The 115,343-nt window shown below is 40.8% G+C and carries 103 protein-coding genes, 2 tRNA genes and 2 pseudogenes (1 of these 107 running past the window's edge); 60 read left to right on the forward strand and 47 right to left on the reverse strand.

The features are described 5' to 3' along the window. Nucleotides 1-236 precede the first annotated feature (236 nt). On the forward strand, nt 237-1,967 hold the full coding sequence (locus M3P07_RS00005; protein ID WP_249967847.1) for a T9SS type A sorting domain-containing protein: 1,731 nt from the start codon (nt 237-239) through the stop codon (nt 1,965-1,967). 57 nt (nt 1,968-2,024) lie between these two features. Here M3P07_RS00005 and M3P07_RS00010 read toward each other — a convergent pair whose 3' ends face one another. The 3 genes from M3P07_RS00010 to M3P07_RS00020 form a co-directional block, all read right to left on the reverse strand. After that, nucleotides 2,025-3,491 (reverse strand): glutamate synthase subunit beta, encoded by a 1,467-nt coding sequence (locus tag M3P07_RS00010; protein WP_249967848.1) that lies wholly within the window; start codon nt 3,489-3,491, stop codon nt 2,025-2,027. An 8-nt stretch (nt 3,492-3,499) separates the two neighbouring features. Continuing rightward, complete coding sequence (gene gltB / locus M3P07_RS00015) at nt 3,500-8,008, reverse strand: glutamate synthase large subunit (protein WP_249969428.1); 4,509 nt, start codon at nt 8,006-8,008, stop codon at nt 3,500-3,502. Between the two features lie 315 nt (nt 8,009-8,323). Further along, nucleotides 8,324-9,466, reverse strand: coding sequence for an acyl-CoA dehydrogenase (locus M3P07_RS00020; RefSeq protein WP_249967849.1), 1,143 nt, complete (start codon nt 9,464-9,466; stop codon nt 8,324-8,326). A 235-nt stretch (nt 9,467-9,701) separates the two neighbouring features. On the opposite strand from M3P07_RS00020, the gene nhaD reads away from it, so the two are divergent. The 5 genes from nhaD to M3P07_RS00045 are packed head-to-tail and all read left to right on the forward strand — an operon-like array spanning nt 9,702 to nt 14,324. Further along, nucleotides 9,702-11,087, forward strand: coding sequence for a sodium:proton antiporter NhaD (nhaD, locus tag M3P07_RS00025; protein ID WP_249967850.1), 1,386 nt, complete (start codon nt 9,702-9,704; stop codon nt 11,085-11,087). 57 nt (nt 11,088-11,144) lie between these two features. Next, complete coding sequence (locus tag M3P07_RS00030; RefSeq protein ID WP_249967851.1) at nt 11,145-11,837, forward strand: MotA/TolQ/ExbB proton channel family protein; 693 nt, start codon at nt 11,145-11,147, stop codon at nt 11,835-11,837. A gap of 9 nt (nt 11,838-11,846) precedes the next feature. Beyond that, the gene (locus M3P07_RS00035; RefSeq protein ID WP_249967852.1) at nt 11,847-12,233 is read left to right on the forward strand and encodes an ExbD/TolR family protein; all 387 of its coding nucleotides are present in this window, start codon (nt 11,847-11,849) and stop codon (nt 12,231-12,233) included. Then, a complete protein-coding gene (locus M3P07_RS00040; RefSeq protein WP_249967853.1) occupies nt 12,233-13,108 on the forward strand; it encodes an energy transducer TonB in 876 nt (291 codons plus the stop codon). Before M3P07_RS00035 ends, M3P07_RS00040 begins: the two co-directional genes overlap by 1 nt. 4 nt (nt 13,109-13,112) lie before the next feature. Continuing rightward, nucleotides 13,113-14,324 (forward strand): bifunctional folylpolyglutamate synthase/dihydrofolate synthase, encoded by a 1,212-nt coding sequence (locus M3P07_RS00045; RefSeq protein WP_249967854.1) that lies wholly within the window; start codon nt 13,113-13,115, stop codon nt 14,322-14,324. 20 nt (nt 14,325-14,344) lie between these two features. On the opposite strand, the gene M3P07_RS00050 is transcribed toward M3P07_RS00045, so the two are convergent. From M3P07_RS00050 to M3P07_RS00065, 4 genes are all read right to left on the reverse strand, one after another. Then, a complete protein-coding gene (locus M3P07_RS00050; protein WP_249967855.1) occupies nt 14,345-15,070 on the reverse strand; it encodes a LytR/AlgR family response regulator transcription factor in 726 nt (241 codons plus the stop codon). An 11-nt stretch (nt 15,071-15,081) separates the two neighbouring features. Next, nucleotides 15,082-16,044 (reverse strand): sensor histidine kinase, encoded by a 963-nt coding sequence (locus tag M3P07_RS00055; protein ID WP_249967856.1) that lies wholly within the window; start codon nt 16,042-16,044, stop codon nt 15,082-15,084. Nucleotides 16,045-16,171: 127 nt separating this feature from the next. After that, nucleotides 16,172-16,501, reverse strand: a complete 330-nt coding sequence (locus tag M3P07_RS00060) for a DUF4907 domain-containing protein (protein ID WP_249967857.1) — start codon at nt 16,499-16,501, stop codon at nt 16,172-16,174. 86 nt (nt 16,502-16,587) lie between these two features. Beyond that, the gene (locus M3P07_RS00065; protein ID WP_249967858.1) at nt 16,588-17,583 is read right to left on the reverse strand and encodes a Kelch repeat-containing protein; all 996 of its coding nucleotides are present in this window, start codon (nt 17,581-17,583) and stop codon (nt 16,588-16,590) included. A gap of 224 nt (nt 17,584-17,807) precedes the next feature. Between M3P07_RS00065 and M3P07_RS00070 the strand changes: the two genes are divergently transcribed. The 6 genes from M3P07_RS00070 to M3P07_RS00095 all read left to right on the forward strand — a co-directional run bounded on the left by M3P07_RS00070 (nt 17,808) and on the right by M3P07_RS00095 (nt 23,271). Next, on the forward strand, nt 17,808-19,139 hold the full coding sequence (locus M3P07_RS00070) for a DUF4270 family protein (RefSeq protein WP_249967859.1): 1,332 nt from the start codon (nt 17,808-17,810) through the stop codon (nt 19,137-19,139). Between the two features lie 61 nt (nt 19,140-19,200). After that, on the forward strand, nt 19,201-20,373 hold the full coding sequence (locus M3P07_RS00075; RefSeq protein ID WP_249967860.1) for a BamG family beta-barrel-assembly machinery protein: 1,173 nt from the start codon (nt 19,201-19,203) through the stop codon (nt 20,371-20,373). Nucleotides 20,374-20,491: 118 nt separating this feature from the next. Next, nucleotides 20,492-20,569, forward strand: a tRNA-Val gene (locus M3P07_RS00080). Nucleotides 20,570-20,804: 235 nt separating this feature from the next. Then, nucleotides 20,805-21,581, forward strand: a complete 777-nt coding sequence (locus M3P07_RS00085; RefSeq protein ID WP_249967861.1) for a LytR/AlgR family response regulator transcription factor — start codon at nt 20,805-20,807, stop codon at nt 21,579-21,581. Nucleotides 21,582-21,711: 130 nt separating this feature from the next. Beyond that, the gene (locus M3P07_RS00090; RefSeq protein ID WP_249967862.1) at nt 21,712-22,140 is read left to right on the forward strand and encodes a nuclear transport factor 2 family protein; all 429 of its coding nucleotides are present in this window, start codon (nt 21,712-21,714) and stop codon (nt 22,138-22,140) included. 138 nt (nt 22,141-22,278) lie between these two features. Then, complete coding sequence (locus M3P07_RS00095) at nt 22,279-23,271, forward strand: sensor histidine kinase (protein ID WP_249967863.1); 993 nt, start codon at nt 22,279-22,281, stop codon at nt 23,269-23,271. 80 nt (nt 23,272-23,351) lie between these two features. Here M3P07_RS00095 and M3P07_RS00100 read toward each other — a convergent pair whose 3' ends face one another. The 8 genes from M3P07_RS00100 to M3P07_RS00135 all read right to left on the reverse strand — a co-directional run bounded on the left by M3P07_RS00100 (nt 23,352) and on the right by M3P07_RS00135 (nt 33,312). Continuing rightward, complete coding sequence (locus tag M3P07_RS00100; RefSeq protein ID WP_249967864.1) at nt 23,352-24,434, reverse strand: amidohydrolase family protein; 1,083 nt, start codon at nt 24,432-24,434, stop codon at nt 23,352-23,354. Between the two features lie 203 nt (nt 24,435-24,637). Then, nucleotides 24,638-24,712 (reverse strand) — tRNA-Val (locus M3P07_RS00105). A gap of 55 nt (nt 24,713-24,767) precedes the next feature. Then, nucleotides 24,768-25,178, reverse strand: coding sequence for a 6-carboxytetrahydropterin synthase (locus M3P07_RS00110; protein ID WP_249967865.1), 411 nt, complete (start codon nt 25,176-25,178; stop codon nt 24,768-24,770). A 97-nt stretch (nt 25,179-25,275) separates the two neighbouring features. Continuing rightward, complete coding sequence (locus M3P07_RS00115) at nt 25,276-26,136, reverse strand: hypothetical protein (RefSeq protein ID WP_249967866.1); 861 nt, start codon at nt 26,134-26,136, stop codon at nt 25,276-25,278. A gap of 29 nt (nt 26,137-26,165) precedes the next feature. Then, nucleotides 26,166-27,899, reverse strand: a complete 1,734-nt coding sequence (locus M3P07_RS00120; RefSeq protein WP_249967867.1) for a SusD/RagB family nutrient-binding outer membrane lipoprotein — start codon at nt 27,897-27,899, stop codon at nt 26,166-26,168. A 12-nt stretch (nt 27,900-27,911) separates the two neighbouring features. After that, nucleotides 27,912-31,166 carry a SusC/RagA family TonB-linked outer membrane protein gene (locus tag M3P07_RS00125; protein ID WP_249967868.1) on the reverse strand — a complete coding sequence of 1,085 codons (3,255 nt, stop codon included), beginning with the start codon at nt 31,164-31,166 and terminating at the stop codon, nt 27,912-27,914. Between the two features lie 421 nt (nt 31,167-31,587). After that, nucleotides 31,588-32,046 (reverse strand): helix-turn-helix domain-containing protein, encoded by a 459-nt coding sequence (locus tag M3P07_RS00130; protein WP_249967869.1) that lies wholly within the window; start codon nt 32,044-32,046, stop codon nt 31,588-31,590. A gap of 240 nt (nt 32,047-32,286) precedes the next feature. Then, nucleotides 32,287-33,312: a LacI family DNA-binding transcriptional regulator gene (locus M3P07_RS00135; RefSeq protein WP_249967870.1), complete on the reverse strand. Its 1,026-nt coding sequence runs from the start codon at nt 33,310-33,312 to the stop codon at nt 32,287-32,289. A 146-nt stretch (nt 33,313-33,458) separates the two neighbouring features. On the opposite strand from M3P07_RS00135, the gene M3P07_RS00140 reads away from it, so the two are divergent. Both M3P07_RS00140 and M3P07_RS00145 read left to right on the forward strand, forming a co-directional pair. Next, nucleotides 33,459-34,499, forward strand: coding sequence for a sugar kinase (locus tag M3P07_RS00140; protein ID WP_249967871.1), 1,041 nt, complete (start codon nt 33,459-33,461; stop codon nt 34,497-34,499). A 10-nt stretch (nt 34,500-34,509) separates the two neighbouring features. Beyond that, nucleotides 34,510-35,181 carry a bifunctional 4-hydroxy-2-oxoglutarate aldolase/2-dehydro-3-deoxy-phosphogluconate aldolase gene (locus M3P07_RS00145; protein WP_249967872.1) on the forward strand — a complete coding sequence of 224 codons (672 nt, stop codon included), beginning with the start codon at nt 34,510-34,512 and terminating at the stop codon, nt 35,179-35,181. A 9-nt stretch (nt 35,182-35,190) separates the two neighbouring features. On the opposite strand, the gene M3P07_RS00150 is transcribed toward M3P07_RS00145, so the two are convergent. Both M3P07_RS00150 and gldJ read right to left on the reverse strand, forming a co-directional pair. Further along, nucleotides 35,191-36,465, reverse strand: coding sequence for a UDP-N-acetylmuramoyl-tripeptide--D-alanyl-D-alanine ligase (locus tag M3P07_RS00150; protein WP_249967873.1), 1,275 nt, complete (start codon nt 36,463-36,465; stop codon nt 35,191-35,193). A gap of 61 nt (nt 36,466-36,526) precedes the next feature. Beyond that, on the reverse strand, nt 36,527-38,185 hold the full coding sequence (gene gldJ / locus M3P07_RS00155) for a gliding motility lipoprotein GldJ (protein WP_249967874.1): 1,659 nt from the start codon (nt 38,183-38,185) through the stop codon (nt 36,527-36,529). Between the two features lie 392 nt (nt 38,186-38,577). On the opposite strand from gldJ, the gene porV reads away from it, so the two are divergent. The 7 genes from porV (at nt 38,578) to M3P07_RS00190 (ending at nt 47,426) form a co-directional block, all read left to right on the forward strand. After that, nucleotides 38,578-39,723: a type IX secretion system outer membrane channel protein PorV gene (porV, locus tag M3P07_RS00160; protein WP_249967875.1), complete on the forward strand. Its 1,146-nt coding sequence runs from the start codon at nt 38,578-38,580 to the stop codon at nt 39,721-39,723. A 77-nt stretch (nt 39,724-39,800) separates the two neighbouring features. Further along, complete coding sequence (cdd, locus tag M3P07_RS00165) at nt 39,801-40,292, forward strand: cytidine deaminase (protein ID WP_249967876.1); 492 nt, start codon at nt 39,801-39,803, stop codon at nt 40,290-40,292. 81 nt (nt 40,293-40,373) lie between these two features. Beyond that, nucleotides 40,374-41,372, forward strand: coding sequence for a pyruvate dehydrogenase (acetyl-transferring) E1 component subunit alpha (pdhA, locus tag M3P07_RS00170; protein WP_249967877.1), 999 nt, complete (start codon nt 40,374-40,376; stop codon nt 41,370-41,372). A gap of 4 nt (nt 41,373-41,376) precedes the next feature. Next, nucleotides 41,377-42,999: a pyruvate dehydrogenase complex dihydrolipoamide acetyltransferase gene (locus M3P07_RS00175; RefSeq protein WP_249967878.1), complete on the forward strand. Its 1,623-nt coding sequence runs from the start codon at nt 41,377-41,379 to the stop codon at nt 42,997-42,999. 87 nt (nt 43,000-43,086) lie between these two features. Further along, on the forward strand, nt 43,087-44,118 hold the full coding sequence (locus M3P07_RS00180) for a M28 family metallopeptidase (protein ID WP_249967879.1): 1,032 nt from the start codon (nt 43,087-43,089) through the stop codon (nt 44,116-44,118). Nucleotides 44,119-44,195: 77 nt separating this feature from the next. Continuing rightward, the gene (locus M3P07_RS00185; RefSeq protein WP_249967880.1) at nt 44,196-44,873 is read left to right on the forward strand and encodes an SDR family NAD(P)-dependent oxidoreductase; all 678 of its coding nucleotides are present in this window, start codon (nt 44,196-44,198) and stop codon (nt 44,871-44,873) included. 78 nt (nt 44,874-44,951) lie between these two features. Next, nucleotides 44,952-47,426: a TonB-dependent receptor gene (locus M3P07_RS00190; protein ID WP_249967881.1), complete on the forward strand. Its 2,475-nt coding sequence runs from the start codon at nt 44,952-44,954 to the stop codon at nt 47,424-47,426. A 107-nt stretch (nt 47,427-47,533) separates the two neighbouring features. Here M3P07_RS00190 and M3P07_RS00195 read toward each other — a convergent pair whose 3' ends face one another. The 5 genes from M3P07_RS00195 to M3P07_RS00215 form a co-directional block, all read right to left on the reverse strand. Beyond that, complete coding sequence (locus M3P07_RS00195; protein WP_249967882.1) at nt 47,534-48,658, reverse strand: inorganic phosphate transporter; 1,125 nt, start codon at nt 48,656-48,658, stop codon at nt 47,534-47,536. A gap of 240 nt (nt 48,659-48,898) precedes the next feature. Continuing rightward, a complete protein-coding gene (locus tag M3P07_RS00200) occupies nt 48,899-49,291 on the reverse strand; it encodes a hypothetical protein (protein ID WP_249967883.1) in 393 nt (130 codons plus the stop codon). 27 nt (nt 49,292-49,318) lie between these two features. Beyond that, nucleotides 49,319-49,975: a hypothetical protein gene (locus M3P07_RS00205; RefSeq protein ID WP_249967884.1), complete on the reverse strand. Its 657-nt coding sequence runs from the start codon at nt 49,973-49,975 to the stop codon at nt 49,319-49,321. Between the two features lie 196 nt (nt 49,976-50,171). Beyond that, nucleotides 50,172-51,293 (reverse strand): chromate efflux transporter, encoded by a 1,122-nt coding sequence (gene chrA, locus M3P07_RS00210; protein WP_249967885.1) that lies wholly within the window; start codon nt 51,291-51,293, stop codon nt 50,172-50,174. A 20-nt stretch (nt 51,294-51,313) separates the two neighbouring features. Continuing rightward, entirely contained in the window at nt 51,314-52,870 is a 1,557-nt protein-coding gene (locus M3P07_RS00215; protein ID WP_249967886.1) for a beta-N-acetylhexosaminidase, read from the reverse strand. A gap of 146 nt (nt 52,871-53,016) precedes the next feature. On the opposite strand from M3P07_RS00215, the gene M3P07_RS00220 reads away from it, so the two are divergent. The 3 genes from M3P07_RS00220 (at nt 53,017) to M3P07_RS00230 (ending at nt 56,264) form a co-directional block, all read left to right on the forward strand. Next, nucleotides 53,017-53,643 (forward strand): SprT-like domain-containing protein, encoded by a 627-nt coding sequence (locus tag M3P07_RS00220; protein ID WP_249967887.1) that lies wholly within the window; start codon nt 53,017-53,019, stop codon nt 53,641-53,643. Between the two features lie 84 nt (nt 53,644-53,727). Then, entirely contained in the window at nt 53,728-54,807 is a 1,080-nt protein-coding gene (locus M3P07_RS00225) for a mannose-1-phosphate guanylyltransferase (RefSeq protein WP_249967888.1), read from the forward strand. Nucleotides 54,808-54,809: 2 nt separating this feature from the next. Continuing rightward, nucleotides 54,810-56,264 carry a DUF389 domain-containing protein gene (locus M3P07_RS00230; RefSeq protein WP_249967889.1) on the forward strand — a complete coding sequence of 485 codons (1,455 nt, stop codon included), beginning with the start codon at nt 54,810-54,812 and terminating at the stop codon, nt 56,262-56,264. A 199-nt stretch (nt 56,265-56,463) separates the two neighbouring features. Here M3P07_RS00230 and M3P07_RS00235 read toward each other — a convergent pair whose 3' ends face one another. After that, nucleotides 56,464-57,231: an ABC transporter ATP-binding protein gene (locus M3P07_RS00235; RefSeq protein WP_249967890.1), complete on the reverse strand. Its 768-nt coding sequence runs from the start codon at nt 57,229-57,231 to the stop codon at nt 56,464-56,466. Beyond that, entirely contained in the window at nt 57,231-57,968 is a 738-nt protein-coding gene (locus tag M3P07_RS00240) for an MlaE family ABC transporter permease (RefSeq protein ID WP_249967891.1), read from the reverse strand. Before M3P07_RS00240 ends, M3P07_RS00235 begins: the two co-directional genes overlap by 1 nt. A 115-nt stretch (nt 57,969-58,083) precedes the next feature. Here M3P07_RS00240 and pafA point away from each other — a divergent pair, with 115 nt between their 5' ends. Continuing rightward, nucleotides 58,084-59,754, forward strand: coding sequence for an alkaline phosphatase PafA (gene pafA / locus M3P07_RS00245; RefSeq protein WP_249967892.1), 1,671 nt, complete (start codon nt 58,084-58,086; stop codon nt 59,752-59,754). A 168-nt stretch (nt 59,755-59,922) separates the two neighbouring features. Here pafA and M3P07_RS00250 read toward each other — a convergent pair whose 3' ends face one another. From M3P07_RS00250 to gcvP, 3 genes are all read right to left on the reverse strand, one after another. Further along, the gene (locus M3P07_RS00250; RefSeq protein WP_249967893.1) at nt 59,923-60,774 is read right to left on the reverse strand and encodes a glycosyltransferase family 2 protein; all 852 of its coding nucleotides are present in this window, start codon (nt 60,772-60,774) and stop codon (nt 59,923-59,925) included. Nucleotides 60,775-61,143: 369 nt separating this feature from the next. After that, a complete protein-coding gene (locus M3P07_RS00255) occupies nt 61,144-62,202 on the reverse strand; it encodes a 3-oxoacyl-ACP synthase III family protein (RefSeq protein ID WP_249967894.1) in 1,059 nt (352 codons plus the stop codon). 161 nt (nt 62,203-62,363) lie between these two features. Next, nucleotides 62,364-65,264, reverse strand: a complete 2,901-nt coding sequence (gcvP, locus tag M3P07_RS00260) for an aminomethyl-transferring glycine dehydrogenase (RefSeq protein ID WP_249967895.1) — start codon at nt 65,262-65,264, stop codon at nt 62,364-62,366. Between the two features lie 126 nt (nt 65,265-65,390). Here gcvP and M3P07_RS00265 point away from each other — a divergent pair, with 126 nt between their 5' ends. Then, entirely contained in the window at nt 65,391-66,215 is an 825-nt protein-coding gene (locus tag M3P07_RS00265; RefSeq protein ID WP_249967896.1) for a UbiA prenyltransferase family protein, read from the forward strand. Here M3P07_RS00265 and M3P07_RS00270 read toward each other — a convergent pair. The 6 genes from M3P07_RS00270 to M3P07_RS00295 form a co-directional block, all read right to left on the reverse strand. Continuing rightward, nucleotides 66,212-66,442 carry a hypothetical protein gene (locus M3P07_RS00270; protein WP_249967897.1) on the reverse strand — a complete coding sequence of 77 codons (231 nt, stop codon included), beginning with the start codon at nt 66,440-66,442 and terminating at the stop codon, nt 66,212-66,214. The genes M3P07_RS00265 and M3P07_RS00270 overlap by 4 nt on opposite strands. A gap of 2 nt (nt 66,443-66,444) precedes the next feature. Further along, the gene (locus M3P07_RS00275; protein ID WP_249967898.1) at nt 66,445-66,999 is read right to left on the reverse strand and encodes a sigma-70 family RNA polymerase sigma factor; all 555 of its coding nucleotides are present in this window, start codon (nt 66,997-66,999) and stop codon (nt 66,445-66,447) included. Between the two features lie 144 nt (nt 67,000-67,143). Next, the gene (locus M3P07_RS00280; protein WP_249967899.1) at nt 67,144-69,174 is read right to left on the reverse strand and encodes a M3 family metallopeptidase; all 2,031 of its coding nucleotides are present in this window, start codon (nt 69,172-69,174) and stop codon (nt 67,144-67,146) included. A gap of 3 nt (nt 69,175-69,177) precedes the next feature. After that, nucleotides 69,178-69,492, reverse strand: coding sequence for a hypothetical protein (locus tag M3P07_RS00285; RefSeq protein WP_249967900.1), 315 nt, complete (start codon nt 69,490-69,492; stop codon nt 69,178-69,180). A 43-nt stretch (nt 69,493-69,535) separates the two neighbouring features. Next, nucleotides 69,536-70,027, reverse strand: a complete 492-nt coding sequence (gene purE / locus M3P07_RS00290; RefSeq protein ID WP_249967901.1) for a 5-(carboxyamino)imidazole ribonucleotide mutase — start codon at nt 70,025-70,027, stop codon at nt 69,536-69,538. 10 nt (nt 70,028-70,037) lie between these two features. Then, nucleotides 70,038-71,192, reverse strand: coding sequence for a 5-(carboxyamino)imidazole ribonucleotide synthase (locus M3P07_RS00295; RefSeq protein ID WP_249967902.1), 1,155 nt, complete (start codon nt 71,190-71,192; stop codon nt 70,038-70,040). Between the two features lie 118 nt (nt 71,193-71,310). Between M3P07_RS00295 and M3P07_RS00300 the strand changes: the two genes are divergently transcribed. The 8 genes from M3P07_RS00300 (at nt 71,311) to M3P07_RS00335 (ending at nt 78,992) form a co-directional block, all read left to right on the forward strand. Further along, nucleotides 71,311-72,429, forward strand: coding sequence for an adenylate kinase (locus M3P07_RS00300; protein ID WP_249967903.1), 1,119 nt, complete (start codon nt 71,311-71,313; stop codon nt 72,427-72,429). Between the two features lie 9 nt (nt 72,430-72,438). Then, on the forward strand, nt 72,439-72,954 hold the full coding sequence (locus M3P07_RS00305) for a GNAT family N-acetyltransferase (RefSeq protein WP_249967904.1): 516 nt from the start codon (nt 72,439-72,441) through the stop codon (nt 72,952-72,954). Between the two features lie 14 nt (nt 72,955-72,968). Further along, nucleotides 72,969-73,970, forward strand: a complete 1,002-nt coding sequence (gene obgE, locus M3P07_RS00310) for a GTPase ObgE (RefSeq protein ID WP_249967905.1) — start codon at nt 72,969-72,971, stop codon at nt 73,968-73,970. 61 nt (nt 73,971-74,031) lie between these two features. Beyond that, nucleotides 74,032-74,550 carry a DUF4136 domain-containing protein gene (locus M3P07_RS00315; protein ID WP_249967906.1) on the forward strand — a complete coding sequence of 173 codons (519 nt, stop codon included), beginning with the start codon at nt 74,032-74,034 and terminating at the stop codon, nt 74,548-74,550. 143 nt (nt 74,551-74,693) lie between these two features. Next, nucleotides 74,694-76,718, forward strand: a complete 2,025-nt coding sequence (locus M3P07_RS00320; RefSeq protein ID WP_417951989.1) for a S9 family peptidase — start codon at nt 74,694-74,696, stop codon at nt 76,716-76,718. A 238-nt stretch (nt 76,719-76,956) separates the two neighbouring features. Beyond that, nucleotides 76,957-77,172, forward strand: a complete 216-nt coding sequence (locus tag M3P07_RS00325) for a hypothetical protein (protein WP_249967907.1) — start codon at nt 76,957-76,959, stop codon at nt 77,170-77,172. A 39-nt stretch (nt 77,173-77,211) separates the two neighbouring features. Further along, complete coding sequence (locus M3P07_RS00330) at nt 77,212-78,270, forward strand: sensor histidine kinase (protein ID WP_249967908.1); 1,059 nt, start codon at nt 77,212-77,214, stop codon at nt 78,268-78,270. Then, entirely contained in the window at nt 78,267-78,992 is a 726-nt protein-coding gene (locus M3P07_RS00335) for a LytR/AlgR family response regulator transcription factor (RefSeq protein ID WP_249967909.1), read from the forward strand. Before M3P07_RS00330 ends, M3P07_RS00335 begins: the two co-directional genes overlap by 4 nt. 67 nt (nt 78,993-79,059) lie before the next feature. On the opposite strand, the gene M3P07_RS00340 is transcribed toward M3P07_RS00335, so the two are convergent. From M3P07_RS00340 to M3P07_RS00350, 3 genes are all read right to left on the reverse strand, one after another. Continuing rightward, nucleotides 79,060-79,434, reverse strand: a complete 375-nt coding sequence (locus M3P07_RS00340) for a DoxX family membrane protein (protein ID WP_249967910.1) — start codon at nt 79,432-79,434, stop codon at nt 79,060-79,062. 98 nt (nt 79,435-79,532) lie between these two features. Beyond that, on the reverse strand, nt 79,533-80,318 hold the full coding sequence (locus M3P07_RS00345) for an SDR family oxidoreductase (protein ID WP_249967911.1): 786 nt from the start codon (nt 80,316-80,318) through the stop codon (nt 79,533-79,535). A 1-nt stretch (nt 80,319) separates the two neighbouring features. Continuing rightward, complete coding sequence (locus M3P07_RS00350; protein ID WP_249967912.1) at nt 80,320-80,631, reverse strand: cupin domain-containing protein; 312 nt, start codon at nt 80,629-80,631, stop codon at nt 80,320-80,322. A gap of 96 nt (nt 80,632-80,727) precedes the next feature. Between M3P07_RS00350 and M3P07_RS00355 the strand changes: the two genes are divergently transcribed. Then, nucleotides 80,728-82,086: a UDP-N-acetylmuramate--L-alanine ligase gene (locus M3P07_RS00355; protein ID WP_249967913.1), complete on the forward strand. Its 1,359-nt coding sequence runs from the start codon at nt 80,728-80,730 to the stop codon at nt 82,084-82,086. 15 nt (nt 82,087-82,101) lie between these two features. Here M3P07_RS00355 and M3P07_RS00360 read toward each other — a convergent pair whose 3' ends face one another. Next, nucleotides 82,102-82,974 carry a hypothetical protein gene (locus tag M3P07_RS00360; RefSeq protein ID WP_249967914.1) on the reverse strand — a complete coding sequence of 291 codons (873 nt, stop codon included), beginning with the start codon at nt 82,972-82,974 and terminating at the stop codon, nt 82,102-82,104. 185 nt (nt 82,975-83,159) lie between these two features. On the opposite strand from M3P07_RS00360, the gene M3P07_RS00365 reads away from it, so the two are divergent. Beyond that, nucleotides 83,160-83,345 (forward strand): hypothetical protein, encoded by a 186-nt coding sequence (locus tag M3P07_RS00365; protein ID WP_249967915.1) that lies wholly within the window; start codon nt 83,160-83,162, stop codon nt 83,343-83,345. Nucleotides 83,346-83,352: 7 nt separating this feature from the next. Here the strand turns inward: M3P07_RS00365 and M3P07_RS00370 are convergent, their stop codons facing one another. Further along, complete coding sequence (locus tag M3P07_RS00370; protein WP_249967916.1) at nt 83,353-83,802, reverse strand: DUF1569 domain-containing protein; 450 nt, start codon at nt 83,800-83,802, stop codon at nt 83,353-83,355. A 50-nt stretch (nt 83,803-83,852) separates the two neighbouring features. On the opposite strand from M3P07_RS00370, the pseudogene M3P07_RS00375 reads away from it, so the two are divergent. Together M3P07_RS00375 and M3P07_RS00380 are read left to right on the forward strand one after the other, a co-directional pair. Next, nucleotides 83,853-84,107, forward strand: a pseudogene (locus M3P07_RS00375) (UPF0758 domain-containing protein); the annotation flags it as partial. Nucleotides 84,108-84,176: 69 nt separating this feature from the next. After that, the gene (locus M3P07_RS00380) at nt 84,177-85,940 is read left to right on the forward strand and encodes a recombinase family protein (RefSeq protein WP_249967917.1); all 1,764 of its coding nucleotides are present in this window, start codon (nt 84,177-84,179) and stop codon (nt 85,938-85,940) included. Between the two features lie 41 nt (nt 85,941-85,981). Here M3P07_RS00380 and M3P07_RS00385 read toward each other — a convergent pair whose 3' ends face one another. Further along, nucleotides 85,982-86,260, reverse strand: coding sequence for a helix-turn-helix domain-containing protein (locus M3P07_RS00385; RefSeq protein WP_249967918.1), 279 nt, complete (start codon nt 86,258-86,260; stop codon nt 85,982-85,984). 109 nt (nt 86,261-86,369) lie between these two features. On the opposite strand from M3P07_RS00385, the gene M3P07_RS00390 reads away from it, so the two are divergent. From M3P07_RS00390 to M3P07_RS00405, 4 genes are all read left to right on the forward strand, one after another. After that, nucleotides 86,370-87,878 (forward strand): AAA family ATPase, encoded by a 1,509-nt coding sequence (locus tag M3P07_RS00390; RefSeq protein ID WP_249967919.1) that lies wholly within the window; start codon nt 86,370-86,372, stop codon nt 87,876-87,878. After that, the gene (locus M3P07_RS00395; protein ID WP_249967920.1) at nt 87,875-88,714 is read left to right on the forward strand and encodes an HNH endonuclease; all 840 of its coding nucleotides are present in this window, start codon (nt 87,875-87,877) and stop codon (nt 88,712-88,714) included. Before M3P07_RS00390 ends, M3P07_RS00395 begins: the two co-directional genes overlap by 4 nt. A 182-nt stretch (nt 88,715-88,896) precedes the next feature. Beyond that, complete coding sequence (locus M3P07_RS00400) at nt 88,897-89,439, forward strand: tyrosine-type recombinase/integrase (protein ID WP_249967921.1); 543 nt, start codon at nt 88,897-88,899, stop codon at nt 89,437-89,439. A 12-nt stretch (nt 89,440-89,451) separates the two neighbouring features. Beyond that, nucleotides 89,452-90,099, forward strand: a complete 648-nt coding sequence (locus tag M3P07_RS00405; protein WP_249967922.1) for a hypothetical protein — start codon at nt 89,452-89,454, stop codon at nt 90,097-90,099. On the opposite strand, the gene M3P07_RS00410 is transcribed toward M3P07_RS00405, so the two are convergent. The 3 genes from M3P07_RS00410 to M3P07_RS00420 all read right to left on the reverse strand — a co-directional run bounded on the left by M3P07_RS00410 (nt 90,094) and on the right by M3P07_RS00420 (nt 93,378). Continuing rightward, complete coding sequence (locus tag M3P07_RS00410; protein WP_249967923.1) at nt 90,094-91,437, reverse strand: hypothetical protein; 1,344 nt, start codon at nt 91,435-91,437, stop codon at nt 90,094-90,096. The two genes, M3P07_RS00405 and M3P07_RS00410, sit on opposite strands and share 6 nt — an antisense overlap. 294 nt (nt 91,438-91,731) lie before the next feature. Continuing rightward, nucleotides 91,732-92,055 carry a hypothetical protein gene (locus tag M3P07_RS00415; protein WP_249967924.1) on the reverse strand — a complete coding sequence of 108 codons (324 nt, stop codon included), beginning with the start codon at nt 92,053-92,055 and terminating at the stop codon, nt 91,732-91,734. Between the two features lie 42 nt (nt 92,056-92,097). Continuing rightward, nucleotides 92,098-93,378: a hypothetical protein gene (locus M3P07_RS00420; RefSeq protein WP_249967925.1), complete on the reverse strand. Its 1,281-nt coding sequence runs from the start codon at nt 93,376-93,378 to the stop codon at nt 92,098-92,100. A 187-nt stretch (nt 93,379-93,565) separates the two neighbouring features. Between M3P07_RS00420 and M3P07_RS00425 the strand changes: the two genes are divergently transcribed. After that, nucleotides 93,566-94,174: a hypothetical protein gene (locus tag M3P07_RS00425; RefSeq protein ID WP_249967926.1), complete on the forward strand. Its 609-nt coding sequence runs from the start codon at nt 93,566-93,568 to the stop codon at nt 94,172-94,174. Nucleotides 94,175-94,177: 3 nt separating this feature from the next. Here the strand turns inward: M3P07_RS00425 and M3P07_RS00430 are convergent, their stop codons facing one another. Continuing rightward, nucleotides 94,178-95,587, reverse strand: a complete 1,410-nt coding sequence (locus tag M3P07_RS00430; protein WP_249967927.1) for a KAP family P-loop NTPase fold protein — start codon at nt 95,585-95,587, stop codon at nt 94,178-94,180. 375 nt (nt 95,588-95,962) lie between these two features. Between M3P07_RS00430 and M3P07_RS00435 the strand changes: the two genes are divergently transcribed. From M3P07_RS00435 to M3P07_RS00465, 7 genes are all read left to right on the forward strand, one after another. Continuing rightward, complete coding sequence (locus M3P07_RS00435) at nt 95,963-97,258, forward strand: hypothetical protein (protein WP_249967928.1); 1,296 nt, start codon at nt 95,963-95,965, stop codon at nt 97,256-97,258. Continuing rightward, a complete protein-coding gene (locus M3P07_RS00440; RefSeq protein ID WP_249967929.1) occupies nt 97,255-97,542 on the forward strand; it encodes a hypothetical protein in 288 nt (95 codons plus the stop codon). Before M3P07_RS00435 ends, M3P07_RS00440 begins: the two co-directional genes overlap by 4 nt. Nucleotides 97,543-97,624: 82 nt before the next feature. After that, on the forward strand, nt 97,625-98,677 hold the full coding sequence (locus M3P07_RS00445) for a hypothetical protein (RefSeq protein WP_249967930.1): 1,053 nt from the start codon (nt 97,625-97,627) through the stop codon (nt 98,675-98,677). After that, complete coding sequence (locus tag M3P07_RS00450; protein ID WP_249967931.1) at nt 98,670-99,977, forward strand: hypothetical protein; 1,308 nt, start codon at nt 98,670-98,672, stop codon at nt 99,975-99,977. The genes M3P07_RS00445 and M3P07_RS00450 overlap by 8 nt, the downstream gene beginning before the upstream one ends. A 359-nt stretch (nt 99,978-100,336) precedes the next feature. Then, on the forward strand, nt 100,337-101,770 hold the full coding sequence (locus M3P07_RS00455) for a hypothetical protein (protein WP_249967932.1): 1,434 nt from the start codon (nt 100,337-100,339) through the stop codon (nt 101,768-101,770). Between the two features lie 42 nt (nt 101,771-101,812). After that, nucleotides 101,813-102,067: a hypothetical protein gene (locus M3P07_RS00460; protein WP_249967933.1), complete on the forward strand. Its 255-nt coding sequence runs from the start codon at nt 101,813-101,815 to the stop codon at nt 102,065-102,067. Between the two features lie 139 nt (nt 102,068-102,206). Continuing rightward, nucleotides 102,207-103,379: a hypothetical protein gene (locus tag M3P07_RS00465; protein WP_249967934.1), complete on the forward strand. Its 1,173-nt coding sequence runs from the start codon at nt 102,207-102,209 to the stop codon at nt 103,377-103,379. 174 nt (nt 103,380-103,553) lie between these two features. Here the strand turns inward: M3P07_RS00465 and M3P07_RS00470 are convergent, their stop codons facing one another. Beyond that, nucleotides 103,554-103,808 carry a helix-turn-helix domain-containing protein gene (locus tag M3P07_RS00470; protein ID WP_249967935.1) on the reverse strand — a complete coding sequence of 85 codons (255 nt, stop codon included), beginning with the start codon at nt 103,806-103,808 and terminating at the stop codon, nt 103,554-103,556. Between the two features lie 127 nt (nt 103,809-103,935). On the opposite strand from M3P07_RS00470, the gene M3P07_RS00475 reads away from it, so the two are divergent. Both M3P07_RS00475 and M3P07_RS00480 read left to right on the forward strand, forming a co-directional pair. Continuing rightward, the gene (locus tag M3P07_RS00475) at nt 103,936-104,337 is read left to right on the forward strand and encodes a hypothetical protein (RefSeq protein WP_249967936.1); all 402 of its coding nucleotides are present in this window, start codon (nt 103,936-103,938) and stop codon (nt 104,335-104,337) included. Then, entirely contained in the window at nt 104,334-104,876 is a 543-nt protein-coding gene (locus M3P07_RS00480; RefSeq protein ID WP_249967937.1) for a hypothetical protein, read from the forward strand. Before M3P07_RS00475 ends, M3P07_RS00480 begins: the two co-directional genes overlap by 4 nt. Before the next feature lie 3 nt (nt 104,877-104,879). Here M3P07_RS00480 and M3P07_RS00485 read toward each other — a convergent pair whose 3' ends face one another. Beyond that, nucleotides 104,880-105,473, reverse strand: coding sequence for a hypothetical protein (locus M3P07_RS00485; protein WP_249967938.1), 594 nt, complete (start codon nt 105,471-105,473; stop codon nt 104,880-104,882). A 1,072-nt stretch (nt 105,474-106,545) separates the two neighbouring features. Between M3P07_RS00485 and M3P07_RS00490 the strand changes: the two genes are divergently transcribed. From M3P07_RS00490 to M3P07_RS00520, 7 genes and pseudogenes are all read left to right on the forward strand, one after another. After that, nucleotides 106,546-107,232: an HNH endonuclease gene (locus M3P07_RS00490; RefSeq protein ID WP_249967939.1), complete on the forward strand. Its 687-nt coding sequence runs from the start codon at nt 106,546-106,548 to the stop codon at nt 107,230-107,232. A gap of 202 nt (nt 107,233-107,434) precedes the next feature. After that, a pseudogene (locus tag M3P07_RS00495) lies at nt 107,435-107,878 on the forward strand (JAB domain-containing protein); the annotation flags it as partial. Nucleotides 107,879-107,890: 12 nt separating this feature from the next. After that, nucleotides 107,891-109,186, forward strand: a complete 1,296-nt coding sequence (locus M3P07_RS00500) for a polysaccharide deacetylase family protein (protein ID WP_249967940.1) — start codon at nt 107,891-107,893, stop codon at nt 109,184-109,186. Next, the gene (locus M3P07_RS00505; RefSeq protein ID WP_249967941.1) at nt 109,179-109,868 is read left to right on the forward strand and encodes a YjjG family noncanonical pyrimidine nucleotidase; all 690 of its coding nucleotides are present in this window, start codon (nt 109,179-109,181) and stop codon (nt 109,866-109,868) included. The genes M3P07_RS00500 and M3P07_RS00505 overlap by 8 nt, the downstream gene beginning before the upstream one ends. Before the next feature lie 59 nt (nt 109,869-109,927). Next, nucleotides 109,928-110,476 (forward strand): hypothetical protein, encoded by a 549-nt coding sequence (locus M3P07_RS00510; RefSeq protein WP_249967942.1) that lies wholly within the window; start codon nt 109,928-109,930, stop codon nt 110,474-110,476. Beyond that, a complete protein-coding gene (locus tag M3P07_RS00515) occupies nt 110,473-111,930 on the forward strand; it encodes a DUF5723 family protein (protein WP_249967943.1) in 1,458 nt (485 codons plus the stop codon). The genes M3P07_RS00510 and M3P07_RS00515 overlap by 4 nt, the downstream gene beginning before the upstream one ends. Before the next feature lie 13 nt (nt 111,931-111,943). After that, nucleotides 111,944-112,780: a hypothetical protein gene (locus M3P07_RS00520; RefSeq protein ID WP_249967944.1), complete on the forward strand. Its 837-nt coding sequence runs from the start codon at nt 111,944-111,946 to the stop codon at nt 112,778-112,780. Here the strand turns inward: M3P07_RS00520 and M3P07_RS00525 are convergent. Then, the gene (locus tag M3P07_RS00525; RefSeq protein WP_249967945.1) at nt 112,777-114,054 is read right to left on the reverse strand and encodes a replication-associated recombination protein A; all 1,278 of its coding nucleotides are present in this window, start codon (nt 114,052-114,054) and stop codon (nt 112,777-112,779) included. The genes M3P07_RS00520 and M3P07_RS00525 overlap by 4 nt on opposite strands. Before the next feature lie 130 nt (nt 114,055-114,184). On the opposite strand from M3P07_RS00525, the gene M3P07_RS00530 reads away from it, so the two are divergent. Then, nucleotides 114,185-114,913: a rhomboid family intramembrane serine protease gene (locus M3P07_RS00530; RefSeq protein WP_249967946.1), complete on the forward strand. Its 729-nt coding sequence runs from the start codon at nt 114,185-114,187 to the stop codon at nt 114,911-114,913. On the opposite strand, the gene rlmB is transcribed toward M3P07_RS00530, so the two are convergent. After that, nucleotides 114,910-115,343, reverse strand: partial view of a 23S rRNA (guanosine(2251)-2'-O)-methyltransferase RlmB gene (gene rlmB / locus M3P07_RS00535; protein ID WP_249967947.1) — the 3' portion only. Its footprint extends 304 nt past the window's final position; 434 of the gene's 738 nt are visible here — the last part of the coding sequence; its start codon lies off the right edge, out of view — the gene reads right to left on this strand; the stop codon is at nt 114,910-114,912. The two genes, M3P07_RS00530 and rlmB, sit on opposite strands and share 4 nt — an antisense overlap.

Here is a 115,343-nt window from a genome sequence, read left to right on the forward strand (position 1 = left end):
CCCTCCTTAGCTAACGCTTCGGAGGGTTTTTTTGTTTATGCACATTACCCAAAACAACTTCACAGTTTTTCCAACCAAAGAATAATTGGAAATAAAACATAATAAAGTAGGAAAAAACGTACATCATTATTACATTTAAGGGCCTCAAATTAGAATTTGTTCTCCCAACCATAACACAATATGAATTGTGGAGATATGCTGTGGTATTTGGCTAGAAATTATCAAACCAAAATACCATGAGAAAACAACTACTTTTTACCACCATGCTACTGTGCGGATTGGTGGCCCGTGCGCAATCCTGTAATTGTGATGTAACCCTGACCGGTTTATCTGCTACAATCTTAAATCTTGTATGGGCTTCCAACGTGGGATACTCCCCTGGCGATACCATTTGTATTCCCGCGGGCAACTATGCCGGAATCCGTTTTTATGATTTTGAAGGAACGGCTACGAGTCCAGTGGTATTTAAAAATTGTGGCGGACAAGTTACCCTTAATGAAACTGCCTATTCAGCTTTGGAGTTTAAGAATAGTAAATACATCCACCTAACAGGCTCTGGAGATGCTTCTTATACCTATGGGATCAAAATTACTGGGACAGGTTCTTGGGCAATGGGAATTGTATTAAGTGCATTGAGCACAGACGTGGAAGTTGATCATATTGAGGTGGCATCAGCAGGATTTGCTGGTTTTATGGCCAAAACAGACCCTGATTGCAACAACTCCAACACATGGCGAAGCAATGGCTTCGTAATGAAAAATCTAAATATTCATCACAATTATATACACAACACTGGAGGTGAGGGTATCTATATTGGCTATTCCCTAGGATACAAATTGGATGGAGGAAAAAATTGTAACGGAACCCAAGTTTATGGACACTGGTTGGAAAATGTTGATGTCCATAACAATGTTGTGGAAGACACGGGATGGGATGCCATTCAGGTTAATCTTGCCCATTTTGGTGGAAAGGTACGGGACAACTCAATTGCCAATTACGGTACCAAAGGACATTGGGGACAATCCTTTGCCATGAGTTTGGGTGGTGGTACTTATGAGGTATACAATAATTTTGTTGAAAACGGTCTGCTAGAAAAAGGTTGGGGCATGCAGGTCATCAATGGGGAAAGTGGGACCAAAGTCTTCAATAATGTACTGGTAAAACCCAAAATGCACGGAATTTTTCTCCATAATCGACATGAATTTGATGATGTGGATGAAGGCTACTATGTGGCCAACAATACCATTATCGAACCGGAACGGGCAGGCGTGCACTATAATACCACGGTACTACATCCGGTCGACCCTGCTGATTTGTATCGAAATCAAAGTGAAGTCCCTTCCTATTTTGTGAACAACCTTGTTGTAGATCCCGGGTATGACTTCGAAGGTGGAAACACTTGGAAGCAAAATCAGGAAAGTTATTTTGATTTTAATGAAAGAGACACAAGGGACAGTTTACTTACAAATATTCACAGTAACATAATGACTCGTCAAATAGATACATTAGGTCTTACGGACCCTACCAACTTGGACTATAGCCCGTCTTCTGGTATTTCCGCGGTTGTCGATTTGGGGAGTTCTTTGACTTCTTGGGGCATTGACTTTGATTTGGAAAATGCTACCAGACCTTCTGGGAGTGCTTTTGACATTGGCGCCTATGAGTTTCAGAGCGGAGGAACAAGTTTACGGGCTAGGGTTTCCAATAACAAGGAATTGGAGCATGTTTTGAACCAAAACCGCGGTACGTTGGTTTATCCGAATCCAGCACGAACCTCATTTCGGGTGGAAGGTAGTAGTCATGATCAAGTGCTGCTACGGCTGATACATTTAGATGGCAGGGTACTTTATAGCGGTTCCTATGAAATCGGAACCCCTTTCAATGTTGAAGAATACACAGCAGGACTATATTTCATAAAAATGTCTGGCCCTGAAAAAACGGAAACGCATCGTTTGATTATCGAATAAAAAAGAAAAAACCCTTTACCAAATTGGCAAAGGGCTTAAAGTTAGGTTGGTTGTTATTTATACTCTTGGTAGATCTCCGTCTCCCTTTAATGGGAGATTGGAGTCTCCCATGAGATAAGCATCAACATGATGCGCAGCTTGTCTACCTTCTGAAATGGCCCAAACTATCAGGGATTGACCTCTTCTTTGGTCACCAGCCACAAAAACACCTGGAACATTGGTCTTGTAATCCCTTACGGAAGCTTTAATGTTGGTTCGTGGATCCATTTCCAGTCCTAGTTCATCGGCAATTGTGGTCTCTGAGCCCGTAAATCCTAGAGCTAATAGGGCCAAGCTGCATTCCCACTCTTTTTCAGAACCTTCAACCTCTTTTAAAACGGGCCTTTGTCCAGGAACATTTTCCCAAATCACCTCTGACGTAACAAGCCCGGTAAGATTCCCATCTTTATCGCCAATAAATTTCTTGGTAGAAATGCTAAAAACCCGATCGGCTCCTTCCTTGTGGGAAGTGCTTGTTCTTAATCGCATGGGCCAAAATGGCCAAGGCTGCCCTTCGGGACGTTCCGTGGTGCCCTTGGGCATAATCTCAAAATTGGTAACGGATAGGGCTCCATGTCTAATGGAAGTTCCGATACAGTCTGACCCTGTATCCCCACCACCAATCACAATCACATTTTTGTCTTTCGCGGTCAATTCCTCTCCTTCATATGGGATGCCATCAACCTTTCGGTTATTCTGCGGAAGAAAGTCCATGGCTTGTACAACACCTTTCAAGTCCGCCCCGGGGATTGGTAATTTCCTTCTAACCGTAGCGCCACCACATAATACTATGGAGTCAAATTGATCACGAAGCTCGCTTGCAGTCACATCAATCCCGACATTAATGCCAGTTTTGAAAGTAATGCCCTCTTTTTCCATAATCTCGAGCCTTCTGTCAATAATATGCTTTTCCATTTTAAAATCGGGAATGCCATATCGGAGTAATCCCCCAATTTTTTCATCCCTTTCAAAAACGGTCACTGTATGTCCAGCCCTATTTAATTGTTGGGCAGCTGCCAATCCTGCAGGGCCCGAGCCAACTACCGCTACTTTTTTATCGGTTCGTTTTGCTGGTGCTTCCGGAATGATCCATCCATTCTTAAAGGCTGTCTCAACAATGTTTTTCTCAATATTTTCTATGGAAACAGGGTCCTCATTGATTCCAAGCACACACGCTTCCTCACATGGAGCGGGGCACAATCGGCCGGTAAACTCGGGGAAATTATTTGTTGAATGTAAAATCTTGGTTGCCTTCTCCCATTTACCTTGGTATACCGCATCGTTGAAATCGGGAATTAAATTCCCAAGCGGACACCCACTATGGCAAAATGGAATACCGCAGTCCATGCACCGGGCACCTTGGTCCTTCAATTCCTTTTCCTTCAGAGGTATTGTGAACTCCTTATAGTTTTTGATTCGTTCCGTAACAGGAGAGTAGGCTTCGTCCTTCCTGTCAAACTCCATAAATCCAGTTGTCTTTCCCATGGCTCAAATTATAAGGTTTGTAATTTTTCTTTTTCCAATCGAATCAATGCCTGACGATATTCCTCTGGGAAAACCTTGATGAATTTTGGCAACGACTCTTCCCAGTTTTCCAAAATATCTTGGGCCAACGGGCTCAAGGTAGTATTGTAATGGTTTTCGATGAGTTCTCTTAGTTCCTTAACATCGTTGTCCTCTTCAACGGCCAATAAATTGAGCGTTTCACCATTGCATCGTTTTTCGAAGCTGCCATCCTGATCATAGACATAGGCGATACCGCCGCTCATTCCAGCCCCAAAATTTCTTCCGACAGTCCCCAAGATTACGGCAACTCCTCCCGTCATGTACTCACATCCATGGTCTCCGATTCCTTCAACAACAGCTTTGGCCCCAGAGTTTCTCACACAAAAACGTTCTCCAGCCTTCCCGTTGATATAGGCCTCTCCGGATGTGGCCCCGTATAAGGTCACGTTACCAGTAATTATATTATCCTGGGGCGTTAAGGTTGACTTGTCCGGAACTTTGATTACCAATTTTGCTCCGGAAAGGCCTTTGCCCAGATAGTCGTTGGTATTACCGTTAACCACCATGGTAAGTCCTTTAGTGGCAAATGCCCCAAAACTCTGTCCTGCAGAACCAGTGAAATTTATTTTAAGGGTGTTTTCAGGAAGCCCATCTGCACCATATATTTTAGAGATTTCGTTACTGATAATGGCACCAACGGCACGATCGGTGTTGTAAATGGGAAAATCCAAGGTTGTCTTTTCCTTTCTGAACAATGCCGGATGCGCTTGGGCAATGATGTCAAATTCTATGGAGTTCTCAATGCCATGAACCTGTTCTTCTGTGTTATGGAACTTAGTGCCTTTAGGTACATCTACTTGATACAGGATAGGCGTTAGGTCTATGCCTTCGGCCTTGTAATGCTCTATGGCTTTTTTCCTATCTAGTTTTTGAACTTGCCCCACCATTTCGTTAACCGTCCTGAAACCAAGCTTGGCCATAATCTCCCGTAATTCTTGGGCCACGAAATACATATAGTTCACCACGTGCTCAGGTTTCCCTTTGAACTTTTTCCGTAAATCGGGGTTCTGCGTGGCTATTCCCACTGGGCAGGTGTTGAGATGGCAAACCCGCATCATGATACATCCCGATGCTACCAAAGGTGCGGTTGCAAAACCGAATTCCTCGGCTCCCAACAGACAGGCGATAGCAACGTCCCTTCCGGTTTTTAGCTGCCCGTCGCATTCCAGTACAATACGGTTTCTCAAGTCGTTCAAAACCAAAGTCTGTTGGGCTTCAGCAATACCCAATTCCCAAGGAAGTCCTGCGTGCTTTAAGGAAGTGAGGGGAGAAGCTCCGGTACCTCCGTCAAAGCCTGAAATCAAAACCACATCGGCCTTCGCTTTGGATACACCTGCGGCTACCGTACCTACACCCACTTCCGATACCAATTTAACATTGACCCTTGCATCTCTATTGGCAGATTTAAGGTCATAGATCAATTGTGATAAATCCTCAATGGAATAAATGTCATGGTGCGGGGGCGGAGATATCAGGCCCACATAAGGTGTGGAATTTCTTGTTTTGGCAATGGCCGGGTTTACTTTCGGACCTGGCAACTGACCACCTTCCCCAGGTTTGGCTCCTTGGGCCATTTTTATTTGGATTTCATTGGCATTGGTCAAATAATTTGATGTAACACCAAATCTACCCGAGGCTACCTGCTTGATGGCGCTGTTTTTCCAGTCTCCGGTTTGATTTTTATAAAAACGAGCAGGGTCTTCCCCACCTTCACCAGAATTGCTCTTACCTCCAATTCGGTTCATGGCAATGGCCAAATTTTCATGGGCCTCTTTACTGATACTCCCATAGGACATGGCCCCAGTCTTGAATCGTTTAACGATTTCTGTCCAAGGTTCCACTTCCTCGATAGGGATGGGGTCGTAGTTGGAGAACTCGAACAATCCCCTGATGGTCATCAGGTTTTTGGATTGTTCGTTCACCAAGGCCGAATACTCTTTATAAGTCGCCGTCTCGTTATTGCGTACCGATTTTTGAAGTTTTGCGATGGTCAATGGATTGAACATGTGCTTTTCACCATCTCTTCTCCATCGGTACTCTCCACCAATCTCAATATCGAGATTGGCCGCTAATTCCTGGTTTTTAAATGCCTTTTTATGGCGTTTTGCAACCTCCTTTTCAATCTCGTACAATCCAATTCCTTGGATTCGAGTAGGTGTTTTTGGGAAATATTTCCCTACTACCTTTGTATTGATTCCGATACACTCGAACAATTGCGAGCCCCTATAGGAATTCAAAGTGGAGATTCCAATTTTGTTCATCACCTTGAGAATGCCCTTGCCAATGGCTTTGTTGTAATTTTTGATGGCTTCGTCAAAGGTGTATTCTGTAATGTCGTTTTCCTCAATTTGCTCCCCAATAATCTCATTTACGAGGTAGGGATTGATGGCGCTGGCACCAAATCCAAACAATAGGGCGAAATGATGTACTTCGCGGGGTTCAGCAGATTCCACAATAATGCTCAACTTGGAACGCTTGCCCATACGGCTGATTCCGCTGTTTACATAGGAACAGGCCAATAATGCAGGAATCGCTGCCATTTCGGTGCTTACCATCCTGTCGGAGAGGATGATGATGTTGGCGCCGTCGTCAATGGCATCCGAAGCTTGTTGTAGAATGGAATCCAACGCTTCTTCAAGCCCATTATGTCCCTTTGATATCTCATACAAAATGGAAATGGAAACCACTTTGTAATCGGGACTGGCATCGTGGTTCTTTATTTTGTCCAAATCCTCTTTGGAAATCACAGGATTTTGGATTTTCAACTTGCGACAATGCAATTCATTGATTTCGAACAAGTTTTGATCACTACCCAAAGTGAGGCTGATATCGGTAATCAATTCTTCCCGGATTCCATCCAAAGGCGGATTGGTCACCTGGGCGAACAGTTGTTTAAAATAGTTGTAGATCAGTTGGGGTCTTTCGGAAAGCACCGCGATTGGGGTATCGGATCCCATGGAACCAATGGGTTCCTTGCCATTTTTGGCCATCGGTAGGATAATGGTATTGATATCTTCCAAGGTATATCCAAAGGCCGCGCGCCTTGTTTCCAATGGGAATTCGCCATAAAAAACCGGGCAATCGTTATATGGGATGTCCTTAAGATGGACCAAATTATCCTTCAACCATTTTTTATATGGATGTTTTTTGGCAATGGATTCCTTGATTTCCTCATCATTGACGATTCGGCCTTCTTCCATGTTTACCAAAAACATTTTTCCAGGCTCCAATCTTCCGTGAAATTCAATATCTTCCGGTTGCAAATCCACTACCCCGGTCTCTGAAGACATGATCACATAGCCCTGCTTGGTTACGGAGTATCTTGAAGGGCGAAGTCCATTTCTGTCCAAAACGGCTCCAATGTAGTTTCCATCTGTAAAAGGGATAGATGCCGGGCCGTCCCAAGGTTCCATCAAGCAAGAATTGTATTCGTAAAAGGCTTTTTTGGATTCGGACATCTCGGTGTTTTTCTCCCAAGCTTCGGGAACCAACATCATCATCACTTCTGGAAGGGAGCGTCCGGTCATCAATAACATTTCCACTACCATGTCCATACTGGCGGAATCTGATTTGCGCGGTAGTACCACGGGGAGGATGTTTTTGATGTCTTCACCAAACCAATCACTTTCCAATAATTCTTCTCTGGACCTCATGCGGGACACATTGCCGCGGAGGGTGTTGATTTCCCCGTTATGACACATATAGCGGAAAGGTTGGGCCAAATCCCAAGTAGGGAAGGTGTTGGTGGAAAACCTCTGGTGCACCAAAGCCAAACGAGTCACTACCCTAGGGTCCAACAAGTCTTGGTAGTACCTGCTGATATCTTGTGGGACCAACAATCCCTTGAAAATAATAATCTTGGTTGATAGACTTGGCAGATAAAAGAACTGGGTTTGGGACAGTTTACTTCCAATAATGGCGTGTTCCGTAATCTTTCTTGCAATAAATAGTTTTAGATTGAACTGAAACTCATCCAAGTCCTCTCCCTTGCCAATAAAGACCTGTTTTACAAACGGCTCGGTTTCGGCTGCAATCCTTCCGGGTACGGACCTGTTTACCGGAACATCCCGCCACCCTAAAAGTTCAAGACCTTGATTTTTTATATTTTCCTCGAGCGTGGTAATGCAAAAATTCCGCTGATTTTCCTTTTGGGGCAGAAACACATTACTCACTGCGTATTCGCCAGCCTTCGGCAATTTGAAGGAACAGACTTCCGTAAAGAAATCGTGCGGAATATCGATGAGGATTCCTGCTCCATCACCTGTTTTTCCATCTGCACTTACAGCTCCCCGGTGTTCCAGTTTATCTAGAATCTCGAGTGCCTTATGAATTATATCGTTTGATTTCTTCCCTTTTAGACTACAAATAAAACCAGCACCGCAGTTATCATGCTCAAATTCTGGTAGGTAAAGACCTTGCTTTTCTAACTTCCTCATCATTATGGTATTTGTTCAAAAATATCATTTTCGATAAAGAAATGGCATGGTTTTCAGGCAAATGCAACTAATTCATCAACGTTTGTGTAAACGCTTTAAAAATTATGCAATATGAAAATTTGACGAATCATAAATTATCATAATCGCAATTGACATGGACTGAAATGTCGATTTTGAATAAATCCAGGGGTGGAGAATTCCGATAGCTTATTTTTGTCAATATACCCCCTAATTTATTAGGGGTACAATTCAAAATTTATAAATTAAGAAGGGAAGACCCCAAAAAAATCAAGGAAACATCAGCGTATTTTGGCGCTAATCCCTCAAAATGCTTCTAGAAATAACTATTTTTTGAATCTCGGAAGTTCCCTCATAGATCTGGGTGATCTTGGCATCTCGCATCATGCGCTCCACATGGTAATCCTTTACAAAGCCGTTTCCACCATGTATTTGTACAGCCTCCACTGCGGTTTCCATGGCAACTTCCGAAGCGTACAGTTTGGCCATGGCTCCGGATAATGAATAATCTTCACCTGCATCCTTATCGCAAGCGGCCTTGTAAACCAGATGGCGCGCCGCTTGTATTTTGGTATGCATATCGGCAAGCTTAAATGCGATGGCCTGATGGTTCCCAATCTCAGTGCCAAAAGCTTTACGTTCCTTTGCGTATTTTTTGGAAAGTTCGTAGGCTCCAGCGGCAATCCCCAAAGCTTGGGCAGCAATTCCTATCCTTCCGCCAGCCAAGGTTTTCATGGCGAATTTAAATCCAAAACCATCCTCGCCAATTCGGTTTTCTTTTGGCACTTTCACATCATTGAAGATTAAGGAATGGGTATCACTTCCCCGAATACCCAGTTTGTTTTCTTTTGGCCCCACAACGAAACCTTCCATTCCTTTTTCTACAATTATCGCATTGATACCTCGATGTCCTTTATCAACATCGGTTTGGGCAATTACCAAAAAGATTTCTGCCGAACCCCCGTTGGTGATCCAATTTTTGGTTCCATTTAAAATGTAATGGTCCCCTTTATCCAAGGCGGTTGTTTTTTGGGAAGTGGCATCGCTACCAGCTTCAGGTTCGGAAAGACAAAATGCCCCAATAACTTCTCCTGACGCCAAGCGGGTCAAGTATTTTTCCTTTTGTTCTTGTGACCCATAGGTTTCCAGTCCCCAGCAAACCAAGGAATTGTTTACCGAGACCATCACGGATGCCGAAGCATCCACTTTGGACAATTCTTCCATGGCCAAAACATAGGATAAGGTATCCAGGCCACTGCCTCCAAATTCCTCGCTGACCATCATTCCCATAAATCCGAGCGCTCCCATTTTGCTTACCAGTTCCCAAGGGAATTTTTGGGCGTCGTCCCGTTCAATTACTTCGGGCAATAATTCGTTTTGGGCAAAGTCTCGAGCAGCTTGCTGGATCATCAATTGCTCTTCGGATAGTGAGAATTCCATAAAATTGACAAATAATTAAAAAAGGGATACAAATATAGCCTTTAGATGGTAATTCTTCATTGAAAAACGACATAAATTGAGAATCAGATAATTTGTTTGCCCATGTTTTGTTTAGGATTTGGACTTATTGAATTTTATGGAATCAAGATTATGTTGGGAAAACCATTTTGAATATCTTTAGCAACAAGCTAGCTGGAAGGCAAGCAAAGTTTCAACTTCTTTAAACCAACTAACTATGGAAACCATCCTCATTGCCATATTTGTTTTGGGCTACCTAGCCATTACCCTAGAGCACAATCTAAAAATAGACAAGCTAATTCCGGCTTTGGCCATGATGGCCATCCTTTGGGCCATGATGGCATTTGGCATTGATGGGTTTACTAACTGGTTCGATTCTGGCAAGCATGCACTAATGGAAAATTTTGGGGCATTGGGGCATGAGGATAAAATGCACATGTTGGAGGAAACACTGCTTCACCATTTAGGTAAGACTTCAGAGATTCTTGTTTTCCTGTTAGGGGCCATGACCATTGTTGAGATCATTGACTATTTTGATGGTTTTGCCACCATTAAATCGTATGTAAAAACCAGGAGCAAACGTAAGATCCTTTGGATTTTTGCTTTTTTGGCCTTTATACTGTCAGCGATCATTGATAATCTAACGGCCACAATCGTTTTGGTCTCTATCCTTCAAAAGGTAGTTAGGGATAGAAATGTTCGAATCTGGTATGCTGGTCTAATTATAATTGCTGCCAATGCGGGTGGGGCTTGGTCTCCTATTGGGGATGTTACCACAACCATGCTTTGGATCGGGAATAAAGTTACCACCGCCAAATTGGTAGGTTACTTACTTGTTCCTTCCCTAGTTTGTATGTTGGTGCCTACGTTTATTGCTTCCTTTTTGTCCCCTTTTAAAGGTAAAATTGATTTGGAAGAAACAGCTCCGTCAAAGTCCAAGTTTGGGGCAACCATGTTGTACCTTGGATTGGGAGCGATTGTTTTTGTACCCATTTTTAAAACGGTAACCCATTTGCCGCCCTATGTTGGGATGATGTTGTCTCTTGCAGTGGTGGCCACTTTTGCTGAAATCTACAGTAACTCCAAGATTACCATATCATCGGTAGATCCAGAAAGCGATGCCGAAGCGCATCATAGTCCGGTGCACAGTGCATTGACTAAGATTGAATTGCCAAGTATCCTTTTCTTCCTTGGAATTTTAATGGCGGTGGCGGCCTTAGAATCCCTTGGACTACTTTTCAATTTTGCTGAAAATCTTAAGCAAAGTGTTGGTTTGATCGGGACGGAGATCGAAGGTACACAGGTGTCTGATTTAGTGGTCATTATTTTGGGTATTGGGTCAGCGATTATTGATAATGTGCCATTGGTGGCCGCAAGTTTGGGGATGTTCTCCGAGCCTATAGATAATCCGCTGTGGCACTTTATTGCTTATTCTGCTGGAACGGGAGGAAGTATGTTGATCATTGGGTCTGCGGCTGGTGTAGTAGCCATGGGAATGGAAAAAATAGACTTCTTTTGGTACTTTAGAAAAATTGCATGGTTGGCCTTTATAGGATTTATTGCAGGTGCCATTTGTTTCATTGGAATGCGATATTTTTTCTAAAAAATACTTTTGCTCAAAAATCTCCGTTATTATTGCAACTAAAATTGGGGATTTTATATGATTACTTTTCAAGATTTGGAGGAAGGGACCGAGGTGGCGGCTGCTATTTCGGAAGAAAAAACCCTTTCTGTTATTGACCTTATCGTTAATGGGGGAACAGGAAGTGTTGTGATTATCATGGTGCTTTTTGTACTACTTTTTGTGGCACTCTATATCTATTTTGAGCGCATTTTTGCTATTAAGGCTGCCTCAAAAATTGATAAAAACTTTATGAATCAGATTCGTGACCATGTCATGAACGGTAAGTTAGAAGCAGCCAAACTTTTGTGCGCCCAAACAGATTCTCCTGTAGCCAGACTCACCGAAAAGGGAGTATCCAGAATCGGGAAGCCATTGGATGATATCAACACGGCCATTGAAAACGCTGGAACTCTGGAGGTTTATAAACTTGAAAAAAATGTAAGTGTTTTGGCCACCGTGGCCGGAGCTGCACCGATGATTGGATTCTTGGGAACCGTTATTGGTATGATTTTGGCATTCCACGAAATGGCAAGCAGCGGTGGACAAGCAGAAATGGGGTCCTTGGCCTCTGGAATTTACACTGCAATGACCACTACAGTTGCTGGTTTAGTGGTGGGAATTATCGCCTACATTGGCTACAACCACTTGGTGAACAGAACCGACAAAGTGGTACATAAAATGGAGGCCAATGCGGTAGAGTTTTTGGATCTGTTGAACGAACCCATTTAGAATTTCATCATGAAATTAAAGGGAAGAAACAAGGTTAGTCCAGAGTTTAGCATGTCTTCAATGACAGACATTGTGTTTTTGTTGTTGGTGTTTTTTATGCTTACCTCAAATGCACCCAATGCACTGGATTTGCTATTACCAAAGGCAAAAGGGAAATCAACGAACACACAAAATGTTTCGGTGACCATCAATAAGGACCTGGAATACTATGTGAACAACGAGCAGATTAATGCAGAATACATTGAAATTGAACTGAAAAAAGCACTAGAAGGGCAGGAGAAGCCTACCATCATTCTAAGGGCAGAACAGAGCGTGGCCATTAAAGAGGCTGTAAACGTGATGGATATCGCCAATAGGAACAGTTATAAGGTTATCTTGGCTGTGCGGCCAAAATAATGTCATTTTTAGATACGAGACACAAGAAAAAATCCTTTACACTTACCACGTTACTGTTAAGTGCATTGCTCCTTTTACTTTTTTACATAGGTCTTACCTATTTAGATCCACCCATTGAAAATGGCATAGCCGTTAATTTTGGCACTACGGATTTTGGTAGCGGCCCAGTGCAACCCAAAGAAAAGGTACGTTCCGAGCCCAAACAGGTAAAAACCGAACAAATCCCGGAACCCGTTCCTGAGCAGCCGGCACCCGAGCCTGTGGCACCACCAGAACCTGTGGAAAAGGTAGTGACCCAGGATAACGAAGAGACCATCCGAATCAATCAACAGAAAGAAGCCAGGCGAAAAGCGGAAGAAGCTGAACGACGGGCAAAGGCCGAAGCAGAGCGAATAGCCCGGGAAAAGCAAGAAGCGGAAGAACGCCAAAGAAAGGAGCAAGAGGCTAAAAAGAAGAATCTGGACGCCCTTATAGGTGGTATTGGCAAATCTGATGGCAAAACTACAGGAAGCGAGGGGGATGACAATCGACCAGGAGACAAGGGCCAACCAGATGGTGACCCTTATGCTCCAAGCTATTATGGTAGCCCGGGTACCGGTGCTGGCGGTTATGGCTTGGGAGGCCGATCGTTGGTGAGCAAGGGCAAGGTGCAGCAGGAATGCAATGAAGAAGGTACAGTAGTGGTGCGCATTTTTGTGGACCGAAATGGAAGGGTGACAAGAGCTGAACCTGGTGTTAAAGGAACTACCAATAATGCCCCATGTTTACTGGAGCCCGCCAAACAGACTGCTTTAATGTACAAATGGAATTTAGATTCTAAAGCTCCGTCCACGCAGATTGGCCATGTCGTGGTCAAGTTTAAACTAGGGCAATAAAATCATGACGTATAAGGAGACCTTGGAATGGATGTTCCAACAACTTCCCATGTACCAACAAAAGGGGAGTGTGGCCCTTAAGGACAAGTTGGATAACATTCTAGCCTTTTCCGAAATCTTGGGAAACCCTCACCAAAAATTTAAAAGTATCCATGTGGCCGGAACCAACGGTAAAGGTTCCAGTAGTCATATGTTGGCGTCTATATTGCAGGAAGCTGGGTACAAGGTCGGGCTTTACACTTCTCCCCATTTAAAGGATTTTCGCGAGCGCATTAGAATCAACGGTAAGGTTGTTGGAAAAGGATTTGTAAAGAAATTTATTAAAGAGCATAAGGAGTTTTTTGAACGTAATGAGCTTTCTTTTTTTGAGATGACCGTTGGGATGGCATTTCATTATTTTGCCGAAAAAGAAGTGGATATTGCCGTGATTGAGGTGGGCCTCGGAGGTCAATGGGATTCCACCAATATTATAGTACCTGAAGTTTCCTTGATTACGAACATTGGTCTGGACCATACCCAAATTTTAGGAGACACCCTAGAGAAAATCGCCTTGGAAAAAGCAGGAATCATCAAGAGGGAAATTCCGGTGGTGGTAAGCGAAAGACAGCCGGAGACAGAGGGGATTTTTAAACTTATTTCTGCAAATAAAATGTCGGAAATAATCTTTGCGGAAGATGATATTTCCAAGGATTATATAACCGATTTACTTGGAGGGTACCAATCAAAGAATATTAATGGGGTCGTGAGCACCCTTGGACAGCTTTCGGAATTTAAGATTAAACCCAGGCATATTAAGGATGGCCTAAAAAAAGTAGTAAAGAATACAGGCTTGCTGGGCAGATGGCAAGTATTGGCAAAAAAGCCCATGATAGTATGCGATACGGCCCACAACCGGGAGGGGTTGGAACTTGTGTTGAAACAGGTGTCCAAGCAGCAATTCAAAAACATCCATTTTGTTCTAGGGTTTGTGAATGATAAAAACCTAAAGCATGTTTTGAATCTTTTTCCGACGGTGGCAACCTACTACTTTGTTACTCCAAATATTCCCCGCGGTCTTCCCGCTAAAGAATTAAGAAATGAAGCCTATGAATTTGGCCTGCAAGGAAAGAATTTTAATACGGTTCAGGACGGTTTGAACGCAGCATTGGAGCAGGCGAAAGAGGATGATTTTATCTATGTTGGGGGAAGCACTTTTGTTGTCGCTGAAGTTGTTTAATCTAGGGTATGTTGCATGTATCAAAGGCCTAGCATGGCAAAAAAGCTGGCTTTATAACTTTCTCCTATTGGAATCCGTATATCGTTGATCACAATTCTGTTCCGTTGCACCGTTTTTATACAGGTCACATTGACTACGAAGGACTTATGAACCCTGAGGAACTGGTTAGATGGTAATTTGTCCAACATCTCTTTAAAACTCATGAGTGTAAGTATGGCTTTGTTGGAGCCTGTAATATGGACCTTCAGATAATCCTTTAGGCCTTGGATATATTCAATCTCATTAAGGTCAATTTTGATGCTTTCATATTCTGCTTTCACAAAAATGTACTTCTGTGATTCGTTGGTGTCACCGTAAGACGGAAACACGTTACTGCTGACCGGTTTTTTCTTGTAGGTTAAAATTTCCTTGGCTCTGGACACCGCCTTGATAAATCGATTGTAGGGAATTGGCTTGACCAAATAGTCCACCGCATTTAAATTGAATCCTTCAACCGCGTATTGAGAGTATGCCGTGGTAAAAATGAACATGGGTTTATTGTCCAAGGATTTGATAAAATCGATTCCACTGATTTGGGGCATATCAATATCGCAGAATATGAGGTCGATTTTCTCTTCCTGAATGGTTGAAATGGCCTCTAGGGGATTAGTGAAAGTCCTCTTCAATTCAATAAAATCCATCTTTTGGCAATAATCGGCCAAAACATCTATTGCCAAAGGTTCATCATCAATAATAATGCAAGTCATATCCTTCATGTTTATAGATAAAGATTTAAGGTTACACGATAGGTTCCACCGTCATTATGTACTTCCAGTTTATGGGATTCTGGATACAAAAGGTTTAATCGATTCTTTATGTTCTGTAATCCCACACCAGAACTTTTCTTTTGTTTCCGGTATGTCCCTATTCTATTTTCAACCCTAAAATATATTGACCCATTTTCTATGAAAAGGTTTATTTCCACATGTGTTTTTCCCTCGTAATCTGTCCCGTACTTGAATGCATTTTCGATGAAGGATATAAAAAGAAGCGGAGGAATTACCTTGTTTCTGTCTTCACCGGATATTTTCAATTTAACATTGACGCTGTCCGATAAGCGCAACCTTTGAAGCTGTACATAGTTTTTGATGTATTCCAGTTCTTTCCGGAGGGGGACTAGATCCTTGTCCGCCTCATACAACATATACCGCATTAATTCCGAGAGGTTGATGATAGCCTCTGAAGTGTCTTTGGAACTTTTGGCCGACAGTGAGTAAATGGCGTTCAAAGAGTTGAATAGAAAATGAGGGTTCAACTGCGTTTTTAAAAATTGGAGTTCAGAACTTGTTTTTTCGCTTTCCACTTTTTTCCTTAAATCTTCATTTTTACCCCATTCTATGTACACCCGTAGCAAGGCACTAACAAAAAAAGGAGTGCTCAATACAAGCATTATGAAAATTTGATTGAAAAAGGGATTGTCCCTATATCGGTAAAACCTGCCAGGAGGAAAGTCGGACAACTTTGGAGGAGCTGTGGTAATTTCCGGAATACTGGCAGGGCTACTTATATATTTAGGCGGTCTTGGAGGATAACATAGATTGATGGCAAGACCAACAGCGCTTATTAGCAAAAAGCAAATAAGAACATAGGCCAATGTTGTTCTTTTGAGAAGGATTTTCGGGACCAAAAAGAAATAGTTGACATAAAACAGCACCATTATTGCCATTAGCCGAACAGGCATACCCCGGGGAACTCTTCGGTATTCGAAAATGTACGGGAACAAAAAAAGCACCGAAATAGACGCCCATAAGAAAAAATGGATAAGGAATTGGTTGATATGTTTCCTTTGAATGGACACCTGAAATAAACTACTGTTTCAACGTAAATATGTTTAGCTTGCTGAGTTCTTCCTTGCTCACCTCTGGATTTGATCGATTTTTAAGCTTGGATGCTACCAAAACCGCTATCTTCTTTGCATCTCTATGCGATTGAAAAGGGATCTCCCCGTTTATGGCGGGAATAAACTCTTGTTTTACCAACAGCTTTTCCCCTGCCCAGATTAAATAGCCGTAACCTTCCTGGACCTTAACAACCTCAGGTCGCAATTGTGCACTGTTCCCATCCGGGAAATTGAATAGAGCGTTATATGTGCAAAAAACGATTATCGAAAGTAGTGGAATTCTCAAAAACTTGGCCATAACTGTTAAAATTGCCGTAAATAAGGGCCAGATGACAAGACCTGGCCCCACTCATTCAAAACCTAAAAATCACTCAGTATGAAAAATTAATCTTCCTCATCGTATTCTTCAAAGGGGAAAAACTCATCCAGATCATCCAAATAGAGACTTCCCGTACGCCCAAGTCCTACAAATGCCCTTGATCCATTGGTAAACGCAATGGCATCCTGACGGGAAGAACCCTCAAAATTGGTTTTGGCCTCCCAGGTATCCGAAGAAGGGTCATATTCCCAGACCGAAGTTGTGGGGCCATTGATTTCACCACAGGCCACATAGCCATATCCGTTGATGGAAAAGCCCACCGCGTTACCTCTTTCAATGCTATAGTCATCTTCCTCATCCAAATCGGTTTTTTTGGTCCAGGTCTCATTGGAAGGGTCAAAAACCCAAAAATCATCGAGGTAGATACCATTGGATACGCCCGTTCCAAGGTACACCAATCCATCAATGGTAAAAGTTGTGGCAGATCTTCTTTTATTGCCACCAAAGCCGACCAATTCGGACCAAGTATCTGAAGAGGGATCGTATTTCCAGAAATCCTTTTTGTCGTTCTCCCCGTCGTATCCTGTTCCAAAGTAGCCATAACCATTGACGGAAAAGGCCACCGCACTTCTTCTTTTTGTTTCTGTAATGGGGGCAATGGGAGACCAAGAATTACTGCTAGGGTCATACGCATAGAAATCGTTAAGTTCATCAACACCATCATAACCGGACCCAATATAGCCTGTGCCATTGATTTGAAAACCAACTGCTGCGTTTCTTGCTGCACCTGGGAAATCAGCCTTTTGCGACCAAAAATCCCCTTCCAAATCGTAGGCCCAAAAAGAGTTTAAATAATCGTCCCCGTCATAACCTACTCCCATATAACCAATGTTATTGATCGTGAAGCCCGAAATACCACTCCTAGGGCTTCCATCAAAAATGGATCGGTTTATCCAATTGCCCAAATCTTCGTCATCCTCATCGTTGGAGCAGCCCACAAGAAGAGCTGTTGAAATAACTAGTAAGGATGCAAGCTTGGAGTACTGTATTGCTTTTCTCATGCCAAACATTTTAATTTTTTGCCAAAGGTAATTTTCCGACCTCGTGTCCAGATAGGGAATATATAAAGCTGACTTTTTAACATATGAAACGGGAAATTCCCTCTACGAACAGGAAAAATAGCTTCGTAGGGAAATACAGGGCATTTGTCTTAAAAGAAGTAGTGTTGGTCTATCCGCATTTTAGAGCGCAACCGAGGCTGCTACTTTTACCGCAAATGAAAATTATGAAAAAAGTAATGTGGCTGTTATGTCCACTTCTGGTGGGATTCCTTTCCTGCAACGATGAAAATCTAAACGAAACTGATTTTTTGGCTGGGGAGGCATTTACAGATAGTAATGTTAGAGTGGTGCTTATAGATACCCTTACTGTGGATATGTCCACCATGAAGATGGATAGCGTCGTGACCAGTCAGGCGACACGAATGTTGGTAGGCCAGTACAGTGATCCCGTTTTTGGAACCGTAAGGGCCGCAAGCCATATGGGATTGATTCCTTCGGGATATGCTATTGATGTGGAAGCCGAATATGATAGCATTGCCCTCCATCTGAACTTTAATGGCTATTACTATAATGATACTACCATTACCAATACCGTTCAAGTTAAAAGAGTGCTCAAAACTTTACGGCCTGCAGAAGGTGAAAATTTTTACAATACAACAAAGGTTGAATATTTCGATGAGGATTTGGGAGTATTTACGTATGACCCAAGACCAGTGGAGGCGGACACTCTTGAGGTTAGACTGGATGATGCTTTTGGGGAAGACATTTTTGGGAAATTACAAGATAATCTTATCACCAATGCAGATGAGTTTGTTGATTATTTCAAGGGAATTGCCCTGCTCCCTGGATTGAACGACGATGGTTCAATTGTTGGTTTTTCCAAGGAAATTGGAGCAAGTTTTATTCGTATCCATTTTGGAATCTCCGAAGAGGATGAAAGAATTTTGGATCATGTTGATCTTCAACTCAACCTGAATGAAACCCCGGTTCCATTTTTCAATCAGATTAGTGCGGAGATTCTGATTGACCCACTGCTGACGCTTACAGATCAGGAGATTAACCTCAGTAGTCATGATGCTGCCGGGCAAAGTTTTATCCAATCAGGATTGGGGATTGCCACCAAGGTGGAATTTCCATCCATAAAAAGCATTTATGAGATAAAAGGCCAGGGAACAATTATGGATGCCATTTTAAAAATCAAACCAGTAGCCGGGTCTTATAATGATGAATTGATGCTCCGGGATGGTTTTTCAATTTTTATTGTAGATCGCAATAATGATGTGACTGCCCAATTGGTGATCGATGAGGTTTTTCCGGTCACTGGAGTGCTCAATCGGGACAATGAGGAGTTTAATGATATCTATTACGAAATATCCTTGGTGAATTATTTGGAAGAACTTTTGTTGTCTGAATATGAAACCGGGGAGGCAATTATTTTGCTTCCGGATGACTTTGGTTCCACCGTAGATCGTTTTGTCCTTAATGGGGCGGGAACAGCAGACCATAATGCAAAACTTGAACTTACCTATGCCATATATGATGATGAGGACAATTAAGTTTTCGATTAGGTCGTTTTTCCTAATCTCAGTAGGTTTTTTAAAGGCCCAATCCGAAGGATTGACTAGTTCTCCATATTCACTTTATGGATTGGGAGCGATAAATCAGACCAGTATAGGTGCAGCTAACAGTATGGGGTATTCTGGGATTGGCCTTAGGACGGATTCCGGGATCAACAACCTAAACCCGGCAACCTATTCCTTGATACCGCAAAACTCCTTCTTTTATGATGTTGGGGTGGTAGGAGAGTTCAATTCCTTTAAAAATCAATCCGAAAGTGAATCCAAAACTACCCTAAACTTTTCCAATTTGGCATTTGCTTTTAGAATTGAAGAGCGTTTTGGATTAGGGATTGCCCTGATTCCCTATAGCGATGTGGGCTATTCGCTGTTGGGAATCCAAACCAACATTGAAGGATCCAGTGAAGTGTTTGAAAGTAATGTAACCGGTTTAGGTGGGTTGAATGATCTTCGTGTGAATATAGGGTATGGTCCAACGGAAAAATTGAGGTTGGGTTTTAGCGCATCCCTCCTGTTTGGAAATATAGAGGAAAACGAATTTCTTCAAGTGGGCAGTGGGAGTTTGGAAATCACCGAAACTACCAATTATAGCGGTTTCCGATTTGGTTTTGGTGCCCAATGGGACTTAACCGATAAAGTCACGATTGGAAGCACGGCCCAACTACCCGTTTCCCTAAAAGGGAATCTAGTTCGATCTGCTAATAAAACAATTCTGGATTCGGAAATTGTTATAGCGGAAGATGAAGGAAGTAGTGTTGATGATTTTAAAATTCCACTGGAGTTAGGGTTTGGACTTGGCGTCCAATTAACTGATTACCTGACCATGAGTGCTGATTACAAAAAGAATTTTTGGAACGATACCAATCAGACTGAAAACATAGGGACATATCAAGATCAGGACATTTATGCCTTAGGGTTAGAGTACCTAAAGAATCCTTTGGGAAGGAAATACGGTGATCGAATCAGGTTGCGGACTGGAATAAATTGTGACAATGGATATTTAGCCATCAATAATCGGAAAATTGAAGGTTATAATTTTACCCTAGGTGTGGGACTGCCAACGGGTAGATTTGCCAATTCCCTTTTAAATTTGTCCTATAGTTATGGTTCGAAAGGGCAAATTGAGAACGTTTTGGTTCAAGAAAACTACCATGTTTTGACGCTTAACTTTAGCTTGGAAGACCTTTGGTTCAAAAAACGAAAGATTAACTAAGACCATGACGAAAAGTAAATTTAGTGACCGTCGCTTCTAAGCATATCTTTTTTGTTTTATTTCTTTTGGGAGAACAGAAAACTATTCTATATTTGCACTCCCATTTGGAAATCGTAATGGGCGCGTAGCTCAGTTGGTTCAGAGCACCTGGTTTACACCCAGGGGGTCAGGGGTTCGAATCCCTTCGCGCCCACCACAATAGATAAAACCTCAGCAATTATGTTGAGGTTTTTTGTTTTCCGATAATGATCATGAATTATTGGGATTATTTCATGAGGTCGAAGTAGGTCGGTTCCCGGGCATCTCGATGTTCATTGGGATGGTGGCCGACCCTAATCCAGTAGTGTCTACAAGATAAAATCTTCAATTTGTTGGAGGTTTTTCATATAAGGTAATAACTTTAGTACCCACATGCGAAAAGGACGTTGGAGATGAAATATAAGGTGCTTATTGTTGATGATGAGTTGGAGGCCTTGAACAGGCTAAGACTCCATGTAGATAAATTTTCATCTTTGGAATTCATAGGTGCTTGTCAAAATGGCAATCAGGCTCTTGGTCAAATCAAAGTTACCAATCCAGATATTGTTTTAATTGACATAGAGATGCCAGGAATGAATGGCGTTGAAGTCCTACAAAATTGTATTGAACCATTTCCCTATTTTATCTTCGTTACGGCTTATAGCCAATATGCCATTGAAGCATTCGAGCAAAATGCCATTGATTACATATTAAAACCTTATTCCAGCGAACGAATTGAGTCAGCTCTTAAAAAGGCCATTGATAGATTGGAGAAGGATTATTTAATAAAGATTACCGATAATTTAAAGAACTTATTATATGCATTATCCAATAAGACTAAAGCAGTTGAGAAAGAAGAATTTATAAAACGAATTGCCGTAAAATCGATAGGTAAAACTGCATTCATTAACGTTGATGACATCATTGCCATTGAGGCAGCGGATCAATACGTGGAAATAGAAACCATAAATAAGAAGTATACGGTTAGGGAATCCATGGATCAATTGGATAACTCATTAGATCCCAACGTGTTTTTTCGCGTTCATAGGTCTTTCATAGTTAATAACCACCATGTTTTGGGTATGGAGAATTATGATAAAAATATTAGCATGGTGGTCTTACGAAATCACAGGAAAATCAAAATTTCCAATAGTAGAAAACCCGATTTTAAAAAATGGATGGGCCTTTAAGGGTTCCAGTTCGTATTTCCCATTCCATTTTACCCATTCTACAACCCAGTTTCCACATTTCGCAACATGGGTCTTTTTCATATCTGTACCCCATACTAATTTGGTCTAAAATCAATAAATATCAAAAATTATGGTTGTAAAATATGTGATAAGGGTGTGCATGCTATTGATACTTTCTATGGGAGCTATCAATGCTCAAGATTCAAAAAACGACATCAAAAAAGTCGCTGCCCAGTTCGTGAAGGGTGCAGATGAACAGAATCCTGAACTCGTTAAGGATGTCCTCGAAGAAAATTCAAATCAGTATGTTCTTATCGGTGGAAAGTTCAGTACTATATCTGCTTCCCAATACATTAAAATGTTGGAGGAGAAAAAACTTGGAGGTGAACCAAGGAAAATAACCTATAAGCATGCGGAATATTTAGGAGAAAATTTGGCTGTGGTTGTTTTAAACGCGGCTAGCCCGAAATACGACTTTTTATATCAGATATCCATGGCTAGGTCTAATAGTGGAAAATGGGAAATAGTCGGAATAACTACAGAAGTAAATGAAGTGTAGTTTGTCCGTATAAAGAGACATGGCGTAGTGAAAGTACTTTTGTAACTTACAAAGATGTTCTGGTTTATAAAAAAAAAGTACATCTACATTTATTCAATTTGGGTACTTGCGGCTTTATTCACTAGTACCCAATTGTATTTGAAAACTTTGGACTCTGGAACTGGGGAAGGGTGGTTTAAATTGTTCGGAATCCAACTATTGGTATGGAGTGTTTGGGCTGGACTAAGTCCGATAATATTTTGGTTAGGCAGGCGGTACCGAATTGACAAACAAACTTACTATAGTGGCGTGACCCTTCACTTTTTTTCAGCAATTTTTCTGGTCATAGTGTATTTGGCCATTTATGCATTGCTTTGGAATTTCTTGGGATTGGGCTCTGTTAGTTGGGAAACTTTCCAACAGTATTTCAAGGTATTCTTTCTTAATCTATTTCACTGGCACTTTTTTATTTATATGGCAATAATTGGAATTGCTCATGCCATTGATTATCGGAAGGAGGCAGAAGTAAGAAGGGAAAAAGCAGATAAATTGGAAAAACAACTTTTAAAAAGCGAACTGAATACCCTAAGAGCTCAATTATCTCCTCATTTTTTGTTCAATACGATAAACAACGTTGTTGGAACTATTGAACAGGGTAAAAACAGGGTCGCAATTGGTACTTTAATACGGTTGGGTAATTTTCTTCGAATTACCTTGGAGGAATCGCAACATAATCTAATTCCTTTAAAAAAGGAACTTCAATATTTGAAGGATTATCTTGAAATTGAAAAATTTAGAAACGTTGAATTGGATATCCTTATTCACCAGTCTTCTGAACTTTCCGAGTGCTTGGTGCCCAACTTTATTTTACAACCGTTGGTTGAAAATGCTATTAAACATGGGATTTCGCAAAAAAAGGAGGCAAAGCGCATCGAAATTGGAATGGAAAATATTGGATCTAATTTTAAATTGTGGGTCTATAATGAAGGGCCTTCACTAAAAGAATTTGGTAAAGAAAGAATCGGTATTGGGATTTCCAGTACCATTTCTAGGTTGCAAATTGCATATGAAGACCAGGCGAAATTTAATCTAATAAACGTGCACAATGGGGTTATTTCAGAACTTCTACTGCCAATGAGATATTCGACTTAATAGGAGCTTTTGTTTTAAATATTGCATCGGCTATTGGGAAAATGAAATAGGCGGCCGTCTCATACTGTCCTTTCTTGTACTTATTTATGTGATTTGTCAATAATTTTTTTCGCATTTTCATGATACAACTTCTTTAGTGTTTCTTCACTTAACCCTAAGCCATGGAGTGGCCAGTGATAAGAAAAAAGCCTTTTTTCATAAAAGTGCTCATCTTCAGTTTCAAGAATCCTAAATGTTGTCTCGTATACAAGGGGAGCGAGGCCCATGTCGGTTCCGTATACCAGTTTATCTCGGTTTTTTTCAAAGAAAGCCTTTGTATGTCTGGGTATAGGTGCAGTTTCGGCATATCTGGCCGAAATGTCCGCGTATAGGTTGTCATACTTTTGGAGCAAATTGTCAAGAATGCCGAGATCATGGCTACAGTTGGCAAAATGACAGGCCACAAAGGTTGTATTTGGATTGGCCTTTACGGCATTTTCCAAAGTATTTATTAGGTCTTGATGATGTAATAATCCCTTTTTGGAAACATCAATTTGCCATTTGGCCGAGTTCATAAGTCCATCATTGTACCTATCGTTGGGTTCGTACATCCAGTAGGGTTCTGCGACATGGACATTGATGGGCATTCCCAATTCCCCGCATTTTTCAATCAGAGGCTTCATACGGGGGTCGTCAATGTGCATTCCGTAGGCGGGCGTAGGCTTTGAATAAAACAGCCCTTCGCCTTTATCGCCCAATTCACCTACACCTTTGGCACCCGCTTTATAGCAACGTTCCAATTCCTTAACGGCTTTTTCACTCCAACCTTCTTCGTTATATCCGGTGTAGTCAAATCCACACCAGACTTCAAAACGATTGCCATACTTTGCGTACATATTGTGTATGCTATCAAATTTTTTGCCCGTTTGCATGGTGAGAATTATGGTTTTTTCAATACCATATTTATCCATGGTTTGCATCCACTCACGAAGCTCTTCCTCAGAGCGTGCGTAGGCATGTGCGTGCATGTCTATTGCGGGAAACTTGGCTTTTTCAATCTTGGTAATGGGAATATTATAGATTGATTTTGGATCGTGGTTTTTGAGCCGAAGGGTATCTTCTTGGCCCATAGTTGCCGTGGTCATAAGAATAACCAAGGACAGAACGGTTACTTTTCTATACATGTTGGATGGCTTTGGTGGTTTATTTGCTCCTTGGGAAACTCCCATAAGTTACAACAAAAACCGCATGGTTGTAAACCCATTGCGACAAGGAGGGGAATCAACAAATTAGGTGCTTACGAATATCTGTAGGGGAGAGAATATGTAGCTATCGAATAAAACAAAATCACCTGCTTTTTAGCAGGTGATTAATCTTTGAGTTTTAGTGGAGTGTATTGGATTCGAACCAACGACCCCCGCCCTGTCAAGGCGGTGCTCTAAACCAACTGAGCTAACACTCCAGTTTTTATGGAAACAAACCTGTTCCCAAAAAAGTGCTGCAATATCGTAAAATTGTTACCAATCTCCATACTCTGCCGAATTCTTTTGGGTTTCGTGCAGGGTTATGTGCAGTAATTGACCCGTTTTTAGCTTTGGTTTTAAGATATCGTAAATTACCTTGACAAAATATTCCGTAGTGGGCAGTCCATGATTGAATTCCGGACAGTCTTCATTCAGGTTTTTGTGATCAAAGCGCTCCTCAATCTCTTCCTGAATCAAGGCGCCAAGCACTGCCAAATCCATTACAAAACCGGTTTCCGGGTCTACTTCCCCCCTAATTCTTACCTCAAGGTCAAAATTATGTCCATGATAACTTGGGCTATTGCACTTTCCAAATACCTCGATGTTTTTTTCATCGCTCCAGTTGGGATTGTGCAGCCTGTGGGCAGCATTAAAATGGGCTTTTCTACAAATTGTGGCAATCATACTGCAAAGCAAGCAAAAAGATGTGATAAGACCCAGTTTTAACCATAAAAAAAGAGCTGCATATCGCAGCTCCTTTTACTATTCAGAAATATAACTATCACGAACAAATATTGAGAACAATTTCACCTGGTGTTGGCCCAGGTCCCCCAGCAGCGGCTGTCTCGCCTGATGGGGCCAAAAGTTCAAATACATGTTCTTCCTCAAAGGCTCCAGGAGTATAGGCAAATACCAGTTCTGTGGTTCCATCTGGGACGGAAATGGTAAATGCCGCCGCACTTCCGGCAGCAATGGTATATTGGGTATCGGTCCCGTCAATAGTAACCGTTATAAAGGCACCGTCCCATCCATCACCATATAAATCAGTTAGGTTCAATTGGTAATCTCCGGTAACCGGTGTTACGGGTATACAGTTTATCCCTGCCGAATAGGCAAAGGGTGACGAAAAGAAAGATCCATTGGCCACAGTACCTGCAGCTCTATTGGTAAAAACCCTTCCATCGGTGAGTTGCGCTTCCAACCTAAAGCTAATTGCATCTCCACCGTCCACAATTCCAGCATCAGTTCCTGTTCCTGTAAGTGCCTCACTAAGGGTTACCACCAAATCGGCCCTTGGAAAGCCAAAAGGACCTTCGGTGAAAGTGGAAGCTGATATGGTGGATACCAAGGCCTCATCAGAAGATAGGTCATTGTCGTCTTCAACCGTATTGTCAACAAATTGGGCGTAAACCCGAACTTCTGACAAAAGCCCGCCATTCTCTTCGTCCTGTGCTTCCAGGGTTACCCCGAAAGTTGATGAAGGGTCCAAAAGGTTGTAAGTAGTACTCAAGTTGGCCACGGTCCTAAGGACAAGACCTCGTTCCACGGTCTTCTGAACTTGATCAACAATTTTTTCCTCGGTACAGGACACTGCGGAAACAAACCCTATAGCGAGCAATATATATGTGCTTAATTTTCTCATGATTCTTGTTTTATAAGACATTGCTGTTATTAATTTGATGCTGGGAACGTAGGTCCCGCAGGGTTGTTATCCCAAAATACCTGAACTGCAAGGTTGGTCTTCTGGGTGATATTTGAGTTCGAGGTCACCGCTTGGTTCGGATAGAACATGGACCTGGGGAAACTTCCGGGATCCGGCTCCCTATTGGGTTGCAAGGTCGTTGGGAAGCCTGTTCTTCTATAGAAATTGTATGTTTCTATTCCATTTCCATAATGGGCCACAAAATAGTTTTCGGCCAAAATGTTCCATTGATCATCGCCTGATGCCGCTCCAAAATCTGACCCCACGCCGCTGATAAAATCTGAAATATCAGTCGCTGTGGGCTCAAAGGAGAGGTCTGCGTTTGGATCTACGGACACGGCCGCAGTAGCTTTCGCAATCTGCTTGGTCATCCCGGCCTCCAAGAAGGTTTGGGCAGATGCTGCATCTCCTTGGACCAAGGCCATCTCAGCTCTCCAGAAATCGACCATATAGGCGTTTAGGATACCTGTGATTCCCAATCCACCACCTCCATTAGAGAGTGGGTCCGTAGGCTGGGCCACGGGACTAAAACTGTTGTCGTCAAATCTTCCTCCGGCTGGATATACCCCCCAAGTTGTCCGTACCGGTCCATCTGGAGGCGTACCTTCATCATCTCCATGGTCTCTTCCCCAATATCCGTTGGGAAGATTACAGAATGTAAACCCTCCTGTGGTATAATGTATTGGCGGGGTCTGTAGCGAACATCTTAAGGTTTGTTCGTCCGGGTCTGCTTCTTGGCCGGGAACTTCGTTGGTCTGTCTGTAGAAGTAGTACCGCATTCTTGGGTCGTTGTTCACCATCATTTGATTCATCAACCAGTTTGAAGAATAATCCCCTGGACCATTGGAAACATAGTTGAGCCCATATCTAGGGTGTCTATTGTCCGGTTGAGCGGCACTGGTTCCGGGCCATTGAAAATCAAGGTCGTCCGCAGTATCCGTAATATAATTACCAGAATTTACTATCGCGTTGAACGCGGCAGCGGCTCCTGGGTCCACCAATCTGGTTTGCAGATACAACTTCATTTTAAGAGTGTTCGCAGCCCTTACCCATTTGGTGTAATCGTTATTGTAATAAAGCTCAACTGCTGGATTGGCCGATGTGGTATTGGTGAAATTCACTATGGCTTGATCCAATAGGGCAATAGCGGCTTCATAAACGGATTGACCGCTGTCCAGTTTTGCATTCACAATTGCTGGTGCCTGTACTGCTTCGGTGTAGGGAATATCTCCAAAGAAATCCACTAGGGAAGAGATGATATAAGCTTCAATAAATTGCGCAATTCCCAAATGTCTGGTCAAGCCAGCTTCCTCTGCCAAGGGAGTCATCAACCTAATATCAAAGAGCACTCCGCGATAGGCGTTGTCCCATTCGTCATCAACATCACTATCTTGATAGGTACTTTCATAATCCCTACTCTGCATCGCTTGCAAACGGGTAAGTTCCATACCCAATGGGGATAAACCATCCCCGAATTGGAAACCACCGGTCACAAAATTGTCGTTGGGGTCACCGGCGACATCACCATCCAGATGTCTGGCAAAATCTTCTTCAATAGAAGTAATGAAGAAATCTGGAGAGGCTTGTCCCGGAGTTAGAAAGTTAGGGTCGTTGGTCCCTTCCAATTCTGTAACCTCGCAAGAGGTCAAGGCAAAGAATCCTGTTAAGAGACCTAGTATAATATGATTGTTTCTTATTTTCATTTTTCTTTTTTTTTAGAAGGTTGCTTTAACACTGAATCCATATCTTCTTGAGCTCGGTCCGTTCAGGAATTCAAAACCAAATCCGTTGCCCACTCCGGTACCAGAGGTGTTGGGGTCAAAATTTGCCCCGTTAGGCGTGTTGATGGCATCATACCAAAGATTGAATCCGGATACCGTAAAGGATAAGCCTCCAAAAGGTGTGTTTTCCAGATACTTCTTGGGGAGGGAATAACCTAGTGTAACCTCCTGTAAGCGCAATACTGTGGCGTCAAACACCTGTAATTCGGAAATATTCCCCAGAATATTGTTGAAATAATAGTCCGAGTTGTTGATCTGAACATCGTTTACACGACCATCGCTCTGTTGAACGCCGGGCAGTACAAAGGTGTTCTCACGATCTATGGTTTCCACGATCAAACCTCTACCCAGAAGTGTGGAAATGGTACTCGACCAGATATCCCCACCTTGGGTCCAATTGAATTGGAATCCAAGACTGAAATTCTTATACGAAAAGGTATTGTTGATGTTGGCCACAAAATCGGGATTGGGATCTCCAATAACACCATCCTGTGAGTCCTGAACGTAATCCCCAATGGCGTTTACCACAAAGTTTCCGGCATCATCCCTTAGAATTCGGGTTCCATAGATGACCCCCAGGGGTTGTCCTTCGATTGCAGCATTACCCAAGTTTCCGAATCCAGAATACACAATTAAATCCGTTTCCTGGCCTAGATCGGTAACCTCGGTCTCATTGGCAGTAAAGTTGATGTTGGTGGCCCAATTAAAGCCGCCTTCTTCTTGAGGTCTGAAAAAATTAAGACCCAAATCCACTTCAACTCCCTGTCCTTTGATTTCACCCACATTGGTATTTGTTCTAAAATAACCGGATGAGGGATCCAAGGGTTGTTGCACGATCAAATCGGTGGTAGTCCGCTCATAAATGGATGCGTCCAGCGTAATTCTGCCGTCCCACCATCTAGATTCCACACCTATTTCAATTTCATCTACCCGCTCTGGTTTAAGGTCTGGGTTACCCAAAGTCAAAGGACTTGTGTTGGTAACGATATTGGTCCCGGTTGGATCTTGGTGATCTTGGGTGTCCAAAATAAGCCTGTTCGCTACCGGGTAGTTATCCGAATTGGCATCCGGGAATCCGGCAGAGGTCCCGTATCCCGCCCTAATTTTCAAATAGTTTAGGATATTCTCACTTTTCAACCCTTCAATGGCGGTTGTGGGCACGAACGAAAGACTCGCACTGGGATAGAACAAGGAACGATTGGCAGTAGATAGGTTGGATACCCAATCATTTCTACCTGCCACCGTCAAGTATACATAGCTATCATAATCGAACTCCACCTGCCCATAGAAACCAACCAAGTTTCTGTGCGAAGTCTGCTGGATTTCATTTTGGTTCAAGAAATTGAAATGTCTCAGTACTCCAAACACCTGTTGTGCGTCACTGGCAATACCATTTTGGTTGAACAATTCCCTTCGGCCATTTACCCCAATGTTGAAAGTAGTTCCTATTCGTTCGGTGATATCGTAATCCCCGTTTAGAGCCAGGTTGTGATCCCAAATGGTATTGGTATTGTTCCAAGTCTCATATATACCACTGGCCAATCGCGGTTGTGGTACGTTTCCGTTGATTCCTCCTTTATTCTGATAGTTGAGGTTGTTTTCGCTATACACATCCAGACCAACCCTGTAAATTAGATTAAGGTTGTCATTGAATTCATATTGGATTCCCATGTTCCCAAAAACTCTGTTGGTCTCTTGCTCTGTACCGGCATTGTTAACTGTCCACAAAGGGTGTTGGATATCGTTACCGTTTCGGTAGTAGATACTTCTACCGTCAATGGGGCTTTGGAATGGTAGTCCCACCACATCAATACTCCGTGGCGTAAAGAAAAGGTCACCAAATACAGAAGACCCAGAACCTGTGGCCCCATTTCCTTGACTCAATGCAATTGGCGGGGAGATAAATTTGGTTCTTGAATAATTCAAGGTTCCTGAAATAGTGAACTTGTTGCTAAGAACCGCTCGCCCACCAACGCCAAAATTGTTTCGGTTTAGGCTGTTACCAGGGGTAAACCCGATATCTTTCAAATGTCCGTAATTGGCATTGTATGATATTTTTCCGTCTTCGGAGGCCCCACTTGCATTAACGGACAAGTTGGTCACCGTTCCTGTTTTAAAGAAAGCCCCGAAACTGTCGTAGGGTTTCCATTCGTATCTGGCATTGGCAAACTCTGGAAACGCTTGTTGCCCAGCCGCCGAAATGGAGTAGGGGTGTGGCAAGGTTCCTTGTGCATCGAAGGCGGAGCTATTGCCCCATCCGGAAATTCCATCCCTATCAAAACTTGGTCCCCAGTTACTAAAGAACCATCCAAAGGATTGGTCAAAACCGTTTCCATACTGATTTTGATATTCTGGAGTGGAAGCAATCTCATTAAAGAAGATGGAAGAATTAACGGTTATTTCCGTTTTCTTCGCTCCTTGCCCGGCAGATCCCGCTTTGGTGGTGATAAGGATTACCCCATTCCTACCTAAGGATCCATAAAGGGTTGAAGCGGCAAGACCTTTTAATACGTTGACACTTTCAATGCTGTTGGGGTCCAGATCCAAGAATCTACTGGAACCGTTGTTTCCGTTTATGAAATCCTGTCGAGATCCTTGTCTACCTGAGGCATTGGTGTCTCCATTAAATGGAACGCCATCAACAATAAACAAAGGTTGGTTACTCTGACTAAAGGAGTTGTACCCCCGAATGATAATGTTGGTTCCTGATCCAGAAAGTCCACTCTGTTGGGTAATGTTCACTCCGGAAGCTTTTCCTATGAGAACCCTACCCAAATCACCTTCGGCCTTTTCTTCCAGTTGATCGGAACTTACTTCAGCAACGGCATATCCCAAGGCTTGTTTTTCCCTTTTAATACCCAATGCTGTCACAACAACTTCCTCCAGTGCCTGGGCATCTTCTTCCATTTGAAGGTCAATAACGTTTTGGGCACCAATAAGGCGCCGGGCTGTTTTTTGCCCCAAATAGGTGTAGACCAAGGTCTGCCCTTCACTGGCCGTGATGGTGTAGTTACCATCAAAATCGGATTGGGTCCCCGTGGTAGTACCATCCACCACAATGTTGACCCCAGGGAGCGGGACTCCGGTTTGGTCAATAATTGTACCTGTAATTGTTTTTTCTTGGGATTGAACAGTACTCACGCACAAAAACATGAACACAAGTGTCCCAAATAGCTGTTTTACTTTCATAGAGTTAGCAGTTTTGTTAGAAAATAATGAGTCAGTGCAACTGAGAAAGGCAGGCGGGAGAAGTGGTATTGATAGCTAATTCAAATAATACTCCCTAACACGAAAACAAAACTTAATGGAAAGTTTTTATTAGAAGGTAGTAAGGCCTCTCACCGCCTTACCTTTACAATTGCAATGACAAAACAATTGTATTGGCATATAGTAGGAGTACTTCTAAAACGGGACGAACAACAAATTTGAGTTTGCCCAAGCAAACGAACCCTATTTAACAAATGATTATGATTGCAGAAGTTCATTATAGGTTTGTTAACAAGGAAGTTAGAGCGTTACCTCTGCAATTCACTGCTAGCATGGTGTGGAATAAAAAACCAGACAATTTGTGGAAATAGGGAAGAAACTTTATTGAGCCCAGAAAATTTGACTAGGAGGCCAAGCTTGCGGTACGGGTAAGTGCCCTAAAATCATTGGGACTAACTCCCGTTTCCTTTTTAAAGGCGGAGTAAAAACTGGTTTTGCTGTTGAAGCCAACTTCGTACATCACCGCTTTTACACTTAGAAAAGCCTGATTGTGCAAAAGGTCTTTCGCCTCGGCTATACGATATTGATTAATCAGGGAATAAAAGTTTTTGGAAAGATATTCATTGAGCACCTGGGAAACCTTATACCTGTCTTTATTGATGTGCGAGGAAAGTGCGTTGAGGCTGATGGCACTGTCCTTATAGATTTTATCGTTTTCAAAGGCAAGCTTGATCAACTCCCGGATTTCCGTAGCCTCTTGCAAGGTTAGACCAGATTTGATATACTTGGCCGCAACCCCTTGCCCTATTGGCTCGGATCTAGAATGCTTGGAGGACAATAAACCCCAAATAAACTTTCTCATGGCGACCTTTAATTTAACTTAATTCCAACCTTAAGTTCCCACTTATCCCATTTTTGGAAGGTTTTTCCGATAAGGATTTACGTAAACTATTGTCGGGGGAATTTACCTGAACTCTTGAAAAGCCTATAATTCCTATAGGAAATTCAAATTTTGTTAAAATGAAAATTGATACCCTGCCTTACTTTAGAGGAAAGAGTTACTTGGAAATATGACGCTAGTTGCAGGAATGTTGGGTATAAATCAATTATCCAACAGGTTCTCTTTGGTAAAAATCTCCAATGCCATCAATTGTTTGGCTTCAACTTTGGTGTTGGCTATAAGTTTGTCGTAGAACGCCTGAAGTGCCAATGAACCCTGTTTGCCCGGGTTTTGGTCAATGATAAAATCCAAAGTTCCTTCCCGCAAGGCTTTCCGGTTTTCATTGATCAAGTCAAAACCAAGAGTACGAAGTTGTACATTCATAGTTTTCAATTGTTCAACCAACTGATGAGCTCTTGAGTTGGGAATAAAAATGCATGGAGAAGTTGTGGTTTCCAGGTTTTTTAGCTCATCTAAAAACTCATAGAACCCATTGGACAAATCAACCTCAATGACGCGATTAACCCCTGAATTATTCGTCTTATAGAAATCCTTAAACCCCTCGATGCGTTCCTCGATGGTCTTGTTCAAGCTATCAAAGTCGAAAAACCTTGCGATGTAGGCTCTTTGTCCATCATGAATTCCATAATTAAGCAGTCTTGCTGCCAAGTACCCGGCCTGATAGGAATTCTGACCAATGAATGCAATGGGTGTCGCTTTATCAAGATCGGAGTCCACAAAAACATATGGGACTTCAATTTTGTCCAATTGCTGGGTCAATGTAAGTACACGATTTTCAATCAAGGGCGCCAATATTACCCCATCTGGTTCTGATTTGAGCAGATGCTCTACCTGTTGCTGAAAAGAGGTTTCGCTATGTCGGTCGAAGGTGAAAAAATCTGGATGGATTCCCAAGGAAGCATAACGCTCGGCAGTTTCGTTGATGGCGTGGTTCAGAATACGCCAATATTCGTTGTCCTTGGGCAGAAGAATGCCAATGCGATACAACTTGTTCAATTTAAGACTCCGTGCGTACACATTGGTGGTATACTTGCCTTCCTTGGCAATTTTAAGCACCAATTCCTTGGTTTTGGAAGCCACTTCCCCACGATTGTGCAAAACACGGTCAACAGTGCCTATTGATACCCCGGCTTTCTTGGCAATCTCCTTGATAGTTATACGTTTCATCCTGCAAAAAGTAAAAAAATCCTTTTGGATTAGACTGCAATATACTATTTTTGAACTGTACCGTGTAGGTACACGAAATGAAATTTCCTGGGATAGACCCTATTTTTTTGTGCTATTCCGTGTACGTTAACGAATTGACAGCAATTATGAAAAAAGTAGTGACATTTGGGGAAATCATGCTTCGGTTGGCTCCCCCGGGATTTTTAAGATTTTCCCAAGCATCCTCTTTTGATGTGATTTATGGAGGCGGGGAGTCCAATGTGGCCGTCTCATTGGCCAACTATGGCATTCCCGTAGATTTTGTAACCCGATTGCCCAAAAACGATATTGGAGATTGCGCACTCATGGAATTGCGTAAGAGAGGCGTAAATACCCAGAATATAATTTATGGTGGTGATCGATTGGGAATCTACTTTTTGGAGACAGGAGCGGTAAGTAGGGGAAGTAAGGTGATTTATGATAGGGCCAATTCGGCCATGTCCCAGATTGCCCCAGGAATGGTGGATTGGAAAGAGGTTTTCAAGGAGGCACAATGGTTCCATTGGACCGGGATTACCCCCGCCATCTCCCAAGGTGCGGCCGATGCATGTTTGGAGGCGGTAAAAGTGGCCAGTGAAATGGGAATCACCATTTCCACAGACCTTAATTATCGGGCCAAATTATGGAATTATGGAGGTGATCGAGAAGCCATCATGACCGAGCTTACCTCCTATTGCGATGTTATCCTTGGGAACGAAGAGGATGCCGAAATGCATTTTGGTATCAAACCCGAAGGAATCAGTGTGCAAACCGAAGGGCATAATGTTAAAGCAGAGGCATTTTTGTCCGTTTGTCAGCAAATGATGGAGAAATTTCCAAAGGCGCAGAAAGTAATAACAACCCTAAGAGGTTCCATATCGGCCTCCCACAACACTTGGGCGGGTGTACTTTACGATGGTAAGCAGATGCTGGAGACACGCCAATATCAAATTACACATATCGTGGACCGCGTAGGGGGTGGCGATTCGTTTATGGGTGGCCTAATTTATGGGTTACTGACATATCCTGGTGACGATCAAAATGCATTGGACTTTGCGGTGGCGGCTTCCTGTTTAAAGCACACGATCAAAGGGGATGCCAATTTGGTCTCCGTGGCAGAAGTAGAAAAACTAATGGGTGGCGATGCCTCAGGACGGGTAGCCCGATAAACAACATAAAATGGCAAGATTCACGAGAATAGAGGTTGCTCAACAAATGAAGGAAACAGGAATGGTTCCTGTGTTCTATCACGCAGATATTGAAGTTTGCAAAAAGATAATAAAGGCCTGTTACGATGGAGGGGCAAGGGTTTTTGAATTTACCAATAGGGGGGATTTTGCCCATGAGGTTTTTGTGGCCCTAGTGAAATATGCCGCTGTGGAAACCCCAGAAATGATTTTGGGTATCGGTTCTGTGGTGGATGCTGGTACCACCTCTTTGTATATCCAATCTGGAGCCAATTTCGTGGTATCCCCAATATTGAACCCTGAAATGGCCAAGGTGTGTAACCGCAGAAAAATTGCTTGGTCCCCGGGTTGTGGTTCCTTAACGGAAATCTCTTATGCCGAGGAATTGGGAGCAGAGGTGGTCAAGATTTTCCCGGGTTCGCAGGTGGGGGGTCCATCTTTTGTAAAGGCCGTTAAAGGCCCATCGCCTTGGTCCAGTATTATGCCCACGGGAGGCGTGGAACCCACAAGGGAAAACTTAGGTGCCTGGTTTGGTGCAGGTGTCCATTGTGTGGGAATGGGATCAAAACTATTTGTCAAGAATGCCGCTGGCGAGTTCGACTATACCGCTCTCAAGACCAAGGTTGAAGTAACTTTAAAACTTATTAAGGAGTTGAGGGGTTAGCGAAGTGTCTTATAGCAATTCCAACACCCTTTCCAATGCCATTCCTCGGGAACCTTTAATTAATAGGCTGCCTTTTTGCGGGGGATTTTCGGAAAGATGCATCTTCAAGGCTTCAAAATCCTTGCATTGGAGAAACGGGGTCTGTGCCCCAAAGAAGTTACTGCCAACGAGCACCACATGCTCAAAACCCATTTCTTGGGCTAGGTCTGCTATCTGCTGATGTTCTTGGTCGGCGTCGGTGCCCAACTCAAACATATCCCCTAAAATCAAGGTTTTGGAGGTAGCTTCCATGCTGCTGAAATTCTCCAGGGCAGCTTGCATGCTTGTAGGATTGGCATTATAGGCATCCAATATGATTTTGTATCCCCCTTGCTCAATTATTTGGGACCTGTTGTTTTTGGGTTGATATGCCTCCAGGGCTTCTTTAATGTCGGAGGGGGACACATTGAAGTATTTGCCCATGGTGATTGCAGCACAACAGTTGGTGAAATTGTATTTACCGACCAATTGGGTTGCTACCCGGGTTCCTTCAAATTCCAAAACCACAAAGGGATTGGCTTCCAAAAACTTAATGTTGAAATATTGGGGATTATCTATGCTGAACCCATACTTTTTAATATGCGCTCCCAGTTTTTCAACCTGTACCGGGTCATCGGCGTTCATAAATACCGACTTTTTTCCAGTAATCAAATGCGTATAGAGTTCACTTTTGCCTTTGATCACGCCTTCTGTGCCGCCAAACCCTTCCAAATGGGCTTTTCCAAAATTGGTGATATACCCAAAATCGGGTTCGGCAATTTTGCTGAGCATGGCAATTTCTCCTTGATGGTTAGCACCCATTTCCACAATTGCGATTTCAGTTTCCTTTGTAATGGTCAACAAGGTAAGGGGAACACCAATGTGGTTATTTAGGTTGCCTTTTGTGGCTATAGTGTTGTATTTTTTGGAAAGCACGCAGTTGATAAGCTCCTTGGTTGTGGTTTTGCCATTGCTTCCTGTTAAGGCGATTACTTTCGCCTTGCTAAGTTTTCTATGATGGCGGGCCAAATCCTGTAAAGTGGTTAGCACATCGGTTACTACAATACACTGTTCGGAAACTTTGTGTTCCTCCTCATCAATGATCACATAGGCAGCACCTTTTTGTAAGGCTTCGGAAGTAAAGGTGTTTCCATTGAAATTTGGGCCCTTTAGGGCGAAGAAAAGACAGTTGTGGGTAATTTTTCTAGTGTCGGTACAAATGACAGGGTGTTCTTGAAAAAGTAGATGAAGCTGTTCCAATTTCATGAATCGAAGATAAAAAAAGCCCCGATTATTATCGGGGCTTGTATCGTATTAAGTTTAGCTATTATCTAGCTTTCTTATGCCTAACTGTTTTGTTCTTTGATTTGGACTTGGATCCGACTCTGGACATTGCACATCTAAATCCGATATCGTCTGTTGCCATGTATTGTGGCATGTACCTACGTTGTGCGGGATCCAGCCAGAAGGCACGATCTCTCCAAGACCCTCCTTTGTACACCCGAACCTCGTCGTTGATCAAGGAAGTCCTATAGTTGGATGTGTCGTACTGTCGGATAAGTTTACCGGTGGAATCACGCTCTACCTTGTGCTTGGGTGAGTCGTACATTTTCCTGTTATCGGCCTCATCGCTAAATCTTTCAAAAAATCTTGAAGAACCTGGGTCGCCATCGCGATATCCTCGGTTATCACTGGAATCAAAATTCGTTCTTAAATACGTTTCTTCTTCGGTTACCGGAACCATTTCAATTTCACCGGGCAGGTTAATGGCTACGATTTTTCCATTCGGAAGCGTATCGTATTTGATTTCATCTCTTAGGACTTTCACTTTACCATCATCGCCAATGGCTTTTTTGAGGAAGATGTTTCCTCGGTAGTAGTTAAAGTCACTGATTTCATCATCAACAATAGGACGATAAACATCGGCTACCCATTCGGATACATTTCCGGCCATATCGTACAATCCGAAATCGTTGGGTTTGTATGATTTTACTTCCGCGGTGATGTCTGCACCATCGTCAGACCAACCTGCGATACCACCGTAATCCCCTTTGGCTTGTTTAAAATTGGCCAGCTGATCTCCGCGACCTACACGTTGTCCATTTCTGGTATAGTCACCTTCCCATGGATATTTTTTTCTACCTCTATAGTTATTGTACTCTCTTGAACCAATAAGCGCTTGCGCTGCGTACTCCCATTCCGTCTCGGTCGGAAGTCGGTACTCTGGCATAATGATACCACTACTACGCTTTGCAAATACGCTAATGGAATCTCGCTTTTGCTTTCCTTGCAAAGAATCGATTTGTCCACCATAAACAGATTCAGGATTATTCAAGTAAGCCTCAGTGCTGAAGGTACCTCCAATTTCTCCATTAAGTACCTGGTATTTTGCATCTTGTGCCAAGTAGCCCTCTCTTTCAAGCATGGCCTCGTTTACCCTATCGGTTCTCCATTCGGCATATTGAGAAGCCTGAACCCAATTCACACCAACTACAGGGTACTCCGCATATGCTGGGTGTCTTAGATAGTTGTTGGTCATGGTCTCGTTGGAGCCCAATCGGTTTCTCCAAACCAAGGTATCCGGCAACGCACCGTTATAAATGTTTCTATATTTTGGATTTTCAGGTGGGTAAACCGCTTTCAAGTAATCCAAATATTCCAGATACATCACGTTGGTAACTTCCGTCTCATCCATATAGAAGGATTGCACGTGCTGCTGGGTTGGCGTATTGTTCCAATCGTGCATAATGTCGTCCTGCACTTTCCCCTTGGTAAAGGTTCCTCCTTCAATAAACACAGTACCCGGAGGGGTTTCTTGCTCTTTAAAGTCCGAATTGTATTGAAATCCACCTTCTTTGGCGTTGATCTTCCATCCCGTGGCTCTGGAGATGTTCTTTGAAGAAGAGGATGAGGAATTTTTACAACTGGTAAAACTTCCTACTATGACAGCACTGGAAAGTACAACTTTGATAAGATGTTTTTTCATAATTTGGGCTTGAGTACTTTAAAATAAGGGCTTTGACGCCTTATGCTACTTTAACTTGATTTTGATTTTTAAATCCTTCAATGGCATTAAAACGATGTTTTTGCCATAATATTTTGTGCTTGCAAAATAATTGTGACAATCATTCAACGGCATTTATTATAATCTAAACGTCAATGGCCTTAAATTAGTATGGAACCCATCGGTTTTAACGGTTTTGGACCTTCGTTGGCTCATGCTTGACTTACCTTTGTCGGGTTTCCTTTAAGAATTCGTTAAAAAAACGCGGGGTTAATATAAGAATTTGAGGAAATGCTCGTTTACATGTAATACGTCCAATGATATTTTATGGCATACATTGGGCCTCAATGTTTACTAAACGCTAAAAACAAAAAATGAAAAAGTTACTATTACTGGTAGTGCTTCTTACCCTTGCCCCAAGGATCCATGCACAGCAAGAAAGAGTAATTACAACTGCAGTACCCTTTTTAACCATTGCTTCCGATGCCCGTGCATCGGGGATGGGGGATATGGGTGTTGCAACCTCCTTCGATGCGTATTCCCAACAATGGAACCCCGCAAAATTTGCCTTTGCCACCCAGAAAATGGGAATTGGCGCGAGCTATACCCCGTATTTGGAAAGTATTGTTAACGATGTATCCCTGTTGAACGCAAGTTTTTTCAACAAGGTGAACGATCGTAGTGCCTTTGCTTTTAGCATCAGGTATTTTGGGTTGGGTGAAATTGAACTCAGACAAACCATAGATGAGGACCCTACCTTGGTTAAGCCCAATGAATTTGCAATTGATGGATCGTATTCATTGAAACTAAGCCAGACCTTTTCCATGGCGGTGGCCGGAAGGTTTATCAGTTCCAACTTAAGATTTCAGGATGGCGCACAGGATTCACAAGCTGCCAATTCCTTTGCTGTGGATGTCGCGGGATTTTTCCGTTCAAGGGAAATTGCCTATGATAACTTTGACGGTCGTTGGAGGGCAGGTTTCAATATTTCAAACCTAGGAGGTAAAATCCAATATGATGAAGGAGGCCAGCAAAACTTTTTGCCGACCAACTTAAAGTTCGGTGCCGGTTTTGATTTCATTTTTGATCAAGATAACGTGCTTGGACTACATACCGAGTTCAACAAGCTTTTGGTTCCCACACCTCGTGACTTCACAGGAGATGGACAAATCACCGCGGAGGATAACAACGAATACCAACAGATCAGCTTTTTGAGCGGGGTGTTCGAATCACTTGGTGATGCCCCTGACGGTTTCAGTGAAGAGTTAAAGGAGGTGACCTGGGCCTTGGGTGCAGAATACAAATATATGGAGGCCTTTATGCTTCGTGCTGGATACTTTAATGAAAGTGAGCTCAAGGGTGCAAGACAGTTCTTTACCTTGGGAGCTGGTTTCAAGTTCAAGGCAGCCCAAATAGATCTATCTTATTTGTTTTCTACCGCACAGGTGAGAAATCCGTTGGAGAACACTTTACGCTTCTCCCTAACCTTTAATCTAGGGGAGGAGTTTTTGAACGATTAGTAAAATTGCTCATGAAAATATTGGAAAGCCTGTCCTTGGACAGGTTTTCTTATTTTTGATATATACCTACATTCAGGATGAAGAAACAACAAATAGGGTTTGAACTTTCCATTTACGAAAACCCGGAGGAGCTGCCACAAAAAGAACAGAAATTGTTACAAGCCGCCGAGGATGCACGCGAAAACGCCTATGCGCCATACTCCAGTTTTAAAGTGGGCGCTGCCATCTTGTTGGAAAACGGGGAAACCGTAATAGGGAACAACCAGGAAAACGCTTCCTACCCATCCGGACTTTGTGCGGAACGGGTTGCTGTATTTCAGGCCGGGGCAAGGTATCCTGGAGTGCCCATTGTGGCCATTGCAATCAGTGCCACTTCCAAAGATTATGTGGTGGATGAACCAGCGGCACCCTGTGGCAATTGTAGGCAATCCATTATCGAATATGAACAACGTCAAAACAAGCCCATTGCCCTACTGCTTCGGGGAGAGATTGGGGCGGTCTATAAATGCACTTCCATCGGGGACATTTTGCCCTTAGCTTTCAGCAGTTCATTTTTGACCGATTCTTAATCCAAATCTTTTCACAAAACAGATATATATGTATTTTTGCTGTTCTCCAAGACCGGGGAATTTCATTTAATACAACAGTTGATGAAAAAAATCACCAAAGAAGTTTACCTTAAATGGTATGAGGACATGTTGTTCTGGAGAAAGTTCGAGGACAAATTGGCCGCCGTATATATCCAACAAAAAGTTCGGGGTTTTCTACATTTATACAATGGACAAGAAGCTGTTTTGGCAGGTTCGTTGCATGCCATGGATTTGACCAAGGACCGAATGATCACCGCTTATCGTAATCACGTTCAACCCATAGGAATGGGGGTGGATCCACGGAAGGTGATGGCCGAGCTATACGGAAAGGTAACAGGTACCTCTAAAGGTATGGGTGGTTCCATGCATATTTTTTCCAAGGAGCACCGTTTTTATGGCGGTCATGGTATCGTAGGGGGACAAATTCCCCTAGGGGCAGGTTTGGCCTTTGCCGATAAATATTTTAAAAGGGACGCGGTTACCCTTTGCTATATGGGAGATGGGGCCGTAAGACAAGGTTCTTTGCACGAGGCCTTCAACCTGGCCATGCTTTGGCAACTACCTGTGGTTTTTATTTGTGAAAACAATGGCTATGCGATGGGAACATCCGTAGCAAGAACAGCGCATACCACCGAAATTTGGAAATTGGGACTTGGTTATGAAATGCCTTGTACCGATGTGGATGGAATGGACCCGGCAGCCGTGGCCAAGGAAGTGGACAAGGCCGTTGAAAGGGCCCGAACAGGAGGAGGTCCAACTTTCTTGGAAATGAAGACCTACCGTTACAGAGGGCACTCCATGTCCGATGCGCAACATTACCGTACCAAAGAGGAAGTGGAGGAATACAAGAAAATTGACCCGATCACCCAAGTAAAAGATGTTATTCTTGAGAAAGGATACGCAACAGAGGAAGAAATTAAAGTGATGGACCAAAGGGTGAAGGATTTGGTATCCGAATGTGAAAAGTTTGCAGAGGAATCGGACTTTCCACCGATCCAGCAGCTGTACGATACCGTATACGAACAAGAAGATTATCCATTTTTACAACATAAATTATAAGTAGATGGCAGAAGTGATCAACATGCCTCGATTGAGCGATACCATGGAAGAAGGAACCGTGGCAAAATGGCTCAAAAATGTCGGGGACAAGGTAGAGGAAGGTGATATTTTGGCCGAGATCGAAACGGACAAGGCCACCATGGAATTTGAATCCTTTCATGAGGGTACCCTGTTGCACATAGGTATCGCCGAAGGCGATGGTGCCCCTGTAGATACACTTTTGGCCATTATTGGTGAAGATGGTGAGGATATATCCGCTTTGTTGGCCGGGGGTGGTAATGCTGCTCCAGCAGAAGAAGCTCCTGCTCCGGTTGCCGAAAGCGCCCCAGTTGCGGCCCCTGCAGCCAGTGCGGCTGCCATTCCAGAAGGCGTGGAGATTGTAAAAATGCCCCGACTTAGTGACACCATGGAGGAAGGTACCGTTGCCTCATGGTTAAAAAAGGTGGGCGATACCGTCGAAGAAGGTGATATTTTGGCCGAAATCGAAACGGATAAGGCCACCATGGAATTCGAATCCTTCTATTCGGGTATTCTATTGCATATCGGAATCCAAGAGGGTGAATCCGCACCAGTGGATGATGTATTGGCCGTTATAGGACCAGAAGGAACCGATGTAAGTGCGGTTTTAAGTGCACCTGCGAGCGCTCCTGTAGCCGATAGCGCCCCGGAAGAGGCAGCAGCTGCAGCTCCTGAAACCCAAGAAATTGCACAAGCTGCACCTTCCCAGAATGGACGCATATTGGCCTCTCCATTGGCTAAAAAAATAGCGAGCGACAAAGGAATCAATCTAGCAGATGTGACTGGATCTGGTGACCACGGTAGAATTGTAAAAAGGGATGTGGAGAACTTCCAGCCCTCACAAGCACCGGCACCAGCTGCTGTTCCCGCAGCAGAGACTTCGGCAGCTGCCACTCCGATTACCCCAATAAGTTTGCCTGTTGGGGAAGAGAGCCAAGAAGAAGTGAAAAACTCAACCATGCGCAAGGTGATAGCCAAACGCTTGGGAGAGTCCAAATTCTCCGCTCCGCATTACTACCTTACCATAGAGGTGGATATGGACAATGCAAAAGCTTCACGAGCGCAGATCAATAGTTTACCGGATACCAAAGTATCTTTTAATGATATGGTGCTTAAAGCCTGTGCCATGGCATTGAAAAAGCATCCGCAGGTCAACACAACTTGGAATGGCGATTCCACCATATACAAACACCATGTACACATGGGAGTAGCCGTGGCTGTTGACGAAGGATTGGTGGTGCCTGTGATTAAATTCGCGGATCAGTTGAGCCTAACCCAGTTGGGTACCTCTGTGAAGGATTTGGCGGGACGTGCACGGACTAAAAAAATCAAGCCGGATGAGATGGAAGGAAGCACCTTTACAGTGTCCAACTTGGGAATGTTCGGGATTTTGGAGTTTACCTCCATTATCAATCAGCCCAATTCGGCAATTTTATCCGTAGGGGCCATCGTGGATAAACCTGTCGTGAAGAACGGTGAGGTTGTTCCCGGTAGCACAATGAAAGTAACCTTGGCCTGCGATCATAGAACCGTGGACGGCGCTACTGGTGCCCAATTCCTGCAGACGCTTCGGGCGTATCTGGAAAACCCGGTGACCATGCTGGCCTAATTAGCAGTCAAGAACTGATTTTTATGAAAATATGTAAAAGCATCCTTTTAGGATGCTTTTTTTATCTTTAAAAGCAAATTCATCAATATGAAAAACATTCTAAGTTGCTTGGCAATACTGCTTGCTGTGGGTTGTGGTTCAACCCAAAAAATTGAAACCTATTCCGCTTCGGGCCAAGAAGGGGCTGGTGGACCAGAAGGACTTAAGGGAAGTGTGGCCCAAGAAACCAAGGCCAATGAAAAATCGAATACTGGACGAACAGATGCCCAACGCATTGGAGAGATCATGACCTATTTGGCTTCCGACGAATTAAAAGGTCGTGATTCCGGAAGTGAAGGCATTGAAATGGCTGCCAAATACATTGAAAATTACTTTAGCTCCCATCAGGTAAAGCCTTATTTTGAATCGTATCGGGATACGCTTTCCAATTTTGAGAATCCCTCATACAATGTACTGGGTGTTGTGGAAGGGAACGATCCCGAATTAAAAAAGGAATACATTCTGGTCGGCGCCCACTATGACCATATAGGAATCATCACTGCTGAAAATGGAGATAACATTGCCAACGGCGCCAACGACAATGCCTCAGGAACTGCTACTGTAATGGAGTTGGCTCGATACTTCGGAACAAAAAAGACCAATAAAAGGAGCCTGATCTTTGCCTTGTTCAGTGCAGAGGAAAAAGGACTCTTGGGCTCCGAACACCTTGCCAAAAAGCTGAAGGAGCAAAACCTGAACCTCTACGCCATGCTCAATTTTGAAATGACAGGGGTGCCGTTACAGGATAAGGACTATTTTGTGTACATCACGGGATATGAAATGTCTAATTTGGCTGAAGTGAGCAATGCGCATGCGAAGGAAAACTTGGTAGGCTTTTTATCCACAGCCAAGGAATATAGTTTGTTCCAACGGTCTGATAATTATCCGTTCCATAAAGAGTTTGGAGTCCCTTCCCATACTTTCTGCACCTTTGATTTTACCAATTTTAACCATTACCATAAGGTTGGGGATGAAGTAAGTTTAATGGATTTTGAACATATGGCGACCTTGGTTAACAAATTGCAACCGGTGTTGGAGGGCATCGCCAATGCAGCAGACCAAGAAATCAAAATAAACTAGATCAAAACGTTTTTTCGAATCTTTTTAGGAGGGGAAATGCTGGATTTTCTCCGTAGCTGAAAAGACAATATAGGATTATGTCAAACATCATCATCACAGGAACCAGTCGGGGTATAGGGTTTGAACTTGTAAAACTATTTGCCCAGGAAGGCCATCAAGTTTTAGCACTTTCCCGAAATGCCAAACCCATCGCCGATTTGGGACTGGCCAATGTGCATAGCATGGCTTTTGATTTGTCCAATAGCTCCGAATACAAAAAGGTTGCGGATTTTTTGGAACAATGGGACCAAGTGGATGCGTTGATAAACAATGCAGGAAGTTTGTTGAATAAACCATTCTTGGAGATTACCTCCGCTGAGTTTGAAGCTGTTTACAAAGTAAATGTCTTTGGGGTGGCCGAACTCACCCGGACCGTACTGCCCAAGATGCACCAGAACGGACATGTGGTTACCATCAGCTCTATGGGCGGGGTGCAAGGGAGTGTAAAATTTCCTGGATTGTCCGCCTATAGTTCCAGTAAGGGAGCTGTAATTACCCTGACCGAGCTTTGGGCAGAGGAATTTAAGGAAACCGGACCGAGTTTTAATGTATTGGCCCTTGGCGCCGTACAGACAGAGATGTTGGAGGAGGCCTTTCCTGGTTATGAGGCTCCCTTAACCGCGCTGGAAATGGCATCCTATATCAAGGATTTTGCCCTTAAGGGACATCAGTTTTATAATGGAAAATTGTTACAGGTGAGCAACAGTACACCTTAGTTGAACCTCGAAGGATTTGGTACGAAAATTGTGGCAAATATTTTGGTTCCTTCAGACAACTAAACAACACTAAAAGATATGGTCGCGCCAATTAGAATACTACTTCTTGCTATTGGGATGGTTTGTTTTTCCCATTTAGGATATGGTTCCTTCAACACCCAAATCCATGTTTCCGATTCCGTCCAAAAAAGCAAGATCTACAAAGAAAAGATATACCTGCACCTAGATAGGTCCGATTATCGGGCAGGGGAGAGCATTTGGTTCAAGGCGTATGTACTGCATGCCGAAACCCATAAGCCGATCGCCCTGAACGAAGTGGTTTATGTGGATCTTATTAGCCCCGAGAATGAAGTGTTGTTTACAAAGATGCTCCAAGTGGAGGAAGGGGTGGCTGCCGGAAGTATGCAAATTCCCTTGGAAACCACAAATGGAGTATACACTATCCGGGCCTTTACCAACTACATGAGAAATTTTGGGAACTCAGGTTTTTACAGAAAGAAAATAAAAATAGGGTCTGGCGAAAAGCTTGTTTCCGAAAGGGTATTTGAGGGAGAGAAGCCGAAGCTGGACGTAAAAGATGCCGTTTTTAGCCCGAAAAGGCCGGACTTACAATTTTTTCCAGAAGGCGGGAACCTAGTGGATGGATTTATCAATCGTGTTGGCTTCAAGTCTGTTGCGCCGGATGGGCTTGGTGCGGATACGGAGGGAAGAATCATCGATGGTTCAGGGAAATTGATCACGGAGTTCCAGAGCTCGCACCTGGGCATGGGAATGTTCTCATTTATACCCCAGGCTGGTGAAAAATACCAGGCCCAGATCCATTACAATGGCGATGTTTTTAACTACGATTTGCCCAAACCGATGGTGTCAGGAACTATAATGCACGTTTTTGATCGAGGAAACCATTATCAGGTGGAAATCAAATCCTCCAGATTAGATGGTGTCAACGGATATACTTTGACAACCTTTCAAAGGGGGATTGAAATTTCCAGCACCATCATAGAAGGAAAGGATGAAATTGCAGTGGTGAACGTGCCCAAAAATGTGGTAACCGATGGGATTGTCCAATTTACCTTGTCCAACGGGGCTGAACAGCCCATTTGTGAGCGTTTGTTCTTTCACCTTTCGGGCGTTGATCCCATTGAAATGGAAATTACAAAGAGCACCTATGGCAAAAAGGAATTAGTGGAACTCGAAATTGAGTTGGGGTACTGGGCAGAACAATTGGAAAGCAATATGTCCCTTTCGGTTACAGAGGTGTCTTCTGCCAGTTCCAACTTTAGCGATGTTGACATTAAAACTTACTTGCTTTTGACTTCTGAGCTTAAGGGGGAAATCGAAAATCCTGCCTATTATTTTAATGCTGATGATGAAGCGAGAAGAAAAAACCTAGATCTTCTCATGATGACCCAGGGCTGGAGAGGTTTTATGGATCAGGATGTTGAGGAACTACAGTTTTCCCATGAAACGGGAATAACTCTGAAGGGAAAGGTCTTTGATGCAAATTCACGGGAGAAACCTGTGGCAGCCCAAGTTTCACTTGCCTATAGAAACAGATACGAGACCGGACATGACATCGTGGAGACCGATGCCAATGGGGAATTTGAATTTACCGATCTAAAATTCAACGATAGCACATCCGTTTTTGTGTATGCAAGTACCATTCCAAAAAAGAGCAAAAGAAACAAAAAGGACCGGGGGTCCGACCCTGATTTTTATATCGAGTTGGATTCGTTGGACGGTCCAGAAATCCAAATTACAAAGAGCTTGCCCGTTCGGGGTTTGCAAAGGGAAAGTTTTAGTGCGTTTCCGGTTGTTTTGCCAGAAAGCAAGCCTTTCAACGTAGATGAAGCCGACTTGATCCGTCTAAAAGAGACCGTGGTGTCCGAAAAAAAACTGGGGAAAGATGCCAACATGGAACGAAAGCGTTCGGGTGCCCTTTATGTTCGCCCATCCTTCACATTGGATTATGAACAATTTAGAAAAGCCCCCATTGGGAATGCCTTGACGGCACTTCAGGGTAGAATTCCAGGAGTTCAGGTTGTTGGGGAAACAGTGTACATTAGAAATCGATACGACAGAGTGCCCCTTTATCTATTGGATGGTTTTCCTGTCGAGGAGCTAACCATTATGACCATTCCAATTACGGATATTGATTTTGTGGATTACATAAGGCCAGAGCAAGGTACCATTTATGGAATTAGAGGTGGCAATGGAATCATTGCCGTATATACCTTGGATGGTAGGGAGCGTTTCTACGAAGAAAAAACACCTCATGAAAATGGGGTAGGGTCCCTGTCTTATGTCCACCCAGGATTGGGTAGTGGGCGAAAGTTTTATAAACCCGTATACAACCAGAAGAAGACAAACCCCAATAAGCCGGATTTTCGAAGAACCCTACATTGGGAACCCAATGTTGAATTGGACGGGGAGGGAAAGGCCAAAGTGTCGTTTCATACCTCCGACATCCCGGCAACCTACCAAGCGACATTACAGGGTATTTCGGACGAAGGGGAGCCCATACATTCAAAAGTTACTTTTCAGAGTGAATAATCCCCACTATTATTCAAGGTTTTGATGTTCTTCTTATAAGAAGCTCCGACAAGGATGGTGTTAAACTAGAATTAAAATCAGTATTTGCTTCCTGTTTCAACTGGAATTTAGCCTAAAGTAAGCAGTAGCCAATACACAGCCGCACTGCAAATAGCGGCTATTGGCAGGGTGAGCAACCAAGACAAAAGAATATTGCGTACTACCTTAAGATTTGCTTTTTTGGTCACGGTTCCGATTCCAAAAATGGAGCCTACACTGACATGGGTGGTCGAAACTGGCATTCCGTGAATACTGGCAGTTGTGACCAGCGCACCCGTTACCAAATTTGCGGTAAATCCTTGACCACTGTTCATTGGAGTGATTTTTTTGCTCATCATTTCCCCAACTTTTTTTGCATTGACCAAGCCCCCAATGGCCATGGCCACTGCAACGGCTATCATCCCCCATTTTATATCCAATGTATTGATCACAATGAGTAGACCTACAATTTTTGGGGTGTCATTAAGGCCTCGTGCAAAACTTACCACCCCCGCGCTGAGATAATGGGCGGCATCCAGCACCTTTTGGGCATTAATGCCTATAAAACTACCTTGATACCTTTCTTCAAATCCTTTTTCTTTACTGATGCGTAATGTCTTCTGATTTTTCGTTTCCACACGACTGAAATTGTTGGCCGACATCGGCTTTACAACAGCAACTTTTTCCTCTACTAAATAAGCAGAGGATTCCTTAGTTACCCCTAAGGCAATCCTACTTCGCCTAAATATGAGGTAAACCACTAAACTTACTATAGCGGCCATAAGCGGGCTAACAATTAGTGGTATTAAAAATGTATTGCCCAATTTGGCAAAATTAAACGCGGTGCCAACCGCCACAAAGCCGCTACCGAACAGGGCTCCCACTAAGCTGTGGGTTGTAGATATGGGCATTCCAATTTTTGTGGCAATAAATACGGTAAGGGCTGCCCCCAAAGCAATGGAAATGGCAAATTCTGGAGACTGGATCAAGGTATCCGGTACGAGACCTTTGCCTGAAAAATTCTTGACTAGGGTTTGGGCCAAGAAAATGGCAGCAACAGAGCCGGCAAAAGTGGTGATCGTGGCCCAGTTTATAGCTTTTTTGTAATTGGTGGTACCACTACCAAACAAGGTGGCCACTCCTTTAAAATTATCGTTGGCGCCGTTTGTATATGCAAGAAAACAGGCAGCTAAAAAAAGAAGGATAAATACCATGTGTGCTGGGTTTAGTGATAAACGAGACTTTAATTCCCCGTTTAAACCTTGTAGTCGAAAATAATACACCCTAATTACGAGGAGCGGCCAAATGTTTCATGTAACCTCTAGAAACATATCGCTGTGTACAACCAGAATTTTCTTTAAGTTTTTTAGGTGCTCAGGAGTATGTATGTTTGCGATCATACAATATAAAGTGAATTATACACTGGTTTATTGGGTTGAACGATTTATGAACGCCTAGTTCTCCTGATGTTTGTTAAACGTTGTAAATCTATCCATAAACTTGTCCAACTCTCGCTTCTTTATGCTTCGGGTACTGGCCAAGGAAGCCAGCCCCATGATGGCTATCAACAAGGGTATGATCCAATTGCGTTTGATTAACAAAATGATACAGGCCGAAATACCAAGGGCCAACAGAATTTTTTGGGATATGTTATGTGAAAACTTGGCATCGACTTTTACGACATATTTGCCCTCGTTGTTTAAAACACCAATAATTCTATAGTTTGAAGCATGTTTTCCGACCAACTCAAATTTGTGGGGTTCCACAGATCCCTGGTAAAACCCATTGGCAACAAGCTTGTACAGAATTTCAAGATTTTCAGGGGTTTTGGTAATGGTTTGCTTCACAACTTTTTTATGTGAAAGAGTTTTGGTTTATAACCCAGAGATTGCTCTTAAAATCAAGGCCACTGGGAAAATTATTAAGGCGATATAAAAGATGTACTTTCCCTGTTTTCTATCCTTTTCCGAGTACGAATGCACTTTTTGACCGTTCGGCAAGGTTTTTTTGGCCGTCCAAAGAAAGTAGCCAATGATAAGTCCGAGAAAACCGCCTAGAAATGCAAATACGTATCCGGCAATTATCCATGGTCTTTGACTCTCTTCCGGTTTGGCCAATTGCTTAAGTCGTTCATTTTTTAGGGATTTCAGCAAATCCTTGTCAATGGATTTTCCTCGTTGGGTAAGGATTTTTTGGGCCAAGGTATAGTCGAACTCATTCCACTCATCCGCCTTCAACAAGATTTCGTACAACTCCTCATCTGAATATTCAAATAAATAGTAGTCTTCATCAACTTGATTGATTAAATCTTCAGCTTGGGCTTCTAGTACTTTTTCAGCGCTCTCAAAATCAGATTGGGCAATTCTTACCTCATATTCATGTTGAAGCGTAGTTCCAGAAAAAGTCACATCCACTGGAGGGATATTGTCACCCAAAATGGCATCGATGCCTTGTTTATCCAGTAATTTTTTTAATTCGGTTGCCTGTTCCAGACTTGGGAACTTTTTAAAGATGGGGTAGTCTTGTTGCATTGATGTTTTTGGTGCTTGGAGTTTGGTTAATGTTTTTTGCTTAAGTCATCCATTGAAAGTCCAGTAGAATCCCTGCATAATCCCATATAGGTCATCGGAATTTAGGATTTTGATCCGTTTGGCATCGGTAAGTTTAATATCCATTGAATAAAGATAGTATTTTGTAAAATTCCAATTGTACTGGGGTAGCGTATGCCTAAACCAAGGTCAACAGATACCCCACTATAGCCCCGCCCAAAACAATAAAGGCACTGTTTGCTTTTTTAAAAATAAAAACAACACCCAGGCCAATAACGGCTATGACCATGGTACGCCAATCGGTAAGGGTGTCTTTTCCCATTTGTATACAGACTGCAATGATCAAGGCGACCGCAGCTACATTCACCGCATCCAAAATGGCCCGCATAACTTTCGACTTTCTCATTTTGGGAATCAAAGGATTAAGCAGCAGCACAAAAATAAAGGAAGGAAGAAAAATTCCAATGGTCGCTGCCAAGGCCCCGGTAATTCCGTTCATTTGCCAACCAATAAAGGTGGCCGTAGATAACACAGGGCCGGGCGTGATCTGCCCTACCGCGACGGCATCAATCAGGGCTTCACGGGTTAACCAACCTTGGGAGACCAATTCCGAATCCAAAAAGGCAAAGAGGACATATCCACTACCATAAAGGATGGCACCCACCTTTAAAAAGGTCATGAAAATTTTTAACGTGCCCATTGGCAGGGAAATGCCACTTTGAACCAGAAAAAAGGGAACCAAAACATGGGTGTTTTTCCGATTTCTTTTGATCAGATACAGGAAAAATCCCAAAAAGCCACAGCCAAAAAGAGCTGCAATTTCATTAATGCCGTATAAACAGGCAGCCAGGGTGAGCACACCCAATACGGCCAATTCCGCGTTCTTTACCGCCTTTTTTCCAAGGCGATAGGCGGCAAATAGAATAATGGAGATTACCGCAGGCTTTATGCCATAAATAAAGGGTTCTACTTTGGGCAATTGCCCGTATTGTTGATACAGCCATGCAAAGACCGAAGTAATGACAACCGCTGGAAAAATAAAAAAGAACCCTGCTAAAAACAGGCCTCTCCAGCCACCTCTCTCGTATCCACAATGCATGGTCATTTCGGTGGAGTTTGGTCCGGGAATCAGGTTGGTGGCTCCCATAAGATCCAAAAAATGCTCTTGGGTCATCCATTTGCGTTTGGTAACCACCTCATCTTCCATCATGGCAATATGGGCCGCCGGACCACCAAAGGCAATACAACCTAGTTTGAAGAATACCTTGGCAATTTGGAAAAGTTCACTTTTTTGGGTCACGTGGGTTGTTTTGTTTGGCTTTAGTGCTCAGGTTCAGGGGTAAGCGTTGGGTCAAAACTATTAAAATACCCAATACCCAGCGATTCTAAAAAGTTATGGAATGGCAAAAGATTGGTGTTGAACCGTTCAAGGTTTTTATTGTCTTTCGATGTCCAAGCCGATTCGGCAAGGGCCACCATTCTAGGAAAGGTCATATAGTCCACCCAAATATCGGAATCGAACCTTTCCGTCCAGAGATTGCCTTGGATACCTTCAATGAGTTTGGCTTCAGCCTCAGTAAATTTATGGGTGCTCTCTGGGTAGGCATAAACATCTTCCAGCGTACCAAACCCGTCCCAACGCCTGCCATTTTCATGGGAATCGTGCTGCACAAAATCAAAATAGAGTGGGACTCTGGGGCAGAGCACGGTTGCGTACCCCTTATCCAGGGATTTTTGCAATTGATCCCCCTTGTCGTGCCGCCACCAATACACCACGGAACCCTGCTTGGAAACATCAGATTCCACAATTTCGTCCCAGCCAGCAAGTTTCTTGTCCATTTGGGTCAATTGGTCTGCCATTCTTCTGATAAAATAGTGTTCCACATCCACCAAAGTGGATAGTTGCTCCCGTCGCATTAGAGCTTGGATGGAATCATTGGTTTTCCATTTTTCGTTCCCAAAATGGACTTCATCCCCACCCAAATGAATGTATTCTGAAGGGAACAAGGAAGCTACTTCTTCCAAAATGGTTGTCAAATAGTGATAAGTGCCCTCCTTTCCGGGATCAAAGGTAAACTCGGGATGTTTTTCACTACCACCGCCAGAGAATTCAGGATAGGCCCTGTTGGCCGCCGTCGCATGTCCGGGCATATCAATTTCAGGAATGATCTCTACCTGTCTTTCGGCTGCATAGGCCACAATTTCCTTGATATCTTCCTGGGTATAAAATCGTGCAGGAGCATCCGGATTGGTATGATTCCCTATGCCACCTACGGTGGTGAGCTTGGGATATGCCTTAATTTCAATACGCCATCCCGGGGAATCCGTAAGGTGCCAGTGAAAAGTGTTCAATTTGAGCACGGCCATCAGGTCGATAAGCTGCTTTACCTTTTCCTTTCCAAAGAAATGCCGGGATTCGTCCAGCATAAAACCTCGGTGCCCATATCTGGGAACATCCTCTACAAACCCACGTGGAACCGACATATTTTTAGAGAGCCTCAATTGTTGCCAAAGCGTCATCATCCCATAAAAAATCCCTTTGGGATGGGAAGCGGTAAGCTGGATTCTTGTTTTGCCGATTTTTAAAGCATAGGCCTCTTGTTTTTTTTCATCCCCTGCAGCAAGCTCCAAATGTATTTTTTTTCGGGATTCGTTGTCCACGTTAACCCCTATTTCTTCCATTCTTTTCTGAAAAAAGGAGACAACACCTTCCAAATTGGGATCCGCTGATTCAAGATGTACACCTTGGCTAAAATCAAAACCGCCGGGCGCTACGGTTACCGCATTGGGGTAAGGAGTGACGATCCAAGTTTGGGTTGCTTCAGGTTGACAATTGCAAAAGGCAATTAGGAGTAGAAATGGGAAAATTCGTTTCATGGTTGGTTGGTTTTGTTGGCAATTCGAAAATTGCATCCCTTTAGGGAAATGGTTTATTGGAACAAGATACTTATTTAGGGCACACTTTTTAAACCAAAATTGACCATTGCCCGGTTTCCATTGAGAAAACCTCTAATTTTGTTTCCGTGGATACCACTTTGCAAAAATACCTACCGGAAAGGGCAGTTGCCCCTTGTCTTGAATTGATTCGCCAGCATGAGGTCCATTTAAAGATTGTGGGTCACAGAAATACACGGCACGGGGATTATAGAAGAATGCCGGACGGAACCCATAAGATCACCGTAAATGCTTCCTTAAACAAATACCGCTTTTTGATCACCCTGATTCATGAGATTGCCCATTTGGTCGCTATTGAAAAGTTTGGGCGTTTTATAAAACCACACGGCTCGGAATGGAAACGTACGTTTCAACATTTAATGGTTCCCTTTATCAGGCCAGAAATATTTCCATCGCAACTGTTACCGATTATAGCCAACCACTTCAAAAACCCCAAGGCCAGTAGCAGCTCCGATGCCCGTTTGTCGATTGCCTTAAAGGCCTTTGACCCTGAAGAACGGAAAAAAAGTTATGTATTTGAACTTCCCAAGGGCAGCACCTTTAGGCTCCACAATGGCAAGGTCTATAAAAAAGGTAACAAAAGGGTAAAGCGCTATGAGTGTACGGAATTGACTACAGGAAGGTTATATTTGTTCCAACCAAATGCCGAGGTTGAGCCGGTGCATATAACATCCGACGCTGAACCTCCGTTTTAGAAAGTAAATCATTAAAAAAATCCTGTTTTACGCCAATGTCGAAGCTAATGGCGACTCGCGATCACAGGAATGACAAAATAAAATATGAACAATAACTATTACGCTGTATTGATGGCCGGGGGAGTGGGTTCAAGATTTTGGCCAGTAAGTACCGCTGCTTATCCAAAACAATTCCACGATATGTTGGGAGCGGGGAGAACCTTGATCCAAAAAACCTTTGATAGGCTTAGCCGGTTTATTCCCTCCGAGAATATTTTGATCCTGACCAACGAGCGCTATAACGATTTGGTCCTGGAACAACTTCCAAAGGTTACGCCTGAACAAGTGGTGTTGGAACCAGCCATGCGGAACACCGCACCCTGCATACTGTATGCGGCCCTTAAAATCCAAAAAATGAACCCCAATGCGGTGATGATCGTTGCACCTAGCGACCACTGGATTGAGGACGAAGAGGCCTTCGAAAACAATGTAAAGGCCTGTTTTGATAAATGTGAAAAAGAAGAGGTGCTCTGTACCTTGGGTATTCAACCGAGTTACCCCAATACCGGATTTGGTTATATAGAATTTGAAAAAGGAAGTGACGCTGAGCTAAAAAAGGTGTCACAATTTAGGGAGAAGCCCGATTATGAAACGGCTAAAGAGTTTTTGGCCCAGGGTAATTTCCTGTGGAATGCAGGTATTTTTATGTGGAGTGTGGAGACCATTGTAAATGCGTTCAAGGCGTATCAGCCATCGCAGTATGAGCTGTTCCAAAATGGGGTATCCTGTTACAATTCAGTGGATGAAAAAGCATTTATTGCAGAAAACTATCCGAAGGCCGAAAACATATCCATAGATTATGCTATCTTGGAGAATTCCCAAGCCATTTTTACCCTACCTGCTACTTTTGATTGGAACGATTTGGGCACTTGGGGTGCCCTCTATGAAAAATTAGATAAGGACGACGCGGATAATGCCGTGGTCAATAGCAAAGTGCATTTAATGCATGCCAAGGGCAATATGATCCGTTCCCCGAAGGGGAAAATTGTGGTAGTTGATGGTCTGGAGGATTTCATTATTGTGGACAAAGAAGAAGTGTTGTTGATTTATCCCAAATCCAAACAGCAGGACATTAAAAATGTCTTGAACGAAGTGAAAAATAAATTCGGAGACGAGTACGCATAAGTATGAGTGAACATTTGTTTACAAACGGGAATTCCCAGCCGGACAGTGGGGACGAGGTCAAAAAGGACTTTAAAGGCCTATTGGGTAGCATCCGAAAGTTTCTGTCGGAGTTATTGGAAATCCGGACCAACACAGATGCAGCGGCCACCAAAGAATCCATAATCGCAGACATTCCGTTCAAGGGACACACTTCTTGGATTTTGATTTGTTCCATTTTTATTGCTTCGGTAGGGCTTAATGCCAACTCAACCGCTGTGGTTATCGGAGCGATGTTAATTTCTCCGCTAATGGGCCCAATATTGGGGATGGGTCTTTCCTTGGCCATCAACGACATTGATACCTTGCGCAGATCCCTCAAGAACTTTACTGTTATGGTGGTGCTGAGTGTGGTCACCGCTTTTCTGTTCTTCTATCTTTTTCCGCTACGTGATGAGTCCTCAGAGCTATTGGCACGAACTAAACCGGATATCCGGGATGTGCTCATTGCTTTTTTTGGTGGACTTGCCCTAGTTATTGCACGGGCCAAAAAAGGAACCATTGCCAGTGTCATATTTGGTGTGGCCATTGCCACGGCACTGATGCCACCACTTTGTACGGTCGGTTTTGGTTTGGCCATAGGTAAACCATGGTATGCTGCAGGGGCCATGTACCTCTTCATCATCAACACGATATTTATTGGATTGGCCACTTTTTTGGTCATCAAATTTTTGCGATTCCCCATGGTGCGCTATGCCAACTCCCAACGGAGAAGGTTAATTGCACGGGCTGCTTCCTTGACGGGGATTGCAGTAATGATTCCCGCAGGATTCACCTTTTATCAGGTGTTTCAGGAATCCTTGTTCAAGAAACAGGCCCGCGAGTTTATAAAAGAGACCATTGAGGTGTACCAATTTGATTCACAAGGGCGCTATGTCGATAATTTGACAAAGTTGGAGTACAAGAAGGGAGAACAACCTGCCTTGATCGAATTGGTCTGTATGGGGGACGAGCTGATTCCTGAAAACGTGATCAACACTTGGCGTGTTCAAAAGAATGAATATTCCAGATTAAAGGATGCTGAATTCCGAATTTTACAGGGGGGTAAGGACGATTCGCAGGAGAAGTTCAATTATGTGAGTGAACTCTATGAGAAAAACAAGGCCGAACTTTTGAATAAAGATGAGCAAATAAGGCTTTTGGAAGAAGAAGTGGCCACACTGACCAAGAATGCCGGTAAGCAAATTCCTTTTGGGAGTATTAGTGCTGAAGCCAGAGCAAATTATTCCAATATTGAAAAACTGGGTTTCTCGTACCAGCTACAAACCGATTTTAAAAAGTTGGATACCATCCCCGTTTTTGAAGTGAAATGGAAGAATGGAACTGGAAGCAATCAAAAACAAGCAGATTCCAAAAAATTGACGGATTGGCTGAAACTTAGAATCCAAGATTCAACCTTGGTGGTGAAGGAGGCGGATTAGTTTTTTTCAGACATTAGATGTGAGATGTGAGATGTGAGATGTGAGATGTGAGATGTGAGATGTGAGATGTGAGATGTCAGATGTGAGATGTCAGAGGTCAGATATCGGATGCCAGAAATCGGATGTGGGTTCTTCTAATTTCCAAATTCCAAATTCCAAATTCCAACCATCCAAGAATCCAACAATCTGGTGGTCCGTGCTAATTACGCTCTTCGATATACATCTGTCGAACTTTCTTAAATAACTCGGAAGAGTACACAAAGTTGGTCACCGCTTCGTTATCTGTTTTAAAGATTTCCTTATTGGTGCCTTCCCATTCCTTGTATCCATCTTTAAGAAATATGATTTTCTCCCCAATTTCCATCACGGAATTCATATCGTGGGTGTTGATCACCGTGGTGATGCTGTATTCTTTGGTGATCTCTTGGATGAGATTGTCGATCAAGATGGCTGTTTTGGGGTCCAATCCGGAATTGGGTTCATCACAAAACAGATATTTTGGATTCATAACGATGGCCCGTGCGATAGCAACCCTTTTTTGCATGCCCCCGGAAATCTCCGAAGGAAATTTTTTATGGGCATCTATCAGGTTTACGCGTTCCAAAACAAAATCCACACGGTCCTGCATTTCGGCTTTGGATTGTTTGGTGAACATATCCAGGGGAAACATTACGTTACCTTCCACGGTCATGGAATCAAATAGAGCACTTCCTTGGAATACCATGCCCATTTCCTGGCGTAAATCCCGTCTTTGGTCTGTTGAAAGCTCTGAATAATACTTTCCGTTGTAGCAAATTTGCCCTTGTTCAGGTTCAAAAAGCCCTAGGAGACATTTAAGAAATACCGTTTTTCCAGATCCACTTTGCCCGATGACCAAATTGGTCTTCCCTTGTTCAAAAACCGTGCTGATGCCCTTTAAAATATGGGCGTCTCCAAACGATTTATGTATGTTTTCCACTTCTATCATTAGCCGAGCAACAGTTGGGTTAAGATATAGTTCAAAATAATAATTACCACACTGGTCCAGACAAATGAGGTGGTACTGGCCTTTCCTACCTCCAAAGCCCCACCTTTCATGTAAAGACCATGAAAAGAAGGGATGGTAGCAATGATAAAGGCAAAAACAAAGGTCTTGATAAAGGAATAGGTCACATGGAACGAATCAAAATCCAATTGAAGCCCTTTAATAAATTCCCCACTTGGAGCATAACCGCCGAAAGCACCTGCAATCCATCCACCCAAAATACCGACGTACATGGCAATGGCCACTGCAAAGGGATAGGCCAACATTGCGATGATCTTGGGAAATACCAAATAGTTTACAGAATTGATTCCCATGACCTCCAGGGCATCAATTTGTTCGGTAACCTTCATGGTTCCGATACTGGAGGTGATATAAGATCCTACTTTTCCCGCCATAATGATCGAGGTGAAGGTGGGTGCAAACTCCAGGATTACGGATTGCCGTGTGGCGAAGCCGATCAAACTTTTTGGAATCAAGGGACTGTTGAGGTTAAGGGCGGTTTGGATCGTAACAACCCCACCTATAAAAAAGGAAATAAAGATGATAATACCCAACGACCCGAAAATCAGTTCATCGATTTCCTTTAAAATTAGGGATCTCATGATTGGCCATTTGGTAGGTTTTTTAAATACTTCATACACCATGATGAAGTACTTTCCAATCGCTTCAAGGTATTTCATGTGCCAAAAATTGACTTGCAGGCATAAAAATAAGAATATTGGCGTGTTTTTAACCTTGATTTAAATTTTAAAAAAGGAATTATTGAATAGTTTTGTTCCACGATAAAACCGATTTATGAGCGTAACCAAACCATTGACCCTAGTAGTGTTCCTTTGTGTATTTGTTGTGGCCACAGCACAACGCAGGAATAAAAACCTTCCCCAAGTGCAACCCGTTGAAATTGCCCAATCACCAAAATTGGTGGTGGGTATCGTCGTGGATCAGATGCGATATGATTACCTGACAAGGTTCTGGAACCACTATGGCGATGAAGGATTTAAACGAATGATTCGGGATGGTTTCAATTGCAAAAACCACCATTTTAACTATGCACCTACAAGTACTGGTCCGGGACATGCATCGGTATATACTGGAACTACACCTGCAACTCACGGGATCATTGGGAACAATTGGTACGATAAGTATCAGGATAAGGAGGTTTATTGTGCTTCAGATGATCGGCTTTTTTCAGTGGGTTCCACCTCGGATGCTGGGAAAATGTCTCCCCATCGATTGCTCACCACCACCATTACTGATCAATTGAGACTACATACCCAAAAACGAGGAAAAGTCATTGCCGTTGCCTTAAAGGATAGGGGAGCTGTTCTTCCCGGAGGTCATATGGCCAATGCGGCTTATTGGTTTGAAGGAGGGGACACTGGGAAGTGGATAAGTAGTTCGTATTATATGACGGATTTGCCCCAATGGGTGAAAGACTTTAATACCTCTGGGAAAATCCAGGAATATAAAAAGGCATGGACCACCCTGAAAGATATAGCGCTTTACACAGAAAGTGGAACGGATAATAATGCTTATGAAGGTTTGTTTGAGGAGGAGACTGCTCCAACATTTCCGCATAGCACCCCTAATCTTTTGAGTAAGACAAAAGATTTTGAGATAATAAAATATACCCCTTATGGCAATAGCCTCACTTTGGATTTTGCACTTGAAGCACTGGAACATGAATCCCTTGGCGTAGATTCCATTACAGATTTTTTGGCCATCAGCTTCTCAAGTACCGATTATGTTGGGCATAAATTTGGGGTGAATTCCAAGGAAATTCAAGATACATATTTGAGATTGGATTTAGATTTGGCACGATTGTTTAATAGGTTGGATGAGAAGGTAGGGGCAGGGAATTATACTGTATTTTTAACTGCGGATCATGGGGCAATCAATGTGCCTGCATATTTGCGTGATGAGCAAATACCTTCGAATTATCTGGATATGGAGGCGCTAAAATCCAAGTTCATTGAATTCCAAAAGTACAAATTCGGCACTACCGATGTGGTCAAAAACATTTCCAACTATCAGGTATTCTTGGATCACAAAGTCATACATAACTTAGACATCGATTTGAATGATGCCCAGGAGGAAATTGCTAGGGAACTTCTAGGGTACGAGCAGGTCAACCAGGTCTATACGGCGACCCAAATGTGGCAAAACGATTACACCCAGGGAATCCCCTATATTCTTCAAAATGGCTATAACCAAAAACGCTCTGGTGATGTGCTTTTGGTTCCCAGTCCAGGTTATACAGCATATCATGAAACAGGATCAACACATGGCTCTCCCATGATTTATGATACCCATGTGCCCCTTTTACTATTTGGCAAAGGAGTAAAACAAGGAAGTACGGTAAACCGAACGGAAATCCCGGATATTGCTCCGACCATGGCGGCTTTGATGGGGATTGCCTTTCCAAATGGAACTACCGGAAGGCCGCTGCGGGAGGTGTTGGAGTAAATCAATCTGATTCTTGGAGGATTTTTTGTTCAGTTGAATCTTGGATCTTGTGGTTTTTTTTCAAAACCGCCTCCATATTTGGGGTATAAATTGAAGAGGACATTGTCTACACAATCTTTTCAAAAAAAAGTGCATTCGAAGGTGTATATCATTGCCTCGTAGCTGATTTTATGAAGCGGACACTTTTTTTAATATTCCATTCCATCGGTATTTTCGAATAAAAGCACCTTCGTCCCTTGAGACATATCTCTGCTGTTGTTTAAAAAATGCTTTTAAATACCCGACGATAACCTGATGGTAGAGCCAGGGGTTTCCGGCCTGCCACGCCATTTTGAGGGCCGCCAGTTTGGCCAAAACAATTCCGTAGCGCATCTTGTAAAGGGCCTCCCCTTTACTTTGTCTTTTTTGGGTGGTATAGCCGTGTCCGGTAGGTCTAAGGTGCTTTACTTCCAATGATTTTACCGTGATTGTTTCAAAACCATGGTATTTGGCCAACAGCTCATCTACCGTATCCCATCCCACTCCAGGCCTAAGTCCTCCAATTTTCTTAAAGCAGGCCTTGTGGTAAAGCTTGATCGGGCCTCGGATATGATTTTTGTCCGAGATGTTTTCGTAAATCCAATTGCTTTCTTTCCGAACATAGAGCAAACCGGAACACATACCCAATTTCCAATTGCTTTGAAAATGGTTGAGCATTACGTCAAAATAATTGGAAGGAAGGATGATGTCGGCATCAAATTTCCCAATTAAATCGTAATCAGAAACGTGCTTCAAGCCAAAATTGAAGGTGTCCACCACTTTTTTGCCCGGGTTATGGGCATTGGTGGATTTACGTTGAAGAACTTTTACCCAAGGATTTTTTTTGGCAAATTCCGTCGCGATTTTGAAGGTATTGTCGGTTGAATTGTCATCCACAAGGATTAACTCATCCGGTTTGTGGGTCTGCGACGCAAAAGCGTTCAAACAATCCTGAAGATGTTCCCCTTCGTTATGGGCAGGAATGATCACGCTCAATTTCATTCCGCAAAATACCAATTATCAAACATACAAATCCAAAAGTGCTACCGTAATTTTTGTTGGATGCCAGATGCCAGTTGTCAGATGTCAGATATCAGATGTCTGATGTTGGATGTCAGATGTTGGATAAGAGATGCGGGATTCTTTATACTTAATGTTGGAATTTGGGATTTTCTTATTTCGTTAAGTGAAGAATGTAGGGATAAGAATTTTTGAACTTTATAATCAGTTATCAGTTATCAGTTATCAGTTATCAGTTATCAGTTATCAGTTATCAGTTGGTAGCTGGATGCGAGGAGCAAGGTGTTGAGTTTTGGAATTTGTATACTATTAACTTGGTGCTTGGTGCTTGGTGCTTGGTGCTTGGTAGCCTTATACCCGATACACAACGGCATTGATATTCATTCCGGCACCAACGCTTGCAAAAATAACCACATCTCCTTCCTGGACCTCGTGCGGCTCTAGCTCTCCTTTTCTAACCAAATCGAACAGTGTAGGTACTGTGGCTACGGAACTATTGCCCAACTTATGTATACTCATGGGCATAATGTTCTCGGGAGCCTGTTTGCCATATAGGCGGTAGAATCTCTTAATAATGGCCTCGTCCATTTTCTCGTTGGCCTGGTGGATAAAAATTTTCTTTACTTCATCGATATCAACACCACTGGAATCCAAACATTCCTTCATGGCTTTTGGTACATGGATACAGGCAAATTCGTAGATTTTTCTGCCATGCATTTTGATGTAGCGCGTATCTGGGCAACCCTCATTCTTATAGGTTTTGTCAAAGAAAAGAAAATATGCCTCCCCATTGGCATAGGTTTCTGAAGCATGACTTAAAAATTCACCAGAATCGGAATTTCCCTCCAAAATTGCAGCTCCGGCACCATCAGAATAGATCATGCTGTCCCGGTCATGGTCGTCCACTATTCTGGATAGCGTTTCCCCGCCAATGACCAAGCATTTTTTTGCCAAGCCGCTTTTGATAAAAGCAGAAGCTTGGATCATTCCCTCGACCCAGCCAGGGCAGCCAAAAATCATATCGTAGGCAACACATCTTGGGTTTTTGATTTGGAGCAGGTGTTTTACCCTTGTGGCAAGACTTGGTAGCGTATCTCCTTGGATCTTTCCTGGTGTCAAATCCCCGAAGTTATGGGCAAAAATGATATAATCCAGTTCCTCCCGGTCAATTCCCGCATCCTCGATAGCCTTTTCAGCAGCCAGATATCCCAGGTCTGAAGTTTTTAGCTCCGATGGCGCATAACGCCTTTCGGCAATACCGGTAATGGCCTGAAATTTTTCTATGATTACTTGATTATCATGCTCAAAATTTGAACCATTGGTATCCAAGAAATGGTGTTGGAGAAAATCTTCATTTGTAGTGATTACGGAAGGAATATAGCTTCCAGTACCGGTGATACCAATATTCATGTCGAGGTTTTGAATTCAAGATAAATTTCAGGTGCCAAATGAAGTCAAGAAAATATGATTCCATACGATGCCCAAAGAAGCGATATACCAAGCATCAATAAGAAAACACCTTGATTTTCGTAGGAAACCAAAGCGTTTTATGCCTAAATATACATGTTGTACTATACTTCCGCGTAGGCCTCTATTGGCGCACAGGTGCAGATCAAATTACGATCTCCAAAGGCTTCGTCTGTTCTACGGATGCTTGGCCAAAACTTGTTTTCGGAGATATACGGTAATGGGAATGCAGCTTTTTGTCGGCTATAGGGATAATCCCAATCATCACTAGTGATCATGGTCAGAGTGTGCGGTGCGTTCTTCAATACATTATTGGGATCTTCGGCATGCGCCTCATCAATTTCCTCCCTAATGGCAAGCATGGCTTCGCAGAATCTTTCCAATTCCGCCAGACTTTCACTCTCTGTTGGTTCTATCATTATGGTGCCGGCAACGGGAAACGATACTGTTGGAGCGTGAAATCCATAGTCCATTAATCGTTTGGCGATGTCGGTTACTTCGATTCCATGTGCTTTAAACGGTCTGCAATCCACAATCATTTCGTGAGCAGCCCTTCCTCGTTCCCCAGTATAGAGTACCTCAAATTTGCCTTTGAGTCGATCTTTGATATAATTGGCATTCAAAATGGCCATTTTGGTAGCTTCTGTCAGTCCTTCAGCCCCCAACATTTTGATATATCCATAAGAAATGAGACATGCCAGTGCACTACCCCAGGGAGCAGCAGAAATGGCGGTAATTGCCATTTCACCTCCCGTTTCCACAACGGGATTGGAAGGAAGGAATGGTTTCAATTGTTCCGCAACGCAAATAGGTCCCACACCTGGTCCTCCTCCTCCATGAGGTATGGCAAAGGTCTTGTGTAGGTTTAGGTGACATACATCAGCACCGATTGTTGCTGGATTTGTTAGCCCCACCTGGGCGTTCATATTGGCCCCATCCATATAGACCTGCCCTCCATGATCATGGATCAATTGGGTTATTTGTTTTATGGAGGATTCAAATACGCCATGTGTAGATGGGTAAGTAACCATCAAAGCCGCAAGGTTTTCGGAATGCAACTTGGCTTTTTCCTCTAGATCGGCAACATCGATATTGCCATATTCATCAGTTTTGGTAACCACCACTTTCATGCCTGCCATTACCGCCGAAGCCGGATTGGTTCCGTGGGCGGAGGCTGGAATAATACAAATGTGTCTATGACCTTCTCCCCGGGATTCGTGATAGGCCTTTATGGTCATTAGACCGGCGTATTCACCTTGGGCGCCGGAGTTGGGTTGAAGCGAGGTTGCCGCAAACCCAGTGATTACATTCAACTGGGATTCCAATTCCTTAAGCACCTCTTGATAGCCTTGGGCTTGGTCTAAGGGCACAAAAGGGTGGATATTCCCCCAGTTGGCCCAGCTTAAAGGCAGCATCTCGGAAGCAGCATTAAGTTTCATGGTACAACTCCCCAAGGAAATCATGGAATGATTGAGGGCCAAATCCTTGCGCTCCAACTTTTTGATGTAACGCATCAACTCCGTTTCGGAATGATAGGAATTGAATACTTCGTGTTCTAAAAATGGAGATTTCCGTTGCAAGGCATTTGGAATGCAACTGCCCTCTGTGGTAATTACTGTTTCTTTTAGTACTTGGGTAAATCCTTGGCCTTCATTTTCCGAATCCACCGTTGCCGTTTCTTTTTTGGTAAGTGCCTCAAAGCATCGGAACAACATCAGTATGTCCTCTTGACTTGTCGCCTCGTTCAGTGATATCGAAATCGTTTTGTCGTCAATATAATTGAAGTTGATCTTGGCATATTCCGAAACTTGTTTTAGAAGTTTGGTGTCTTCAACCTCAACCTTAATGGTGTCGAAAAAGGCCGAATTCAATTGCGTAAATCCGAAATGCTCCACCACGTTGGATACAAGTTGGGTGTTGTTGTGTACTTTTTCGGCAATATATTTTAAGCCCTCGGGGCCGTGGTATACCGCATACATACCGGCCATAACGGCCAGCAGCACTTGGGCTGTACAGATATTGGACGTGGCCTTATCCCTTTTAATGTGTTGTTCACGTGTTTGCAGGGCCATGCGTAGGGCATGGTTCCCATCGGTATCCTTGGTAACGCCAATAATTCTACCTGGAATACTTCTTTTGTAGGCTTCTTTGGTGGCAAAAAAGGCGGCATGGGGACCTCCGTATCCTAAAGGTATACCAAAGCGTTGCGTGGTTCCTACCACAACGTCCACGCCCCATTCACCGGGAGGTGTAAGCAAAACCAAGCTTAGTATATCAGCTGCTACGGCAACCTTGATTTCATTTGCCTTGGCCTTTTCAACAAACTCGGCATAGTCGTGGACCTGGCCGTGTTTTCCGGGATATTGCAACAAGGCACCATAGAATTCGGACGAAAAGTCGAAAGTTTCGTGGTTGCCGATCACCAATTCAATATCCAGCGGTTTGGAACGGGTTTGAAGCAAGCTCAAAGTTTGTGGCAATACTTCCTCGGAAACAAAAAACTTAAGTGCCCCATCCTTTTTTTGTTGGCGCGACCTTAAATCCAATAACATTGTCATAGCTTCGGCCGCAGCGGTACTTTCATCCAAAAGGGAAGCGTTGGCCAATTCCATTCCTGTAAGATCGCTTACCATGGTCTGGAAGTTAAGGAGGGCCTCTAAACGACCTTGGGCAATTTCTGCTTGGTATGGGGTATAGGCCGTATACCACCCTGGATTTTCCAGGATATTACGCTTAATCACGGAAGGGGTCAAACTTTCGTGGTACCCTAAACCAATGTAACTTTTAAAAACTTTGTTTTTATCGGATAAATACTGGATATGGGTCAAAAACTCATGTTCGCTAATACCAGAAGGTAGGTCCAGTGGATTTTTTAATTTGATATCATCCGGGATAGTTTCGTGAATCAGTTGCTCCAAACTGTCCACTCCAACAGTTTTGAACATGGTCTGTAAATCTTTTTCAGTAATCCCAATGTGCCGTGAGGCAAACACATCTGTATTCATATCACAGTTTTATAAAGTGCACAAAATTAGTCATAAATTCATTCAAAATGAGGAATTTTGTGGAAGGTCAAATCAAAGTTGTTAACCACAAATTAACCTTTGGACTTAAAAAGTGATCTTTGTTTAATGCGCTGGGCCAAAACCTTATTTGATTTTTACCTAAATGCCAGTGTTCATGTGGCTTTAGCGGTGACCTCTTTGACTGGGGCATCCCTACTTTTGCTAAACATTTTGCCGAACTACTCCTTGTTGGGTTTTGTTTTTTTCAGCACTATCGTCTGCTATAATTTCATCAAGTATGGGGTAGAGGCGGAAAAGTATTTGATCGTGTCCAATACCTACCATAAATACATTCAAATTTTTAGCTTTTTGTGTTTTGGTTTTGCACTCTACTTTTTATTGCAATTGGACAAACTTTTGTGGTGGGCCATTACGATTTTGGGTTTGATATCGACTTTATATGCGATTCCGCTGTTGCCCAAATCAGGGAATCTGAGAAGTTTGGGTGGTATGAAAATCTTTATCGTGGCCTTGGTTTGGGCTGGGTTTTCGGTAATACTACCAGCATTGGATGCCGGAATGGAATTCTCATGGGATATAGGCATTCTCCTTACCCAACGCTTTCTTCTGGTAGTAGCGTTGATTCTTCCTTTTGAAATAAGGGATTTAAAATGGGATTCCAAGGATTTAAGGACCTTACCGCAAATTTTGGGCATTCAAAAGACCAAGAAACTGGGATTGGGGCTACTGGTAGTTTTCTTTTTTCTCACCTTTCTTCGAGATGTAATTACTTTGGATGAGATTTTAGGAAGGGCAATAATTTCAGTTGTACTGGGAGTATTGTATCTTTCCAAGGTTGATATGGGGAAGAGATATTTGGCTTCTTTTTGGGTTGAGGCCATCCCGATGTTCTGGCTGGGAATAATCTGGATGCTAAAAAAATGGTTTTAAAGACGCTGCTCCAAATCCTTCTTCATCACTTTTTTTTCGGCCTCCGAAAGGGTATTTAGGTTGGCCTTGTCACAAAGCGTGGTGAGGGTCTTGTTCTTCTTGGTGAATTTTGCGCAGGTCTTGCATGTAAAAATGTGAAAGCGAAGCTTTATTGTCTCCCAGAGTCCCGCTTCCTTGTATTGCGATTTATTACATATTGTGGCCGCTTCCTCGCATGAAATCTTCATAACTAAAACCAATTTTCATTTAAACAACCCATTAGGGCAGTTCTTGCTCTGTGGATCATTACCCAGAGGTTTGACGGATTTATCCCGAGTTCATTACAAATATCCTCCGTACTCATTCCCTGAATCGTTTTCATGTTGAACACCAGGGATTGTTTCTTTGGTAATTTCGAAATGCACTCTTGGATGGCCATGCCCAATTCCTCATTTTCAATATTGCTATGGCCGTCCCTGCTAAAGGGGTCCGCTACCTGTTCTTCCAACCAGTCGCCTTCAGAATCTGAACTGGCATTGTAGTTGACTCGAACCTCCGCCTTGCCTTTTTTTGAGTTTATTTTTCGATAGTGGTCGATGACCTTTCGCTTTAGAATGGCAATCAACCATGTGCGCTCTGCAGCATCACCTTTGTAGTTCTTGGCCGAATTGAGTCCTGCATAAAAGGTCTCCTGGACCAAATCTTTTGCGATTTCGGCATCACTTACGCGGGCCACCGCAAAGTTGAACAGATAATCTGCATATTGGTCTACCCAGTTTTCCGGATGAAGTTCGTGCGCTACCATAGTTTTAAGAAGTACCAAATGTAATGGTTTTTAGTTAACGATTTCGTGCATTTTGCATTACAAACCACCCCAAAAAGTATCACGAAATGTTCAAGGCGCGGAACTTTACCATAAGATTAACAGTAAGAATTCCATCATTCTAGCTTATCCGGCCTTCTTGATTAATCCTGCCCTTTCCAACAGAGGTTCTATTTTGGGTTCGGCCCCTCTAAAGCGTTTGTAGAGGGTCATCGGATTTTCTGTACCGCCCTTGGACAGTACATGTTCCTTGAACTTGTCCGCAACTTCCTTATTGAAAATTCCATTTTCCTTGAAGTAGGCGAAAGCATCCGCGTCCAGTACTTCTGCCCATTTGTAGCTATAGTAGCCAGAAGCATACCCGCCTTGAAATATATGGGCAAACGCCGTACTCATACAGGTCTCGGATGTTTCCGGGAAAAGATTGGTGCCTTCGAACGCCTTGGATTCGTAGGCTTTGACATCTTTGATTTCGGACGGATTGGTCCCATGCCACGCCATATCCAAAAATCCAAAACTCAATTGGCGTAAAGTGGCCATCCCTTCCTGAAAAGTGGCCGTTTCCTTAATTTTTTCAACCAGTTCCATTGGGATTAACTCGCCAGTCTCGTAATGAAAGGCAAAAAGTTCCAGCACCTCTTTTTCATAGCACCAGTTTTCCATAATCTGACTGGGCAGTTCCACAAAGTCCCAGTATACCGAGGTGCCCGAAAGGCTTGGGTAGGTGGTATTGGCCAACATCCCATGCAGTCCATGCCCGAACTCATGGAACAAAGTAGTCACTTCGTTAAAGGTGAGCAGGGAAGGTTTGGTTTCCGTAGGTTTGGTGAAATTACAGACATTGGAGATATGGGGGCGACTATTTTCGCCATTCAAAGTGTATTGGGATTTGTAGGAGGTCATCCATGCACCTCCCCGTTTTCCAGGTCGTGGATGGAAATCGGCATAAAAAAGGGCGATAAAATTGGCCTCGGTATCATACACCTCAATGGTCTTGACCTCCTCGTGGTACTTTTCCACATCAAAAACCTCCTTAAAAGTTAAACCGAACAATTTTTCAGCCACCTTAAAGACCCCGTCGATTACATTTTCCAGTTTAAAGTAGGGCTTGAGTTTTTCATCGTCCAGATTGAACAACTGTTGTTTAAGCTTTTCGGAATAATAAGAACTGTCCCATTTCTCCAACTTTTCTATTCCATCAGTGGCTTTAGCAAAGGTGGCCAACTGCTCAAACTCCTTGACGGCGGCGGGTTTGGCCTTGTCCAACAATTCGTTAAGGAAATCCAATACTCTTTGGGGCGTTTCGGCCATTCGTTCCTCCAGAACAAAGTGTGCATGGGTTTCATAGCCCAGTAATTGGGCCCTTTCGTGCCGCAAGGCCACAATATTGAGCACATTCTCCTGATTGTCCAGTTCGTCCGAATGAAATCCTTTGCTGCCAAAGGCCAAGGATAGTTTTTTACGTAGCACCCTGTTCTCGGCATATTTCATGAACGGAATATAGCTGGGGTAATCCAAGGTAATCAGCCAACCTTCCTTTTCTTTGGATTTTGCCAATTGTGATGCTGCTTCCTTGGCACCTTCAGGCAGACCAGCTATATCAGCTTCGTCGGTAAGGTGCATTTCGAACTTATTGGTCTCTGCCAATATATTCTCACCAAACTTAAGTTTGAGCTTGGAAAGCGCTGCATCGATTTCCCGAAGCCGCTTTTTGTCATTGTCATTCAAATTGGCACCATTTCGACTAAAACTCTTATATCGTTTGTCCAACAGGGTCTGCTGCTCCGGTGACAAGGTCAACCCATCTTTTTGATCGTGGATAGCCTTAATTCGTGCGAACAATTTTTCGTTCAGGGTGATATCATTGCTGAACTCCGATAACAAGGGCGATATTTCTTGGGCAATTTTCTGGATTTCTTCGTTGGTCTCCGCTGAATTCAAATTGAAAAAAATACTGGAAATTCGATCCAATTGTTTCCCGGAATAGTCAAGGGCCTCTAGGGTGTTCCCAAAAGTGGGAGGTTCCTGATTTTCCGCGATTAGGTCAATCTCCTTTCGGGCATCGGCGATGGCCTCTAGGAAAGCAGGCTTAAAATGTTCGTTTTTGATCTGTCCAAAAGGAGCTTGGTCAAAAGGTTTTAAAAGAGGATTGTTCATGGATTATTGGGAACGTAGATTTTTAAATTTCGAATAAGTAATTTCAATAATTAGGAAAAAAAGCGTGGCAATAATGGCGTAAACCCCACCGGTCACGAAGGCAAAATTACGGGCCGTATCAGCACTTTTTTCTGGCGAGATGAAATACTCCCATCTGATATAATTGGTTATCTGAATAAAGAGATACAAAGCGAAAAAAACAAAGGTGGCCAGCCACAATTTTTTGGGTAATTGGGTCACAAACAATTTTCGTATTGCCACCAGGGTAACTATGGAAACCAAGGCAAACAAACTGCAAACAATAGTTGGAGTGTTCATGAGGTTCTTTTATATAGATGAAATTAGACCATTAAGGAATTTATCATTTTCCTTTTTTGATTTCCTCAGCTCCTTTGATGACTTTTTCCTTAAGACCTTGCTTGTACACCTCGATTTTATCCAAGATGCACTGGTCCGAACTGCCAAGAATTTGGGCCGCCAAAATTCCGGCATTTTTGGCGCCGTTTAGCGCAACCGTGGCCACAGGAACGCCCCCGGGCATCTGCAGAATGGACAAAACAGAATCCCAACCGTCAATGGAGTTGCTACTTTTCACGGGGACACCAATAACAGGTAAAGGCGAAAGTGATGCCACCATTCCGGGTAGGTGTGCTGCACCTCCAGCACCGGCAATAATCACCGCATATCCATTTTTGTGGGCATTTTTGCTGAAATCGAACAGCTTTTCTGGAGTTCTGTGCGCCGAAACAATGTCCACGTCGACTTCAATATCAAACCCCTTTAGGATTTCTACAGCATCTTGCATAACGGGAAGGTCACTGGTACTTCCCATGATTACGGCTACTTTTTTCATTGAATTCTTTTTATTTACTTTTTACTTGTATGGTTTCCTTGACCTTTTGGGCAACTTCCCGGGCTCGGGCCATATTTTCGTCCACAATGGTCACATGGCCCATTTTACGAAACGGACGGGTCTGTTTTTTACCATAAATGTGTGGAGTTACTCCCTTCATTTCCAAAATGGACTCCATATTTTCATAGATCACATCACCTGTATGGCCTTCGGCTCCTACCAAATTGACCATGATTCCTGCAACCTTGCTGTCAGTTTTACCAAAAGGAAGCCCCAAAATAGCCCGAATATGTTGTTCGAACTGATTGGTATAGCTCGCCTCAATGCTGTAGTGGCCACTGTTATGGGGGCGAGGTGCCACTTCGTTTACCAAAATTTCATCATCTTGGGTTTGGAACAATTCCACGGCAAGTAGACCAACATGTTCCATGTTTTCTGATACCTGGAGCGCCACCTCGTTCGCTTTTTTGGCAATCGCCTCGTCTATACGGGCCGGACATATCACGTATTCCACTTGATTGGCCTCAGGATGGAACTCCATTTCCACAACAGGGTATGTCACTACCTTGCCTCGGGCACTGCGGGCCACGATTACGGCAAGCTCATTCTTGAAATCTACCATCTCTTCGGCAATGCACTCCACATTGGGCAGGTCGTCCAAATCGGCTTCGTGCCTAACCACTTTCACCCCTTGGCCGTCGTAACCAAATTGGGCACTTTTCCAAACAAAAGGTAATTTGATACCGCCATTGGCCAAACTGTCCTTTATTTCAGTGGTATAGGCGAATCGGCTAAAGGGGGCGGTCGGAATGCCGTGGTCCGTGTAGAAAAGCTTTTGTGTGGCCTTGTTTTGGATGGTGCGCAATGCCTTTGTGGGCGGATATACAGTTACTCCCTCCTGTTCCAATTTTTCAAGGGCATCCACATTCACATTTTCAATTTCGATGGTAAGTACATCCACGTCCTTTCCGAAATTGTAGACTGTGTCAAAGTCGAGTAGGCTGCCCAGAACAAATTCATTGCATGCTATTCTGCAAGGCGCTTCGGCAGAAGCATCCAAGACTTTGGTGTGGATGTCCCATTTTCGGGTTTCGTAGAGCAACATTTTGCCCAATTGACCACCACCTAAAATCCCTAGTTTAAAGTCGGAAGAGAAGAAATTCATCAATCGAATAATTGGAATGACAGCAAAAATACAGGAATTCCTTGAAGCAATAAAGATTGGGCCTCGGAAGCGGCCCTAAAAATGTTATCTTTGCCAACCTAATTAATTTGATGACCAATTGATTAAGCTCCACGACAAAGTCTTTAGACCCTTTTTGACGGAACGACAAATTTTGGCCGCCATAAATGATATGGCTACTAAAATTGCCGAGGACTACAAGGACAAAGTGCCCATTTTTGTGGGGGTCCTAAACGGAGCTTTTATGTTTGTTTCCGACTTTCTGAAGGCGTATCCCTATCCGTGCGAGGTTTCCTTTGTTCGGTTAAGCTCTTATCAGGGATTGACCTCCACTGGTATAGTGGAAACCCTCCTGGACGTGCCAGAAAATATTGAGGGACGGGATGTGATCATTCTGGAAGATGTTATTGATACAGGCAGAACCCTAAAGCAATTGGTGCATCTGTTTTCTGGGACCAATGTAAAGCAGTTCAAGATAGCCTCCCTTTTTTACAAGTCGGAAATCTACAATGGGGAATATGCCATAGACTATGTGGGGTTGGAGATACCGAACAATTTTATTGTGGGGTATGGACTGGATTATAATGAATTGGGAAGAAATTTGAGAGAAGTATATCAATTAAACCAAGCTAATATGATTAACCTAGTGCTTTTTGGAAAGCCAGGGGCTGGAAAAGGAACCCAAGCAGGAGTTTTAAAGGAAAAGTACAACTTGAAGCACATTTCCACAGGAGATGTTTTTCGGTACAACATGAAAAATGATACAGAACTTGGTAAGTTGGCCAAGTCCTACATAGACCGTGGGGATTTGGTGCCGGACGAAGTGACCATTAATATGTTGAAGGACGAGGTGGAGAAAAATCCGGATGCAGCTGGGTTTATTTTTGATGGATTTCCGAGGACCGAGGCACAGGCCGAAGCATTGGATAACTTTCTGGAGTCTAAAAATATGAGGATCGATGCAACTATTGCCCTAGAGGCCGATGATGATGTATTGGTAGGCCGACTGCTCGAACGTGGTAAGGAAAGTGGCCGTAGCGATGATCAAGATGAAAGCAAGATTCGCAACAGGTTCGACGAATACAATCAGAAAACAGCTCCCCTAAAGGCATACTACGATAAGCAGGGGAAGTTTCATTCTGTGAACGGAATCGGGGAGATTTCTGAAATTACCGAGCGACTTAGTGCTGTGATCGACCAATTTGTGGTGATCCAATAAAAATCAATCTTGAATTTACAGCCCACGCTTTCGAAGGGTCAAGTACATTTGAGGCCATTGGTTTCCAAAGATTTTAGAAGCCTTTACGCGGTAGCTTCCGATTCTGGTATTTGGGAACAACATCCCATAAAGGAAAGGGCGGAACTTTTCGGTTTTACCAAGTTTTTTGCCGAATCCCTCAAATCAAAGGGAGCATTGTTGATTTTGAACAGCAAAACCGGCGGGACCATTGGGAGTACAAGATTTATGCTTAGACCTGCTTTTGGGAATGCAGTGGAGATTGGTTGGACCTTTCTTTCCAGGGCGTACTGGGGAGGAAAATGCAACGGAATCGTAAAAGAATTAATGATAAAGCACGCCGTTCAAGACGTAGATGAGGTAATGCTTTTTGTGGATAAGGAAAATATTAGGTCGCAAAAGGCGGTGGAAAAACTGGATTTTGTGCCCAAAGACAAATTGATCATTGACCGAAACCATAACCAACGACCCAATGATATAGTGTATAGGGTGTTAGGTGTTGGATAAAGCCATATTATAGGATGACTGAGGGAAATTTTGTGGATTATGTAAAGGTGCATTTAGCTTCCGGGAATGGAGGCAAAGGTTCTGTGCACCTACACCGCGAAAAGTACATTACCAAAGGCGGACCGGATGGCGGTGATGGTGGCCGGGGAGGCCATGTGATTATTAGGGGCAATAAAAACCTTTGGACACTCATCAATTTCAAGTTTAAAAAGCATTTTAAGGCCGGGCATGGGGAACATGGAAGCAAAAACAGAAGTTCCGGGGCCGATGGCACAGATGTATACCTCGATGTCCCATTGGGCACCGTAGTAAGGGATACAGACTCCAATAACATTCTTTTTGAGATTACCGAAGATCAGGAAGAACGTATTGTTCTTGAAGGGGGTAAGGGCGGCCGTGGTAACTGGCATTTTAAAAGTCCCACCAATCAAACCCCAAGATATGCACAACCCGGAATCCCGGGCCAGGAATCGCAAGTGACCCTGGAGCTCAAGGTTTTGGCGGATGTTGGTCTGGTTGGTTTCCCCAATGCGGGAAAGTCCACACTGCTATCGGTTATGACCTCTGCGAAACCCAAGATTGCTGATTACGAATTCACCACCTTAAAACCCAATTTAGGTATTGTGAAATACCGGGATTTCCGAAGCTTTGTTATGGCCGATATTCCGGGAATTATTGAAGGTGCAGCGGAAGGTAAAGGCCTAGGGCATTATTTTTTGCGACATATTGAACGCAATGCCACCTTGTTGTTTTTGATACCTGCTGACAGTAACGACATTTCCAAAGAGTATGAAATTCTATTGGATGAGCTTAGACGTTACAACCCTGAACTTTTGGACAAGGAACGGCTAGTGGCCATTTCCAAAAGTGATATGTTGGACGAAGAACTGATGGAAGAAATGAAGGTTGAGCTGGATAGGGACCTAAAGGATGTGTCCTACATGTTTATATCATCTGTGGCGCAACAGGGTATCCAGGAACTCAAGGATAAATTGTGGACGCTGTTGAACGAATAATGCGGCTTTTTTAGAATCCCAAGTCAAATATTGATTAAATTTAAAGGTATTCCCGAACGCTATGAAATACCTTTTTTCCATAATTATATTGGGCTTGCTGGCTTCTTGCGGAGGCATTCGGGTGAACTACGATTACGATAAAGCAACCAACTTCAGGAACTATTCCAGTTACAATTATTTTTCGGATATGGATTCCGGATTGAGCCAATTGGATGAGCAAAGATTACTTCGTGTATTGGATTCTACCCTGCAATCCAAAGGCTTTCTACTTACCGAAGAGCCTTGTTTTTATATCAATATTCTGAGCAGTGAATTTCGAAGTTCTCCCAACAACGCCGTGGGGGTGGGTATTGGTGGCACTGGACGGAATGTTGGCGGTGGGGTTTCCGTAGGACTTCCCTTGGGTAATTCTGGCATCCAAAGACGGATTCAGTTCGACTTTGTCGACGCCCAAAAAGACGCTCTTTTTTGGCAGGCCACAACAGAAAGTGGATACAGGGAAAATGCTTCCCCAAGCGTACGTGAAGAACGACTAAGGGCTTTGGTAAAAAAGGTGTTCTCCAAATTTCCTCCTCAATAGTCCCATTACTCAAAGAGTTTCAATGTCACTTAAAACCCTGATTAGCTGAACTTTTGTCCAAAAAGATGTAACAAAAGTTTGGAGGAACAGTCTAATTAGGATGATTATACATTTTCCCACGAACACTATAAATCAAAAAACGTATGAAATCTAAACTCAATTTTAGGACGGCTTCGTTAGCTGCCCTAGCACTATTTATTGGATGCATGTCCTATGCACAGGACAAACCAGGAAATCCCGAGTTGGCAAGTTCGGAAGCTGATCTTTTAGCACTCGCTGCATTGGACCAAGGCGACTACCGTTATACGGTCGAAGATTATTTTGGGAATCCGAAGGCATTTACCTTTCGATTTTCCCCAGACGGCAAATATCTATCGTATAGGGAAAGGGATGAGAATGGCAAACAGCACGTATTTGTAAAGAATTTGGCCAGTGGTGAATCAAAAATGGCCATTGAGGAAAAGGACGAACTGGTACGCGGCTATGGTTGGCTCAACAACTCCCGTTTGCACTTTGCCATGGATAAAGGAGGGGACGAGAACTATCATATTTATGCGGTGGATTTGGACGGCAGCAATTTGAAGGATCTTACTCCTTACGATGGGGTTAGGGCACAGTTTACCGAATTGCTTCGAGAGGACAAAGAGCACATCATTGTTTCCATGAACAAGAACAATCCGCAGGTATTTGAACCCTACATGGTCAATTTAAATACTGGGGAAAGCAAGCAGTTGTATTCCAACGATGACCCCAACAATCCCATTTTTGGATACAATTTTGACAAGGAAGGAAACCTTAAGGCATTCACCCGGATTCGCGATGGGGTGGAGCAAGATTTGTATTATGAAGATGGCGCAGGGGGCTACAAAATCCTGAAAAGCCTAAACTGGAAGGATAACTTTACCATACTTAGCTTTAATTATGCCACACCCAATCCGAATGACGCCTATGTATTGTCCAACTTGGAAAGTGACAAGGCCGAAATTCTGCTTTACGATCTTAAAGAAGACAAGAGCTTGGAAAGGGTATTTACCAACGATCAATACGATGTACAGGCAATGGGCCTTTCCAGAACAAGGAACTATGAGATTGATTACTTCTCGTACCAAGGGGAAAAGAACATTGTGGTACCGATCAGTGAACCGTACCAAAAATTGGCTGCAAAAGTAAAGGCTGATTTACCAGATAAGCAATTCCAGGTTTTGGATGCGACAGAAGATGAGAACCAATACATGGTCTATGTGGATAGCGATCGTTTGTATGGGGTTTATTATTCCTATGATGTGGCTAAAAATGAGCTGAAGGAGCTGTACAACACCATGCCCCAGCTGAAAGAGGCGGATATGTCGGAAATGAGGCCCATTACATTTACAAGTAGGGATGGAATCACCATTCATGGATACATTACACTGCCCAAGGCTGCCTTGGCGGGTGAAAAGGTGCCAGTAATCGTGAATCCACATGGGGGACCACAGGGTATCCGGGATTCATGGGGTTTTAATCCCGAGGCACAATTGTTTGCAAGCAGGGGATATGCAACACTTCAGGTGAACTTTAGGATTTCTGGAGGGTACGGAAGGGAGTTTTTGGAATCTGGTTTTAAGCAAATTGGTAGAAAGGCCATGGACGATGTGGAAGATGGACTACAGTATGTAATTGACCAAGGCTGGGTAGATGGCAATAAGGCAGCAATTTATGGGGGAAGTCACGGGGGTTATGCCGTGCTAAGGGGCTTAACCAAAACCCCAGACCTATATGCATGTGGTGTGGACTATGTGGGAGTGTCCAATCTTTTCACCTTTATGAAGACCATTCCCCCCTATTGGAAACCCTACTTGAAAATTATTAAAGAGATTTGGTACGATGAGGACAATCCTGAAGAAAAAGCCATTATGGAAGAGGTCTCGCCGGTTTACCAAATGGACAAGATCAAAAAACCATTGTTTGTGGTTCAGGGAGCCAACGACCCTAGGGTAAATATCGACGAATCTGACCAAATAGTCAGTGGGCTAAGGGAAAAGGGCTATGATGTGCCTTATATGGTCAAGTACGATGAAGGCCATGGTTTTGGTAAGGAAGAGAATCGATTGGAACTCTACAAAGCTATGATGGGCTTTTATGCCAAGCACCTGGGCAAGCAAGAAATTGCCACCCCATTACGAGATTGATCAGTCCATAACCAATTGCAAAGGAGCCTTTTTGGCTCCTTTTTTTATGCAGTTTTTGCTGTATTACCGCTTAAGGTTCCAAATTTACCACTGGTCATAATACCCTTTCCAATAGCAGGTTGCACATCTATATTTGACCTATCAATTCTTAAAACAACAAAAATGATCACCTTGGCAAAATTATTATTGACCCTCCTGTTGGATATTTTGGTATAGGAAAAACTTTAAATTCAGCGCAATGAAACAACTAAGCAAAACACAAAAAGTAATATTCGTTCTAGGGGTACTCGGAACCGTACTGGGCCTCTTTGGAAAATTCAATGGATGGGAGCACGATGATTATTTTCCCATTTTCTATACTGGGATGTCGTTCATGTGGATTGCATTCCTAAAATCAGGGAAACAATGTTATAACCCCTTCAAGCGGCAACTCGGGAGTGCCAACTCCAAATGATTCACCAATAAACTATATTTGGCCTAAGCTTGGGTTTATATGGAACTGACCAACAAAAAAAGAAATAGATTTTTTTGGCTCCTGCAGTTTTTGGGCTGGGGGTTTATCAATGTGATTTCAGTTTTTGTATTGAAAAAGATAAGTATAGAACTTATCATCTACTCCGTAGTAACCGGAATTTTCATTGGCATTTTCTCCACCTCTCTTATGCGCTGGTTTTTAAAGCGAAATGTACAGTTTGAGAGCTTTGGCGTAAACGATTTTATAAAGATTTTGGCCGCTTTCGTAGTAACGGCTAGTCTTTTCGGAGGCTTGAATTACTTTTTTGGTTTCGCCTATGTAAAGTTGGGTCCCGAACTTACCGAGGCCGAGATACAACATTTCGAGAATTACGATGCCCTCTGGATTTGGATCATAAATTCCTTGTTTATTATCGGGGCATGGACCGTAACCTATTTGGTCATCAAATTGATGTTGAAACTGAACAAGGACCGTATCGAACGCCTTGAACTCAATACCCACCTGAAACAAGCCCAATTGAACACCCTAAAGGGGCAGATCAATCCCCATTTTATGTTCAATAGTCTCAACAATATCAGAGGCCTTATGTTGGAGGATGTAGAGAAATCGAGGGAAATGCTGACCAAGCTCTCCGAGATTTTGAGATATTCCTTGACCAAAAACAATATAAACGCCATCGCCGTTGAAGAAGAGTTGGAGGTGGTTGACAATTACATTGACCTATCCAAAATTCAGTTTGAAAATCGACTGGAGTTTGTAAAGGAAATTGACAAGGACACCTTAAAACTTGAAATTCCGCCCATGATCATCCAACTTTTGATAGAGAATGCGGTGAAACACGGTATTTCCAATTTAAAACAAGGTGGACGCATACTATTGGGCTTAAAAAAAGAAGGAGAACGATTGATCATAACGGTAACAAACACCGGAAAGCTTCAAATAGGTAAAAACACTACCCAATTGGGATTAAAGAACATTCGCCAGCGGTTAAAACTTCTGTATGCCGATAGGGCTTCCTTCAATCTTAATGAAATAGGAGACGAAGTGGTAGCGGATATTAAAATTCCCTTGGCATGAAAATCAAATCGGTCATTGTTGAAGATTCCAGGTTAGCTCGTAACGAGTTAAAGGAATTGATCAAAAAATATCCCGAGTTGGATCTGGTGGGGGAGGCCGAAAATGTGGACCAGGGCTATGCACTTATTCAAAAAGAACAGCCCCAACTATTGTTCCTCGATATAAACATGCCCGAAAAAAACGGCTTTGAGCTATTGGAAATGCTGGATGAGGTACCCATTACCGTATTTACCACTGCATTTGATGAATATGCCATAAAATCATTTGAGTACAACGCTTTGGATTACTTGTTGAAACCGGTTAGCGACAAACGTTTTGCAATGGCGATTGAAAAAGTGAAGGTCAAACTTGCATCAGCTTCCGAGGAGGCGGATACAAGCAAAAGGCTTACCGAAAACAGTCAAATATTTATTAAGGACGGTGAAGCCTGTTGGTTGGTGAAGATTGGAGATATTTCACATTTTGAAATCGTCGGAAACTACACCCGTGTATTTTTTGAGGACAAAAAGCCGATGCTTTATAAATCATTGAACCAAGTGGAGGAAAAGCTCCCGAAACAATCCTTTTTCAGGGCTAATCGCCAACAAATAGTGAACACCAATTTTATTGTCAATGTCGTGCCCTGGTTCAATGGAAAACTAAAGCTTGAAATGGAGAATGGGGAGGAGATAGAGGTTTCTAGAAGACAGTCCTATATTTTCAAGGACCGAATGAGTTTATAATCAAAAAACGAAGTCATGAAAAAGGCCCTCTTTTTTGGAGGGCCTTTTTTTGTTCTGGGCGGTTGCGTCACGCCCGTAATATATCCTTGTACCTGTCTTTGTATCCAAAGAGGGCGGCAACATTCAAGATCAAAAGACCGAGCGCAGGGCCAATACCGTCAGGGGCCAAAGTGGCGTGGAACAGCACAGCATTAACAGAAACACTCATCAAAATTATGGACATCAGTGCCCCATACTTGTTTAGGATAAGGGCCAGTCCAGTTAAGATTTCGACCACGGCAACCAAATTCATGGTTTGTGTAGAGGAGAGAGCACCAAAATAGCTCATCACCGCCTCTGGCATTTCACCAAAGGGGATAAAATGGAGGAACTTGTTCAAACCAAAAGTAAGGACAAACAGTCCCAACAAGATTCGAACTACTAGAAAAACTTTAGAGTTCATTTAGTTAAATTTTATCGGTTAAGCAATAAAAATACCTATAAAATGCGAATTTGTTAAAAAATAAGCCTCAAAATTTGCAATTATACCAAAAAGTATGGCTACAGAGATTTAAGGAGCCCGCCATCAATAGGGATATTGGTGCCGGTTATATATGCAGCTTGCTCCGAGGCTAAAAAGGTGACCAAAAAACCATATTCTGAAGGGTTTCCAATCCGCTTGGTCGGAACTTGGGCTTCCATGGCAGCGCGTACCTCTTTTGGGGAAAGCCCCATTTTTTCTGCCTTTTTCGCATTGAGCTGGGCAATACGGTCCGTATCAAAATAGCCTGTAAGCACATTGTTAACCGTAATTCCATCAGCGGCCACGTCGAAAGCCAAGCTCTTGGCCCAAGTGACCACGGCAGCCCTAATCGAATTCGAAAGCGCCAAATAATTTAAGGGTTCTTTTACCGAAACTGAGGCAACATTGATAATTCTTCCCCATTGCGCCTTTTGCATGTGCTTTACTGCAAGTTCCGTTGTATACACCACTGATTTAAAGAGCAGATTGAATGCTTCCTGATAGTCCTCCACATTTTTCTCCAATGCCCCGCCGGCTTGTGGCCCTTGTGTGTTGTTGACCAAGATATCCACGACATTTTCCTGAAAATATAAAGATATGGCGGTTTTGAAAGCGTTAAAATCGGAGAAGTCAACGACGATGCACCCGTGTATTTGGCCATTTGCGGTATCCAACGTATCCAAAACCGACTGCATTGCGACTTCATTTCTTGCCATCAGGGTCACCGAGGCTCCACTGGCAGCTAATTGCCGGGCTATGGCTTCACCAATTCCTTTGCTACTTCCACCAACCAGTGCTGTTTTTCCTACTAGCGATATGTTCATCTTACCTATATTCTTCCCTAACGGGGCTAAAAACATCCATTAATTTGCATGGGGTAAGCGCTTTTCCGCCATGCGGAACCTGGGAGGGAATCACCACCACATCCCCGGGCACACAAATTTGGGTTACTCCCCCAACAGTAAATTCAAACTCACCTTCCAAAACATGCATTATTTGCTCATGGACATGGCTGTGTTCAGGAACCGGGGCGTCTTTTTCCACTTCCCAAAAAGCCCAAGAGAGGGAGTCTCCATGAATCATTTTTCCATGGTATCCCGGCATTATTTCTTTTGACGGTATGTTGGCGAGGTTCATCGTTATCAATTTTCCAACAAGATAGAAATTAATAAGATGAAATGTTTGTTTGCATTGGGGCAACCAATGTCTATTTTTGGTCGATAAACCACTGCAATGAAAATTCATTTTATAGCCATTGGGGGTAGCGCAATGCACAATTTGGCCTTGGCCTTGGCGCATAAAGGATATACCATAACAGGTAGCGATGATGTTATTTATGAGCCCTCCAAAAGTAGGTTGGAGCTCCAAGGGCTGTTGCCAGCGGAATTTGGATGGTTTCCGGATAAAATCCAAAAAGATCTGGATGCCGTGGTGCTCGGCATGCATGCCAAACCAGATAATCCGGAGTTGGCACGAGCCCAGGAATTGGGATTAAAAATTTATTCCTATCCTGAGTTTTTGTACGAGCAATCCAAGGACAAGACGAGAGTGGTTATTGGCGGTAGCCATGGGAAGACCACAATTACGTCCATGATCCTACATGTTTTGGCTTACAACGACATTGAAGTGGATTATATGGTAGGTGCGCAATTGGAAGGATTTGACCGTATGGTCCACCTTACCGAGGAGAACGATTTCATTGTGCTAGAGGGCGATGAGTACCTTTCCTCTCCAATAGACCGCAGGCCAAAATTCCACTTATATCGGGCCAATATTGCACTTTTGAGCGGTATTGCATGGGATCATATCAATGTATTTCCAACCTATGAAAACTATGTGGAGCAATTCCGGATTTTTGTGGATGGAATTGTTAGGGGAGGGAGCATTACCTACAATATGGAGGACCCTGAAGTGAAGAAAGTGGTGGAATCTTCAGAAAATGCCATCCGTAAGTTCCCTTATAAAACCCCGGAACACATCGTGGAAAATGGCACAACCTTATTGGAAACCCCAGAAGGTCCTATGCCTGTTGAAGTCTTTGGAAAGCATAATCTAAGCAATCTGGCCGGGGCCAAATGGATTTGCCAACAGATGGGAGTTGATGAAGCTGATTTCTATGAAGCCATAGCCTCCTTTAAAGGAGCTTCCAAGCGATTGGAGAAAATTGCGGAGGGATCAAATAACATTGCTTTTAAAGACTTTGCGCATTCGCCTAGCAAGGTCAAGGCCACTACTAGCGCCGTAAAGGAGCAATATCCAAATAGAAAGCTAATCGCCTGTTTGGAACTCCATACCTACAGCAGCCTCAATGCAGAGTTTTTACAAGAATATAAAGGCGCATTGGATGCTGCCGATGAAGCCATCGTTTTTTATTCCCCGAAGGCCGTAAAAATAAAGCGATTGGAAGAAGTTACCTCCCACCAAATTGCCGGGGCCCTGAATCGGGAAGATGTTACCATTTTCACTGATCCGGAGGCGTTTCAGCATCATCTGTTTGCCAAGGATTTTGATAATGCCGCCTTGCTCTTAATGAGTTCTGGAAACTATGGAGGACTTGATTTTGAAAGAATTAAGGTTCTTTTTGAGATTTAGAAAGAGTAAAATTTTTTAATAACCAGAATCAAATATTTTATTAATGTATGTGTGTCTAAAATCCCTGCAATTATAGTCGCCCCAATCACCAATGGTAGATGAAGACCGTATCGTTCTAAAAAGTTTGTTCTCTTGATAGTACATTTTAGATGTATATGAATGGCCAAATACATCATTGCCCTCAAAAATTGTACATATTATATTTCCTTTATTGTTGAAAAATGATGTTTTAGTTTCAGTTGAATGATCTCCACCAGTAAAACTTAAAGATTTGATTTTTGTACCAAATCTATTTTTAAACTCAACTTTATGGGAAAAATAGGCATCATCAGGGATGTCCAAAATTTCGACTGTATCGATATCAATAATTTTGGGAGTTAGTTCTAGTATTTTTGAATTGATAGTGTTTACATATGAACTGTATTCTGGATTTTTGTTTTCTTGTAAATTGTTATTGTAGATTGTTAGAAGGTCTTTAGAATGTGCTATTAATTTAAGTCTTTTTAGGCAGTGTGACTTATCAAGAACGACTAAGCTTTTGTTACTATCAATCCATCTGATTAAATTGTTTTCGTGGCCAAAATAGTATCGATTCTCCTTTAAATTAGCACTTTCGGAATTAGTTGTATATATAAAGTATGCGTAATGAGGAATCCAATCAAGATCATAATAGAATTCATAACGAATTGTATCTATTTCCGAGACAACTTTTTTGATTTTGTCATTTTGGAGATAAAAATGATGGTTTTTTATGGTAACTCTAGTCAACTTTGACTTGTTGAGGCCATAGTACCGTTCTTTAATTTGGTTAATTTGATTCTGTATAGAGGTCTGCCCATAAACTGTAAAAGCAATGGGAAATAGAAATATTAGTAAGATATTTTTCATTTGATTGGAATTCTATTCCAAATGTAGCTTATTGCCAAACCGATACTTATTCTAATTTTATGTATACCACTTTTGAATTGATCAATCACTGATATGAATTGACAAATTGTTAGGTGCTTTAACTTTTCTTGAAGTAAATATGTCAGTTCAAGGGTGCGCGGTATAATTATTGTTCAACCAAGAATATGGAATCGTCCAAAACAAAGCTACCCAAAAGAATACTGAAACAAGTTCGCCGTGTAACCTACATATTTCTTTCTGCCTATATGCTTGGGCTTTCCAATGTTGTTCTCGAAGAGGACCGAATGATCAACGATACCCGGGCGCAAATTGAACAAATGGAGCTTCAGGACGAGGACGACGGACTATAGTTGATATTTACACCCCAAACTGTCGTAAATGGTGGTCCAGATGCTTGTATTGCATTTGCCCCCATTGATTAGGGGTAAAATGCCCGAATGCGGGATGGGGATCCCAAGTTTGTTTATCTTTCTCAAGGTGGAACTCGTTTACCAAAGCAATCAAGTTCTCTTTTTCCGGGCCGAAATCTTTTTCGTCGACTACCTCAAAACCTTTGGCTGTTGGCAGATTGTGCTTCCACAGCTTATCATCATACATGCCTTTTTTGAAACTTTTGAATAGCAACTTCATGAAGAAATTAGGCTTTTTCATCTTATATTTACCCATAGCCAAACGCAGTGGAAATTGGCAATGATGTAACATCTGACCCACTTTCATCTTACCCCATTGGCCCTGGGAAGAGGTATTTAGCTGACCTATTCTTTCTATAACCTCAGTAACCGTCTGGGAATCGAACAATGATTTCATTCCTTTAGCTTTTGAAATAAATTTACAAACTATTACGCTACCTTTAGATTATGCAAGAAAAAACGGCTTCGTTTTCCATTAAGAACTGGGCGGAAGATGACAAACCTAGGGAGAAGTTGGTGAACAAGGGCAGAACAGTACTTTCAGATGCGGAACTCATTGCCATTTTGATAGGTTCCGGAAGTAAAAAGGAAAGTGCGGTGGGATTATCACAGCGAATATTGGCAACCGTGAACCACAACTTGAACGAGCTTGGAAAACTCTCCGTGAACCAGCTGAAACAGTTTGAGGGAATAGGCAACGCAAATGAGTATCCAATGAATGTGATGTAAAATTGATATTTATCTGTAAATTAGCCAAATAAAATAGGTGAAATGCAGGATGTGGTTGCAATTTACGCCCGTATATCAAATGAAAAGGAGGATACGGATGTTTCCATTGCCCAACAGATAGAACAGGGTAAGGAATTTGCCAAATCAAAAGGTATGGGTTACCTCATTTATAAGGATGAGGGTTTATCTGGAACATTGGAAGCGAATGAACGCCCTGAAATGTGGCAACTGCTTCAAGATATAGTAAAGAAGGATTCAAAAATCAAGATTCTTTGGGGTAGGGAACACTTTAGACTATACAGGGGAACTGAATCAAAAAGGCAAATTCAAATAGTTTGTAAAAAGCATGATGTAGATATATATTATGGTGATAAGAAGTTAGATAGGAGCGACCCAAATGTTGAACTCATGGATGATATTCTAGGGGTATTGGGTAAATTTTATGTCAATCTTACCAAACAGAACGTAAAACAGGCTATTAAAAAGAATTTCAATGATGGTAAGGCACATGGTGTCGCACCTTATGGATATAAAACAGGTGAGGGGAAAAAATTGGAAATTGACGATGACCAAGCCAAATGGGTCAGAAAAATGTTCCAATGGCATATAGAAGGTCTGGGGCTTACCTCAATAACTCAAAAACTTACCAATTTTGATGTCCCTACCCAGTACAGCCCAGACCACATACGATTTTCAAAAGAATGGGATAGAACTACTGTTTACGGGATTTTAAAGAATAAACTATACTATGGGATAAGAACCCATAATGATTGGAAGATAGAAAAGGAGGGAGGGAAGAAAAAAAGGGTTCTAGTTTCTTCAAGAGAAATCTCAGTACCACACTTGGCAATAATTGAAGAACATACTTATAATGAATCCATATTGGCATTCGATAAATTAAAAAGCTATACAGGTAAAAGAACTAAACACAAGTATCTTCTTATAGATTTGTTGGAGTGTGAACATTGCAACGGTCGTTATCTTGGAAGAGCTGATAATAGGAACAATGATGTATATAAGTGCAACAACAAAAGAAAATGGTCAGGTAAGGATAAGATTAAGGACAAGACTTGTAATAACAGAGATATAAGGAAAGGAAATATAGAGTTTTTTGTATGGGATTATTTAAGTGATGGTAAAACATTGTTGGACAATTTACTCGCAAACGGTGATAAAGAGAATGAAGAAAGGAAAGCTAAATTAGAAGAAGAAATAGCAGCATTTGAAAAGGCTATAGACAAGTTAAATGCTGAATTGAATACTTCAAGATTATCACATAGGAAGGGCTTGTATACAGATAAAGAATTTGAAGCCGATAAAATTGAAATTAACAGAACTAAAATTGAGTATAGCATCAAACTTAAAAACCACAAGGAGCAATTAAGGAATATCATAAAAGAAACGAACTTACTTGATGGACTACAAAAAGAGTTCGCTCTTATAGCAGATAGTACAACATTTGCAGATGATGATTCACCCCTTTTACAAACTATAAAGAAGCAGAAACATGAAAAAGAAGTGCTAAATTCCCGATATGGCTTTAATGATAAACAGGAATTTTTAAATAAATACGTTGATAGGATTTTGATAAACTATGCCAATGAAATATTTAAGTTGACCTTTAAATTTAAATCTCCCTTAACCGAAAGTGTTGTGTACATGGACAGGAATTTTTATGTGGCGATTGATGCGAACACAAAAGCTGTTTATGATTTAAAACACCCTAAATCACATAATTTATTGGCTAACTTAAACAAGCTTACCAAAACCATCCTTTCGATACAAGCAGAAAAAAAATCCGATTAGAGGAAACACCTTAGCTTTATTCAATACATACTATTTGGCATTTATTGAAACCGAACAATCCCACTCATAATCTCACTTCTTTTATAATAGACCCTACCACCTATACCATAAGCAATAAGCTTCCCTTTTTTTGTCCAATTATATAGAGTAGACATATCTACCTTGAAATAATCGGCAGTTTCTTGTCTGGTCATTAATTCGACAGGTACTTTTGGTTGGAAGTTCTCTTTTATGGAAACGAGTTCCTTTTCCAAGTGGTATAGTTTTCCCAATATTACTTCTGTTGCATTTGGCAAGTCTTCAAATTTTAGGTTTTTCATTTCTTTAATTATAAATGAGCATGTGAATATGAATCTATTTTGTATTTAAAAGAAATTTAGTGACAAGATGTTATATTTATATTTTGTACGCAATTACTGACATTCTAAAATGAATTTTTATTTAAATAATGAAGCTAACTCAGAAATTGAAAGAATCAATGTGATTTTTTTGTTTCATTCTAGTTGGGATGACTGGTTTACTTATTCTACTCTATATTCAGTTTATTACTATGATTCCGAAGGGCTACGCCATCATATTGGTTCTGTAAAAATTGGAGAGTTCAATATGGAGTCAAGAAAGAGAACGCCAGGTTTACCTAATTCATTTGAAGTGCTGGAAGAGTCTTTTTTTTCTTTAGGACAAGATGTAAGTTATTATGAAAGATTAAGTTTAATAAGTGTTGACTTTAGAGACGAAGTTTTAAATGCACTAAATGATATAGCATTAAAAACTAATCTGTATAAGAAATCATTAAAAGAAAATGTTACCAGAATATCCTTGCTACGTGATGTAAGTACTACATCGGTGGAGGGTCAATTTAGAAGACTTGCAACTGGAAATGCTGAGTTAACTCCATATAGCTTTAAATTTCATTTACCTAAGCATCCCAAAAGTCAGGTTAATGATATGATTTTAGACTTTAACGTAATTCCAAAATCTAACCCTCCTTCAAATATTAATGTTATTATTGGACGTAATGGTGTTGGTAAAACGCATTTGTTTAATAGTATGATTTCTTCTCTTCTAGGAGGAAATAGAAAAACAGGAAGAAATGGCTTCTTTACAAATTCACTTGATGAGTCAAAAAACCCCTTCTCAAACCTTATTTCAGTTTCATTTAGTGCTTTTGACGAAACAAACCCAATAGTAGAAAGAAGAGATAAAACTAAATACTTGAATTATTCATATATAGGTTTAAAAAGAGTAGAGAAAAATAATGATAGACCGAAGAGTCCAACAATTTTAAAGAATGAATTTGTAAAAAGTATTGAAAAATGCAAGTTGCAAGGAAAGAAAACTAGGTGGATAAATGCAGTAAAAGTTCTAGAAGCTGACCCCGTATTTAATGAGTCTGAAATATCTCAAATTTTAGAGATAGAAAATAATTCGGATTTAAAGAATAAAGCACCTATCATTTTTAATAAACTAAGTTCGGGACACAAAATAGTATTATTAACAATTACACAAATAGTAGAGACTATAGAGGAAAGAAGTCTTGTTCTTTTAGACGAACCTGAAGGATATTTACATCCACCATTACTGTCAGCATTTATAAGAGCATTATCGGATATTTTAATCCAAAGAAATGCGGTGGCGATTATTGGAACTCATTCGCCTGTTGTATTGCAAGAAGTGCCTAAAAGTTCTGTGTGGAAATTACGAAGACACGGTGCAAATGCAATTGCAGAAAGGCTAGAGATTGAATCTTTTGGAGAAAATGTAGGTTTACTTACGCAGGAAGTGTTTGGTTTAGAAGTTACTCATTCTGGATTTCACAATATCTTGAAAAGCATTGTGCAAAACTCTAATAGTTTTGAAGAGGCTATTAGCTCATTGGATAATAAGATAGGACAAGAGGGTAAAGCTATTTTAAGAACATTAATGTACAATAAGTGAAAAAAATAGCTAAACCATTATTCTTGGTTTCGAATGTTCTTGAAGACTGCGTTGATAATCTAAAAAATCAAGTATTGAAACAAGAGATATTAGATTCAATTGATTTTTTTACGACTGCCGAATCGGAATTTGAAGATAAAATCAATGGAAATAATCTATATCAAATAGAACAAAATAAAATCATTAGTGAATCAATAGATTCAACTGTGCTAAAAAGTATCTATTCTGATAGGATGGTTAATAAAAATAATAAGGGGAGGGTTTATTATGATTCTATTTTTGTTTCAGCTCCAAGTGGAAAATGTCCCTTTTGTTCGGTTAGATTAGTTGGAGCGTTAGACCATTATTTACCAAAATCTAAATACCCTTTACTTTCTGTCACTCCAATTAATTTAGTTCCATCTTGTAACGATTGCAATAAAGACAAATTAGTGGACACTCCAAATAGTAGAGAAGAAGAAACGTTACATCCTTACTTTGATGACATTGAAAATTTTGATTGGTTAAAAGCAAAAATAATTACACTAAAACCCATTAAATTTGAATATTATATTTCACCTCCTGATGATTGGACTGATTTATTAAAAGCCAGATTAAAACATCACTTTTCTGCATATCTGCTTAATGAATTATACTCCATTCATGCAATTGAGGAGTTTGAAAATATAAAACTGCAAATAACCAAATTATTTCAAACAGGAGGCGTAAATCTATTAAAGGAACATATTTTAGACTGCTATAAGAGTAGATATTCTGTAAATAAAAATTCTTGGCAAACCGCTTTTTATCATTGCCTATATAATGATTCAGATTTTTGTGACGGGAACTTTATATAAAATCGTCTTTCTACGGTTTTATTTTATATCCTCGTAAAATTTAGTGAAAATAATGTTCAGAAATATTCTTAATGAACATTATCAATGTTTTTAGTCTATTTAACCATGCTGTACAACTAAAATATTCATTTATATAGTATATTAATTAAAAATGAACATTATTTTTGTTCAAATTGCTATCTATGGTGGGTTCTACTTATATAGATTTTGATTTGGCTATGACCAAAGGGAAAAAACTTATCCGTTCTAGAGAGAATCCAAATTTTGGACTTCTTATTATTTGCGGTATCAATCTTGGACTTAGGATAGATGATTTATTGCATTTAACATTTAAACATTTAAAACAAGAGGAGTTTGCGATTATAGAGGGTAAGACTGGTAAGAAAAGGATATTGCAAGTCAATGATAATATAAGGGTGGCTCTTAATTTTTTTGATGATGATTTGACTTATAGTTTAGATGGTCATCCATTCACTTCGCAGAAAGGCTCCATCTATTCCGTGCAACATGTCAATAGGCTTATAAAGAAATATTTTAAAGGGAAGAATATTAGTAGCCATTCATTGCGCAAATCATTTGGGAGAAGGGTTTGGGAGAACAACAACAAGACCGATGAAGCCCTATTGTACTTATCAGAAATCTTCAATCATCAAAGCCCAGCAATCACTAGGAAGTATTTAGGGATAAGAGCGGAGGAAATAAAGAACATCTATCTAAACTTGTAAATAATTGTAAATATGGATGAAGTATTGAGAATTACTGCAAAGGATGAAATTTTAAAATTTGTACTGGGTTATGATGGAGTAAATAACGTTTTCATAGCCAAGAACCTTTTTAAAAATAAAATTGGCTCTGAAGAGGTCAAAAAGTTGTGCTATGAAATTGTGGAGTATGACAAATTTTTGCTTGATATTAAAGTAGTTAAAGATATTATAGTTGTAAGTGGTAATGACCTTACAAAAAAGTTCCTAAAGGAAGAAAAGTTCTACTTCATTGAATTCAAAGAAACAGCAGGGAAGTTCATGAAGGAGTTTAAGAAAAATGAACATCTAAGAAATGAAAACGAATTAAGGAATTTACAAAAAGTAAACCTCAAACTTACCAACAAACTAAATAAGCAAAAAATAAAGACTCATTATATACCTATAGTAATTTCCATTATCAGTTTAGGATTTGCTGCCTACTCACTATTTAAGCCATCCAACGGGGTTTCCCAAAAACAGTATGACACTAAGATTGAATTTATTGACCAAGAACTAAAACAGCTTAGAATTGAATTTAAACAAGAGAATGACGAATTGAAAGAAAGGTTGTATAAAGCTGAAATGCAGATTGCTATTTATGAATCTGACTCTTTGCTAAATGGAAAAAGTTCAGATTTATAAATTTGAAATATTATTTGGTGGAATACTTACATCAAAAGAATAAGGTTTTCCTTTATTGAACTTTTTCAGATTTTTCCTGACAAGATTTATTGCGATTGTATAAGCCCCTGCACCTAATACCGTGGTTGCGATATCCTCATTAGTTAATCTAGTAATAAGCGAACCTATTGAATAGTCGATTACAGTGGTTATAACTGGGTCAAACTTCGCATCAATTTCAAAAATTATTGAATCATTGACAGCATCACATAATGCATTACAATAATCATTTAATTTCGTTTTTACTTTGTTTCTTAGTTTTTTGGAACTAGGTTCATTTGAATAATCGATTAAACTCTGTTTGTATAGGTGGAAATGTTTATCCTTTATTTCCTCCAAAATGGGAGCTTCAATTTTTAATAGGCTTTCAATAGAAGGCAAGTTAATAGTGGATTTGAATCTTGGGAGGTTTTTGAACTCATTTGACTTCTCATCATACTGGTCTTTCAATACAATTGGAGAGACTTTGTTATAAATCGGGAACTCTATTGTACAATCATATCTTTTTGCGAGTTCTATTTGTTGCAAGTGATTCGTGATTGCTACAATTGCGTCTAATGATTTCTTCTGTTCTTTATTAGCTTTTTGCATGATAAAGTTAACATTTGATTTAGTCTCATCGCTGTATTCTTTTCCAAGTATCCTTTTACCAATAGAAGAAAATAGCATTGACCTTTTTAATGGAGTACCATCCAATTTGATAGAATTTATGGAAGCCTCTTCAAGACATTTATATCTCCATTCTTCACTTTCTCTCCAAACACCTTTAAACCATTTATAGTCGGGTTCATTTTTTACGTATGATAAAATCTCAGATTCATTTTGATGAAGTAAACCCTCCATCATTTTAAGGTAATAGTTTTTGTTTAGACCGCTATTCTCATCGAAATAAGAGGCTTTCTTTGTCTCTAAACCTTTATTGATATCCGAAACAAATTCTTGATTGTAGGGATTAATCTTTTTTTTCAAATCTGGAAATGTCGAGGGATTATCCTTGTAGTGGATATTTACAAAAGAGTCAAATAAAGTCCACATATCCTCAATATTGTTATTTCTTATGGCAGGAGTAATTGTTCCATTTCTTGAAAAATAACTCAACAAAGAGTCTTTTTTCCCTTTAGAAGCTTTCATATACTCTCTGACTCCACCAGAATTAAAACAATAAGCACCATCAAGGACTACCCTATCATTGAATAAAATATTCATAAGGAGACTTTCCTGAAAATAATCCAACTTGACTATATCTGACAACATGCCATCCGCAATGCAGAAAAAACTTTTTAATTCTTTTGTTTTCATTTTTGGAAATTTCACTTAGGAAGATATCAATAAAAATATGAAACTCACCAGTGATATGTAAAGCCAGATTAATAAAGATTTTCATTGCTTTTTTAAAAAGGTTTGCTGAAAGGAGAAGGAGCAAACTTTTCGTTACTTATGACCAAAGCGAACAAAATATCAAGGTTATATATCCATGATAACAGACTCCTGTCCAGTATGGGAAAGAAGGTTAAGGCTATAAAATTCGAAGTTTGTGTTGGTTTTTTAAAATCTTAAGATTATGCTAGGTAGTTCAGAAAGCAAAGCTTATTTTTAGGAGCAATTACCTTCCTTGGACTGGTTTGTAGCGTCATACCATTTGACTAATTTCTTTACCACCTCTGGTACTCCTCCCATTCCCTCTGCATTTGGGTCACTTCCATCATAGTTGGGCGTTATAGTAATATCTCTTATCAATTCTACTCCATTTTCGATTTCCTTTATCTGTAATTTTACACATTTCAAAAGCGTTCCAGACTTATCGTCATGTTTGTAGCCCAATACCTTAATAGATGAATTCATTTTGTTTGATAAACGAGAATCGTCATTAGGATAGAAGTCATCATCGCCAAAATCTGATTTATTGATTGTAGTCATATTTAATATTTTAGAGATAAACGCAGACTTAATTTGATAATATCAATTCACAAATGCTCCGAATGCTTTTCCTATTCTTATGCCAACAAAATGATTTGCGTTGATTTCCCTCCATTGCAATTCAAAGTTTATGGTATTCTTGCCGTCTTTGTCCTTAATATTGAAAGGTATTCCCAACTTCCAATTTGTTTTGTCGTAATCACTCCCAAAATTCCATTCCATAGCACCAGAAACCCCTATAACATCCTTGTAAAGAATAGTAACGATTTCAGTTTTAATTTGAGTAGTCCAAAACTCTCTGTAATCTCCAGTAAATATCTCTTTCGTTTCTATTGGCAGAAATTGATTTTCAGAGTTTTCAACCAAATTGGTGAAGGTTTTCTTTTTCACTACCCCAGTTAATATGTTATTGTTTCGGAAGTATGACAATGTATTTGTTAGTGTCCCTTTTATACCCAATGACTCATTTATGTCCAATACTTTAGCATAAATATTAGCGGAACCGAAATATTTTTTATTGTTGAAATCTTCTTCCAGTTCGTTTTCTTGAACATAAACATTCTGGTCTGTTATATAGGTGTAATCTACATTATTAAGTGGTTGAAAGAAGCCAAAATTAAGCCATACCAAATACGACCATTTATCCAGTTTTTCCTTTTTAATGAAATCATTCATCTCTTTGGCAATGGTATTATTGATTTTTTCTTTACTTAAATCCTCAACATCTTCATCATCAAGTGTTTTCAAAACCTTCTTTCCAAGTTCTGATTTAGTTATGTCAAACTTTTCCTCATTAATCTCTGCTTGTTGTTTTATGGTATCTCCCCTAAAATCAGGTACCTTTTCTCCACTTCCTTTCCTAGGTTTAAAACTTCTAAAACCTAAAACAATAGTAAATCTTAAATCCAAGCCAAAATTAATCGGGTTTTCTTTGGTATCGGTCAAACTGAAAAACGAGTTTTCAGTCGTGCCAATGGCTTTGAACCCCATATACCCTAGCAGTCTCATATATTTAGTAAGGTCGCCTTTCCTGAAGTCCTTAGTGTAACCAAAATCGAATGTTTTGTCATCTGTTTTCAATATTGCTGTAAATTCCTTGTTTGATGGTGTTTCAGGTGAAACAATGTAATTGTTAAGAATATTACTGAAATAATAATTCAATGTTTTTGTGTTATAAACCTTATTGTCCTTTTTGTTTTCAATATATTTTTTTATTTCTGGCTCCACTTTCCTTATAAGTTCTGGACTATAGGTTTGTTGCGAAAAAGCTGTAGTCATTATGAAAAGGAATGCAACAAAAAAGAGCTTAGATATTACTCTCATAATTGATTGTTTGGCAAAAAATAGTTTTAACTCAAATACACCCACAAATGGGTTTTCTATATAGGGGAAGTTTAAAGCACTCAAAATAAATCTTTTACACGAAATCATATTGCACAAAACCCTTAAAAAAACTAAGGTTTTCATGCAATTAATTCAATGCGTTATATTGACATAAATAATTTGTGAAATGGATTTATTGGAAGAAGCAAAATTTAAGGATAAGATTCTGGGATTAATTGTCGATAAAGAAAATGGAGTAGGTGATTTATGGTTATATCATCAATTAAAGGAAGAAGATATATCCAGAGAATACCTAAAGGAATTTTTGGAACGCTTTGCAAAAAACCATTCAGATTACATCACCTTAACAATTGGTCAAGAACATCATGTGCGTAAAAGTCGGCTGACAAAAAAAATGTTGGATGATGGAGGGTTTGTAAAAGAAAGGGAGAGACATATTGAAGCCAATAAAAGTTTGGTTCAATCTACCCTGCAAGGTTCAAGAATCAAGGATTTACAGGAAACAGAACTTAAACAAAAGATTAGGAACAACAAGTTTACCCTACCAATAGCTATTACCAGTATTATTATTTCATTGGGTGCTTTGGGTTGGTCTATTTTTAACCCTTCAAAAACAGTTTCAGAATCAATTGATAATAATGGATTAAGGAATATTGAAATGAAGATACAGCAGCTTGAAGATGGATTAAAAAGGGAGATTGATAGTCTTAGAAACGAAATCTTAGAAACAAATCTTTTGATTAAAGCCTATGAGGCAGATTCAACCAATGCCTAAAATTTAAACAACAATTTTTGTCAATTCAATGTGTGGAATAATTCGCCCAATAAAATCGACTCTTGTTCTCTCTCGATAACTTGATGCAAACCCCCTAATATTACTAATTAAAGTGCAATAATCCTTATCTGCTTTGTTTTCCACAGTAATCCTAAAATCATCCTTACTTGCATCACCTTCAAAAAGGATTACAGATTTATCTATTTCTTTTAAGTATCTCCAATAATAGAATAATATTTCAGCTTGAAACCAAACAAAAAAGTTCAGCATTTTTTCATCTTTTAAGGGATAGAATAATTCAAGTGTCTTATCCAATAATTCTTGTAAGTCTAATTTTCTTTCAACAAGTTTTTCATAGAAACCATCGTTATTTTTCACCTTTAAAAATATTATGAAAAGAATACACATCGGATTTGCTTTTTGCGTAAACGATAAGGATTTAATTAAGATTGAAAACAGACCTAACATCTTTTCTAATTGCCTTAACGTTGGATTATTAGATTTCTGTATCAAATCTAGCATGAACACCAAAGCATTTAAATCTTCAGAAAACTCTCCATGCCTTATTCTATCAGTACTTGTATAAAAGTCACGAAGTCCAAAGTGAGTAGTTAGGAATAGTGTATAATCCTTAACATCAGGTTTTGGTAATGAGAACTCTACATCTATAAATCTTCTTAAGTATTCATTTGAATCAATATACTCACTCCCATATACTCCCCTTATGGAATGCCCTAATTGTATTTTGTCAATTGATATTACAAATACTACACCTTCAACATTAAAAAGGTGTTTCATCTTTTCCAAGATTTCAACGGCATAGTTTGGTCTGCACCTATCCAGTTCGTCTATTATGAAAACAATTGGATTTTCATCATCACCACTATTTACGTAATCTTTTAGACATTCTCTAAATTCTTGAATACTATTCTTTTTTTCTTCAAAATCATTCAGCCCCTGTTGTAAACTATCCAAGGTATATTCCCCGACACCTTCTGCTATTAATTCAACAGCTTTATCACCTGTGGCTTTGCCTACAGCATGTTTTAAAAGTTCAAGACCAACATTTTTTAATAATGGCAAAGTCTTATTGAGAACTTTAGCGAAAAGTTCTTCTGAATCGTCTTGCAACTTTTTGAGTTCTGATAAGAGTGCTACTATTACTTCATCTTGAAAATCATTTTCCCATGCATTAAAATAAATAGTTCTATAATCTTTGTTTTCCAGATATTTCTGCCACATCTTAACGAAAGTGGTCTTACCAGTTCCCCATTCGTTGTCAATCGCAAGGACAAAACCTTTTTTATAATTTGATATGATGCTGGTAAGTACATTGGCATATTGCTCCCTTTCCAACAAGCAGTTTTCAAACGGATTTTCCCCAATGATGATTTCTTTGTTCCTGAGTTCCATACCCAAATATAATGAACATAAAAAGTGGTAACATAATGGGTATATGTAGAATTATTATTCATAATACTATAATTCTGATATAATAATCTACAGTTTACCATTGTAACAATCTTATTGTACAGTGGTAGATACCTTTCTCTACTCTTCGGGGCATTTTCGACCTTACCCTACGATTCTGTTGCTGGAAGTGGTGTTTTGACCCTCTCACAACCACTCCATTTCGGACTTTAAACTACTATTTACTAATAGTTTATATTTTTGTGGCATCCATTTTTAAGTGGTATCTTTGCAGTAGCTGTATCAGCTAATCTTCCACAAGATTTTACCATATTTTTTTTACGGTTCGTCCAAGAACTACCCAAATCTATTTCAGCTATGGAAAGGACTTTCTACAAGAGCGTTGTGCTTCCTATTGACCTAATCGGAGCAGTCGACAAAATCGGTTTCTCCAACATCAAGAGACAAAAGGCATTTCATTTCATCGACCTATTGGTTCGGGATTCCATACAGGAGCATGGTTCGATGTATGCCCTTGTCCCTTTTAGTGCCAATCTCTTCCGTGAGGTTTTCAATTCCAAATATCAAGAATTCCTAAGACCTTTATTGGATACCGACATCGTACAATGTGATGAAAAGTACAGTAAGGATTCAGGCAAGTCAAAGTTTTACAGAATCAATCCAGAGATTATCCAGAACGTGGATACTACAGCCGAACAAAAGGTAAAATACACTTACAAGTATGTCCAAGACTTGAAAGAGGAAAAGTTCTTAAATGGTTTTGAGACCTTTTACAATAGCCTTGACATACCTTATGATGAACTTTACCATGCCATAGATGACCATGTGTACAATATCGGTGAGGATGGATTAAAGGTTAATTACTCAATTGAAGATGGCAAGCTCCCTATACTCCATGATGATGGGGAAATCAATTACGAATACAGGGACAGGGCAATTAAGAAAGCCTGTAAAATGGGAATGGAGCTTATTCAAGATGGTGACAAATATTACATGGATACCATAAAGGATTATTTGTCGGGCAAAAAGCACAGGATAATGTTGTCCTATACCCAATCGGTCAAGAATATGGAACAGGGAAACCTATATGCCAAACGCAACAGGACGAACCAACGCCTTGACCACAACTTCACCACATTGCCAAAGATTTTGTTGGAGATAATTATGCAGAATAATGGTCTAGGGGAAATCGATGCTACCAATAGCCAGTATGCTATCTTGGGAAATATCATAAAAGATGTTGTGCATGACGGGTTTGTGCAGGATTCAACTGATGGGGTGCTGTATGATGAGGTCAAAGAAATTTTGGGATGTGACAGAGACACGGCAAAGACCACAATGATGCAAGTGGTCTATTCTAAGCCGACCACAAAAAGTCCCGAAAAGGAAAAGATTAGGGAACGTTACCCTGAAATGATTGCGTATGTCGATGACTACAAGGTCAAATGGGACTATAAGCAACTGCCGATAAGGATGCAGAAGGAAGAAGCCCTAATCTATGTTGACGGGGCATTGGACAGGCTATATGGCTTGGGCATCAATTGTATCACAAAGCACGATTCGGTGATATTCTTTGAAAAGGACAGGGAAACCGTAAAAAGTGTTTTGGATGAAGTACTAAAAGAGAAGAACTATACCCTTGACCTAGCATGAAAGAACTAAAACTCAAATACCAAAAAGGAACAAAGACCTACACACAGATTCGTTCCTCTTGTCGAGCCTACATCTATGAAGTGAAGGATTCGGAGACCGTCCATATCTACTATGAGGTTTTTGAGAGAAGATACAACAGACGTTTCGATTGTATTAGCTACCCCACCAACAAAGCATTTGGTTTCTGGGCATGGTGCTGTTCAAGGGGAAAAGACCATCAAATGGCACTTAGAGCGGCACTAAAAAGGTTTGAGTTTCTAAGCAAACAAAAAGAAGCTGCTTAGAGTGTCTATTGGTTGTTATGCTTGATTAAATAGCTTGATTAAATTTTGTATGTTGCACATTCGGACTATTCAGATTACTTCAATGACCTTTACAATTTACTTCAATCAGTTTTTAGGAGATTCATTAATAGGATTTTTCCTGGATAATATTTCATTAAATGACATTATTAGCTTAATTAGTGCGTTTCCCCTTGTTGGTTATGTTTTTTATAAGGTCAAGGAATATAGAAAACATAGGAAGAGGGTAAAGAAAATTGAGGAGAGAAACCTGTTGTTTGAATATACTGAATGGATTGGTTTAGACCATTGGTCTGTCGAAAGTGTTGACGAAAGGTCTAATGAGGGTTATGACCCTTTTGAGTTTTACGTTGATAAAATAACTAACGAAAGTTTCTTTGAAAGCTACGAAGATGTTCTGGCACTATCCAAATTTGGAAAGGCACAATTAGAGGATATTAATATTGAGAATTTGGAAAAAAAGGTTTTGGCAAAGTATAATGTTAAAACTCCCGATGAGCCTAAGGTTGCTACGATTAGTGCGATAACCAGATTAAGAAGTAGAAACACCGAGATTTCAGGATTAAGGATTAGAGTTTTTCCACTAGAACAGGAGGTAAAAAATTTAATTGTTGATTTAGCTGAAGAAGCCAAAAGAAGAGGCTCTTTATTTATTGAAAACGGTGAGCCAGAAAACTTAGAAGAGTTAGTTCCATTTTTTCCAATTATCCGAGATATTCAATTTTTCTATTTCGCAGAAGATGAGGATGATAATATTTACTGTTTGAAAGATAAAAATGGTTTGGGCTATTTGAAAAAGACTAGTGTTGCTGATAAGTATTTTTCTAGTGATGGAAACGTAGAGTATTTACACGATGAGGTTGGACTCGATAATTATCAAGCACACGGTCAAGATGTCATATTTAACAATAAGTCGTTTATCCTTGGTTTTGTGTTTAAGTTGACCACAACAAAGAAAAATGTCCAAAAAGTTATAGGTAGATACAATTCGAGCACCTCATTTAAACTTGAATCCATATTAAAAAAAGAAATTGGAACAGAAGAACTGAGTGAAGATTTTAGGCTTTCTATAAACACACAATTGGTAAAACAAAAAAAACTAATTGGATATGGATAAAACAATAGTTATCACCTTAGTAACTTCGTTAGGAATACCTCTTGCAATTGAACTTTTTAAAATTGTTAAGAAGATTGATTATTGGAAAAAAGTAAGACTGAATACCTCACTAAAGGAGACCTACAATGAAAAAAAGATTTCTTTGTTAGCTAAAATAACTTCATATTTTTTCTTTAAATCTGTCAAAAAAAATCATTGGTCAGATGAGAACATAGTGATAGTTGAAAGATTTGGAAACAAAAGACCAGAAATCAAGGTTACAAAAAAGGTTTTACGTCTAAAAATACCTGAGCAGTATAAAGCAATTATTGAATCCTACTATCCAGGTTTTGATAATTTGGTTTTGCAAGACAATATGCTCGATGAAGCACAAGAAGTGTTAGAAAAAGAATACTCGGATTATTATAGCCTTTCTAAAATCAATCAGAGGAAGAATTTGAATGAAATCATTGAATGGCACAAGAACGAGGTGGCACAAACTTTTGTAAATCGCTTGAAATCCTCTAAAATATGTTTTAACAATGAAATGTATGGTCTTTGGAATTACAAAATGGGGAAGGAGTTAACAATGGAGTTTTACAAAACAGATTTTTTTACTTTCCAAGTTTTTCAATCTATACATCAGGAGTTGGCAACCAATCCAAACTGCGGGATAAACAATATAACCGATGGTAAAAGCCTTATGAAATACAGAGTCTTTTTATGCTCGTTTGGCATCAATACCTTTCTAGTATCCGATAGATTGAACCATAGTGAAATCCTATTTGCAAAGCGGTCAAAATACAACATAGGTGCTGGTATTTATAAAAACAGATACCACTATTCAATGAACGAGGCTTTTAGTATTACCGATAATAGTGGTAATAAGTCCAATGAAGCATTTGTCGAGTGTATAAAAAGAGGGTTCAATGAGGAGCTTGGAATTCCAACCAATCTGGAAGCAAATAAAACAGTTTTGCTAGATTTTAACTTTTCAAAAAAATTAATGCAGGTAGGAATTTCTTCTGTATGCTATTTTGATAATTTCAATTCTGAGGACATACGTAATTGCTACAAAGGTGCTAAAGATGGTCGCTTAGAAACTGACGATTTGATTTTTATTCCTTACAAGAGAAAAAGGATAAAGCCACTTATTTATTATAATTCTATTCCGAAAATTAATAATCCCAAATACAAGCATAGTAAGCATATTGATTCACTTACCGATGAATCTCGTTTGGGACTGTTTCAACTATTTGCCAGATACCCTAGAGTTAGTTATTTGAAGAAAACAAAAGCGCAATATTTTGACAAGGAATAATCAGCTGCGCACAAGAGTTCAATATTGATTTATTTTAAGCAAGCAGTCTAATATTGATTTTGAGGTGTGCAGTACTTGTTTTGAGGCATTTTCTTGGTCAATCAATGTCCTAAGATGGATTTCCAAAAAAAGCCCCTCTATCGCTTCATTGCATCGACTTTCTTTGGTTTTATAGGATTTGATGGGGGGAGGGAAGTTGTTGTCTTGAAGTGGTGGGGGCTTTGATGGGGGCGTTTGTGTCAAGGGTACATATAGTACAAATTATAAAACATCAGTTTCCGTCACTATATGCGGTTTATACCTATTTTTAGGAGTATATAATTATATCTTAAATCTATACAGACAAGTTGATTTCAAGTATGACAAAAAAAACTACAACAAAAAAAAATATTCAATCTGAATTCAAGCTTGCTGAAGAAAGTTTGGAGTTTTGTTGGGGCTTTTTGTGTGATTTGAAAACTCTTTCATACAAGGACAACAACTTTGTTGATAGACTATTAAAATTCCAAGAAACCCTTGCCATAACAATTTTCAGATTGCAATTGGCAAGGAATAATGTGATTGCCGAAGAAAAACATCGTATAAAGAATAAGGGTAGTTACAATTATGATTGGTTTCGTGCAAAAATGAAACGACTGTCAACTTTCAAAAAAGGAATTGATTCAGTTGTAAATATGTCCAAATCTTTTGGAGATGCTTTCGCTTACTTCTTTTACCAATTTGAAGAGGAATTGTTAGCTAAGCATTTAAACCATAGAAGGATTATTAATGATAGTGCCGATATAGGTAAAAGAGGGGAAATTGAATTTATCAAGAATGTAAAACATATAGAAGGACATTTTACTCTTTTTCACGATATCACAAATACTTTGCGTTATGGCGATTTTAGCTTTATTAATTTGAAGACTCTCAAAGTTGAGAAAGTTGGTGAATTGAAAACTAAAAAAGTGGATTCTCAAACTTTAGATTTGAGCCTTACCTATTTCAAAAGAGATGACATAGATAAAAAGAATAAGCCTCTGAAAAATCCAGAATTGGAAAAGACGAGGAAAGGAAGACAAATTCTCGGAATGGCAAACTTATTATTTAATGAAAAAAAGGATAATGACACAAAAAAGGAACTTGTTAACCCAACATATTCAAAAGAGGTAGAAGAGTTGCTTCTATCATCAAAAATAAACCAAAGCAAGTATGTTCAGGTAAGCGAAGGACTAGCTTTTATTTCACTAAAATCTCGAAAAACAAGTTTATACAATAATATCTTTCATAAAGATTCTGCTAAATATGGTGTTAATGACGACTTCAAGGAATTATACGTTGAGGTAGCAAAAAAAATAATAAAAAAGGACTCTGAGAACAATGGAATTATAATCGGACAGTTGCTTTACAATCCAGATTTGACTGATAAAAGTACACCTGGAACTATTCCTTTATTTTGGCATCCTATCGATTATAATGTATTAAAACAAGTGTATTTTTTGAACACGATAGTTATTTCACTATTTAATCCAGTTCACTTAATTGAAGAAATTGAGAAATTAGGATACTTTGTTGATAGCAAATATTCCAACAAAAAAAGAGAAGATATAAAGCCGACCAAAGGAATTGACAGATTTGACTTATTCATATCCTATATCATTAACTTTTTAATGACTGAATCTTTTGTTATAGAATCCGTCCAGCAAATAGAAAATGAATATGGACAAGGAATAAATGGTCAAAATGCCCAAATATCAATTAAGCCACAACAAAAATTTGATATAATCCCAGCAACTAACAAGATGAAGAAATAGTTCGTTGTTCCTTTAAGCCAAAACCTTAAAAATTAAAATATATTGCAGCATAACCCATACCTCATGGTGCTTTCCGATACCATAAAACCGTTTAAGCTTACCAAGGAAATCCACGAATCCAAGGACTATAAAGCTCTTTTGTTGAGCAACTATATCCAATTCAGTAACGGCATTACCATGATAGATTATGCCAGAAATGAAAAGAGGATATTATCATTGGGTAATTATGGTGTTGAGGAGTACTTCAAAAGTGTAAATGGGTACATTTCTATGTTGGACATGATTGTTTGCCCGTAACATCGATTTTGAAGTATGCAATGCGATGTTTAAGCCACTTTCTCTTTTGGTAGGTGTCTATGGATGATATTTGTTAGAAAGTTTCTATTATGACTTGCTAAAGTGTAAATGATATTTTAAAACTAAACGAGATATATCTATGACGAAGTTTGATTTTATTAAGCTTAGGGAGACTAGAGAGCTATATCCCCTTAAAATTAAAAAGAAAAAAAAGTATCATTTGGATTTAATCAATATTGAGGAAAGTTGGACGGGTAGATTAGATGCACACATAAGTAACACATTTATTCTTGAAGCAGTTCAGTTAATAATTAACTCAATTGCTCAATTTGAACAGGGATATTTTGATGCATCTTATTACTCCTTAAGGCAATCATTGGAAGTTTCTACTACAATGACCTACCTGGTCGATAATGATGATGAAATCAGGAAAAATGAGCTTAAGAAGTGGAAAGAACAGAGCAGATTTCCAATGTACAGCCAGATGATTAAAATCTTGGAATCAAACGAATCTGTGTTTTCAGATATTAAGGAAAAAATGACTAGCTACTTTTTGGAATTAGACGAAACAAAAAGAAAGCTCAATAAATATGTCCATAAGCAAGGCTTCAATACATTTTATGTTGCCAAAAATCATCCTTTTAACCAAAAGAAAAGCAGAGATGATTTCATCAAGGAATATGAACAACATTTACAAAAATGTATCGGAGCTGTTGCAGTGTTTAGATTAACAATTGACCCATTTCCAATACTCCTAAATGACCCAGAAATTTATGTACGGACTGGTGATACTATGACCAGAGGTTATGGTGATGTTTTTATTGAAGAATATATTGGGGGTCAAAACCTTGAAAACTACAAGCTCACTGAAATGTATCAAAACCATTATGACTCGATTATTTTGGAAGATGCAAAAAATGAATATGTTACCCATGTTGTTAAGGACAACTATATAGATAAAGACAATTTGGATAGAATATTTGAACAACAACATTTACTGGGTCGACATGACCTTGTTGCGGTGGTATTGTGCGGTTTTTCCGAAAGTGTTGCCAAAGTTTATTGTATGGGAGGCTTACACTTTTATTTTTCTTCGACAAAATCCAACAGAAATAAGATGTCTATGAATGGTTTGGATTTTAAAGAATTTAAAGAAAGCCCTCAAAATTATAATTTAACTTATGATGAGGCATTTATTTCAACAATTGAACTTCATGGGGAGTGTTACTTCATTGAGCATAATGAAAAATTAAATGAATCGGAAATACAAGAACTAGAGAAACTAAGAAAACTATATTCTTCAAATAAGTGAGAATCAACATATTCTATTGGTCAATCCTCGCCTGGTTGGAAATCAAAACGAAACTATTGAGTTTTCGAACTGTTCAGAAAGTGCAATACGTATGCGTATAAGGGGAGGTAAAAAAGTTTGAGTAAAAATCGTCCTAGTTTTGGGGTTATGTGGTAGGGTCGAGTTATCGATGAATCATTCCAAACCCAATAATTCAATAATCTTTTTATCTTCTAACTTTAGTGCTTTAATGAGGAAAATAGTAGTGACCAATGTTATGTTCCCTACTCCGTTTTCTATTCTGCTTATTTGAGTTCTGGATAGTCCACATTCTATCGAAAATTCAAATTGTGAAAGCCCTTTCATTTCTCTATAAGCCTTAACTTTTGCTCCAAACTCTTTTAAAAATTCGGTGGATTCTTTCCTTTTCTCTTTGTCTCGAAATGCCATGCTCGAAATTCCTTAGATGGGCAAGGATGCATTGACACATATATAATACTTTCAATAAAAAGTTTATTTTATTATAATATATTCAATAATATTAAGTTTTAGATTTGAAATCTTCATAAAATTTACCATGAATTCCAAATCAAAACTTAGAAACACAATCAAATCTTTTCTCATTTTATCATTACTTCCAATCGTATCCTGCTCCAAATCGGATGATGGAGCAAGTTCAACAGCATCCATAAACCCTCCTGAATGGATTCAAGGGACTTGGCTTAGCAGTACCAATGGCTTCAGGTTCACCCAAAATGACTTCGTATCAATCGTACTCAATACCGAGACCAGTCACAAAGGATTATTGGATTTAAGCAGTAAAGATGCATCTACCGATGAGGTCAAAACCGATGGTACCTATAATCTCAAAATGACTTTTACAGCAGGGCAATCTACAACCTATGAATTTAGCAGAAAGTCAGAGTCAGTCATAGTATGGGAGAACCATGTCCTTAATCCAGAATATATAAAACAATGAAACAGAAGAAAACAATCAAAATTGATAGAGAAGTTATAAAAACCCTTTTCATAGGACTTTTATTAGGTTGGGCAACTGTCTTTATTATCGAACACTTTAGCGAAGTTTCATATGTTGCAGATACATCAGAATTAATCGAAAAAGAGAGAAAACGAAGATTGATTGAGGAAAAAGAATATAAGGCAGCAATAAGAAAACAAAATAACGGTCAATATCTTACCCTTGATGAAGATGTGGCAATAGCACGATATAGAAGGAACCAAAATGAGGGTTTTGAATTCAACTATGACATACCAAACAGCACACCAGTATCAACTATTTTCTTGGACACCCCGTTTGATTCAAAATTAAGGATTAGTGGTAGAGGATATGCAGTTTCGGATGTGGGGTCTTCTTACGGAAGTTTCAATGATTATTCCAACAAGATTAAATACTATATAAAGGCAGTTTTTGAAGATGCTAAATATGTGTTGTACTTTGGCTTTGGATACTTTACTTTGATTGTTGTGTTTCGGAATTTGAGAGTGCGATTTGAGTAATTTTCAATAACTACCGTTACTCAATTTATGCTCATCTATCTTGTAAGGGCTTGTCTTGATTGCAATATGTTTTCTTTCAAAGTTTAAATCGACTTTATACATAGTACTATCGACAATCGAAAGTTGTTCTTTGGCAATTGTTATACCAAGCTCGTTCTGGTATTCAATATTATGTGTTCCTTGCCTCAACCTCAATTTATGAGGAGTAATTAATACGGGTTTATTATCAATCAGAACGTAGAGATTTGATTCTGGAAACGTATTGAATTCGATATTTTCCCCACCAAAACCTGCTCCTGTAGAATAATACCCATTTAGTTCAATGTTTAGAATATCTGCTTTTAACTTTGGAGGCATTGGAACTGGACTTTTTTCATCAAGAATATTTAAAGCCCATTTCTTAAGTTGAATATTCGAATTATTGGAATCATTAGATAATATGATTTCAGATGCCAATTGAACATATTTCGCATCTAACTCCCTCTCTTTCGTAAGGCTATTCAAAAAAATGGTTATAGTTCCTAAAAGTACCAGGTTAATTACTCCACCGATTATTTTGGCTATATCCCAAAAATCTTTTTTTTTAAGCTCTTCCATATTTATAGTTGATTTCCGATTTCTAAAAATAATGCTGATTTATCATTTAATGTTATATAATAGTAATTAACTTATTCAATATCAGAATGTATAAGTAATTTTCTAAAACCTTTTCTGATTGTGTTAGCTATTGAGAAGTTTTGAAAATAAATCTTATGTAATGGTATCAGAAGGATGTTGATACTGAAGAACTTGGGTAAAATTTCTATAGGTTAAATACTGGACTTTAATTTAGTGCGTTCCAGAATTCGGTCGTGACAAACATTGTATTTATCCATGTAACAATAACCATGAAAAGGCAAAGCAAAATGCTACTTAACACTACTCCAATAATTGAAAAACCTAAGAACCTACCAATTAGATAGGAATAGTAAAATGAATAAATCGAAACTATAAAAGCAAAGTAATAATCGAAAATGATTTTTGAATTGGAAAATATACTAATTGACCATGCTATTAGATATACCCCGTTAAATAAATATATTATTGAATTGATGGATTGTGTCGCATTTTTCAATTTTAAATTACCAAGAAAGTTCCATAGATAACCAAATAGGAGAATTAAAAAAATAGTGAGTATGTAAATTATTATTATGAAGAACTCAGTAAAAACTTCATCAAAGGATTTACCTGATTGCCTAATATTCAATATAACATGAATTGTAATAATTGTCAATAGTAGTTCTATTACCATTTTACATGATTTCATAGAACTTATAACCAGCTTATCCGAATCCAACGATTTTTTGGGGAACAATAAGATAACTACAAAAATATTGATTAGGGTGAAAAAACTTTTTACCTTTTCAATTAGTAACCTTACAGGGTTAAAAAGGAATTCATTAATGAATTGTTGCCAAATATTTTCTTTCACAATTTTGGGCGCTAATTTTCGAATTCAACGTTTTATTCATTACAAATTAAAATGATATTTGCAATTGCAATTGATTTCTAGGAACTATTTAATTTCAAAACAACATTTTGTAATACAAAAGAAGCATTCTTACAAATTGCATCAGTTTTGCTATTTGCGTTCATGTCAATGTTGTATAAATCAAAAATTTAAAGATGTATGTCTAAAAAGGATAGTGGTTGGACTCATGAAGAGTTGAGAGCTTCGGTAGAATCATACTTAGATATTCAGCGAAGAATAAGGGAAGGTGAAAAACCAATCAAAAAACGTTACTACGAAAGGCTTTCAGAGCAATATGGGCGTAGTATCAAGGCATTTGAGTATAGGATGCAGAATATCTCATATGTATTATCGCTACAGGGTAGAGAGTGGCTCTCAGGACTAACTCCTAGGTCAAATGTGGGAACAAACATAGCTGTGCAAATAGAGGATATGATTTCGAGAATAGAAAGTCGTGAGCCTAATCCTGTTGTGGCTTTTGAAACAAAGGTGAAATCAGCCTTGACAAACAAAAATTTGGAAAAGCCGATAGGAAACGAAGCACCTAAAAGAAATGTTTCTTCGATAAGTGATTTTGAAAGAGACTTTAAGGTAAAGGCTTGGGTTTTAAAAAATGCCAATGGAAAATGCGAATTTTGTTCAAATCCAGCTCCATTTGAAACGAATTCTGGAATACCATATTTAGAAGTGCATCATGTTCGTAGGTTGGCAGATGGAGGTTCGGATAAAATCGAGAATACAGTTGCTCTATGTCCCAATTGCCATAAGGAATTTCATTATGGAATCAATCGAAAAGAGATTGTTGTTGAACTATATAGAAAAGTACCAAGGCTAATCTTTGAATAGAATGTTTTATAGCTTTTGAAACGTCTTGTGAAACCTTAGAGCTTAACACAGCCAACATCCATAAAATAATATCACGCTTTTCCGATGGGGGAAGTTTTTGAACGGTTTTGTAGATGAGTTCTATATCCTTCTTTAACTCCTTTTTCATATTTTTGGTTAAATGGTAAATATTCAAGAAAACTGCACATTAGTGGATTACGGGAAGGCCGTCACCATTGCCGCCGCCTTGGAAGTTGGTAGAAGAAGAAGGGGAGAAGAGGGGTATAGCATCAGTAAGGTCAATAGCAGCCACGATGCCTTCGAAATTCTCCACCCCTTAATGGGGGAATTGGAACATGAAGAGTTTTGGATTTTGTACCTCAACAACAATAATAAAGTAATCCACAAGGCCCTGTTGAGCAAAGGTGGTATCACCGGAACTTTGGTAGATGTTAGATTGGTTCTGAAACAAGCATTGGAGTTGGGAGCAGTCGCCATTATCCTTGCCCATAATCATCCCTCAGGAGGGCTTAAGCCCAGTGCTGCGGACAAACATATTACCCAAAAGCTTAAATTGGCATCGGAAGCCCTGGATATTAAGGTTTTAGATCATTTGATCCTAACCCAACACGGATATCTTAGCTTTGCGGATAAAGGAATACTATAACAGTTGGCATAAATGCTATTGATATTTACCCATAAAATTACCAATCGCCTCACCTATACGGCAAAACAGCTTTTCGAAAAGATCCTGGGGATTGAAGTTATTTTTACCACCAAGGTCGAGGATTTTATCAAACATACAGGCCCCAAACTAACGTATTCCAAACAATCGCTTCAAAACGAATTTTTTATCCGGAGCAACGACCTTTTGTTTGAGCAGGGCATCAATGATCTGGACATTAAGGTTGGGGATTGGGACGGAGTCCCTTGTTTTTTTTCCGCAGGGGAAAAAAGTGCCATTCCCTACGATATTTTTTCAGCAAGTTTTTTTCTGTTGAGCAGGTATGAGGAATATCTTCCGCATGTTAAGGATAGTGTAGGGCGGTTTCCGGCCAAAGAAAGTGTTGCCTATCAAAATAAATTTTTGGAACTCCCGGTAGTGGACCTTTGGGCCCATAAATTGTTTGAATCGCTTCAAGAGCGGTTCCCAGATCTGAAAAATTCCAATCGAAATTATTCTTGTACTCCAATCATCAATGTCACCGCCTCGCATTGCTATGCCCTTCGCGGTTTGGCCCGAAGCTTGGGCGGCCTTCTGATTGATTTGGGAAATTTTAGAATTGGAAAGATAATTCAACGGATGTCCGTGCTCCTTGGGTTTAAAAAGGATCCCTACGACAATTTTTATGAGCTCGTGGATGTGCACAAGAAATTTCCGGTCAAGAGCATGTTCTTTTTTCAGTTTGCCAAACACTCGGCCCACGACAAGAACATTTCGCCCAACAACAACAAGTTTAGGTATCTCATTAAGTCTGTAGCCGATTACAGCATAGTGTCTTTGAGTACCTCCTTTCTTTCATCTACTGATAAGCAAGTGCTCAAGGAAGAGAAGATGCAATTGGCCAACTTGATCAACAGGCCGATCAATTATTCGAGGCTCAGGTACAACCGGGTCAACGTTCCCATGACCTATCGGAACCTCATCGAAACTGAGTTTACCGATGATTTTTCCATGGGGTATACCCACGAAATTGGATTCAGGGCCGGAACCTGTACCCCATTCCATTTTTATGACATCAATATGGAGGTAAGGCAACCACTAAAGGTGCATCCCTTTGCCGTACACGATTATGCCCTTCAACCCTATAAAAAAAGGGAGGAAATATTCGCTAAAATGGACAGTATCTACAAGGTGGTACGAGAGGTAAATGGGGGACTGATCATGGTGTTTTCCAACGAATTGTTGGGAAGTAGCCATAAAATCGACTGGATGGAACTTTATCAATCCCTTTTAAGACGCTATTATGTTTAAACATAATATCACCGACATCTTTTTTGATTTGGATCATACGCTGTGGGATTTTGAACGGAATTCCGCATTGACCTTTGAAAAAATCTTGGCGGAGAACAAGGTGACCGTTGATTTAAATGATTTTCTAAGGGTTTATGTGCCCATCAATTTGGATTATTGGAAACTATACAGGGAAGATAGAATTACCAAATCAGAATTACGGTACCAAAGATTGCGAAGGACCTTTGATGCCATTGGTGCTGAGGTTTCGGATGAAAGTATACATATTTTGGCGGATGAATATATTAAATACCTGTCCTCATTTACCCATTTGTTCCCAGATACCAAGGAGATTCTCGATTATCTTGCCCCGAAATACAAACTGCATATAATTACCAATGGTTTTCAGGAAATACAAGAAAAGAAACTAAAAGGGGCCAATATTCACCATTTTTTTGAACAAATCGTTAATTCGGAAGATGCCGGGGTAAAAAAGCCCCATCCACAAATCTTCCACCTGGCTTTGGAACGGGCACAGGTCGCTCCAAAAAATGCCCTAATGGTTGGGGATAATCTGGAAGCGGATATTTTAGGCGCGAAAGCCGTTGGCTTCCAAACACTTCATTTTAATGCGCATAAGGAACCGCTTCACGATTTGTGCCAAATGATAGACCGTCTCATTGAAATAAAAAGCATTTTATAGAGTTATAGTAGGGTACAGCTTTGCCCAAGTTGTTTTATAAGAAAATTGCTTTTTGACCTATGAAAAAATTGCTTTTGTGGCGTTTCAGTATGCCCATTGTCATTTGTATGGCATTGGCATGTACTGAAGAACAGAATTTTGGCCAGTTCGATGATTTAAGCGTGACCCCCACCGTAGCTTCCAGTATTTTTTATTTGGAGTCCACAGAGGAGGTCATAAATTTGACCCCTACCGCCATTTTTTATGCCCATACTTTCAATTTTGACCCATTTAGCGAACAATATGTGGCCGACCATTTGTTGGAAGGTGTTCTACTTTTTGAAATAGAAAACACCACAAGCAAACAGCTGAGCTTGTCCATAGAATTTTTGGATGAGAATGATGATGTGCTCGATGTTGAGGTGTTCACCGTGGATCCAGAACCGACCATGCTCGTGACAAGATCTGTTGCCTACGGACCAGGAGGGAAGAGTTTGGATATCCTTAGAAACACTTCGGGACTTCGGGTGACTGCGGAAAATTTGGGAGACACTGTAAGTGTATCGACTGCAGAAGATCCAAAAATTATTTTGGGTTCCGCTGCCGAATTTAGATTTCGACTACAATGAAGTTGAGGTCCCAATTCTTTTTGATTACCCTATTCAGCTTAGGGCTTGTTCATGCCCAGAACAAGCAATTGCTGTACGATTTCTATGAAATTCCACAATCGCTCATACTAAACCCGGGGGTGAAAACCTCGGAAAAATGGCACACTGGTATTCCCGTAATTTCAGGATTGTCCTTCCAAGCTGGTTCCAGCGGAGTATCTGTAAATGATTTGTTTGCCAATGATGGAATTGATTTTACCACGAAAGTCCGGGAACGATTGATCCAAGGGATGAGTAGAAAGGATGACTTTAGTACCACTAGTCAAATAGAGATTTTTAATGTTGGATTTAGGGGCAAAAACCGCCCGGACGATTACTATTCCTTTGGAATGTATGGTGAAACCGATATAATCGTATACTGGCCCCGGGATTTGGCCATTTTGGCCTTTGAAGGCAATGGAGGTGCTAATATTGGACGAAGTTTTGACCTGGGCGACCTAAGTTTCCGTGGCGAAATGGTGAATGTGCTCCATTTTGGGATAAATCGAAAATTGGGTAATTCCCTTACCGTGGGAGCCAGGGCTAAATTGTACTCCAGTATTTTTCAGTTTAAGTCAACATCGAACAAGGGAAGTTTTACTACGCGACTGGGGCAGGACAACATTTATGAGACCTCCATTGATGTGGATATGGAGCTTCAAACTGCCGGAGCTAACGAATTCATAGATATAGCCGAGGAAGATACTTCCAATACAAAAAGTGACATGATTGACCTGTTTAGAAAAAGAGCGCTGTTGGGTGGGAACCTAGGTCTCGGTTTTGATGCGGGTTTCACCTATAATTTAAATCCGCAGACCACGATAACCGGAAGTATTCTGGATGTAGGATTTATCTATAACGCCAAGGATGTTCGCAATTTTACCGTAAATGGAAGTGTAACCAACGAAGGTTTAACTGTTTTTTTACCAGAAGACATTACAGAGTTGGACAATGATCTTTGGCAGGACTTGGTAGATGAAGTGGAGGCTGCAGTTCCCTATGGTGAGAACGACTCTGGATATATTTCTTTAAGGCCAGTAAAGCTGTATGGTTCCTTTCGGTATGATTATGGAGAAATGGAAACTACTTTTACGGAGGACTGTGGTTGCGCAATAAGCGTTACGGAAAAAACCAACAGGAATATGTATCGTAACAGCGTGGGAGCACAACTTTTTATGATGAAAAGGCCTAGGGGAATACAGGCCGCACTTTCCGGATTTTATCAGAGGAGATTGGGCGGAACCTTGGCTTTAAAAACTACATATACTGTAGATAAATACTCTTTGACCAATATCGGTTTGGGCTTGAACTTGCAGGCAGGACCCATAAATTTCTACATCATGGGAGATAATCTTTTGGCCTATAGAAATGTGGCCGATAGCAATTATGCCTCTTTACAGTTCGGATTTAATATTATATCTTGGAACGATAATTGATTATCTGTTCCATATGAAATCTCGACTACTACTTTTATTGATATTTACCGTAGGTATGGGTGGTTCGTTGCAAGCACAATTGAACGACTATAAGTACATTATTGTGCCCAAACAATTTGGTGCATTTAAGACTGCAAACAAGCATCAAACCAGTACTACAATAAAATACCTGTTCTCAAAAAATGGATTCACGGCGGTATACGATGATAGTTTACCGGATGACTTGGCGAACAATCGGTGTTTGGGATTGATGGTGGATTTGGAAGATTTGTCCAATATGTTCAGTACCAAGGTTATATTATCCTTAAAAGATTGCCAAGGAAACGAAGTTTATAGAAGCATTGAGGGAAAAAGCAAGATAAAGGAATTTCGGAGTGCTTACAGGGAGGCCATCGGAAAGGCATTTGCTCCAATCCAGGCCATGGGTTACAGTTATACACCCAAAGAGGAAACCCAAGTGGAAAGTGCTGAGGCACCCATTACCGTCAGCTTTAAGAATGATGTTAAAAACATTGAGAAAAAACCAGAACCCAAAGTAGTGGAACAGGTTGCAACACCGGAAGAACAAAGTTTTAAAAGTATGCAGCCCAAGGCTTCCAACATGAAAAAGGTTGAAAAACCCGCGAATGCCAAAGATATACTGTATGCACAACCCACTGAAAATGGGTTTCAATTGGTGGACAGTACTCCAAAAGTGGTGCTAAAACTGATTAAAACCTCAGTGGACAACATCTTCTTGGTGGATGACGATTCCAAAAGTGGAATGGTTTTCAAGAAAGGGGATAAATGGTTGTTGGAATACGCAGATGGAAATGGCAAAAAACAGGAAGAACTTCACATTAAGTTCTAGAAATCGTATTTATCCTTCCAACGTTTTTTAAGAAAGTCCTTTAGGGCTTTTTCCCTTGGACTGTCCCCAGGTTTGTAAAAGCTGGTTCCCCTAATTTCTTCAGGAAGAAACTCAAAATCCACAAAGTTGTTTTCATGGTCGTGGGCGTAATTGTAGCCCTGGCCATAACCTAAATCCTTCATAAGTCGGGTAGGGGCGTTCCGAATAGGTAGGGGCACCGAAAGGTCCCCCGTTTCCCTAACAGCTTGTTGCGCATGTTTAATGGCCGCATAACTGGCATTGCTCTTGGGCGAACTTGCCAAATAGGTAGTACATTGACTTAAAATGATTCGGGCTTCCGGATATCCAATTGTGTTTACTGCTTGAAAGGTGGAATTTGCCAGTACCAAAGCAGTGGGATTTGCATTTCCGATATCCTCCGAAGCCAAAATAACGAGTCTTCTAGCAATAAACTTAACGTCCTCCCCGCCTTCGATCATACGGGCTAACCAGTATACAGCAGCATTGGGGTCGCTCCCGCGAATGGATTTAATAAAGGCCGAAATAATGTCGTAATGTTGCTCCCCGGTCTTGTCATAAAGTACCGTGTTTTTCTGGACCTTGTTCATGACAAGGTCGTTGGTTACGGTAATTTTGTTCCCTTCTTCGGAGTTGACGATCAGCTCAAAAATGTTGAGCAATTTTCGCCCGTCACCGCCCGAAAGTCTTAGTAGGGCTTCGGTCTCTTTTAAATCAATATTTTTTGATTTAAGAACACTATCCGTTTCCAAAGCCCTGTGAAGCAAGGCTTCCAGGTCATTTTTGTCAAAAGGGTTAAGCACATACACCTGACATCGGGACAACAAGGCCGGGATAACCTCAAAACTTGGATTTTCCGTGGTGGCCCCGATTAGGGTAACCCAACCTTTTTCCACCGCTCCCAATAAGGAATCCTGTTGGGATTTACTAAAACGGTGAATCTCATCGATAAATAAAATTGGATTTTTTGCAGTAAAAAGGCCCCCACTTTGCTTGGCTTTGTTTATAACCTCACGAACATCCTTTACCCCACTGCTAATGGCGCTCAAGGTATAGAAGGGTCTTTCACTTTCGTTGGCAATAATGTTGGCCAGGGTTGTTTTTCCAGTACCCGGGGGTCCCCAAAAAATCAAGGAGGGTATTATTCCATTTTTGATTTGGTGGGTCAAGGAACCTTGTTCTCCCACCAAATGGTTTTGGCTAATATAGTCCTCTAAAGTTTTGGGGCGTATGCGCTCCGCAAGCGGTTCATTCATACCGATAAAAATAAGATAAAATACAGGACGGAAATGGAATGAAACCGGGGATGATTCCGACCAACCATCCCAAACCTGACAATTTGCGGGATTTGGATACTATGGAAAGATAATTGAAGTTATAAAAGAGATGTCCGAAAACAAACACATACAATTTTCAAACTCGGTACTGCTGTTTCCGTTGGTGGCTATACTTGCCATCTGGACCGTTTATTGGGTGGAGGTCCGGTTCGGTCTCAATTTCAATGACTACGGAATATACCCTAGAAAACTTTCAGGTCTTCGGGGTGTTCTGTTTAGCCCGTTTGTACACGGTTCGGTGGAGCATTTGTACAACAATACCATTCCTTTGGCTGTTTTAACTGCTTTTTTGGTCTATTTCTATAGATCGGCAGCAATTAGAACCCTTATGTTGGGTGTTCTTTTGTCCGGCCTGTTAACCTGGATTATAGGAAGACCCTCGTACCACATTGGTGCCAGTGGGCTCATCTATGTTTTGGCAAGTTTTATTTTCTTCAAGGGAATTTTTGCAAAGCACTTTAGATTGGTGGCCCTTTCCTTGGTTGTGGTGTTTATCTACGGGAGCATGATCTGGTATATTTTTCCGGTAAAGGAGGGAATTTCTTGGGAAGGACATTTATCCGGTTTTATTATCGGTTTGGTGTTGGCTTTAACCACCAAGGTACAAGTGCCTTCCGAAAGAAAATATGACTGGGAAAAGGAAGATTACGATGAAGAAAACGATCCTTTCTTAAAGCATTTTGATGCGGACGGGAATTTTATTGAACAGCAACCCGAAACCGAAAATGACGAAGCTGTCAAAATAAGATATCATTACAAAAAGCGGGAAGACAATTAGTTTTTCTCCGAGCGCTGCCTAACCACTTCGTATAAAAATACACCGCAGGCCACAGATACGTTGAGCGAGCCAATTTGACCCAAGAGGGGTAATTTGGCCTTGCCGTCCAGAACTTTCATCACAGCATTTGAAATACCTTTGTCCTCGGAGCCCATCACAATGGCACAGGGAACACCAAAATCTGTGGAATAGATTTGGTTTTCTGTCTTTTCGGTGGCTCCGATAACCGATATGCCGGAAGATTGCAAATAATATATGGCATCTTTTAAGTGGTCCACCTTGGCAATGGGGACATTGAAAACGGCTCCCGCCGAAGTTTTGACCGTATCATCCGTAATTGGGGCGGCCCCATTTTTTGGGACGATTATACCATGTACCCCACAGCATTCCGCGGTTCGGATGATGGCCCCAAAATTCCGAACATCTGAAA

The organism is Flagellimonas myxillae (genome assembly GCF_023502235.1).
Taxonomy (GTDB): Bacteria; Bacteroidota; Bacteroidia; order Flavobacteriales; family Flavobacteriaceae; genus Flagellimonas; species Flagellimonas myxillae.

Coding starts and splice junctions, on each gene's coding strand:
- M3P07_RS00340 (WP_249967910.1), bottom strand. CDS start 79,434: ATGAACTCTAAAGTTTTTCTAGTAGTTCGAATCTTGTTGGGACTGTTT.
- M3P07_RS00295 (WP_249967902.1), bottom strand. CDS start 71,192: ATGAATTTCTTCTCTTCCGACTTTAAACTAGGGATTTTAGGTGGTGGT.
- M3P07_RS00465 (WP_249967934.1), top strand. CDS start 102,207: ATGACGAAGTTTGATTTTATTAAGCTTAGGGAGACTAGAGAGCTATAT.
- M3P07_RS00005 (WP_249967847.1), top strand. CDS start 237: ATGAGAAAACAACTACTTTTTACCACCATGCTACTGTGCGGATTGGTG.
- M3P07_RS00230 (WP_249967889.1), top strand. CDS start 54,810: ATGAGTGAACATTTGTTTACAAACGGGAATTCCCAGCCGGACAGTGGG.
- M3P07_RS00515 (WP_249967943.1), top strand. CDS start 110,473: ATGAAGTTGAGGTCCCAATTCTTTTTGATTACCCTATTCAGCTTAGGG.
- M3P07_RS00455 (WP_249967932.1), top strand. CDS start 100,337: ATGACAAAAAAAACTACAACAAAAAAAAATATTCAATCTGAATTCAAG.
- M3P07_RS00175 (WP_249967878.1), top strand. CDS start 41,377: ATGGCAGAAGTGATCAACATGCCTCGATTGAGCGATACCATGGAAGAA.
- M3P07_RS00500 (WP_249967940.1), top strand. CDS start 107,891: ATGCTATTGATATTTACCCATAAAATTACCAATCGCCTCACCTATACG.
- M3P07_RS00255 (WP_249967894.1), bottom strand. CDS start 62,202: ATGAATATTGGTATCACCGGTACTGGAAGCTATATTCCTTCCGTAATC.
- M3P07_RS00420 (WP_249967925.1), bottom strand. CDS start 93,378: ATGAGAGTAATATCTAAGCTCTTTTTTGTTGCATTCCTTTTCATAATG.
- obgE (WP_249967905.1), top strand. CDS start 72,969: ATGACTGAGGGAAATTTTGTGGATTATGTAAAGGTGCATTTAGCTTCC.
- M3P07_RS00060 (WP_249967857.1), bottom strand. CDS start 16,501: ATGGCCAAGTTTTTGAGAATTCCACTACTTTCGATAATCGTTTTTTGC.
- M3P07_RS00090 (WP_249967862.1), top strand. CDS start 21,712: ATGGTTGTAAAATATGTGATAAGGGTGTGCATGCTATTGATACTTTCT.
- M3P07_RS00490 (WP_249967939.1), top strand. CDS start 106,546: ATGTCTAAAAAGGATAGTGGTTGGACTCATGAAGAGTTGAGAGCTTCG.
- M3P07_RS00180 (WP_249967879.1), top strand. CDS start 43,087: ATGAAAAACATTCTAAGTTGCTTGGCAATACTGCTTGCTGTGGGTTGT.
- M3P07_RS00350 (WP_249967912.1), bottom strand. CDS start 80,631: ATGAACCTCGCCAACATACCGTCAAAAGAAATAATGCCGGGATACCAT.
- M3P07_RS00215 (WP_249967886.1), bottom strand. CDS start 52,870: ATGAAACGAATTTTCCCATTTCTACTCCTAATTGCCTTTTGCAATTGT.
- M3P07_RS00335 (WP_249967909.1), top strand. CDS start 78,267: ATGAAAATCAAATCGGTCATTGTTGAAGATTCCAGGTTAGCTCGTAAC.
- M3P07_RS00010 (WP_249967848.1), bottom strand. CDS start 3,491: ATGGGAAAGACAACTGGATTTATGGAGTTTGACAGGAAGGACGAAGCC.
- M3P07_RS00485 (WP_249967938.1), bottom strand. CDS start 105,473: ATGGAAGAGCTTAAAAAAAAAGATTTTTGGGATATAGCCAAAATAATC.
- M3P07_RS00475 (WP_249967936.1), top strand. CDS start 103,936: ATGAATTCCAAATCAAAACTTAGAAACACAATCAAATCTTTTCTCATT.
- M3P07_RS00055 (WP_249967856.1), bottom strand. CDS start 16,044: ATGCCTGTTCGGCTAATGGCAATAATGGTGCTGTTTTATGTCAACTAT.
- M3P07_RS00145 (WP_249967872.1), top strand. CDS start 34,510: ATGGCAAGATTCACGAGAATAGAGGTTGCTCAACAAATGAAGGAAACA.
- M3P07_RS00285 (WP_249967900.1), bottom strand. CDS start 69,492: ATGAACACTCCAACTATTGTTTGCAGTTTGTTTGCCTTGGTTTCCATA.
- purE (WP_249967901.1), bottom strand. CDS start 70,027: ATGAAAAAAGTAGCCGTAATCATGGGAAGTACCAGTGACCTTCCCGTT.
- M3P07_RS00030 (WP_249967851.1), top strand. CDS start 11,145: ATGATTACTTTTCAAGATTTGGAGGAAGGGACCGAGGTGGCGGCTGCT.
- pafA (WP_249967892.1), top strand. CDS start 58,084: ATGAGCGTAACCAAACCATTGACCCTAGTAGTGTTCCTTTGTGTATTT.
- M3P07_RS00480 (WP_249967937.1), top strand. CDS start 104,334: ATGAAACAGAAGAAAACAATCAAAATTGATAGAGAAGTTATAAAAACC.
- M3P07_RS00525 (WP_249967945.1), bottom strand. CDS start 114,054: ATGAATGAACCGCTTGCGGAGCGCATACGCCCCAAAACTTTAGAGGAC.
- M3P07_RS00205 (WP_249967884.1), bottom strand. CDS start 49,975: ATGCAACAAGACTACCCCATCTTTAAAAAGTTCCCAAGTCTGGAACAG.
- M3P07_RS00330 (WP_249967908.1), top strand. CDS start 77,212: ATGGAACTGACCAACAAAAAAAGAAATAGATTTTTTTGGCTCCTGCAG.
- M3P07_RS00250 (WP_249967893.1), bottom strand. CDS start 60,774: ATGAAATTGAGCGTGATCATTCCTGCCCATAACGAAGGGGAACATCTT.
- M3P07_RS00410 (WP_249967923.1), bottom strand. CDS start 91,437: ATGAAAACAAAAGAATTAAAAAGTTTTTTCTGCATTGCGGATGGCATG.
- gltB (WP_249969428.1), bottom strand. CDS start 8,008: ATGAGGAAGTTAGAAAAGCAAGGTCTTTACCTACCAGAATTTGAGCAT.
- M3P07_RS00345 (WP_249967911.1), bottom strand. CDS start 80,318: ATGAACATATCGCTAGTAGGAAAAACAGCACTGGTTGGTGGAAGTAGC.
- M3P07_RS00280 (WP_249967899.1), bottom strand. CDS start 69,174: ATGAACAATCCTCTTTTAAAACCTTTTGACCAAGCTCCTTTTGGACAG.
- M3P07_RS00240 (WP_249967891.1), bottom strand. CDS start 57,968: ATGAAATACCTTGAAGCGATTGGAAAGTACTTCATCATGGTGTATGAA.
- M3P07_RS00045 (WP_249967854.1), top strand. CDS start 13,113: ATGACGTATAAGGAGACCTTGGAATGGATGTTCCAACAACTTCCCATG.
- M3P07_RS00225 (WP_249967888.1), top strand. CDS start 53,728: ATGAACAATAACTATTACGCTGTATTGATGGCCGGGGGAGTGGGTTCA.
- porV (WP_249967875.1), top strand. CDS start 38,578: ATGAAAAAGTTACTATTACTGGTAGTGCTTCTTACCCTTGCCCCAAGG.
- M3P07_RS00355 (WP_249967913.1), top strand. CDS start 80,728: ATGAAAATTCATTTTATAGCCATTGGGGGTAGCGCAATGCACAATTTG.
- M3P07_RS00510 (WP_249967942.1), top strand. CDS start 109,928: ATGAAAAAATTGCTTTTGTGGCGTTTCAGTATGCCCATTGTCATTTGT.
- M3P07_RS00020 (WP_249967849.1), bottom strand. CDS start 9,466: ATGGAATTCTCACTATCCGAAGAGCAATTGATGATCCAGCAAGCTGCT.
- M3P07_RS00100 (WP_249967864.1), bottom strand. CDS start 24,434: ATGTATAGAAAAGTAACCGTTCTGTCCTTGGTTATTCTTATGACCACG.
- M3P07_RS00195 (WP_249967882.1), bottom strand. CDS start 48,658: ATGGTATTTATCCTTCTTTTTTTAGCTGCCTGTTTTCTTGCATATACA.
- M3P07_RS00325 (WP_249967907.1), top strand. CDS start 76,957: ATGAAACAACTAAGCAAAACACAAAAAGTAATATTCGTTCTAGGGGTA.
- M3P07_RS00415 (WP_249967924.1), bottom strand. CDS start 92,055: ATGACTACAATCAATAAATCAGATTTTGGCGATGATGACTTCTATCCT.
- M3P07_RS00135 (WP_249967870.1), bottom strand. CDS start 33,312: ATGAAACGTATAACTATCAAGGAGATTGCCAAGAAAGCCGGGGTATCA.
- M3P07_RS00120 (WP_249967867.1), bottom strand. CDS start 27,899: ATGAAAATAAGAAACAATCATATTATACTAGGTCTCTTAACAGGATTC.
- M3P07_RS00140 (WP_249967871.1), top strand. CDS start 33,459: ATGAAAAAAGTAGTGACATTTGGGGAAATCATGCTTCGGTTGGCTCCC.
- M3P07_RS00085 (WP_249967861.1), top strand. CDS start 20,805: ATGAAATATAAGGTGCTTATTGTTGATGATGAGTTGGAGGCCTTGAAC.
- M3P07_RS00530 (WP_249967946.1), top strand. CDS start 114,185: ATGTCCGAAAACAAACACATACAATTTTCAAACTCGGTACTGCTGTTT.
- M3P07_RS00070 (WP_249967859.1), top strand. CDS start 17,808: ATGAAAAAAGTAATGTGGCTGTTATGTCCACTTCTGGTGGGATTCCTT.
- M3P07_RS00035 (WP_249967852.1), top strand. CDS start 11,847: ATGAAATTAAAGGGAAGAAACAAGGTTAGTCCAGAGTTTAGCATGTCT.
- M3P07_RS00315 (WP_249967906.1), top strand. CDS start 74,032: ATGAAATACCTTTTTTCCATAATTATATTGGGCTTGCTGGCTTCTTGC.
- cdd (WP_249967876.1), top strand. CDS start 39,801: ATGAAGAAACAACAAATAGGGTTTGAACTTTCCATTTACGAAAACCCG.
- M3P07_RS00450 (WP_249967931.1), top strand. CDS start 98,670: ATGGATAAAACAATAGTTATCACCTTAGTAACTTCGTTAGGAATACCT.
- M3P07_RS00400 (WP_249967921.1), top strand. CDS start 88,897: ATGGTGGGTTCTACTTATATAGATTTTGATTTGGCTATGACCAAAGGG.
- M3P07_RS00320 (WP_417951989.1), top strand. CDS start 74,694: ATGAAATCTAAACTCAATTTTAGGACGGCTTCGTTAGCTGCCCTAGCA.
- M3P07_RS00505 (WP_249967941.1), top strand. CDS start 109,179: ATGTTTAAACATAATATCACCGACATCTTTTTTGATTTGGATCATACG.
- M3P07_RS00110 (WP_249967865.1), bottom strand. CDS start 25,178: ATGATTGCCACAATTTGTAGAAAAGCCCATTTTAATGCTGCCCACAGG.
- M3P07_RS00185 (WP_249967880.1), top strand. CDS start 44,196: ATGTCAAACATCATCATCACAGGAACCAGTCGGGGTATAGGGTTTGAA.
- M3P07_RS00425 (WP_249967926.1), top strand. CDS start 93,566: ATGGATTTATTGGAAGAAGCAAAATTTAAGGATAAGATTCTGGGATTA.
- M3P07_RS00470 (WP_249967935.1), bottom strand. CDS start 103,808: ATGGCATTTCGAGACAAAGAGAAAAGGAAAGAATCCACCGAATTTTTA.
- M3P07_RS00405 (WP_249967922.1), top strand. CDS start 89,452: ATGGATGAAGTATTGAGAATTACTGCAAAGGATGAAATTTTAAAATTT.
- M3P07_RS00275 (WP_249967898.1), bottom strand. CDS start 66,999: ATGGTAGCGCACGAACTTCATCCGGAAAACTGGGTAGACCAATATGCA.
- M3P07_RS00360 (WP_249967914.1), bottom strand. CDS start 82,974: ATGAAAAATATCTTACTAATATTTCTATTTCCCATTGCTTTTACAGTT.
- M3P07_RS00150 (WP_249967873.1), bottom strand. CDS start 36,465: ATGAAATTGGAACAGCTTCATCTACTTTTTCAAGAACACCCTGTCATT.
- M3P07_RS00265 (WP_249967896.1), top strand. CDS start 65,391: ATGCGCTGGGCCAAAACCTTATTTGATTTTTACCTAAATGCCAGTGTT.
- M3P07_RS00040 (WP_249967853.1), top strand. CDS start 12,233: ATGTCATTTTTAGATACGAGACACAAGAAAAAATCCTTTACACTTACC.
- M3P07_RS00235 (WP_249967890.1), bottom strand. CDS start 57,231: ATGATAGAAGTGGAAAACATACATAAATCGTTTGGAGACGCCCATATT.
- pdhA (WP_249967877.1), top strand. CDS start 40,374: ATGAAAAAAATCACCAAAGAAGTTTACCTTAAATGGTATGAGGACATG.
- M3P07_RS00435 (WP_249967928.1), top strand. CDS start 95,963: ATGGAAAGGACTTTCTACAAGAGCGTTGTGCTTCCTATTGACCTAATC.
- M3P07_RS00430 (WP_249967927.1), bottom strand. CDS start 95,587: ATGGAACTCAGGAACAAAGAAATCATCATTGGGGAAAATCCGTTTGAA.
- M3P07_RS00125 (WP_249967868.1), bottom strand. CDS start 31,166: ATGAAAGTAAAACAGCTATTTGGGACACTTGTGTTCATGTTTTTGTGC.
- M3P07_RS00065 (WP_249967858.1), bottom strand. CDS start 17,583: ATGAGAAAAGCAATACAGTACTCCAAGCTTGCATCCTTACTAGTTATT.
- M3P07_RS00440 (WP_249967929.1), top strand. CDS start 97,255: ATGAAAGAACTAAAACTCAAATACCAAAAAGGAACAAAGACCTACACA.
- M3P07_RS00365 (WP_249967915.1), top strand. CDS start 83,160: ATGGAATCGTCCAAAACAAAGCTACCCAAAAGAATACTGAAACAAGTT.
- M3P07_RS00050 (WP_249967855.1), bottom strand. CDS start 15,070: ATGACTTGCATTATTATTGATGATGAACCTTTGGCAATAGATGTTTTG.
- nhaD (WP_249967850.1), top strand. CDS start 9,702: ATGGAAACCATCCTCATTGCCATATTTGTTTTGGGCTACCTAGCCATT.
- M3P07_RS00390 (WP_249967919.1), top strand. CDS start 86,370: ATGAATTTTTATTTAAATAATGAAGCTAACTCAGAAATTGAAAGAATC.
- M3P07_RS00190 (WP_249967881.1), top strand. CDS start 44,952: ATGGTCGCGCCAATTAGAATACTACTTCTTGCTATTGGGATGGTTTGT.
- M3P07_RS00385 (WP_249967918.1), bottom strand. CDS start 86,260: ATGAAAAACCTAAAATTTGAAGACTTGCCAAATGCAACAGAAGTAATA.
- gldJ (WP_249967874.1), bottom strand. CDS start 38,185: ATGAAAAAACATCTTATCAAAGTTGTACTTTCCAGTGCTGTCATAGTA.
- M3P07_RS00445 (WP_249967930.1), top strand. CDS start 97,625: ATGACCTTTACAATTTACTTCAATCAGTTTTTAGGAGATTCATTAATA.
- gcvP (WP_249967895.1), bottom strand. CDS start 65,264: ATGAATACAGATGTGTTTGCCTCACGGCACATTGGGATTACTGAAAAA.
- M3P07_RS00130 (WP_249967869.1), bottom strand. CDS start 32,046: ATGAGAAAGTTTATTTGGGGTTTATTGTCCTCCAAGCATTCTAGATCC.
- M3P07_RS00380 (WP_249967917.1), top strand. CDS start 84,177: ATGCAGGATGTGGTTGCAATTTACGCCCGTATATCAAATGAAAAGGAG.
- M3P07_RS00115 (WP_249967866.1), bottom strand. CDS start 26,136: ATGAGAAAATTAAGCACATATATATTGCTCGCTATAGGGTTTGTTTCC.
- M3P07_RS00370 (WP_249967916.1), bottom strand. CDS start 83,802: ATGAAATCATTGTTCGATTCCCAGACGGTTACTGAGGTTATAGAAAGA.
- M3P07_RS00270 (WP_249967897.1), bottom strand. CDS start 66,442: ATGAAGATTTCATGCGAGGAAGCGGCCACAATATGTAATAAATCGCAA.
- M3P07_RS00520 (WP_249967944.1), top strand. CDS start 111,944: ATGAAATCTCGACTACTACTTTTATTGATATTTACCGTAGGTATGGGT.